This is a genomic window from Pseudorhodoferax sp. Leaf267 (assembly GCF_001422405.1).
Taxonomy (GTDB): domain Bacteria; phylum Pseudomonadota; class Gammaproteobacteria; order Burkholderiales; family Burkholderiaceae_C; genus Pseudorhodoferax.
This window is the reverse complement of sequence record NZ_LMMV01000024.1, coordinates 57672-169985: the sequence shown is the minus strand read 5'-3', so window position 1 is coordinate 169985 and position 112314 is coordinate 57672. Positions and strand designations below refer to the sequence as shown.

At 70.8% G+C, this 112314-nt stretch carries 99 protein-coding genes and 2 pseudogenes (2 of these 101 running past the window's edge); 36 read left to right on the top strand and 65 right to left on the bottom strand.

Annotated features, from left to right (window positions below; translation table 11 throughout):
• The 4 genes from ASF43_RS24390 to ASF43_RS24375 all read left to right on the top strand — a co-directional run.
• Window positions 1–13: the 3' portion of a choice-of-anchor F family protein gene (locus ASF43_RS24390; protein ID WP_162241854.1), read on the top strand. The gene continues 665 nt to the left of window position 1, outside the view; 13 of the gene's 678 nt are visible here — the last part of the coding sequence; the start codon falls outside the window, past its left edge; it ends in the stop codon at window positions 11–13.
• A gap of 109 nt (window positions 14–122) precedes the next feature.
• Window positions 123–686: a DNA-3-methyladenine glycosylase gene (locus ASF43_RS24385; RefSeq protein ID WP_056187054.1), complete on the top strand. Its 564-nt coding sequence runs from the start codon at window positions 123–125 to the stop codon at window positions 684–686.
• A complete protein-coding gene (locus ASF43_RS24380; protein WP_056187053.1) occupies window positions 683–1432 on the top strand; it encodes a DUF72 domain-containing protein in 750 nt (249 codons plus the stop codon). Before ASF43_RS24385 ends, ASF43_RS24380 begins: the two co-directional genes overlap by 4 nt.
• Window positions 1429–1692 carry a DUF3253 domain-containing protein gene (locus ASF43_RS24375; RefSeq protein ID WP_200932603.1) on the top strand — a complete coding sequence of 88 codons (264 nt, stop codon included), beginning with the start codon at window positions 1429–1431 and terminating at the stop codon, window positions 1690–1692. Before ASF43_RS24380 ends, ASF43_RS24375 begins: the two co-directional genes overlap by 4 nt.
• Here the strand turns inward: ASF43_RS24375 and ASF43_RS24370 are convergent.
• The 11 genes from ASF43_RS24370 to ASF43_RS24320 form a co-directional block, all read right to left on the bottom strand.
• A complete protein-coding gene (locus ASF43_RS24370) occupies window positions 1682–2035 on the bottom strand; it encodes a DOPA 4,5-dioxygenase family protein (RefSeq protein ID WP_056187048.1) in 354 nt (117 codons plus the stop codon). The genes ASF43_RS24375 and ASF43_RS24370 overlap by 11 nt on opposite strands.
• Before the next feature lie 14 nt (window positions 2036–2049).
• Window positions 2050–2955 (bottom strand): PaaI family thioesterase, encoded by a 906-nt coding sequence (locus tag ASF43_RS24365; RefSeq protein WP_156373505.1) that lies wholly within the window; start codon window positions 2953–2955, stop codon window positions 2050–2052.
• 13 nt (window positions 2956–2968) lie between these two features.
• Window positions 2969–4198: an HD-GYP domain-containing protein gene (locus ASF43_RS24360; protein ID WP_056187041.1), complete on the bottom strand. Its 1230-nt coding sequence runs from the start codon at window positions 4196–4198 to the stop codon at window positions 2969–2971.
• Between the two features lie 79 nt (window positions 4199–4277).
• Window positions 4278–4754 carry a DUF2127 domain-containing protein gene (locus ASF43_RS24355; RefSeq protein ID WP_156373504.1) on the bottom strand — a complete coding sequence of 159 codons (477 nt, stop codon included), beginning with the start codon at window positions 4752–4754 and terminating at the stop codon, window positions 4278–4280.
• A gap of 61 nt (window positions 4755–4815) precedes the next feature.
• A complete protein-coding gene (locus ASF43_RS24350) occupies window positions 4816–5622 on the bottom strand; it encodes an enoyl-CoA hydratase-related protein (protein ID WP_056187037.1) in 807 nt (268 codons plus the stop codon).
• Window positions 5623–5645: 23 nt separating this feature from the next.
• Entirely contained in the window at window positions 5646–6662 is a 1017-nt protein-coding gene (locus tag ASF43_RS24345; protein ID WP_082498142.1) for a branched-chain amino acid ABC transporter permease, read from the bottom strand.
• Between the two features lie 5 nt (window positions 6663–6667).
• On the bottom strand, window positions 6668–7540 hold the full coding sequence (locus ASF43_RS24340; protein WP_056187032.1) for a branched-chain amino acid ABC transporter permease: 873 nt from the start codon (window positions 7538–7540) through the stop codon (window positions 6668–6670).
• 4 nt (window positions 7541–7544) lie between these two features.
• Window positions 7545–8261 carry an ABC transporter ATP-binding protein gene (locus ASF43_RS24335; RefSeq protein WP_056187030.1) on the bottom strand — a complete coding sequence of 239 codons (717 nt, stop codon included), beginning with the start codon at window positions 8259–8261 and terminating at the stop codon, window positions 7545–7547.
• Window positions 8258–9052, bottom strand: coding sequence for an ABC transporter ATP-binding protein (locus ASF43_RS24330; RefSeq protein ID WP_056187027.1), 795 nt, complete (start codon window positions 9050–9052; stop codon window positions 8258–8260). Before ASF43_RS24330 ends, ASF43_RS24335 begins: the two co-directional genes overlap by 4 nt.
• Window positions 9053–9055: 3 nt before the next feature.
• Window positions 9056–10234, bottom strand: coding sequence for an acetyl-CoA C-acetyltransferase (locus ASF43_RS24325; RefSeq protein ID WP_056187024.1), 1179 nt, complete (start codon window positions 10232–10234; stop codon window positions 9056–9058).
• Window positions 10235–10283: 49 nt separating this feature from the next.
• Window positions 10284–11498, bottom strand: a complete 1215-nt coding sequence (locus tag ASF43_RS24320) for a CaiB/BaiF CoA-transferase family protein (RefSeq protein ID WP_056187020.1) — start codon at window positions 11496–11498, stop codon at window positions 10284–10286.
• Between the two features lie 216 nt (window positions 11499–11714).
• Here ASF43_RS24320 and ASF43_RS24315 point away from each other — a divergent pair, with 216 nt between their 5' ends.
• Complete coding sequence (locus ASF43_RS24315) at window positions 11715–12152, top strand: Hsp20/alpha crystallin family protein (RefSeq protein WP_056187017.1); 438 nt, start codon at window positions 11715–11717, stop codon at window positions 12150–12152.
• A gap of 24 nt (window positions 12153–12176) precedes the next feature.
• Window positions 12177–12587 carry an Hsp20/alpha crystallin family protein gene (locus ASF43_RS24310; protein WP_056187014.1) on the top strand — a complete coding sequence of 137 codons (411 nt, stop codon included), beginning with the start codon at window positions 12177–12179 and terminating at the stop codon, window positions 12585–12587.
• Window positions 12588–12609: 22 nt separating this feature from the next.
• On the opposite strand, the gene ASF43_RS24305 is transcribed toward ASF43_RS24310, so the two are convergent.
• The 3 genes from ASF43_RS24305 to ASF43_RS24295 all read right to left on the bottom strand — a co-directional run bounded on the left by ASF43_RS24305 (window position 12610) and on the right by ASF43_RS24295 (window position 15539).
• Window positions 12610–13233 (bottom strand): 2-hydroxychromene-2-carboxylate isomerase, encoded by a 624-nt coding sequence (locus ASF43_RS24305; RefSeq protein ID WP_056187011.1) that lies wholly within the window; start codon window positions 13231–13233, stop codon window positions 12610–12612.
• Window positions 13233–14441, bottom strand: coding sequence for an ABC transporter substrate-binding protein (locus ASF43_RS24300; protein ID WP_056187472.1), 1209 nt, complete (start codon window positions 14439–14441; stop codon window positions 13233–13235). Before ASF43_RS24300 ends, ASF43_RS24305 begins: the two co-directional genes overlap by 1 nt.
• A gap of 147 nt (window positions 14442–14588) precedes the next feature.
• Window positions 14589–15539: a LysR substrate-binding domain-containing protein gene (locus tag ASF43_RS24295; RefSeq protein ID WP_056187009.1), complete on the bottom strand. Its 951-nt coding sequence runs from the start codon at window positions 15537–15539 to the stop codon at window positions 14589–14591.
• 111 nt (window positions 15540–15650) lie between these two features.
• Here ASF43_RS24295 and ASF43_RS24290 point away from each other — a divergent pair, with 111 nt between their 5' ends.
• From ASF43_RS24290 to ASF43_RS24250, 9 genes are all read left to right on the top strand, one after another.
• On the top strand, window positions 15651–17003 hold the full coding sequence (locus tag ASF43_RS24290) for an amidohydrolase (protein WP_056187006.1): 1353 nt from the start codon (window positions 15651–15653) through the stop codon (window positions 17001–17003).
• Between the two features lie 115 nt (window positions 17004–17118).
• On the top strand, window positions 17119–18315 hold the full coding sequence (locus ASF43_RS24285) for an ABC transporter substrate-binding protein (RefSeq protein WP_056187003.1): 1197 nt from the start codon (window positions 17119–17121) through the stop codon (window positions 18313–18315).
• A 10-nt stretch (window positions 18316–18325) separates the two neighbouring features.
• Window positions 18326–19390: an alcohol dehydrogenase gene (locus ASF43_RS24280; protein ID WP_056186999.1), complete on the top strand. Its 1065-nt coding sequence runs from the start codon at window positions 18326–18328 to the stop codon at window positions 19388–19390.
• A gap of 222 nt (window positions 19391–19612) precedes the next feature.
• Complete coding sequence (locus ASF43_RS24275; protein ID WP_056186997.1) at window positions 19613–20386, top strand: enoyl-CoA hydratase; 774 nt, start codon at window positions 19613–19615, stop codon at window positions 20384–20386.
• Between the two features lie 104 nt (window positions 20387–20490).
• Entirely contained in the window at window positions 20491–21729 is a 1239-nt protein-coding gene (locus ASF43_RS24270; RefSeq protein ID WP_056186994.1) for an acetyl-CoA C-acetyltransferase, read from the top strand.
• A 19-nt stretch (window positions 21730–21748) separates the two neighbouring features.
• Window positions 21749–22453 carry a glutathione S-transferase N-terminal domain-containing protein gene (locus tag ASF43_RS24265; RefSeq protein WP_056186991.1) on the top strand — a complete coding sequence of 235 codons (705 nt, stop codon included), beginning with the start codon at window positions 21749–21751 and terminating at the stop codon, window positions 22451–22453.
• A 4-nt stretch (window positions 22454–22457) separates the two neighbouring features.
• Window positions 22458–23063, top strand: coding sequence for a 2-hydroxychromene-2-carboxylate isomerase (locus ASF43_RS24260; RefSeq protein ID WP_056186988.1), 606 nt, complete (start codon window positions 22458–22460; stop codon window positions 23061–23063).
• 35 nt (window positions 23064–23098) lie between these two features.
• Window positions 23099–24634 carry a M20/M25/M40 family metallo-hydrolase gene (locus ASF43_RS24255; RefSeq protein WP_056186986.1) on the top strand — a complete coding sequence of 512 codons (1536 nt, stop codon included), beginning with the start codon at window positions 23099–23101 and terminating at the stop codon, window positions 24632–24634.
• Window positions 24635–24856: 222 nt separating this feature from the next.
• A complete protein-coding gene (locus ASF43_RS24250) occupies window positions 24857–25393 on the top strand; it encodes a hypothetical protein (RefSeq protein ID WP_056186983.1) in 537 nt (178 codons plus the stop codon).
• Window positions 25394–25423: 30 nt separating this feature from the next.
• Here ASF43_RS24250 and ASF43_RS24245 read toward each other — a convergent pair whose 3' ends face one another.
• The 4 genes from ASF43_RS24245 to ASF43_RS24230 all read right to left on the bottom strand — a co-directional run bounded on the left by ASF43_RS24245 (window position 25424) and on the right by ASF43_RS24230 (window position 30337).
• Window positions 25424–26218: an SDR family NAD(P)-dependent oxidoreductase gene (locus ASF43_RS24245; protein ID WP_056186980.1), complete on the bottom strand. Its 795-nt coding sequence runs from the start codon at window positions 26216–26218 to the stop codon at window positions 25424–25426.
• Between the two features lie 37 nt (window positions 26219–26255).
• On the bottom strand, window positions 26256–28403 hold the full coding sequence (fadB, locus tag ASF43_RS24240; protein ID WP_056186977.1) for a fatty acid oxidation complex subunit alpha FadB: 2148 nt from the start codon (window positions 28401–28403) through the stop codon (window positions 26256–26258).
• A gap of 188 nt (window positions 28404–28591) precedes the next feature.
• The gene (locus tag ASF43_RS24235; RefSeq protein ID WP_056186972.1) at window positions 28592–29341 is read right to left on the bottom strand and encodes a TerC family protein; all 750 of its coding nucleotides are present in this window, start codon (window positions 29339–29341) and stop codon (window positions 28592–28594) included.
• A gap of 138 nt (window positions 29342–29479) precedes the next feature.
• Window positions 29480–30337: an acyl-CoA thioesterase II gene (locus tag ASF43_RS24230; protein WP_056186969.1), complete on the bottom strand. Its 858-nt coding sequence runs from the start codon at window positions 30335–30337 to the stop codon at window positions 29480–29482.
• 250 nt (window positions 30338–30587) lie between these two features.
• On the opposite strand from ASF43_RS24230, the gene ASF43_RS24225 reads away from it, so the two are divergent.
• Window positions 30588–33263 (top strand): LuxR C-terminal-related transcriptional regulator, encoded by a 2676-nt coding sequence (locus tag ASF43_RS24225; RefSeq protein WP_056186966.1) that lies wholly within the window; start codon window positions 30588–30590, stop codon window positions 33261–33263.
• A gap of 101 nt (window positions 33264–33364) precedes the next feature.
• Here the strand turns inward: ASF43_RS24225 and ASF43_RS24220 are convergent, their stop codons facing one another.
• The 6 genes from ASF43_RS24220 to ASF43_RS24195 form a co-directional block, all read right to left on the bottom strand.
• Window positions 33365–35866, bottom strand: coding sequence for an AI-2E family transporter (locus tag ASF43_RS24220; protein ID WP_056186964.1), 2502 nt, complete (start codon window positions 35864–35866; stop codon window positions 33365–33367).
• Between the two features lie 140 nt (window positions 35867–36006).
• Window positions 36007–36339, bottom strand: coding sequence for a DUF1090 family protein (locus ASF43_RS24215; RefSeq protein ID WP_082498141.1), 333 nt, complete (start codon window positions 36337–36339; stop codon window positions 36007–36009).
• 92 nt (window positions 36340–36431) lie between these two features.
• On the bottom strand, window positions 36432–38144 hold the full coding sequence (locus ASF43_RS24210; RefSeq protein ID WP_056186962.1) for a tannase/feruloyl esterase family alpha/beta hydrolase: 1713 nt from the start codon (window positions 38142–38144) through the stop codon (window positions 36432–36434).
• Window positions 38145–38223: 79 nt separating this feature from the next.
• Entirely contained in the window at window positions 38224–39375 is a 1152-nt protein-coding gene (locus ASF43_RS24205) for a UDP-galactopyranose mutase (protein WP_056186959.1), read from the bottom strand.
• A gap of 5 nt (window positions 39376–39380) precedes the next feature.
• Window positions 39381–41795 (bottom strand): glycosyltransferase, encoded by a 2415-nt coding sequence (locus ASF43_RS24200; protein WP_235578355.1) that lies wholly within the window; start codon window positions 41793–41795, stop codon window positions 39381–39383.
• Window positions 41796–41895: 100 nt separating this feature from the next.
• The gene (locus ASF43_RS24195) at window positions 41896–43683 is read right to left on the bottom strand and encodes an ATP-dependent DNA helicase RecQ (protein WP_235578354.1); all 1788 of its coding nucleotides are present in this window, start codon (window positions 43681–43683) and stop codon (window positions 41896–41898) included.
• 262 nt (window positions 43684–43945) lie between these two features.
• On the opposite strand from ASF43_RS24195, the gene ASF43_RS24190 reads away from it, so the two are divergent.
• Entirely contained in the window at window positions 43946–45961 is a 2016-nt protein-coding gene (locus ASF43_RS24190) for a 4-oxalomesaconate tautomerase (RefSeq protein WP_056186951.1), read from the top strand.
• 250 nt (window positions 45962–46211) lie between these two features.
• Here ASF43_RS24190 and ASF43_RS24185 read toward each other — a convergent pair.
• From ASF43_RS24185 to ASF43_RS24170, 3 genes and pseudogenes are all read right to left on the bottom strand, one after another.
• Window positions 46212–47216 (bottom strand): annotated as a pseudogene (locus tag ASF43_RS24185) (Rieske 2Fe-2S domain-containing protein).
• Window positions 47217–47638: 422 nt separating this feature from the next.
• The gene (locus tag ASF43_RS24175; RefSeq protein WP_056186946.1) at window positions 47639–48070 is read right to left on the bottom strand and encodes a ferredoxin reductase; all 432 of its coding nucleotides are present in this window, start codon (window positions 48068–48070) and stop codon (window positions 47639–47641) included.
• An 8-nt stretch (window positions 48071–48078) separates the two neighbouring features.
• Entirely contained in the window at window positions 48079–48921 is an 843-nt protein-coding gene (locus tag ASF43_RS24170; protein ID WP_056186943.1) for a tripartite tricarboxylate transporter substrate binding protein, read from the bottom strand.
• A 26-nt stretch (window positions 48922–48947) separates the two neighbouring features.
• Here ASF43_RS24170 and ASF43_RS24165 point away from each other — a divergent pair, with 26 nt between their 5' ends.
• Window positions 48948–49763 (top strand): LysR family transcriptional regulator, encoded by an 816-nt coding sequence (locus tag ASF43_RS24165; protein ID WP_255358158.1) that lies wholly within the window; start codon window positions 48948–48950, stop codon window positions 49761–49763.
• A 139-nt stretch (window positions 49764–49902) separates the two neighbouring features.
• Here the strand turns inward: ASF43_RS24165 and ASF43_RS24160 are convergent, their stop codons facing one another.
• Window positions 49903–50985 carry a porin gene (locus ASF43_RS24160; RefSeq protein ID WP_056186937.1) on the bottom strand — a complete coding sequence of 361 codons (1083 nt, stop codon included), beginning with the start codon at window positions 50983–50985 and terminating at the stop codon, window positions 49903–49905.
• Between the two features lie 2 nt (window positions 50986–50987).
• Entirely contained in the window at window positions 50988–51959 is a 972-nt protein-coding gene (locus ASF43_RS24155) for a tripartite tricarboxylate transporter substrate binding protein (protein WP_056186934.1), read from the bottom strand.
• A 138-nt stretch (window positions 51960–52097) separates the two neighbouring features.
• On the opposite strand from ASF43_RS24155, the gene ASF43_RS24150 reads away from it, so the two are divergent.
• On the top strand, window positions 52098–53036 hold the full coding sequence (locus tag ASF43_RS24150) for a LysR family transcriptional regulator (RefSeq protein WP_056186932.1): 939 nt from the start codon (window positions 52098–52100) through the stop codon (window positions 53034–53036).
• 11 nt (window positions 53037–53047) lie between these two features.
• Here the strand turns inward: ASF43_RS24150 and ASF43_RS30975 are convergent, their stop codons facing one another.
• The 4 genes from ASF43_RS30975 to ASF43_RS24135 form a co-directional block, all read right to left on the bottom strand.
• Window positions 53048–53212 carry a hypothetical protein gene (locus ASF43_RS30975; RefSeq protein ID WP_156373503.1) on the bottom strand — a complete coding sequence of 55 codons (165 nt, stop codon included), beginning with the start codon at window positions 53210–53212 and terminating at the stop codon, window positions 53048–53050.
• A 143-nt stretch (window positions 53213–53355) separates the two neighbouring features.
• On the bottom strand, window positions 53356–54060 hold the full coding sequence (locus tag ASF43_RS24145; protein ID WP_056186930.1) for an SDR family oxidoreductase: 705 nt from the start codon (window positions 54058–54060) through the stop codon (window positions 53356–53358).
• A 68-nt stretch (window positions 54061–54128) separates the two neighbouring features.
• Complete coding sequence (locus ASF43_RS24140) at window positions 54129–55058, bottom strand: enoyl-CoA hydratase/isomerase family protein (RefSeq protein WP_082498138.1); 930 nt, start codon at window positions 55056–55058, stop codon at window positions 54129–54131.
• A gap of 14 nt (window positions 55059–55072) precedes the next feature.
• Window positions 55073–56059 (bottom strand): MDR family oxidoreductase, encoded by a 987-nt coding sequence (locus tag ASF43_RS24135; protein ID WP_056186927.1) that lies wholly within the window; start codon window positions 56057–56059, stop codon window positions 55073–55075.
• 180 nt (window positions 56060–56239) lie between these two features.
• Here ASF43_RS24135 and ASF43_RS24130 point away from each other — a divergent pair, with 180 nt between their 5' ends.
• On the top strand, window positions 56240–56827 hold the full coding sequence (locus ASF43_RS24130; RefSeq protein WP_056186924.1) for a TetR/AcrR family transcriptional regulator: 588 nt from the start codon (window positions 56240–56242) through the stop codon (window positions 56825–56827).
• 34 nt (window positions 56828–56861) lie between these two features.
• Here the strand turns inward: ASF43_RS24130 and ASF43_RS24125 are convergent, their stop codons facing one another.
• Complete coding sequence (locus ASF43_RS24125) at window positions 56862–57641, bottom strand: alpha/beta hydrolase (protein WP_056186921.1); 780 nt, start codon at window positions 57639–57641, stop codon at window positions 56862–56864.
• 143 nt (window positions 57642–57784) lie between these two features.
• On the opposite strand from ASF43_RS24125, the gene ASF43_RS24120 reads away from it, so the two are divergent.
• On the top strand, window positions 57785–58153 hold the full coding sequence (locus tag ASF43_RS24120; RefSeq protein ID WP_056186919.1) for a DUF1428 domain-containing protein: 369 nt from the start codon (window positions 57785–57787) through the stop codon (window positions 58151–58153).
• Between the two features lie 100 nt (window positions 58154–58253).
• On the opposite strand, the gene ASF43_RS24115 is transcribed toward ASF43_RS24120, so the two are convergent.
• The 7 genes from ASF43_RS24115 to ASF43_RS24085 form a co-directional block, all read right to left on the bottom strand.
• Window positions 58254–58544, bottom strand: a complete 291-nt coding sequence (locus ASF43_RS24115; protein ID WP_056187460.1) for an antitoxin — start codon at window positions 58542–58544, stop codon at window positions 58254–58256.
• A 154-nt stretch (window positions 58545–58698) separates the two neighbouring features.
• Window positions 58699–59106, bottom strand: coding sequence for a type II toxin-antitoxin system RelE/ParE family toxin (locus tag ASF43_RS24110; protein WP_056186915.1), 408 nt, complete (start codon window positions 59104–59106; stop codon window positions 58699–58701).
• A complete protein-coding gene (locus ASF43_RS24105; protein WP_056186913.1) occupies window positions 59099–59434 on the bottom strand; it encodes a type II toxin-antitoxin system Phd/YefM family antitoxin in 336 nt (111 codons plus the stop codon). Before ASF43_RS24105 ends, ASF43_RS24110 begins: the two co-directional genes overlap by 8 nt.
• 79 nt (window positions 59435–59513) lie before the next feature.
• Window positions 59514–60860, bottom strand: coding sequence for an adenylosuccinate lyase family protein (locus ASF43_RS24100; protein WP_056186911.1), 1347 nt, complete (start codon window positions 60858–60860; stop codon window positions 59514–59516).
• Between the two features lie 34 nt (window positions 60861–60894).
• On the bottom strand, window positions 60895–61728 hold the full coding sequence (locus ASF43_RS24095) for a CoA ester lyase (protein ID WP_056186908.1): 834 nt from the start codon (window positions 61726–61728) through the stop codon (window positions 60895–60897).
• A 10-nt stretch (window positions 61729–61738) separates the two neighbouring features.
• Window positions 61739–62929: a CaiB/BaiF CoA-transferase family protein gene (locus ASF43_RS24090; protein ID WP_056186905.1), complete on the bottom strand. Its 1191-nt coding sequence runs from the start codon at window positions 62927–62929 to the stop codon at window positions 61739–61741.
• A gap of 168 nt (window positions 62930–63097) precedes the next feature.
• Entirely contained in the window at window positions 63098–63955 is an 858-nt protein-coding gene (locus ASF43_RS24085; RefSeq protein ID WP_235578353.1) for a MaoC family dehydratase N-terminal domain-containing protein, read from the bottom strand.
• A 343-nt stretch (window positions 63956–64298) separates the two neighbouring features.
• Between ASF43_RS24085 and ASF43_RS24080 the strand changes: the two genes are divergently transcribed.
• The gene (locus ASF43_RS24080) at window positions 64299–64802 is read left to right on the top strand and encodes a ferritin-like domain-containing protein (protein ID WP_056186900.1); all 504 of its coding nucleotides are present in this window, start codon (window positions 64299–64301) and stop codon (window positions 64800–64802) included.
• Window positions 64803–64809: 7 nt separating this feature from the next.
• Here the strand turns inward: ASF43_RS24080 and ASF43_RS24075 are convergent, their stop codons facing one another.
• Complete coding sequence (locus ASF43_RS24075; protein WP_056186896.1) at window positions 64810–65220, bottom strand: hypothetical protein; 411 nt, start codon at window positions 65218–65220, stop codon at window positions 64810–64812.
• A gap of 308 nt (window positions 65221–65528) precedes the next feature.
• Between ASF43_RS24075 and ASF43_RS24070 the strand changes: the two genes are divergently transcribed.
• Window positions 65529–66839, top strand: coding sequence for a hypothetical protein (locus ASF43_RS24070; RefSeq protein WP_156373502.1), 1311 nt, complete (start codon window positions 65529–65531; stop codon window positions 66837–66839).
• A 186-nt stretch (window positions 66840–67025) separates the two neighbouring features.
• On the opposite strand, the gene ASF43_RS24065 is transcribed toward ASF43_RS24070, so the two are convergent.
• From ASF43_RS24065 to ASF43_RS24000, 14 genes are all read right to left on the bottom strand, one after another.
• The gene (locus tag ASF43_RS24065; RefSeq protein WP_056186891.1) at window positions 67026–68210 is read right to left on the bottom strand and encodes a GGDEF domain-containing protein; all 1185 of its coding nucleotides are present in this window, start codon (window positions 68208–68210) and stop codon (window positions 67026–67028) included.
• A gap of 239 nt (window positions 68211–68449) precedes the next feature.
• On the bottom strand, window positions 68450–70672 hold the full coding sequence (locus ASF43_RS24060; protein ID WP_156373501.1) for a hypothetical protein: 2223 nt from the start codon (window positions 70670–70672) through the stop codon (window positions 68450–68452).
• 64 nt (window positions 70673–70736) lie between these two features.
• Window positions 70737–71918, bottom strand: a complete 1182-nt coding sequence (locus tag ASF43_RS24055) for a hypothetical protein (protein WP_056186886.1) — start codon at window positions 71916–71918, stop codon at window positions 70737–70739.
• The gene (locus tag ASF43_RS24050; protein WP_056186884.1) at window positions 71908–72726 is read right to left on the bottom strand and encodes a hypothetical protein; all 819 of its coding nucleotides are present in this window, start codon (window positions 72724–72726) and stop codon (window positions 71908–71910) included. Before ASF43_RS24050 ends, ASF43_RS24055 begins: the two co-directional genes overlap by 11 nt.
• Window position 72727: 1 nt before the next feature.
• Window positions 72728–73579 carry a YaiO family outer membrane beta-barrel protein gene (locus ASF43_RS24045; RefSeq protein ID WP_056186880.1) on the bottom strand — a complete coding sequence of 284 codons (852 nt, stop codon included), beginning with the start codon at window positions 73577–73579 and terminating at the stop codon, window positions 72728–72730.
• Window positions 73576–74748, bottom strand: coding sequence for a non-hydrolyzing UDP-N-acetylglucosamine 2-epimerase (wecB, locus tag ASF43_RS24040; protein WP_056186877.1), 1173 nt, complete (start codon window positions 74746–74748; stop codon window positions 73576–73578). Before wecB ends, ASF43_RS24045 begins: the two co-directional genes overlap by 4 nt.
• Complete coding sequence (locus ASF43_RS24035) at window positions 74745–76667, bottom strand: hypothetical protein (RefSeq protein ID WP_056186874.1); 1923 nt, start codon at window positions 76665–76667, stop codon at window positions 74745–74747. Before ASF43_RS24035 ends, wecB begins: the two co-directional genes overlap by 4 nt.
• On the bottom strand, window positions 76664–77773 hold the full coding sequence (locus ASF43_RS24030) for a polymer-forming cytoskeletal protein (RefSeq protein ID WP_056186869.1): 1110 nt from the start codon (window positions 77771–77773) through the stop codon (window positions 76664–76666). Before ASF43_RS24030 ends, ASF43_RS24035 begins: the two co-directional genes overlap by 4 nt.
• Window positions 77770–79185, bottom strand: a complete 1416-nt coding sequence (locus tag ASF43_RS24025; RefSeq protein ID WP_082498136.1) for a glycosyltransferase family 2 protein — start codon at window positions 79183–79185, stop codon at window positions 77770–77772. Before ASF43_RS24025 ends, ASF43_RS24030 begins: the two co-directional genes overlap by 4 nt.
• A gap of 432 nt (window positions 79186–79617) precedes the next feature.
• Entirely contained in the window at window positions 79618–80463 is an 846-nt protein-coding gene (locus ASF43_RS24020; RefSeq protein WP_056186866.1) for a crotonase/enoyl-CoA hydratase family protein, read from the bottom strand.
• Window positions 80456–81346: an SDR family oxidoreductase gene (locus ASF43_RS24015; protein ID WP_056186865.1), complete on the bottom strand. Its 891-nt coding sequence runs from the start codon at window positions 81344–81346 to the stop codon at window positions 80456–80458. Before ASF43_RS24015 ends, ASF43_RS24020 begins: the two co-directional genes overlap by 8 nt.
• Window positions 81343–82134: an enoyl-CoA hydratase/isomerase family protein gene (locus ASF43_RS24010; protein WP_056186862.1), complete on the bottom strand. Its 792-nt coding sequence runs from the start codon at window positions 82132–82134 to the stop codon at window positions 81343–81345. The genes ASF43_RS24015 and ASF43_RS24010 overlap by 4 nt, the downstream gene beginning before the upstream one ends.
• A gap of 61 nt (window positions 82135–82195) precedes the next feature.
• Window positions 82196–83344 (bottom strand): acyl-CoA dehydrogenase family protein, encoded by a 1149-nt coding sequence (locus ASF43_RS24005; RefSeq protein WP_056186860.1) that lies wholly within the window; start codon window positions 83342–83344, stop codon window positions 82196–82198.
• Window positions 83345–83358: 14 nt separating this feature from the next.
• Window positions 83359–84444, bottom strand: a complete 1086-nt coding sequence (locus ASF43_RS24000; protein WP_056186857.1) for a CaiB/BaiF CoA-transferase family protein — start codon at window positions 84442–84444, stop codon at window positions 83359–83361.
• 193 nt (window positions 84445–84637) lie between these two features.
• Here ASF43_RS24000 and ASF43_RS23995 point away from each other — a divergent pair, with 193 nt between their 5' ends.
• From ASF43_RS23995 to ASF43_RS23970, 6 genes are all read left to right on the top strand, one after another.
• Window positions 84638–85609, top strand: coding sequence for a tripartite tricarboxylate transporter substrate binding protein (locus tag ASF43_RS23995; protein ID WP_056186854.1), 972 nt, complete (start codon window positions 84638–84640; stop codon window positions 85607–85609).
• Window positions 85610–86077, top strand: a complete 468-nt coding sequence (locus ASF43_RS23990) for a tripartite tricarboxylate transporter TctB family protein (RefSeq protein ID WP_056186852.1) — start codon at window positions 85610–85612, stop codon at window positions 86075–86077. It abuts the gene before it with no gap.
• A gap of 11 nt (window positions 86078–86088) precedes the next feature.
• The gene (locus ASF43_RS23985) at window positions 86089–87585 is read left to right on the top strand and encodes a tripartite tricarboxylate transporter permease (protein WP_056186849.1); all 1497 of its coding nucleotides are present in this window, start codon (window positions 86089–86091) and stop codon (window positions 87583–87585) included.
• Entirely contained in the window at window positions 87575–88645 is a 1071-nt protein-coding gene (locus ASF43_RS23980; RefSeq protein WP_056186846.1) for an Ldh family oxidoreductase, read from the top strand. Before ASF43_RS23985 ends, ASF43_RS23980 begins: the two co-directional genes overlap by 11 nt.
• A 77-nt stretch (window positions 88646–88722) precedes the next feature.
• The gene (locus ASF43_RS23975) at window positions 88723–88971 is read left to right on the top strand and encodes a helix-turn-helix domain-containing protein (RefSeq protein ID WP_056186843.1); all 249 of its coding nucleotides are present in this window, start codon (window positions 88723–88725) and stop codon (window positions 88969–88971) included.
• A 3-nt stretch (window positions 88972–88974) separates the two neighbouring features.
• Complete coding sequence (locus ASF43_RS23970; protein ID WP_056186841.1) at window positions 88975–90291, top strand: type II toxin-antitoxin system HipA family toxin; 1317 nt, start codon at window positions 88975–88977, stop codon at window positions 90289–90291.
• A 6-nt stretch (window positions 90292–90297) separates the two neighbouring features.
• On the opposite strand, the gene ASF43_RS23965 is transcribed toward ASF43_RS23970, so the two are convergent.
• The 5 genes from ASF43_RS23965 to ASF43_RS23945 form a co-directional block, all read right to left on the bottom strand.
• Window positions 90298–91950: an alkaline phosphatase family protein gene (locus tag ASF43_RS23965; protein WP_162241852.1), complete on the bottom strand. Its 1653-nt coding sequence runs from the start codon at window positions 91948–91950 to the stop codon at window positions 90298–90300.
• Window positions 91951–92024: 74 nt separating this feature from the next.
• Window positions 92025–92549: a pyridoxamine 5'-phosphate oxidase family protein gene (locus ASF43_RS23960; RefSeq protein WP_056187451.1), complete on the bottom strand. Its 525-nt coding sequence runs from the start codon at window positions 92547–92549 to the stop codon at window positions 92025–92027.
• Window positions 92550–92681: 132 nt separating this feature from the next.
• Window positions 92682–94190 (bottom strand): acetyl-CoA acetyltransferase, encoded by a 1509-nt coding sequence (locus ASF43_RS23955; RefSeq protein WP_056186836.1) that lies wholly within the window; start codon window positions 94188–94190, stop codon window positions 92682–92684.
• Window positions 94187–95410 (bottom strand): acyl-CoA dehydrogenase family protein, encoded by a 1224-nt coding sequence (locus ASF43_RS23950; protein ID WP_200932601.1) that lies wholly within the window; start codon window positions 95408–95410, stop codon window positions 94187–94189. The genes ASF43_RS23955 and ASF43_RS23950 overlap by 4 nt, the downstream gene beginning before the upstream one ends.
• A 188-nt stretch (window positions 95411–95598) precedes the next feature.
• Window positions 95599–96792: an acyl-CoA dehydrogenase family protein gene (locus tag ASF43_RS23945; protein ID WP_056186834.1), complete on the bottom strand. Its 1194-nt coding sequence runs from the start codon at window positions 96790–96792 to the stop codon at window positions 95599–95601.
• 135 nt (window positions 96793–96927) lie between these two features.
• Between ASF43_RS23945 and ASF43_RS23940 the strand changes: the two genes are divergently transcribed.
• Complete coding sequence (locus ASF43_RS23940) at window positions 96928–97197, top strand: type II toxin-antitoxin system Phd/YefM family antitoxin (protein ID WP_056186831.1); 270 nt, start codon at window positions 96928–96930, stop codon at window positions 97195–97197.
• A gap of 20 nt (window positions 97198–97217) precedes the next feature.
• Window positions 97218–97532, top strand: a complete 315-nt coding sequence (locus ASF43_RS23935; protein ID WP_056186830.1) for a CcdB family protein — start codon at window positions 97218–97220, stop codon at window positions 97530–97532.
• A gap of 22 nt (window positions 97533–97554) precedes the next feature.
• Here the strand turns inward: ASF43_RS23935 and recD are convergent, their stop codons facing one another.
• The 4 genes from recD to ASF43_RS23915 all read right to left on the bottom strand — a co-directional run bounded on the left by recD (window position 97555) and on the right by ASF43_RS23915 (window position 108202).
• Window positions 97555–99651 carry an exodeoxyribonuclease V subunit alpha gene (recD, locus tag ASF43_RS23930; protein WP_056186827.1) on the bottom strand — a complete coding sequence of 699 codons (2097 nt, stop codon included), beginning with the start codon at window positions 99649–99651 and terminating at the stop codon, window positions 97555–97557.
• Window positions 99648–103316 carry an exodeoxyribonuclease V subunit beta gene (gene recB, locus ASF43_RS23925; RefSeq protein ID WP_056186825.1) on the bottom strand — a complete coding sequence of 1223 codons (3669 nt, stop codon included), beginning with the start codon at window positions 103314–103316 and terminating at the stop codon, window positions 99648–99650. The genes recD and recB overlap by 4 nt, the downstream gene beginning before the upstream one ends.
• A 436-nt stretch (window positions 103317–103752) precedes the next feature.
• On the bottom strand, window positions 103753–107259 hold the full coding sequence (gene recC, locus ASF43_RS23920) for an exodeoxyribonuclease V subunit gamma (RefSeq protein WP_056186822.1): 3507 nt from the start codon (window positions 107257–107259) through the stop codon (window positions 103753–103755).
• 124 nt (window positions 107260–107383) lie between these two features.
• On the bottom strand, window positions 107384–108202 hold the full coding sequence (locus ASF43_RS23915; protein WP_056186819.1) for an IclR family transcriptional regulator: 819 nt from the start codon (window positions 108200–108202) through the stop codon (window positions 107384–107386).
• 122 nt (window positions 108203–108324) lie between these two features.
• Here ASF43_RS23915 and ASF43_RS23910 point away from each other — a divergent pair, with 122 nt between their 5' ends.
• The 5 genes and pseudogenes from ASF43_RS23910 to ASF43_RS23890 form a co-directional block, all read left to right on the top strand.
• Window positions 108325–109098: an enoyl-CoA hydratase-related protein gene (locus ASF43_RS23910; protein ID WP_056186816.1), complete on the top strand. Its 774-nt coding sequence runs from the start codon at window positions 108325–108327 to the stop codon at window positions 109096–109098.
• A 2-nt stretch (window positions 109099–109100) separates the two neighbouring features.
• Window positions 109101–110246, top strand: a complete 1146-nt coding sequence (locus ASF43_RS23905) for a CaiB/BaiF CoA-transferase family protein (RefSeq protein WP_056186813.1) — start codon at window positions 109101–109103, stop codon at window positions 110244–110246.
• Between the two features lie 26 nt (window positions 110247–110272).
• A complete protein-coding gene (locus ASF43_RS23900) occupies window positions 110273–111232 on the top strand; it encodes a tripartite tricarboxylate transporter substrate binding protein (RefSeq protein ID WP_056186810.1) in 960 nt (319 codons plus the stop codon).
• Window positions 111229–111981 (top strand): annotated as a pseudogene (locus ASF43_RS23895) (enoyl-CoA hydratase/isomerase family protein). The gene ASF43_RS23900 and the pseudogene ASF43_RS23895 overlap by 4 nt, the downstream one beginning before the upstream one ends.
• A 34-nt stretch (window positions 111982–112015) precedes the next feature.
• Window positions 112016–112314: the beginning of a succinylglutamate desuccinylase/aspartoacylase family protein gene (locus tag ASF43_RS23890; protein ID WP_056186809.1), read on the top strand. The gene runs 634 nt beyond the window's last position; 299 of the gene's 933 nt are visible here — the first part of the coding sequence; its start codon is at window positions 112016–112018; the stop codon falls past the right edge of the window.

Here is a 112314-nt window from a genome sequence, read left to right as displayed (position 1 = left end):
TAGGGCAGGCTGACACCCCCGCGGCAAGCGGCGCCGGACCACCGCCGGGCCCGGGCCGCTCCTACCGCAGCGTCGGTGAACCGGCGCTCCCGCGCGCACGCTTCCTGGCGCAGACTGTGCCCATGCAATGCCTCACTCCCTTCGACTTCAGCGCCCCCGCGGTCGACGTGGCGCGTGCGCTGATCGGCGCCCTGCTGCTGGTCGATGGCGTTGGCGGCCGCATAGTGGAGACGGAAGCCTACGACGCCACGGAGCCGGCCTCGCACGGCTTCAGCGGCCTATCGGCGCGCAACGCCTCGCTGTTCGGCCCGCCGGGCCATGCCTATGTGTACCGCTCGTACGGCATCCACTGGTGCCTGAACGTCGTCTGCCGCGAGGCCGGCCATGGCGCCGGGGTGCTGATCCGCGCACTGGAGCCCACCGACGGGCTGGATGCGATGCGCTTGCGCCGTGGGCTGGACGACGAGCGGCTGCTGTGCAGCGGGCCCGGCCGCGTCGGCCAGGCGCTGGGCATCACGCGCGCGCACGACGGCCTGCCGCTGGACCGCGCGCCGTTCTCGCTGCAGCCCGCGCCCGTGGCGCCGCGGCTGGCGGTGGGCGTGCGCATCGGCATCTCCAAGGCCGTGGACATGCCCTGGCGCTTTGGCCTGCACGGCTCGCGCCATGTCAGCCGGCGCTTCGCATGACGCGCACGCCGGTGCGCATCGGCACGGCGGGCTGGAGCATTCCGCGCGCGCTGGCCGAGGACTTTCCGGGCGAAGGCAGCCACCTGGCGCGCCATGCCCGCGTGCTGAATTGCGCCGAGATCAACAGCTCGTTCTACCGCAGCCACCGGCCAGAGGTCTATGCGCGCTGGGCCGCGCAGACGCCTGCCGGCTTTCGCTTCGCCGTCAAGCTGCCGCGTCAGATCACGCACGACCAGCGCCTGCGCGCCGCGCGGGCGCCGCTCACGCGCTTCCTCGCGGAAGTGGCCGGGCTGGGCGAGCGCCTAGGCGTGCTGCTGGTGCAGCTGCCGCCCTCGCTGGCGTTCGAAGCCCGGCCGGTGCGCACCTTCTTCGGCCTGCTCGCCGGGCTGTTCGATGGCGCGGTGGTCTGCGAGCCGCGCCATGCCAGCTGGTTCACGCCGGCGGCCGACCGACTGCTGGCGCAGCTGCGCGTGGGGCGCGTGGCGGCCGACCCAGCGCGCTGGCCGGCGGCCGCCGTGCCGGGCGGCTGGCTCGGCCCGGCCGGCGATGGCGCGGGCGCCGTGCTGTACCACCGCTGGCATGGCGCGCCGCGCATGTACTACTCGGCCTATGGCGACGACTGGCTGCAGGCCCGTGCGGCCGAGTTGCGCGGCTGGCCTGCGGCGGCCGAGCGCTGGTGCGTCTTCGACAACACGGCCTGCGGCGCGGCGGCTTCGGATGCGCTGCGCTTGCGGGGCTGCGTGTGACCCCCGCCGCCATCGAAGCCCAGATCTTCGCGCTGCTGGCCACGCGACGGGACGGCGCGACCATCTGCCCCTCGGAGGTGGCGCGTGCCCTGGTGCCGCCAGGCGGCCCCTGGCGCGCGCTGATGCCGCAGGTGCGGCAGGTGGCGCAGAGCCTGGCGGCGCATCAGCGCCTGCGGGTGACGCGGCGCGGCGTGCCGGTGGACGCGACCAGCCCGGGCGGGCCGATCCGGCTGGGGCGGCAAGGCCCGCTCAGCCGCTGAACGCCGCGAGGTTCAGCACATGCGACCGCCCCAGCCACAGCGCGCTGTCCCGGTGGTCGCGCAGATCGTCGCCCGTGTTCGGATGGATGAACACGTCCAGCGCGCCATGGTTCAGCGCGAGCCAGCCCACGACGAACGGGAAATCGGCCGCGGCGATGGCGAGCTGGTAGCTCCACATCGGATGCGGCCCGACCGGCTTCTCATGGAAGCGGCCCATCTGCATGCGGCCCGCCAGTTCGGCCGTGATGGTCTCGCGCAAGTGCCAGGCGTCATCGCGCGTGGCCGCGTCGAAGTAGACATGGGCATGCCAGTCCTGGATCAGCGACGGGGCGCGCAAGCTCATGTTCATCTCTCCCCTCAAGCCGGCACGGCCGGATCGGTCAACAAAAAGTGTCCGCGCGCCACCGTGATCGGCAGCGCAGGCCCGCGGCCCTGCCAGCAGCGCACCTGCACCAGCGCCACGCGGCCTCCCAGGCGCACGACCTCGCAACTGGCGTAGGTGTCTTCGGGCCGGCCGCTGCGCAGGTAGTCGATCGAGAAGTCCACGCACTTCGGAAACTTGGCGCCGCCGATGGCGCGGATCAGGTGCAGCGTGGCCGCGGTCTCGGCGAAGCCGGCCACCACGCCACCGTGCAGGGCGGGCAACTGCGGGTTGCCGATCAGCCGGTGCTGGAACGGCAGGCGAAACACCGGCCTGGCGCCCTGCTCGGCGAGCCGGATGCCCAGGTAGTCGGCGTAGGGGATTGCCACGCCGTCCAGCACCGGCGCATCGCCTGCGGGCACTTGCCAATCGGGCGGCGCGTCGGCCGCTGGCGCGGCGGGATCGGGCGGCGGGCGCTGCCCGGGCGTGGAGAGCATGAAGGCCGCCTGCACGCTGGCAATGGGCTGGTCGCGCTCGGCCTGCCAGACCTCGCCGCGCGCGAAGGCCACGTTGCGCGTGATGCGGTAGCAGTGCGCTTCGCACTGCAGGTCGTGGCCGGGCTCGGCGCGCCGCAGGTAGTCCATGCGCAGGTCCAGTGTGGCGATGGGCGCGCGCTCGCGCAGCGACACGCCGACCGCCAGGCCGCAGCAGGAATCGGCCAGCACGATCAGCGGGCCCGGGTGCAGCAGGCCGCGTGCCGGGTCGCCCAGCCAGTCGGGTCGGTCGGGCAGGCGCATGGCGGCGCGGCCCTCGCCGATAGCGGTGACGGCCAGGCCGATGTCGACCATGTGCGGGGCGCGCGCGACGAAGTGGCGCTGCAGGGTGTCCAGGGTGGCTTGCATCGTGCGCACGACCTTACCAGGGCTGCGCCGCGAAACCGCCCCACAGCTCGTTCAGGTCGGCAAAGCGCCACTTGCGGGGGTCTTCGCGCGCCACGATCTTCTCGTCGTCCAGGCGGCCCAGGTCCAGCACCTCGGGCGGCACGCGTGCCTGCGACCTGGTGGAATAGAACACCTTCACGCGCGGGGCGACCAGCGCGTCGGACTGGTCCATGACCACGGCCAGCCGGCCCGAGCTCAGCCGCACCAGCGAGCCCACGGGGTAGATCCCGATGCTTTTGACCAGGGCCTGGAACAGGTGCTTGTCCAGGTGCGCGTCGGTCCACCCGGCCATGCGGCGCAGGGCCTCGGCCGGGTCCCAGGCCTTCTTGTAGGGGCGCTCGGACGTGACGGCGTCGTAGACATCGCAGACGGCCGACATGCGCGCGACGAGGCTGATCTGCGCGCCGGCCAGCCCGTGGGGGTAGCCCGTGCCGTCCATCTTCTCGTGGTGGTGCAGGCAGCCGTCCATGGCGTCGGCGTCGACATCGCCCACGGCGGCCAGCATGGCGTAGCCGCACTCGGGGTGGCCGCGCACGATGGCGAACTCGGCCTCGGTCAGCGCGCCGGGCTTGTTCAGCACCTGGAGCGGCAACCGGGCCTTGCCGATGTCGTGCAGCAGCCCGGCCAGGCCGGCCGCGCGCGTCTGCTCCTCGTCCAGCCCGAGCTGGCGCGCCAGGGCGACCATCAGCGCGCAGACGGCCACAGAATGCATGTAGGTGTAGCCGTCGGCCGTCTTCAGCCGGGCCAGGCTGACCATCGCACCGGGGTTGCGCATGACGGAGTCGCTGATGTCCTCGACCAGGCCGCGAGCCGCCATGCAGTCGTGCACCCGGCCCATGCGCGCCTCGTCGAAGACGGCGGTGATGGCCTGCCTGGCGACCTGGCAGATGCCGGCGGCGTGCTGCAGTTCGTCCTGCATGCTGGTGGGCGCGCGGCGCTGCGCCGCGGGGGCCGGTACAGGCGACGCAGCGGCGGCAACGGCCGGTGGGGCTGGCGCAGCGACGGGCACCGGCTGCACCGGCGCCACGCCGCGCGCCGTGTCGATCCAGACGCCCGTCACCCTGGAAGCCCGCACGCGCGCCAGCTCGTCCGCGCTCTTGAGCACGAAGCCGTTGCGCCAGAACGGATGGTCCATCCAGGCGCCGTCGAAGCGCTCGATGTACATCCCGATGGCCAGCGCATGCACGTCGATTCGCGTGATCATGACGTGCGCCATTCTGGCGGAAACCGCACGATATGCACGCACAAACGCGTGCAGGAATCGCGCGGCGATCGGCTGTCCGTCAGGCCGGCGGCGCCGCAGCCGGGCGGCCCTGGCGCCGCCGCCAGAGCGCCCCCAGCATCAATGCGACGACGGCCGCGTTCAGCAGCACGGCCGTGGCGCTCAGCCACCCGGGCCGGCGCACGGCCTCCAGCAGCTCGATCGGCAGGTAGACGGCGCCGCTCAGCGCTGCCACCACCTCGGCCCAGGCGCGGCCGTGCCACAGGCCGTAGGCCTCGACCAGGCGCAGCGCCACATAGGCGATCACACCCAGCACCAGCAGGCCCACGCGCATGTCCTGCAACCGGTCCACAGCATGGAGCAGCAGATGCGGGACCTTGGCGGCCGGGTTCAAGTGCAGGTGTTCGACCAGCCGCAGCGCGAGCGCGCGCAGGTCGTGGTGCAACAGCAGCAGCACGCCCGATGCCGCGGCCAGCGCGAGCAGGCCCTTGGCGGCTTCGAACACGGCGACGGCGCGCAGCGCGCGGACAGGATGCATGGCGGACCCAGGCGAAGAACGGGCGCCCATTGTGGCAAGCGCCCCGCACGGGCGCGGCGCGTCAGCCGCGCGGGAACGACGGGTCGCGTTTTTCGCGGAAGGCCTGCACGCCCTCGGCGAAGGCCGGGCCGTCCAGCAGCTCGCGCTGGCGCTCGGCCTCGTAGCGCATCTGCGCCACCAGTGGCTGCGTGCCGGCGGATTCGTAGGCGGCGCGGATCTCCCTGGCCGCATGCGCCGGCAGCCGCGCCAGGCGCTGGGCCAGCGCCACGGCCTGGGTGCGCAGATCGGCATCGTCCACGCAGGACCAGATCAGCCCCCACTGCGCGGCCTGCTCGGCCGGCAGCTTCTCGCCCAGCAGCGACATGCCGACGGCACGCGCGCGGCCCACCATGCGCTCCAGGAACCAGGTGGTGCCCAGGTCGGGCACGATGCCCAGCCTGGGCATGAAGGGCAGGTAGAAGTAGGCCGAGCGCGCGGCCAGCACGACGTCGCCCGCCAGCGCGATGCCCACGCCGGCACCGGCCGCCGGGCCGTTCACGGCGCTGACCACCGGGATCGGCAGCGTGCGCAGGTCTTCGATGATGCGGTTGGACAGCGATTCCATGGATGCGTAGCTGCGCTCGCCCAGCGTGCCTTTCGCGTCCGGGTCCTTGCCCATGCTGGACAGGTCGGCGCCCACGCAGAAGGCCTTGCCCGCGCCGGTCAGCACCAGCGCGTGCACATCGGGCTCGTCGCGCAGCTGGGCGAGGCGCGCGCGCAGGGCATGCTGCAGCTCGCGGGCAATCGGGTTGAGCCGCGCGGGAATGTTCAGGCTCAGGATCAGGACGTTGCCGTCGCGTTCTTCGAGCAGGACGTTGTCGGTGGTCATGGATGGTGTTGGAACGGTTGGCATCAGCGCTTGAAGCGCGCCTGGATCTTGCGCAAGAGGCCCACGACGCCGCCCGGCATCACGAACATGAACACGATCAGCACCGCGCCATAGACGGCCCAGGGCGCGGCCTTGGAGACCTTCTCGGCCAGCGAGGGCACGAACATGATGAAGATGGCGCCGAAGATCGCACCATACAGCGTGCCCACGCCGCCCACCACGATGCCCACCAGGAGCGAGATCGACAGGAACAGCGTGAACGAATCGGGCGCGACGAACTGCACCGCGATGGCCGACAGCGCGCCGCCCACGCCCGTGAACGCGGCCGAGACGCCGAAGGTCATGGCCTTGTAGTGGCTGTTGTCCACGCCCATGGCCTCGGCCGCCATGGCGTGGTCGCGGATCGCCCGCATCGCGCGCCCACTGCCGCTTTGCAGCAGGTTGTGCGCGATCACGAACATGACCACCGTGACCAGCAGCGAGAACAGGTAGACCCACTGGTCTTCGCTAAGCGGCAGGCCGAACGGCGCGCCCGGCTTCATGAGCACGATGCCCTGCACGCCGCCCGTCCACTGCTCCAGGTGCTTGTACTTGAGCAGCTGCGGCATGGCCACGCCGAGCGCGAAGGTGGCCAGCGCCAGGTACAGGCCTTCGAGCTTCAACGCGGGCCGGCCGAACAGGTAGCCCACCGTGAGGCAGACCACCGCGGCCGAGGGCACGGTGAGCCAGTACGGCATGCTGGCGTGCTCCATCAGGATGCCCGTGGTGTAGGCGCCGATGGCGTAAAACGCGCCGTGCCCCAGCGAGATCTGGCCGTTGTAGCCGGTCAGAATGTTCAGGCCCAGCAGCGCGATCGCGTACGACAGCACCATGGTGGCCTGGAACAGCTGGTAGCCCTTCAGGAAGAACGTCAGCGCGATGGCGATGAGGATCAGCAGGCTGACCCACACCAGCGTCTTGCGCGAGGCGGCGTCGGCCGGCACGGCGGCCGTGTGCACCGCGGGCGCGGCCATCGGCAGAGAGGTGGCTTGTGTGTTCATGTCGCTCAGACCCGGGTCACGATGGTGCGGCCCATGAGGCCGGAAGGCTTGACGATCAGCACGCCGACGATGAGCACGAGCGCGACCGACAGCTTGAGCTCGGTGCCCACCACGTAGGTGCCGACCAGGTTCTCCAGCACGCCCACGATGAAGCCGCCCAGCACGGCGCCCACGGGGCTGTCGATGCCGCCGATCAGCGCGCCGGCAAAGGCATACAGCAGCACGCCGGTCATCATGTGCGGGTCGAGGAAGACCACGGGCGCGACCATCATGCCGGCCACGGCGCCGATCGCCCCGGCCAGGCCCCAGCCCAGCATGAGCATGCGGCCCACGTTGATGCCGACCAGGCGCGAGGAGGCCGCGTTCTGCGCCGCAGCGCGCATGGCCAGGCCCAGCGGCGTGAAGCGGAAGAAGCTGAACAGCAGCGCCACCACGCACAGCGTGACGAAGATCGCGCCCACCTCGTGCGCCGACATCATGGCGCTGCCGAACCAGGCGTCCGACGGAAACGGGCTGGGGAACTGCTTGATCGTGTAGCCGAACAGCCAGCCCGCCAGGCTGTGGAAGATCACCAGCAGGCCGATGAACACGACGACCACCGACAGCACGGGCTTGTCGTGCATGGGGCGGATCACCGTGAACTCGACCACCGCCGCGAGCACGAAGGACAGCACCACGGTCACCGCGAACGCCGCCCAGTACGGCAGGCCGGCCTGCAGCAGGCTCCAGGCGATGAAGGTGGAGAACATCGCCATCTCGCCCTGGGCGAAGTTGATGTGGTGCGTGGCCTGGTAGATCATGACCAGGGCCAGCGCCACGCTGGCGTAGATGCCGCCGGTGGCCAGGCCGGCCAGCAGTTGGTGGATGAAGGCGTCCATCTCGTCAGTCCCCTAGGTACGCACGGCGCACGGCGTCGTTGCTGCGGATCTCGTCCGAGGGGCCGTGCAGCACGATGCGCCCGGTCTCGATCAGGTAGGCGGTGCCGGCCAGCGCCAGCGCCAGCTTGGCGTTCTGCTCGACCAGCAGGATGGAGACGCGCTCCTCCTGGTTGATGCGCCGCATGATGGCGAAGATGTCTTTCACGATCAGCGGCGCCAGGCCGAACGAGGGCTCGTCCAGCAGCAGCAGCCGGGGCTTGCCCATCAGCGCGCGGCCGATGGCCAGCATCTGCTGCTCGCCGCCCGACAGCGTGCCGGCCTGCTGGGCGTGCCGCTCCTTCAGGCGCGGAAAGTAGTCGTAGACCTTGGCCAGGTCGTCCTCGATGCCGGCGCGGCTCGCGCGGGCATAGCCGCCCAGGCGCAGGTTCTCTTCGGTCGTGAGGCCCAGGAAGGTGCCGCGCCCGTCGGGCACATGGCCCACGCCGGCCTTGGCGATCTGCTCGGTGGCGCGGCCGTCGATGCGCTGGCCCGCCAACGTGATGGTGCCCTGCGTGCTGACCATCATCTGGCACAGCGCGCGCAACGTGGTGGTCTTGCCGGCGCCGTTGGCGCCCAGCAGCGCGACGACCTCGCCGTCACCCACGTCCAGGTCGATGCCCTGCAGCACGCGCGTGGGGCCATAGGCGGCGTGCAGGCCGCGGACTTCGAGCAGCTTGGTCATGCGGTCGCCTCTTCGGTTTCTTCTTCGCCCAGGTAGGCCCGGATCACCTCGGGATGCCGCCGCACCTCGGCCGGCGTGCCCTCGGCGATCTTCTTGCCGAAGTTCAGCGCGACCACCTTGTCGGACACGCCCATCACCAGGCTCATGTGGTGCTCCACCAGCAGCACCGTGACCTTGAGCCGGTCGCGGATGTCGCGGATCAGCGTGCCCAGGCTTTCCAGCTCCTCGTGGTTCAGGCCACAGGCCGGCTCGTCCAGCAGCAGCAACTGCGGCTCGGCGGCCAACGCGCGCGCCAGTTCCACGCGCTTTTGCGTGCCGAACGGCAGGTCGGCCACGGTGCGCTCGGCCACGTCGCCGAGTTGCAGGAAGTCGATCAGTTGGTCGGCCCGCGCACGCGCCTCGGCCTCGATGCGCGCCACGCCGGGCAGCTTGAACGCGTTGCGCAGAAAGCCCGCGTGGTGCTGGCTGTGGCAGCCCACGAGCACGTTGTCCAGCACGGTCATGGTGCGAAACAGCGCCAGGTTCTGGAAGGTGCGGCCGATGCCCAGCCCGGCCATCTTGTGGCGCGGCAGGCTGGCCAGCGGCTGGCCCAGGAACTCGATGCGGCCGGCGTTGAAGGTGTACAGCCGCGACAGGCAGTTGAACAAGGTGCTCTTGCCCGCGCCGTTGGGGCCGATCAGCCCGCAGATCTGGCCGCGCTCCACGTCGAACGACACGCCGTCCAGCGCGACGATGCCGCCGAAGCGCACCGACACGCCTTCGATGCGCAGCAGGGGTTGGGTGGTGGCCATCGCTTACAGCCGTTCCACGATGGTCACGTTGGCCATGCCGCCGCCCTCGCACATGGTCTGCAGGCCGTAGCGCTTGCCGCGCTGGCCCAGCGCATGCACCAGCGTGGTCATGAGCTTGGTGCCGGATGCGCCCAGCGGGTGGCCCAGCGCGATGGCGCCGCCGTTGACGTTGAGGCGTGCCGGGTCGGCGCCCGTGGCTTTCAGCCACGCGAGCGGGATCGGCGCGAAGGCCTCGTTGACCTCGAACAGGTCGATGTCGCTGATGGACATGCCGGCCTTCTTCAGCGCGCGCTGCGTCGCAGGGATGGGCGCCTCCAGCATGATCACGGGGTCGTGGCCCAGCACGCTCATGTGGTGGATGCGCGCCAGGGGCTGCACGCCCAGGGCCTTCAGGCCACGCTCGTTGACCACCATCACGCCGCTGGCGCCGTCGCAGATCTGGCTGGCGCTGGCCGCGGTGCAACGCCCGCCCTCGGCGATGAGCTTGACGGCGGCGATGCTCTCCAAAGTGGCCTCGTAGCGGATGCCTTCGTCGGCCAGGTGCTGCTCGCCCGGCTCGCTGCCATCGGCCATGCGCACGGCGACGGGAATGATCTCGTCCTTGAAGTGGCCGGCCTGCGTGGCGGCGATGGCGCGCTGGTGGCTCAGCAGCGCATAGGCATCCAGGTCGGCCTTCTCCAGCCCATAGTTCTTCGCGATCTGCTCGGCGCCCGTGAACTGGCTGAACTGCACGCCGGGGTAGCGTGCCTGCATGCCGGGGCTCATGTAGGTGCCCAGGCCGGCCTTGGCGGCCAGTGCGCCGGGCGTGCCCATGGGCACGCGCGTCATGCTCTCCACGCCCGCGGCGATCACGATGTCCATGCTGCCGGCCATCACGGCCTGGGCCGCGAAATGCAGGGCCTGTTGCGACGAGCCGCATTGCCGGTCGATCGAGGTGCCGGGCACGGACTCGGGCAGGCGCGACGCCAGCACGGCGTTGCGCGCGATGTTGGTGGACTGCTCGCCGGCCTGGCCCACGCAGCCCAGGATCACGTCCTCGACGAGGGCCGGGTCGGCGCCCGTGCGCGCCACGAGTTCGTTGAGCACCTGCGCGGCCAGGTCGGCGGGGTGCCAGCCGGCCAGCCGGCCGCCGCGGCGGCCCCCTGCCGTGCGTGCGGCGGCGACGATGAATGCTTCTGCCATGGGTGTCTCCTTGCGTTCTGGGCCTTGGGCGGATGTTCGCGGCGGCGCCCTAGCGGGGCGTCGTCGGATCGGACGATTTTGGGAAGACCACGGCGCCGGACGCGCGCAGCACGGCCTGCCGCGCCGCATCGATGCCCAGGCCGGCCAGCACGTCGGCCGCATGCTGGCCCAGGTGCGGCGCCGGGCCGGGGTGGGCGGCGGGCGTGCCGTTGAAGCGCGCGGGCGAGCGCGGCAGGCGCACGCGGCCGAGCGCGCCGTGGTCCACCTCGACCAGCGTGCCGTTGTGCAGCACCTGCGGGTCGGCCAGCACCTCGTGACGCTCGTTCACGCGGCCCACGGGGCAGTTCTGCGCGCGCATGCGCTCCAGCATGGTGGCGGTGTCGAGGGCGGCAGCCTGCGGGTCCAGTTCCTCGCGCAGCGCAGCCGCGTGGCGAAAGCGCCCGTCCACGCTGGCGAAGCGCGGATCCTGCGCCAGCTCGGGCCGGCCAAAGCCGGCGCACAGGGCGGCGAACTCCACGGGCTGCGGGCCGGAGGCGACCGCGTAGCCGTCGCTGGTCTTCCACGGTTTCTGGCTCACGCCGAACTCGGGCGACGGTGGCGGCGCGTCGTCCAGCCACACGTGGTTGTACATGGCGTCGGGCCACTGGAAGGCCACGGCCGCGTCAAGCATGGCCAGCTCCACCCACTGGCCGGCGCCCGTGCGCTCGCGCGCCAGCAGCGCGGCGCAGATGGCCTGCGCGGCCGTGAGCGCGGTGAGCTTGTCGCACAGCGCGGCGGCCAGCACCTGCGGGTCGCCGCTGATCTGGTTGCGGTGCGAGGCGCTGATGCCCGAGACGGCCTGGATCACCGCGTCGTAGGCGCGCTCGCCCGCGTTCGGGCCGGTCTGGCCGAAGCCGCTGATCGACAGGTAGACCAGGCGCGGGTTCAGCTTCAGCAGAGCCTCGTGCCCCAGGCCCAGTCGGTCCATGGCGCCCGGGCGGAAATTCTCGATCAGCACATCGGCGCGCTGCGCCAGCTCGCGCACGATGTCCTGCGCGGCGGGCTGCTTCAGGTCCAGCACCAGCGAACGCTTGCCGCGGTTGGCGGCCAGGAACATGGCCGAGATGTCGGCCTTGCGCGGGCCGATGCGGCGCGAGGTGTCGCCGTCGGGCGATTCGATCTTGACCACGTCGGCGCCCTGGTCGGCCAGCATGCCGGCGGCGATGGGGCCGGACAGCACGGCCGAAAGATCCAGCACGCGAATGCCCTGCAGGGGTCCTGCCATATCGTTGTCTCCTCTCGTAGCAGCCACGCCGCGCGGGCCACGCCGCACTATCGCCGCGGCAAGGCCCCGGGCCCATGGCCGGTTCGTCCATCGGCATTGGCAGAAAGCGCCAACACCGGCTCTTGAAATGCAAAAAGGCCGACCCTAATTCCGACCTGGAAGCGCCGGGGGAACGCTCCCGGTCGCTCCATTCGTTTCATCTTATGGAGGTTTCGCATGTACCGATCACTCTTTCCACGCGACATGGTTGCTGAGATGGATCGCCTGCAACGCGAGATGCAGCAGGCCTTCGATCTGTCTCCCAGCATCCGCGGCTTCGCCCGCAACGGCTATCCGGCCCTGAACGTGGGCAGCACGCCCAGCGCCATCGAGATCTATGCCTTCGCGCCCGGGCTGGACCCGGCCTCGCTGGAGGTGAACCTCGAACGCGGGCTGCTCAGCATCACCGGCGAACGCAAGAGCAGCCTGCCGCAGGCCGACAGCAAGACGGCGGTGCACATCAACGAACGCTTCGCGGGCCGTTTCCGGCGCGCGCTGAGCATGCCGGACGATGCCGACCCCGACGGCGTCGAGGCCCGGCTGCGCGACGGCGTGCTGCACATCACCGTCCGCCGCAAGGCCGCCGCGCAACCGCGCCGCATCACCGTGCAATGAGCATCGCCAGCAAGGAGCAGAACCATGGACAAGCCAACCCGTGAAGTACAGACCGCAGGCAAGGACGCCAGCCCCGCACGCCCGGGCGGCGCGCAGTACACCGACCAGGCCCTGACGCCACCCGTGGACGTGGTGGAGGACGCCGGAGGCATCACCTTGTACGCCGACCTGCCCGGCGTGCCGCGCGACAAGCTGCACCTGGAGGTGGAGGCCGACACGCTGACCATCGAGGCCGAGGCCGCGCTGACCGTTCCGCAGGACCTGGTGTCCAGCCACACCGAAGTGGGCCTGGCGCGCTTTCGCCGCGTGTTCACGTTGAGCAAGGAGCTGGACACCGAGAAGGTGCAGGCCGAACTGGCACACGGCGTGCTCAAGCTGCGCATTCCCAAGGCGGCCCACGCACAGCCGCGCCGCATCGAGGTGCAGGTGCATTGAGCGGCCCACGGCACGGCGGCGCTCACCAGCCGCCGCGCCGCAGCCAGTCGTCCAGCAGCGGCAGGCGGTCGGCGCCCCAGAACATCTCGCCGTCCACGACGAAGGTGGGGGTGCCCCAGACGCCAGCGGCCACGGCCGCGTCGGTCTCGCGCCGCAGCCGCGCCTTGGCGGCCGGCTGCTGCACGGCGGCGGCGATGTCCAGCCGCGCCGGGTCCAGCCCCACGTTGGCGGCGGCCTGCGCCACCTGCTCAGGCGTGTTCGGCGGCGTGGCGCGCACATGGTGCCATTCGAAGATCTCGCGTGCGAAGCGCCGGGCCAGCGCCGGGTCCAGGTCGTGCAGCAGCCAGAAGCCGCGCAGCGCGTTGGCGCTGATGAAGTTGGCCAGGCCGCCGGACTTGAACGGCACATTGAACCAGCGCGCCATGCGCGGCACGTCGCGCTTGTAGTAGTCGCCCTTGAGCGGCACCTCCAGGAAGGGCCGGGTCTGGCCCAGGTGCTCCTGCATGATCCCGCGCATGTAGAACGCGCGCCAGCGCACGCTGCGCCCGTGGCGCGCCGCCAGCTCCTCGATGCGCGTGGACGCGAAGTAGCCGTAGGGCGAGAGGAAGTCGAACCAGAAGTCGATGGGGGCGGCGGGAGCGGCCATCAGAACCCGATCACGTCGCCCACGTTGACGAACTTCTCGCCATCGAAGCGCGTGAGCTGCATGGCGCGGATCACGCGGTAGTCGTCGGGGCTGGTGTTCACGCGGATGCCGGGGATCAGCAGCGGCAGCTCCACGTTCTTCAAATGGCTGGCCTGCTTCATGACGTTCTCGCGCGTGAGCTCGTCGCCGCATTGCCGCAGCACATGCACCATGAGCTGCGTGGCGCTGTAGCCGTTGTAGCAGACGCGGTCGGTCGGGTCGCCATCGGGGTAGTACTGCTTCATGAAGGCCAGGTAGTCCTTCACGCCCTGGTCGTCCTTCCAGCGCGGATCGCTCGGGTCCTTCCAGTAGGTGGCCGAGTAGATGCCGGTGGAGCGCTCGCGTCCGGCCGGCACCATGGTGGTGTTCACGCCCGAGGCCGAGCCGATCAGGTAGTACTGCGGCTTCCAGTCCAGCTCGTGCGACTTGCGGATGGCCTGCAGCGCCTGCTTGGGCAGGCTGATGTTCATGAACACATCGGCGCCCGAGGCCTTGAAGCCCACGATCTGCGAATCCACCGTCGGGTCGGTCGGCTCGTAGGTGGCCTCGGCCACGATCAGGTTGGCCTTGCTGCCCAGGCCGGCCTTGAAGCCGCGCAGGAAGTCGCGGCCGTAGTCGTCGGACTGCGACAGCACGGCGATCTTCGCGTTGGGTTTGGTCTTGAGGATGTGCGTGGCATAGACGGCGCCCTCCACCTCGTAGCCGGCCAGAAAGGCCATGGACCAGGGCGCGTTCCTGGGGTCGATGAAGCGGCTGGCACCCGTGGACAGGAACAGGTGCGGCACCTTCTTCATGTTCATGTACTTCTGGATCGCCGCGTTCGGCGCCGTGCCGAGCTGGTTGAACATCAGCAGCACGTTCTCGGACTCGACCAGCTTGCGCGTCATCTCCACCGTCTTGGGCGGCGAGTAGGCGTCGTCCAGGCTCAGGAAGTTGATCTTGCGGCCGTGGATGCCGCCCTCCTCGTTGATCTTCCTGAAGTAGGCCGCGCTGGTCTTGCCGAACACGCCGAAGGCCGAGGCCGGGCCGCTGTAGGGCACGGTGTGGCCGATGCGGATCTCGGTGTCGCTGGCGCCTACGTCGTATTTCTTATGCGCGCGTGCGGGCACGGCATGCAGCATGGACGTCGAGGCCAGCGTGAACAGGGCGGCGCGGCGGGATAGGCGCATGGTCATTGTCTCCAGGGGTGGGCCGGTCTGCGCCGGCGGTGGAGCGCAATATGGCGCCACGGCGGGCAGCGGCCCATGGCCGAATCGACCAAACCCGTTGGCCGGAACGACCAAGCCACGCCCTCTGCGGGGAAACCCCGATGCCGGTCAGCCGCGCGCCGCGGCCGCCGCGGCCAGGTAGTCGATGAGCTGCGCCAGCGCGCCATGGGCGTCCACCGTGCGGTACAGCATGCCCAGCGGCTCGATCGGCGCGTGCAGGTCCAGGGCGAGCTCGACCACGTCGGCACGGTCGATGCGGTCCAGCACGGTCTGGGGCACGGGTGCCACCACGCCGGGCTCGGCCAGCACCACGGGCAGCAGCGCCGGGGCCAGCACCTGCACCGCATGCGCGCGCGGCGCGGCCGGCTCGCGCGCCCAGGCCGCATCCAGCGCCTGGCGCACCGCGTAGTGCGCCGGCGGCAGGATCCACAGCGAATCGGCCAGGTCGCGCAGCCGCAGCCGCTTGCGGCCCGCGGCCGGGTGCGTGCGACCGGCGATGACCACCATGCGGTCGCTGCGCAGCGGCCTGAATGCGTAGCCCGGCGTGGCCTGCGCCGGCCGGCGCAGCAGCACCAGGTCCAGCGCACCGCCGTGCAGCGCGGCCGTGAGCTGGTCGATGCTGCCCTCGTCGATGGCCAGCCGCAGCCGTGGGAACTGCGCACGCAGCCCGGGCAGTGCCGGCCGCAGCACGCTGGCCAGCGCCGCCACGATGGCGCCCACGCGCAGCGGCGGCGGCTCCTGCGCGCCGAGCATGCCCAGGGCCTCGGTCGTGCCACGCAGCGCATCGATGGCGATGCGCGCATCGCGCGCCAGCAGGCGCCCGGCCTCGGTGATGCGCATGCCGCGCGCATGCCGCTCGAACAACGGCTGGCCCAGCAGGTCCTCCAGCTCGCGCAGCAGCTGCGTGGCAGCGGGCTGGCTGATGTGCACGGCCTCGGCCGCGCGCCGCAGGTTGGAATGCGCGGCCAGCGCATCGACCAGCCGCAAGTGGCGCAGGCGCAGCCGCGCGAGCAGGCGCTCGTGCAGCACGGCGGGCGGTGTCGGCAGGGTACTGGCCATTGATCGGGATTGCCTATCGCTCGATGCGAATCTGATTGGACGCCGATCGTAGCGCGGCCTATTCTCGCCAGCACTTTTCGCCCCGACCGTTCTTCTCGAAAGGATCTCTCCATGCCCCGCCGCCGCCTGCCTTCTACGCGCCAACTGCTGCTGCCCGCCGCCCTGGCCACCCTGTCGCTCTGTGCCGTCGCCCAGACCCGGCCTGCTGCGCCGCCGGCGGCGCAGGCGCTGTACCCGCTGATTGCGCAGAGCTCCCAAGCGATCGAGCACAAGGTCATCGCCTGGCGCCGCGACATCCACCAGCACCCCGAGCTCGGCAACCAGGAAAAGCGCACGGCGGCCCTGGTCGCGGCGCACCTGAAGACGCTGGGCTTCGAGGTGCGCGAAAACGTGGCCGTGACCGGCATCGTCGCCACCCTGAAGGGAGGCCAGCCCGGCCCGGTGGTCGCGCTGCGCGCCGACATGGACGCCCTGCCCGTCAAGGAACAGGTGAACCTGCCCTTCGCTTCCAAGGCCCGTGCCACCTGGGACGGCAAGGAGGTGGACGTGATGCACGCCTGCGGCCATGACGGCCATGTCGCCATCCTGATGGGCGTGGCCGAGGTGCTGGCCGGCATGCGCGACCGCTTGCCCGGCACCGTGAAGCTGCTGTTCCAGCCAGCCGAGGAGAAGCTGCCCAACGGCGAGATCGGCGGCTCGCGCCGCATGCTGGCCGAAGGCGCGTTCGACGCGCCCAGGCCGGAGGTGGTCTTCGGCCTGCACCTGATGTCGGTGGGCAACACCGGCATGATCGGCTACAAGAGCGGGCCCATCCTCGCGGGCTCGGACGCATTCAAGATCGACGTGAAGGGCCGGCAGACGCATGGCTCGCAGCCCTGGGCCGGGGTCGACCCCATCGTGCTGGCCTCGCAGATCGTGGTGGGCCTGCAGACCATCGAGAGCCGGCAGGTCAACGTGACGCAGGAGCCCTCGGTGCTCAGCGTGGGCTCCTTCCACGCCGGCAGCCGCTACAACATCATTCCCGACGAAGCGAAGATGAGCGGCACGCTGCGCACCTACGACGAAGGCATGCGCCAGTTCATCATGAAGCGCATGGGCGAGACCGCCTCGCTGATCGCGCAGAGCGGCGGCGGCACGGCGCACGTGCATTTCGAGGCCGATGGCTACGCCGCCACCGTGAACGACCCCGCGCTGACCGCCAAGATGGCGCCCAGCCTGGCGCGCGTGCCCGGCGCGCGCGCCGAGGTCATCCACAAGAGCACGGGCGGCGAAGACTTCTCGTTCTTCGCGCAGGCCGTGCCGGGCCTGTTCGTGTTCATCGGCGCCACGCCGCCGGGCCAGGATGCATCCAAGGCCGAGCCCAACCACTCGCCGCGCTTCTTCATGGACGAGGCCGCGCTGCTGGTGGGCGTGCGCACGCTGTCGCATCTGACGGTGGACTACATGGCGCAAGCGCGCCCGTAACGCGGCTGCGCAGGGAAAACCCGTGCCAGGCGGGCGACTCGTCGGAACGGACGATGCGGCCCGCGCGCTGGCCGGTGCACGATGCGCGCTGCACCGCATCGCGGGAGGAGACAACATGAAGAACAGCCTCACGGCCATCGCCCTGGCCACCCTGGCACTGGCGGCCGGCGCGCAGACCAGGCCGGCCCCGGTCAAGATCGGCGTGCTCACCGACCTGACCTCCATTTACGCCGCCATCGGCGGCAAGGGCCTGGTGGACGCCACGCGCATGGCGATCGAGGACTTCGGCGGCAGTGTGCTGGGCGCGCCGATCGAGATGGTCTTCGCCGACACGCAGAACAAGGCCGACGTGGCCGCCTCCAAGGCGCGCGAATGGTTCGACACCCAGGGCGTGGACATGGTGACCGACCTGCCCTCCTCCGGCCTGGCGCTGGCGGTGAGCAAGCTGGGCGAGGAGAAGAAGAAGATCGTCATGGTCACCAGCGCCGCCACGTCGGAGCTGACGGGCAAGAGCTGCACGCCCACCACCGTCCACTGGACATACGACACCTACGCGCTGGCGCGCAGCACGGGTGCGGCCACGGTGAAGGCTGGCGGCGACAGTTGGTTCTTCCTCTCGGCCGACTACGCCTTCGGCCAGGCCATGGAGAAAGACACGACGGACGTGGTCAAGGAGCTGGGCGGCAAGGTGCTGGGCAGCGCGCGCCACCCGCTGGGCGCGTCGAACTTCGCGTCCTTCCTGCTGCAGGCGCAGAGCTCCAAGGCCAAGGTCATCGGCCTGGCCAATGGCGGTGGCGACACCATCAATTCCATCAAGGCCGCCAGCCAGTTCGGCATCGTGCAGGGCGGCCAGCAGATGGCGGCGCTGCTGGCCTTCCTGACGGACGTGAAGGCCATTGGCCTGAGGCAGGCCCAGGGCCTGATGCTGACCGAGGCCTTCTACTGGGACCAGGACGACAAGACCCGCGCCTGGTCGCAGCGCTTTTTCAAGCGCAACGGCGTCATGCCCACCATGACCCAGGCCGGCACCTATGGTGCCGTCACGCACTACCTCAACGCCGTGAAGGCCACCGGCACGCGCGACGCCGACAAGGTCATGGCGCAGATGCGCGCCACGCCCATCAACGACTTCATGACCGTGAACGGCAAGCTGCGCGTGGACGGCCGCGTGGTGCGCGACATGCACCTCTACCAGGTCAAGACGCCCGCAGAATCCAAGGGCGAATGGGATCTGTACAAGGTGGTCGGCACCACGCCCGGAGACATGGCGTTCCGACCTCTTTCACAAAGCGAATGCCGTCTGGCGAAGTAAGGAACCCGACATGATCAGCTACGACCTCACCGCGTTCGGCGCCCCGCTGGAGCGCAACGAGCGGCCCACACCCCAGCCCCAGGGCAGCGAGGTGCTGGTGCGCATCCTGGCCGCTGGCGTGTGCCACAGCGACATCCACATCCGCCACGGCTACTACGACATGGGCAACGGCAAGCGGCTGAACATGGGCGAGCGCGGCGCCACGCTGCCGCTGACCATGGGCCACGAGATGGCCGGCGAGATCGTCTCCGCCGGCCCCGACGCGCAGGGCGTGCAGGTGGGCCAGCGCGTGGTGGTCTACCCCTGGCTGGGCTGCGGCCGGTGCAAGGTCTGCGCGCGCGGGCAGGAGAACCTGTGCATCGCCGGCAAGGCCATGGGCGTGTTCGCGCCGGGCGGCTACAGCGACCACATCATCGTGCCGCACGCGCGCTACCTGATCGACATCGGCGACATGGCGCCCGAGCAGGCTGCGCCCTGCGCCTGCTCGGGCCTCACCATGTACAGCGCCATCGGCAAGATCGACCCGGCGGTGCTCAAGGACGAGCACGTGGTGGTGTTCGGCGCCGGCGGCCTGGGGCTGATGGCGGTCGGCCTGCTCAAGGCGCTGGGCAACCCCGGCGCCATCGTGATCGAACCCGATGCGGCCAAGCGCGCGGCGGCGCTGAAGGCCGGCGCCGCGCACGCCATCGACAGTGCAGCGCCCGACCTCATGAAGCTCGTCAAGGCCGCGGCCGGCGGCGCTGTGTGGGCCGCGCTGGACTGCGTGGGCACCGAGCAGACCGTGGGCACGGCCATCGCCATGCTGACCAAGGGCGGGCAACTCGTGCAGGTGGGCCTGTTCGGCGGCAAGATCGAGATCGCCACGCCGTCGATGCCGATGAAGGCGCTGAGCTACCAGGGCTCGTACGTGGGCAACCTGGGCCAGTTGCAGGCGCTGATGGACCTGGCCAAGGCCGGCAAGGTGCCGGCCATTCCCATCGACGCACGGCCGCTGGACCAGGCCGAGGCGGCACTGCAGGACCTGGAGGCGGGCAAGGTGGTGGGGCGGGTGATGCTGCAGCCTGCGAGAAGCTGATTCTCTTCACTCCCTCTCCCCCTGGTAGAGGGTCGGGGTGAGGGCTGGCGGCGCCCATCCTGCCGGCGCCGCGCAGCGGCTGCGCAGCGCGCGCTCAAGCGGTGGATCGCATTCGACCGTCATCGCCGTGGCGATGTACTCCGTTGGTTCTGGCCCGACGCATCGCCCGGCATTCGTCGCTTGCGACGATGCGGTCCACGGCACAGGCCGCCACACTGCCGCATGACCATCCCTACCGAGCTGCTGCAACTCTCCACCCCGCACCCAGGCTGCGTCTGTCTGACATTGAACCGCCCGCAGGCCATGAATGCGTTGTCGCGCGCGCTGCGCCAGGAACTGGCCGACTCCATCGACCAACTCGCCACCGACGCCAGCCTGCGCGTGCTGGTGCTCACGGGTGCCGGCCGCGCCTTCTGCGCCGGGCTGGACCTGCGCGAGATCGACGGCAGTGCGCTGGGCGGCAATGAGGCCGACCCCGTGGCAGCGCTGCTGCGCTTTCCGCGGCCCGTGATCGGCGCCATCAACGGCGCGGCGATCACGGGCGGGTTGGAACTGGCGCTGGCCTGCGACGTGCTGATCGCCTCGACCGAGGCGCGCTTTGCCGACACCCATGCGCGCGTGGGCGTGATCCCGGGCTGGGGCCTGTCGCAGAAGCTGCCTCGGCTGATCGGCATCGCGCGTGCCAAGGAGATGGCGTTCAGCGGCAACTTCGTGGGCGCCGAGCAGGCCGAGCGCTGGGGGCTTGTCAACCGCGTGGTCGCACCCGAAGAACTGCTGCCGCAGACCTTCGCGCTGGCTGCCGACATGGCCGGCGCGCTGCCCGACATGGTGCTGGCCTACAAGCAACTCATCGACGAGGGCTTCGCGGGCACGCTGGGCGATGGGCTGGTCATGGAGCGGGCGCGCTCGCGCGACTGGGCCGCGGTGCTGACGGCCGATGCCCTGCGGGCGCGCGGGGCTGCGGTACAGGCGCGCGGACGCACGCAGGCGCCTTGACACCCGCGCGACAGGTTCGTCCGTTCGGACGATGACACCGCCCCCCGCCCCGGCTACGCTGCCCGCCTGATCCATCGCACCGCTCCAACCGCGAGCCTCACACCATGTCCGACGCATACATCATCGACACCTGCCGCACGCCGCGCGGCATCGGCAAGCAGGGCAAGGGCGCCCTGGCCGACCTGCATCCGCAGCACCTGGCCGCCACCGTGCTCAAGGCCCTGGCCGAGCGCAACCAGCTCGACACGCGCGAGGTGGACGACGTGATCTGGGGCACTTCGACCCAGCGCGGCAAGCAGGGCATGGACATGGCGCGCATGGCGCTGCTGGACGCCGGCTACAGCCACCTGGCCAGCGGCGTGACGCTGGACCGCTTCTGCGGCTCGGGCATCACCTCGGTGAACCTGGCGGCGGCCACCGTGGCCGCCGGCTTCGAAGACCTGGTCATTGCGGGTGGCTGCGAAATGATGAGCTACACCGCCACGCTGGCCGACCCGACCTCGCCCAACATGATGGACGCCGGCAACCTGCACCTGCGCCGCACGGTGCCGCAGTCCCACCAGGGCGTGTGCGCCGATGCCATCGCCACGCTGGAAGGCATCCCGCGCAGCGCGCTGGACGAGCTGGCCTACCTGAGCCAGCAGCGCGCGGCTGCCGCCATCGAGGGCGGGCACTTCCAGCGCAGCCTGGTGCCCGTCTACCGCGAAGACGGCAGCCTGGCGCTGGACCGCGAGGAGTTCCCGCGCCCGCAGACCACTTTGGCCGGCCTGGCTTCGCTCAAGCCAGCCTTCGAGCAAATGGCCGAGCGCGTGCTGGACGAGCAGGGCAACACCTATGCCGGCCTGATCCGCCAGGTCTTCCCCGAGCTCAAGATCCATTACGTGCACCACGCCGGCAACAGCTCGGGCGTGGTCGACGGGGCTGGCGCCCTGCTGCTGGCCTCTGGCGCCTATGCCAGGAAGCGTGGCCTCAAGCCCCGCGCGCGCATCGTGGCCATGGCCAACATGGGCGACAGCGCCACGCTGATGCTCAACGCTCCGGTGCCGGCTGCGCGCAAGGTGCTGGCCAAGGCCGGCCTGACAGTGGACGACATCGACCTGTGGGAGATCAACGAGGCCTTCGCCGTGGTGGCCGAGAAGTTCATCCGCGACCTGAAGCTCGACCGCGCCAAGGTCAACGTGAACGGCGGCGCCATGGCGCTGGGCCACCCCATCGGCGCCACGGGCTCGCTGCTGATCGGCACGCTGCTGGACGAGCTGGAGCGGCGCGACCTGAAGCGCGGCCTGGTCACCATGTGCGCGGCCGGCGGCATGGCTCCGGCCATCATCATCGAGCGCGTGTAGCCGCGGCTGCCGGGCCGCCATGATCGACCTGCACTACTGGCCCACGCCCAACGGCTGGAAGGTCAGCATCTTGCTGGAGGAATGCGGCCTGCCCTACCGCGTGCTGCCCGTGAACATCGGCGCGGGCGCGCAGTTCACGCCCGAGTTCCTGGCGATCAGCCCGAACAACCGCATCCCGGCCATCGTGGACCATGCGCCAGCAGGCGGTGGCGCGTCGCTGGCGCTGTTCGAGAGCGGCGCCATCCTGCAGTACCTGGCCGAGAAGGCCGGCCGCTTCCTGCCCACCGAGCTGGCGGCGCGCTATGGCGTGCTGCAGTGGCTGGCCTGGCAGGTCGGCGGGCTCGGCCCCATGGCCGGGCAGAACGGCCACTTCCTGCTGTACGCGCCCGAGAAGATCCCCTACGCCATCGACCGCTACGGCGCCGAGGTGCGGCGCCTGTACGGCGTGCTCGACCGGCAACTCGCGCACACCGGCGCCTGCATCGCGGGCGACTACTCCATCGCCGACATCGCCACCTTCCCCTGGGTCATGACGCACAAGGCGCAGCAGCTCAGCCTGGACGACTGGCCGCATGTGAAGCGCTGGTATGCCGAGCTGCGCGCCCGGCCGCAGGTGCAGGCGGGCCTGGCTGTGGGCAAGGCGCTGCGCCGACCAGCCGGCCCCATGGACGAAGAGACACGCCGCCACCTGTTCCGCGGCACGTCCGCAGCACCACAAGATTGAAGCCATGCCCACCCTCGAATTCTTTTTCGACATCTCCAGCCCCTGGACCTACCTGGCCTTTCACAACATCCAGCCGCTGGCGCAGGAATGCGGCGCCACCATCCGCTGGCGGCCGTTCATGGTCGGCGGCGTGTTCAACACCGTGAACCCCACGGTCTATGAGTCGCGCAGCAAGCCGGTGCCGGCCAAGCAGGCCTACCTGGGCAAGAGCCTGAAGGACTGGGCGCGCTGGACGGGTGTAGAAGTCAACTTTCCACCCACGGTGTTCCCGGTCAACAGCGTGAAGGTCATGCGCGGCTGCCTGGTGGCCGATGCACAGGGCCAGCTGCCCGCGTTCGCACGCGCGGCCTTCGAGGCCTACTGGCAGGGCGACCAGGACATTGCGCAGGACGACGTGGTGCGGCAGATCTGTGCGCGCGCCGACATGGACGCCGATGCGCTGCTGCAGGCCATCGGCGAGCAGGCCATCAAGGACGCGCTGCGCGCCAACACCGAAGACCTGATCGCGCGCGGCGGCTTCGGCTCGCCCACCATCTTCGTGGGCGGTGGCGACATGTACTTCGGCAACGACCACTTGCCGCTAGTGCGGGCCGCGCTGCTGCGGCCTTAGCGCTGCCGGCGCAGCAACGGCGTATCGTCCAGGGCATGAACACTCTCCGCCCCCTTCTCTCCCTGGCCGCAGGCGTCGCCCTGGTCGCCGCATTCACCGCCAACGCCGCCGAGCTGTCCCCTGCCGCGGCGGCCCAGCATGCACAGGCCAGCTACCGCGAGTATTTCGACCTGCTGGCGCTGCCCAACGACGCGATCGTGCCGGCCGACGTGCGCAAGAACGTCGAGTTCCTGGAGGCATCCTTCAAGAAGCGCGGCTTCACCACGCAGCAACTGCCCAACGACGGCAAGCCCATGCTGTTCGCCGAACTGCCTGGCGCCGATCCGCAACGCAAGACCATCCTGTTCTACATGCACCTGGACGGCCAGCCCGTGATCCCCGCGCAGTGGGCGCAGAAGAGCCCGTGGGTACCGGTGCTCAAGCGACGCACGGCCCAGGGCGGCTGGGAAGAGATCGACGCGGCGCCGCTGTTCAGCGGCCCGGTGGACCCGGAATGGCGCGTGTTCGGCCGCTCTTCGGCGGACGACAAGGCGCCGATCATGATGTTCCTGGCCGCCATCGACGCGCTCAAGGCCAACGGCGCCGCACTGGGTGTCAACGTCAAGGTCGTGCTCGACAGCGAGGAAGAGAAGGGCTCGCCCTCGATCGGCAAGGTGATGGCGGCGCACCGAGATCTGCTGCGCGCCGATGCCATCGTCATCCACGATGGGCCCATGCATGCCACCAACCGCCCCACGCTGGTCTTCGGCAACCGTGGCGCGGCCAAGGCCATGCTCACGGTGTATGGCGCCAAGGTGCCGCTGCACAGCGGCCACTACGGCAATTACTCGCCCAACCCGGCCCAGCGCCTGGCCACGCTGCTGGCCTCGATGAAGGACGAGCAGGGCCGCGTCACGGTGCGCGGCTACTACGACCAGGTCAAGCTCGGCGACGCCGAACGCAAGATCATGGCGGCCGTGCCCGACGACGAAGCCGCCTTGCAGCGGCGCCTGGGTATCGCCAAGCCCGACCGGGTGGGCGCCAACTACCAGGAGGCCATGCAGTACCCGTCGCTGAACGTGCGGGGCATGGCGTCGGCCGCCGTGGGCGACAAGGTGGCCAACATCGTGCCCGACACCGCGGTGGCCGAGCTCGACCTGCGCACCACGCCGGACTCCGACGCCAAATACCTCGGCAAGCTCATCGAAGCCCACATCCAGGCCCAGGGCTACCACCTGGTGCCGGGCGCGCCGACCGACGAGGACCGCAGCCGGTACGAGAAGCTCGCGACCTTCAGCTACCAGAGCGAAGGTGGCAACGCCGCCGGCACCCCGATCGACTCGGCCGTCGGCCAGTGGGCCTACCAGGCGATGGTGGCGGCCTTCGGCACGCAGCCAGAGCCGGTGCGGATCCGCATGATGGGCGGCACCGTGCCCACGGCGCAGATCGTGGAAGCCCTGCGCGTGCCGTTCGCCATCGTGCCGCTGGTCAACGCCGACAACAACCAGCATGCAAGCAACGAGAACATGCGCATGGGCAATTACGTGGACGGCATCCGCACCATCTACAGCCTGATCACGCGGCCCTTCTGACGGGCGACGGGCAGGGCCTGCGAGCCGGCACTCGGCGTTTTATCTGACTGCCGGCAGCCACGCGGCGCGGTATGGTTTCGCATGGCCTACACCGCTCCCCCCTCCACCACCGACCTCCCTCCATCGCAAACGGCAGTGCCCGGCGCGGGCGTGCCACGCGTCCCGGCGCCACCCGCTCCCAGCCTGGAGCACCGGGCCCGCGTGTGGATCAGAGACAACCCGATGAGCGCTGCCGTGCTGGCGCTGGTCGCGGGATCGATCGTGACGCAAGGCGCCCTGGTGCTGTCGAGCCGCCCGCCCCGGGTGCAGGCCCAGCGGCCCCCGCGCGTGCGCGCCGAGCGCGTGCGCCGCCCGAGCATGCCCTGGCTGGCGGCGCTGGTGCAGCTGGCCACGGCCGATCGCGCGACCCAGGCGGCGGCCGTGACGCAGGCAGCGCAGGAGGTGAAGGAGCGGTCAGGCCTCGAGCAGGCCTTGCAGGAAGCCGCCACGCTCTGGCACTCGCGCCAGCGCATCGCCAAGGACTCGCAGCACGCCGTGGCCGACACCGCCAAAGCCCTGCGCAGCGCGGCCGGCGACCTGGCCGACGAGGCATCGTCACGCCTGCGCGCCGATGCCCAGGCCGCGGCGGGCCTGGTGCACAAGGCCGGTGCCCAGGCGCTGGTGCAGGTCAGGCGTTCGGCAGCCGAGCACCCGCTCGGCACCATCGCCGCGGCAGCCGGCATTGCCTTTGCCTTGACGCTGCTGAGCGGGCGCCGCTGACCCGTTGGACGGTGGCCCGGGCCTGGCGCATCAGCGCGGCGCCATGCGGATGGCGCCGTCCAGCCGCACGCACTCGCCGTTGAAGTAGCCGTTCGTGATCATGGTTTCGGCCAGCTGCGCGTATTCGTCCGGGTTGCCCAGGCGCTTGGGGAATGGCACGGAAGCGGCCAGCCCCGCCTTCACGTTCTCGGGCGCGCCCTGCAGCAGCGGCGTGTTGAAGATGCCCGGCAGGATGGTGTTCACGCGGATGCCCTCGCCCATCAGATCGCGCGCGATCGGCAGCGTCATGCCGACGATGCCGCCCTTGCTGGCCGAGTAGCTGGCCTGGCCCATCTGGCCGTCCACGGCCGCCACCGAGGCGGTGTTGACGATGGCGCCGCGCTCGCCGGAGTTGTCGGCGTCCTTGAGTGGCTCCAGCGTCAGCATGCCGGCCGCGCTCTTGGCGATGCAGCGGAAGGTGCCGACCAGGTTGATTTGGATCACGCGGTCGAAATTGGCCAGCGGGAAGTGCCGGATCTCGCCCGTGGTCTTGTCGCGGCTGGCGGTCTTGACCGCCCCGCCGACGCCGGCACAGTTCACGAGGATGCGCTCCTGGCCGTGCGCCGCGCGCGCTTTGGCAAAGGCGGCATCGACCTGCTCTTCGCTGGTGATGTCGACCTTGCAGAACACGCCGCCGATCTCCCGGGCCAGGGCTTCGCCCTTCTCGGCGTTGAAGTCGAACAGCGCGACCTTCACGCCGGACTTGGCCAGGCGGCGCGCGGTGGCGGCGCCCAGGCCCGAGGCGCCACCGGTGACGACGGCGGCGATGCTGGAATCGAGTTGCATGGAATCTCTCTCTGGGGGGTGATGAGGGGTGGGGAAATCAGAGCGGGTAGTAGCGCTCGCCGCTGGCGGCCATCTCGCGCATGCGCGGCGTGGCCACGTAGGCCGGGCCCAGCGCGGCGTGCTTGTCGCTGAGCGCGACGACATGCTGCAGGCCCAGCCAGTCGGCGTACTTGAGCGCGCCGCCCGCATGGGCCGGGAAGCCGATGCCCAGCAGCAGCGCCATGTCGAGCTCGGCCGGCGTGGCGACCACACCCTCTTCCAGCGCGTGCGCGGCCTCCACCAGCAGGGGCAGCATCATGCGTTCGACGATCTCGGCGTCGCTGAACGTGCGGCGGCCCTGCGGCTGCAGCGTGGCGACGAGCGCATGGGCAGCGGGGTCGGCCGACTTGCGCGGCTTGCCCGCAGGGTCGTTCTCGTAGCGGTAGAAGCCCGCGCCGGTCTTCTGGCCGTAGCGCTGGTGCGCCACCATCAGCGCGATGGCGTTGCGCGCGATGGGCCGGATGCGCTGCGGGTAGCCGGCGGCGATCACGTCGAACACGTGCGCGCCCACATCCATGCCCACCACGTCCTGCAGGTAGGCCGGGCCCATGGGCCAGCCAAAGGCTTCCATCGCGCGGTCCACCGCCTCGAAGTCGGCGCCATCGGCCAGCAGCTGCACGAAGGCATTCACATACGGCGTGAGGATGCGGTTGACCACGAAGCCCGGGCCGTCCTTCACCACGATGGGCGTCTTGCCCATGGCCAGCGCGTAGCCCACGGCCGTGGCCACGGCCGCGTCGCTGGTCTGGCTGCCCTGGATCACCTCGACCAGCGGCATCACGGGCACGGGGTTGAAGAAATGCATGCCGACGAAGTTTTCGGGCCGCGCCAGCGGCTGGGCGATGTCGTCGATGCGCAGGCTGGAGGTGTTGGATGCGATCACCGTATCGGCCCGCACCGACGCTTCGAGCGCGGCCAGCACCTTGCGCTTGACGTCCAGGTTCTCGACGATGGCCTCGATCACGCAATCCACGTCGTCGAAGCCGGCCTCGTCCAGCTGCGGCCGGATGCTGGCGCGGATGGCCTCGGCCTTCCCGGGCGTGAGGCGGCCGCTCTTGAGCTGCCTGGCCAACTGCTTGCCGGCCTCGGCCATGCCCAGGTCGAGCGCGCCCTGGGCGATGTCCTTCATGCGCACGGGCGTGCCGCGCAGCGCGCTGGTCACGGCGATGCCGCCGCCCATGGTGCCGGCCCCCAGAACTGCGCCCTGCCGCACGGGGCGGGCCGCGCGCGCATGGCGCTTGTAGAGCTTCTTCAATGCCTGGTCGTTCAGGAAAGCCTGCACCAGCGAGGCCGCGGCCTGCGTCTTGGCCACGCGGCCGAAGGCGGCGGATTCCAGGTCCAGCGCGCCAGCCCGGTCGCGCGTGGCCCCCGCAGCCATCATCTCCAGGGCCGTGACAGCCGCCGGCTGGTGCCTGGCCGTGCGCGCCAGCGGTGCGCGTGCGGCCTCGGCGATGGCGCCGGCCTCGGCGGCCGACAGCGCGGTGGCCGCGCGCTTGCGCATCTGCGCGCCCTGCCAGTCCACCTCGCCGCGCACGGCGCGCTGCAGCAGCGCCAGCGCGCGTTCGCGCAGCTCGGCCAGCGGCGCCACCTCGTCCACCACGCCGGCCGCCAGTGCCCCCGGCGCCCTGGCGGGCTTGCCGCTGGCCACCCACTCGATCGCCGTGGCCAGGCCCGCCACGCGGGCCAGCCGCACGGTGCCGCCGAAGCCGGGGAACAGGCCGAGCTTGACCTCGGGCACGCCGACCTGGGCCGTGTCGGCCATCACGCGCAGCGGCGCCAGCAGCGCCAACTCCAGCCCGCCGCCGAGCGCAAAGCCGTTGATGGCGACCACGCTGGGCACGGCCAGGTCCTCGAAGCGGTTGAGCATGTCGTTGCTCGCGCGCACGCCGCTGGCGATGGCCTCGGCGCTCTGCTGGAACTTCCTGCCGAACTCGGTGATGTCCGCGCCGACGATGAACACGTCCTTGGCGCTGGTGACGAGCACGCCGCGCACATCGGGCGCGTCCGCGATCAGCGCCGTCGCCTGGCGGAATTCATCGACCGTGCGCGCGTCCAGCTTGTTGATGGCCTCGCCGGTGCGGTCGAAGCGCAACTCGACCAGGCCGTCTGCCAGCGGCAGGACCTGGATGCTGTGGCCTTGGAACAAGGGGCTCTCCTCATGGCCGGCGGAGTGCCGGGTGTGGAGAAAAGTCTAGGCAAGGCCGCAGGAGCCGGCCATCGTCCGAACAGACGAAATCGGCGGGGCGCTGCGCTGGGCCGCGCCACGAAAAAAGGCCGGTCCAAAGACCGGCCTTTCCAGATGGCCACCCACGTGGCGGCCAAAGCGCAGCGCGCTCAGTGGTGCGCCACCGGACCCTTGCGCGCAGCCAGGGCCTTGCCGATAGCCAGCACCAGCAGCGCGCCGGCAATGTGGGCCGTCCAGTACAGGGTGTTGGAGATCACGGCCTGGCCGTTGGCGTCCATGGTGCCCAGCTTGGGCATGAACAGCCACTTGTCGGGGTGCACGAAGGCCGGGTCGGTGACCAGCATGCCGCCGGCGATCCAGCCCAGCAGCATGCCGCCCAGCGTGATGATCAGCGGGTAGCGCTCCATGAGCTTGATCACCAGTTGGCTGCCCCAGACGATGATGGGGATGGAGATCAGCAGGCCCAGCACGACCAGCAGGAACGAGTGCTCGCCCGCGTTCTGCGCGGCGCCGGCGATGGCGATGACGTTGTCCACGCTCATCACCAGGTCGGCCACGATGATGGTCTTGATGGCCGCGAACAGCTTGTCGCTGCCCTGGATGTCGCCATGGGCATCTTCGTCGGGCGCCAGCAGCTTCACACCGATCCACACCAGCAGCACGGCACCGATGAACTTGAGGAACGGCACGGCCAGCAGCGTCATCGCGAAAGCGATCAGGATCACACGCAGCACGATGGCACCGGCCGTGCCCCAGATGATGCCCTTGGTGCGCTGGGCGGGCGGCAGCTTGCGGCAAGCCAGGGCGATCACCACGGCGTTGTCGCCACCCAACAGAATGTCGATGATGATGATCTGCCCTAGCGCAATCCAGAAGGCGGGCGAAGTCAAAAAGTCCATAGTTCCTCGGTATTTGGGGCCAGATGCGGGCCGATTCGGGTGCGAACTGTAGCTGAGAGGAAGCTGACTGCACACCCGCATCTGCCGCAGCCAACCAGCTCTTGCTGCGCCCGCACAAATGCGCTAGGGCCCTTGTGCTCAGGCCCGCACGCGCACCAGTCCCTCTTGCGCGACCGATGCCACCAGCTGCCCGTCGTGGCTGAACAGGCTGCCGCGGCAAAAACCCCGCGATCCGTAAGCCGATGGCGAGTCGGCTTCGTACAACAGCCAGTCGTCGCAACGGAAGTCGCGGTGGAACCACATGGCATGGTCCAGGCTCACGCCCTGCACCTTGGGGTTGCGGAAATCCAGGCCGTGCGGCTGCATGGCCACGCCCAGCAGGCTGTAGTCGGAGGCATAGGCCAGCATGGCCTGGTGCAGCAGCGGGTCGTCGGGCAGGCGGTCCACGGTGCGCAGCCAGGTCTGCGCCGCCGGCGCCCAGGTCGAGCGGCCCAGCGGCGGGCGCCCGTCGGCGAAGCGGAAATCGATCGGCAGCGACAGCGGCTGGTGCGTCTGCTCCTGCAGCGTGTCGGGCCCGGGCACGGCGGGCATCGCGCGCTGGTGCTCCACGCCGGCCTCGCGCCGGTGGAACGAGGCCGACATCGTGAAGATCGCCTCGCCATGCTGGACGGCGACCACGCGGCGCGTGGTGAAGCTGCCGCCGTCGCGGATGCGCTCCACGTCGTAGACGATGGGCGCCTTCTTGTCACCCGCGCGCAGGAAGTAGCCGTGCAGCGAATGCGCGGCATGCGCGTCCACCGTGCGGGCCGCGGCCATCAGGGCCTGGCCCAGCACCTGGCCGCCGAACACGGCCGGGGCACCGATGTCGCTGCTGGTGCCGCGAAACAGGTTCTTCTCCAGCTGCTCCAGGCGGAGTTGCTCGACCAGCGCATGCAGCGCCTCGCGGCGGCTCGAGCGGACCTCGGGCGCTTGGGCGCTGTCGTTCTTCAAGTGCATGCTGGCAGGTCTTCCATCGAGAAAAGCAAGGGCGCCAGGGCGGTGGGGCCGCCCCTGGTGCCGTGTTCGACGCGCGGCAGTTTAAGCCGCAGAATCCGGCACGCCGATCGTCGGAAGCGACGGTACAACCAGCACCGCCCCCGACCCCGATGCCGGCTGCGCCCCAGGAGACAAGCCTTCGGCCGATTGCCGCCGACACTCTCGCCGCCCCTGCGCACCGTAGCAGCCCGTCCGACCCTCCATGTCCGCGATGTCGCCCACCGTCCCCCGCATCTTCGAAGCCAAGCTCAGCCCACCCTCGGTGGCCCACACCCAGGTGCTGCGCACCGCCATCGGCGACGCGATCGCCGGCACGGCAGCGCGCCTGGTGCTGGTGCGCGCGCCGGCCGGCTTCGGCAAGACCACGGCCATGGCGCAGGCGCTGCAGCGCCTGGACGCGCAGGGCACGGCCACGGCCTGGCTCACGCTGGACCGGGCCGACAACGACATGTCGCGCTTCGTCATCTGCCTGAGCGAGGCCGTGCTGCGCCTGGGGCTGGAGGCCCCGCGCGGCAACGCGCCGTTCGACGCCGTGGCCGCACTGGCCGCGCACGAGGCGCCCTTCGCCTTGTTCCTGGACGAGTTCGAGGTGGTGCACGAGCCCGCCGTGCTGGGCCTGGTGCGCGAGATCGTGGAGCACATGCCGCGCGGCGGCCGGCTCGTGATCGGCTCGCGCAGCCTGCCCGACCTGGGCCTGGGCCGGCTGCGCGCGCGCGGCCAGCTGCTGGAGATCGACACCGACCGCCTGCGCTTCAGCCTGGAGGAGACCGGCGCCTTCCTGGGCCAGCGCGCCATGCCTGCGCTGTCGGCCGAGCGGCTGGACCAGCTGCACCGCAAGACCGAGGGCTGGGTGGCGGCGATCTGGCTGGCGTCCATGGCGCTGGAGCGGCCCGGCGTCGCGGTCGATTTCGTGGAGCGCTTCTCGGGCTCGGACCGGGCCGTCGCCGAATACCTGGCCGAAGACGTGCTGGCGCACCAGCCCGGCGCGATCCGCGACTTCCTGCTGCGCACCAGCATCCTGCGCCAGGTCAATGCCTCGGTCTGCCATGCACTGCACCCGCATGGCGACAGCGCTGCCATCCTGGAGCAGCTGGCCGCCTCCAACCTGTTCCTCACGCCCATCGCCGGCCAGGGGGACGGCGAGGCGCACTGGCGCTACCACAGCCTGTTCGCCGACTTCCTGCGCGCGCAGCTGGCGCGCGAGCGGCCCGACGAGCTGGCGCGGCTGCACCTGGCCGCCTCGGGCTGGTACGAGGCCCAGGGCCGGCCCGTGCCGGCCATCGACCATGCCATCGAAGGCGGCGACCACCCGCTGGCGCTCACCCTGCTCGACACCTGGGCCGAGCATTTCCTGGAGCAGGGCCGCATGCGCATGCTGGCGCGCTGGTTCGCCGCCATCCCCGACGCACAGCTGCGCCAGCACCCGTTCCTGCAGCTCATCGCGCTGTGGGCCGAGTGCTTCACGCACGGCCCCTGGGACGCCATGCGCCGCCTGGAGGCGTCGGACTGCGTGAACAGCCCCATCCCCGAGGTACGCGCCTGCGCCCAGACGCTGTACCCGCTGCTGTGGGCCATGCAGGACCGCTACGACGAGGCCTACGAGGCGGGCCGGGCCTGCCTCTCCCGCCTGCCCACGGGCCTGGCCTTCGCCGACGGCGCGCTGCTCAACGCCATGGCCAACATCCTGTCGGTGATGGGCGACCGCCACGCCTCGCAGCGCCTGCTGGACGCCGCACGCAGCCAGCAGGGCCAGGGCGACCGCACCTTCAACCGCATGTACACCGAGTCCTGCGAGGGCATGCTGGACCTGCAGGCCGGCCGGCTGCGCCAGGCCACGGCGCGCTTTCGGATCGCGGTGGACTCCACGCATGCCGTCACCTACAACCACAGCCACGGAAATGCCTGGGCCGGCGTGCTGTACACCGGCGTGGTCTACGAGGCCAACCAGATGCTCAAGGCCGAGCACCTGCTCAACGTGTACCTGCCACTGGCACGCGACGTGGGCCTGCCCGACCACATGATCCTGTCGCACGTGATGCGCTCGCGCATCGCCTTCCATGCGGGTGACATCGACGCGGCGCTGCAGGCGCTGACCGAGCTCGAATACCTGGGCCATGCGCGCCAGCTGCCGCGCGTGGTGGCCGGCGCCAAGCTGGAGCGCTCGCGCATGCTGCTGCTGCAGGGCAACGGCCCGGCCGCGCGCGACGAACTGCTGCGCGCCGACGACCCCGTGCTGTGGGAACGCGAGCGCCGCCAGCGCCTGCCCGCGCACGACCTGGACTACCTGGCCCTGGCCAAGGCGCGCTGGGAGATCGCCTTCGGCGACCCGCGCGCTGCCCTTGCCGTGCTGGACGCCGAGCTGCACGCCGCCACCGCCGCCGCGCGCGAGCGCCGCGCGCTCAAGCTCAGGGTGCTGCGCGCGCTGGCACTGCAGCGTGCGGGCGACCTGACGGCCGCCGTGGCCGAGATCGGCGCGGTGCTGCAGACGGCCAGCCAGGAAGGCTTCATGCGTTTGATCCTGGACGAAGGCGCGGGCGTGGGCCGGCTGCTGCAGCGCTACGCCGCAGCCGCACAGGAAGCACCCGCCGGCCGCGGCGACCCGATCCTGGCCGAATACCTGCAGCGCCTGCTGCATGCCGCCGGCCCGCTGGCCGCGCCCGAGGCCGATGCGCCTGCGACTGGCGGCACCGAGGAGCCCCTCACGCGCAAGGAGATCCGCGTGTTGCAGTTGCTGGCCGAGGGCTACTCGAACAGCGCGATGGCCGAGAAGCTGTTCGTCTCGGACAGCACGGTGCGCACGCATCTGCGCAACATCAACATGAAGCTCGATGCCAAGAGCCGCACGCAGGCGGTGGCGATTGCGCGCAAGCTGGGCGTGATCCGCTGAGGGGCCGGCGGCACCGCATGTGCCGCCCCTGGTATTCGGTTGGCCGGCTGCCGGTGGTCCGCGCGGGCGTCCCGCCGCACGCCGTGCTGCGGGGCCGCGGATCAGCCCACCGCGATGGGCTGCCCGACGATGGCCGATGCCTGTTGCGGCACCTCCTCGCTGGGCAGGCTGACTTTCCAGTCCAGGCTGTGCTGGTGCAGGGTCGCCACCAGGTCGTCGGCCATGGCCTCGAGCAGCTTCACTTCCCGGTCGGTCATCATCCTGGGCTGCAGGTCCAGCAGGCACAGCGAGCCCAGCAGGTGGCCGCTGGCGCTGCGCAGGGGCGCGCCGGCATAAAAGCGCACCCCCTTGGCCGCAAGCGCCGGGTTGCCGGCGAAGCGCAGGTCGCGCGCCACGTCCGGCACGACCATGGTCTGCGAGGTGGCCACGACATGGCCGCACATCGACAGGGACCGCGGCATGTTGAGGTCCTCGCTGGCAAGTGCGGCGCTGCCACCCGGCCCGGCGCTGGTGAGCGAGCCGCGGGCCGAGCCGATGATCTGGCGGTCGTGGTCGATCAGCGAGACCATCGCCAGCGGCACGTCGAAGATGTCGGCAGCGCGCTTGGACGCGGCATCGAACAACGGAATCGCCCGGGCGTCGAGCGCTCCGCTCTGGCGCAGCGCCTGAACGCGGGCGCCGTCGTCGGGCAGGACCGGGGCCGGCTCGTAGCCCCCGGCCAGGCGTGCCCCGGTCAGGGCCACGATCCGCACCACGGCCTCGTTGACCGAGGTGACCACGGCATCGGCGCCCAGGTCCTTGCACGCCTGCTCGCCCAGCAACTCGGGCGGCGCGTTCCACAGGCCCAGGATGATCTGCGCATCGGGCCAGCGCCTGCGCAGGCGACGGCAGAACTGGCGCGCGGCGATGCGCGGATCACCACTGAAATACGACAGCAGGATGACCTTGGCCCCCTTGATGTCGAGCCGCCCGACGTAGTCGGCGCTGACCGTCGCCGCAGGGCGGTGCTCTGCCGGAATGCCTTCGAGCGACAGCACATGGGCGAGCATGCGTGCCGCCAGCGAGTCCACCTCCCACTTGGCACCCAGGCAGACGGCCATCAGCTGGCCGGAGCTCGTGGTGCTCGGGTTCTGGTCGGCGACATCGTCGATGAGTGCGTTCATGCCGATGACCACGCGGTGGCGGTGCTGCGCCGTGGACGCAATCGCATGGTCGTGGCTTGCCATGCGCAGCACCGGCAGGCCCACCTGATCGTAGAACGCGGTCACCTTGCCACCGGCCGTCTGTTCGTGTGCGAGTTCGGTCGCTTCCTCGACGTCGCCGGCCAGCAGGCGCTGGTAGATCCGCGTGGGCGTGTCCAGCGCGGGCTGGCTGCCCAGCAGCACGTCCAGGAACTGCAGGCGCGGCAGGTAGCGCCCGATCACCAGCAGGCAGACAGTCAGCGGCGTCGACATCACCAGGCCGACCGGTCCCCACATGGCCGTCCAGAAGATGGCCGATGTCATGAGCGAGATCGCCGACAGCCCGGTGCTGGCGCCATACAGCAAGGGGGCGATGATGTAGCTGCTGATGAGCTGCAGCGCGGCGATCAGCCCGAGCGTCCACAGCACCATGCCCCAGCCCGGGTCGATGGCGAACGCGAGCACCAGCGGGAACACCGACGAGAGCATGGGCCCGACATAGGGCACGAAGCGGGTGATCACCGCCGCCACGCCCCACAGCAAGGCCCCCGGTATGCCGATCAGCCACAGGCCCAGCGCGAACGGCAGCCCGAAGCTGGCATTGACCACGAGCTGCATGATCAGGTACTTGCTGATCCGCGCCCCGGCCTCGTCCATGGCGTCGGTGGAACGTTGCAAACTGCCACCCCACAGCCGCAACATGCGGTCGCGCAGGTCCAGGCGGTCCAGCAGGATCAACACGACGAACACCATCACGATGCCGGTGGTCGCCAGTGGCCCGCTGCCCAGCCTCAACCAGTCCGTCGCCTGCTCGATGACCGACTGGGGCGTCTCCTCGATCAGGACGCGCCGGGGCGGCAGGTCGCCGCTCGCCTGCGATGCGGCGGCCGCCGGGCGTGGCGCTGCCACCACCACATTGATCTCGCGGCGCACGGTCTCCAGCGTCCTGAGCGCGCCCTCGAACATGCCGGGCCGGTCGACGTTCTGTCGCAAGGTCTTCAGTTTGTCGGCGATGTTGCTCTGGTAGGTGGGCAGGCGCGCACTGAGCGTGGAGACCTGCGTCGCCAGAAAGGTCGCGCTCAGCGCGATCACGGCGAGGGTCGCGATGGCCACCACGATCACGGCCGGCGTCCTGGGCAGGCCCAGGCGCCTGAGCTTGACGACGAGCGGGTCCAGCACGAAGCCGAGGAAGATGGCCAGTGCCAGGGGCACCAGCACGTCGCGGCCGAAGTACAGCCCCGCGATGATGCAGGCCGCCGTGACCAGGCCAATGGTGAGCTTGAGCTCCGGCAGCAAGGCGAGGATGGCCTGCGTGGCTTCGCCCGCCGTGCCGAAGGTCGGCGCCAGCGGATCGCTGGGCCGGCGCGCCCTGTCGTCGTCGTGCAGCTCGCCGCTTTGTGGACTCTGGAGTTTGTCGGTCACTGCTCACCTTTTTCACGAACCGGGCTGGTTGTGCGCGCCTGTCCGTTGCGGACAGGCTGGAGCATAGGGCCCATCGGCAGCGGGCGCTTGTAGGCGCTCAACGGCAGTGCCGGTGAACTTTCGGACAGTGCAGCCGGGCTTCAGGGAGCCGCGCTGCGCGCCTGCCGCAGCTGCTCCTGTGCATAGTCCAGCGCCTTGCGCAGCGCCAGCACCTCCTGCTCCAGCCGCGCGATGCGCGCCGACCGGCTCTCGACCGTGGCCGCACCCTCGCAGCGGGCCTGCAGCGCCGCCATCTCCTCGGCCAGCTGGCGCCGGCGCAGCATCTGGCCGCGCTCGCGCGCCTGGTCCATGGCCTGCTCGAGCGCGGCGATGTCGGCCGTGCACGTGGCCGGGTCTGGCGCGGTGGTGGGCTGTGCGGCGGCCAGGCCTGCCAGGGCCAGCGTGGCCGCCAGGAGCAATGGGCGTACGCGCATGGAACTGCCGGTGGAAAGCAAGGCCCCAGCATGCCAGCAATCGGGACGCGCGCCCGAATTCCCGTACCGCGCGCCCCAGCGGCGCGCTGGCGCTACTGCGTGGCGCAGCTGAAGCTGGCCGCCAGGTTCACGTCGCCCGTGCCGTTGTACCTGGGCCAGGCCGGGTAGCCGCACAGCGGGCGCGTGCGGCCCGAGACGCCGGCCGTGTCTGCCACGACCTGGGCCGGCGGGACTGTGTTTCTCTCGACCCAGTTCTCCAGCGCGGTCAGTGAGTCCCAGGACGCGTTGAACACGCTGCTGACGGCATGGCCGTAGCCCGGGATCTCGTAGTAGCGCATGAAGCTGTCGACCGTGGCCGCACCCATGGTGCTGCGCAGGCGGCTCCAGTACTGCTGCGTGGCCCGGTTGCTCACCAGCGCGTCGTGTGCGCCATGCGCCATCAGGATCTTGCCGCCCCGGGCGCGGAAGGCCGACAGGTCGGACTTGTTCACGTCCTGCAGCCCGGTCAGCGTGACGATGCGGGCCTGCCATGGGCCGGGCGCCTGCGGGTCCAGGCTCAGCGAGTTGAAGTTCGCGTCGCGCGTCACGAAGTACTTGACCCACTGGTCCCAGAAGGTGCTGCCGTAGGGCGGACTCGTGGTCGCGGTCACGGGCGGCATGGGGTTGGCCGGCTGCTCGGTGCCCAGCGACAGCGTGAGCACCGTGGGCTGCAGCGCGCTCGTGCCGGGGTTGCCGAAGTCCGTGCCCCAGGTGTTGAAGCCGGGGTAGGTGGTCTCGCCGCTGGCCAGCGTATAGGGCAGCGTGAGCGGCGTGTTGAAGGTGTTGAACGAGGCGATCTGCGCATCGGACAGGCAGCTGTCGCCCAGGTCGGCACCGGCCCTGCAGCGCAGCGGCGCGCCGTTCAGCGTGGCCGCCGCCAGGTTGAAGCTGTCGTTGCAGGCGGCCATGTTGGCGATCAGGCCGTCGGCCACGCCGTCCAGCGCGTCGCAGGCCTGCACCGAGGCGTCATAGACCAGCTTGCGCTTGGCCCGGCTCGGGTAGGCGCCCGGCAGGGCCAGCTGGCGCGTGATGCGGCCGAACTGCAGATCCAGTGCAGCGGCGTTCCAGGCCGGGTAGAGCACGATGGCGCCGTCGAAGTCCTGCGGCCAGTTGGTGACCGCGATCAGCGCCTCGCGCCCGCCCGTGGAGCCGCCCGCGAAGTAGGTGCGCTGCGCGGCCTTGCCGTAGCGCGCGCGGATCAAGGCCTTGGCCACGTCGTGTGTCTTCTTGAGCGCATCGCCCGAGAAGTTGCGCAGCGCCTCGTCGTTGGTGCCGAAGCTGCCGTCGCGGCTGGTGGTGGCATTGGCCTGGTGGCCGGAGTCGCTGCCGAAGGTGGCGTAGCCGCGGCCCAGCGGCACCGCCTGGTCCGCCGGCCCGGCCGGCACGTTGCCCACGCCGGTGGCGATGGTGCCGTTGTAGCCGCCGCCACCGAACATCATGGCCTTGCTGTTCCAGGTGGCCGGCAGGTTGAGCTGGAACAGGATCTTGGGTGCCGTGCTGTCCACCGGCTGGATGCTGCCCAGCACCTTGCAGTATTCGCCGATGGCCGCGGCGCCGGTGCCGGCGGCCGGCACGACCTGGGTGCTGGTCACGACTGCACCGGTGGTGGCCAGGCCGATGGCATTGGCGGCGACCGCCATGCCGTTCAGCTCGCTGCAGGTCTTGGCCTGCCCCTCGGTTTCGGCGTCGTTGCAGCCGGCGATGCCGGCGCATGCGATCAGGCAGGCGAGCCGGGCTGCAACGCCGGGCCAGTGCGGGTGGGTCATGGGTGTGTCTCCGTGGAGGAATGCCGGGCCGGGAATCGGCCTGCATGCTAGCGCCAAGGCGACGCGCCGTGGGCCTCCTCTACCCCAGGGGATCGACCACGAAGCTGGGCATGGGCTTGCGCGCCGCCTGGGTGTCGCCATAGCGCTGCGCCACTTCCAGCGCCTCGGCGATCGTCACGTGCATGTCGATGTAGCGGTAGGTGCCCAGGCGCCCCAGGAAGGTGACGTTGGGCTCCAGCCGCGCGCGCGACACGTAGTGCGCGAGCAACGCCTTCTCGGCCACGAGCCGGATCGGGTAGTACGGGATGTCGACCTCCTCGCACAGGCGGCTGTACTCCTTGAACACCACGGTGCCGGCGTGCTGCTCCCAGGGGGCGAAGTGCTTGTGCTCGGAGATGCGCGTCCACGGCACGGACAGGTCGCAGTAGTTGATGACGGCATTGCCCTGGTGGTCGCCCACATGGTCTTCGCGCACGAAATCCAGCGTGCGGTAGCCGAGCCGGCCCTCGTCGCAGCCGAACCAGGCATCGATCGGCCCGCTGCAGAAGACGTGGTCGTAGCCGGCCGCCAATGCGCGCGTGAAGCGCGTGCCCAGGTGCACCGTCACGCTGGGCAGGTCCAGCAACCGCGTGACGATGGCGGTGTAGCCCTCGCGCGGGATGCCCTGGTACTGGCTTGCGTAGTAGTTGTCGTCGTAGTTGAAGCGCACGGGCAGGCGCTTGAGGATGCTGGCCGGCAAAGCCGCGGCGGGCATGCCCCACTGCTTGGCGGTGTAGCCCTCGAAGAAGGCGGCGTACAGGTCGCGGCCCATCAGGTGCAGCGCCTGCTCCTCGAAGTTGGCCGGCTCGCCGCTGCCGCGCTCGCCGACCTGCGCAAAGTAGGCCTCGGCCTGTGCGGGCGAGAAGGTGGCGCCGACGAACTGGTTGATGGTCAGCAGGTTCAGCGGCAGCGAGTACACGCGCCCGCCCGTGATGGCCTTGACGCGGTTCACGAAGGGCATGAATTCGCCGAAGCGGCGGATGTAGTCCCACACGCGCTGGTTGCTGGTGTGGAAGATGTGCGGGCCATAGGCATGCAGCATCACGCCGCTGTCGGCGTCGCGCTCGGTGTGGCAGTTGCCGGCCACGTGGGCGCGCGTGTCGAAGACGTCGATCTGGTGGCCGGCCTGGCCGAGCTCCTGGGCCAGCACGGCGCCCGAGAAGCCGGCGCCGACGATGGCGATGTGGGCCATGGCGTTCAGCCCGCCGGCACGAGTGCGCGCACCGGTGCGCTCGCCGCCACGGGCCGCACGTCGAAGCGGCGCAGCAGGGCCTGCATGGCCGAGGCCGTGCCGTCCCACGAGGTGGCAGCCACCGTGGCCGTGGCCGCCGAGGCGAAGGTGGCGCGCTCGGCGGGGGTCCGGGCCAGGATGCATTCGCAGGCAGCGACGAACTCGGCGGCCGAGGCCGCGATCGGCACCACGTCGGCGTATTGCTGCGCCACGTCGCGCACCGCGGTGCTGACCACCGGCTTGCCGGCCGCCAGATATTCCAGCGTCTTGGTCGGGCTGATGAAGCGCGTGGAGGCGTTCAGCGCGAACGGCATCAGGCACACGTCCCAGCCCGCCAGGAAGGCCGGCAGCTCGTCGTAGCGCCGCTGCCCCATCCAGTGCAGGTTGGGCCGCTGCGGCAACCGGGCGGGATCGACCTTGGCCACCGGGCCGACCATGACGATCTGCCAGGCGGGATGCGCATCGGCCAGTGCCGCCACCAGGGCCAGGTCCAGCCGCTCGTCGATCACGCCGTAGTAGCCCAGGCGCGGCCGGGCCAGCGCGGCCTGGTCGGGGTGGTCGGCCACGGCGCGGTGGCCGAAATGCGCATGGTCCACGCTGCTCGGGAAGCAGTGCACGTCGGCATGCCGGCCGCGTTTGGATTCGTACAGGCTGCGCCCGCCCGTGAACACCAGGTCGACCTGGCCGAACAACGCGTCTTCACGTGCGATGAGGGCGGGCGGCGCGAAGTCGAAGGCCGCCAGCTCGTCCATGCAGTCGTAGACCATGCCGCGCGGCAGCAGGCCGCGTGCCAGAGGCAAGGCCATGGGCGTGTAGAACCACAGCAGGTAGTCGCATACGCCATGGTCCAGCAGGTCCTGCTGCAGCAGCGCGCGCATCACGTTCATGTGCTCGTCGTCGAAGCCGGGGGCGTGCCCCGTGACATGCATGCGCAGCACCGTGACCCCGGCGCACGGGCTGTGGCGTTCGACCCATGCATGGTCGGCGCCCAGGATGGGCTCCTCCACGAACAGGATGGGATGCAGGGGCGCCAGACGCGACAGCAGCTGCTGGGGGCGCTGGTAGACGAAGTCCCAACGGAGATGCGAGAAAACGATGATGCTGTTCATGGGGGTACAGGTTGGAGGGGAAACAGGAAGAGGCGAAGCGGCGTCGAAGGCCTGCAGCCAGTGGCGCAGGCGGTCGGCATAGGGTTGGCACAGGCGGCGCGTGAAATCGCCATGCGTGGCACCGGGCACGTCCCACAGCCCGCTGTGGTGCCAGTGGTCGGCGTTCTGCCAGTCGGGCCGGTCGATCAGGGGGTACAGGCACAGGCCGGCGAGCGCGATGCCGCGCGCGCGGCAGGTGCCGAGCTCGGCCGCCAGGTGGTCCAGCCAGGCGGCGCGGCCCTCGCCCACGTGGCCGGTTTCCGAGATGCACAGCGGCCGGCCGTAGCGCTGCCATACGGCGTCGGCCAGCGTGTGGAACGGCCGCCGGCGCGGGTCGTCGCGGTGCCAGTGCAGGCGCGCGCCCGAGCCATGCTCCCATTGGTTGTCGTGGTAGTAGTTCAGGCCTGGCAGGTCCAGGTAATGCGGCGCGCCGCCGAGCTCGGGCGCGAGCCGGCCGCACAGCATGTCCCAGGCCTCGAACTGGCTGTCATGCTCGCGCAGTGCTTGCGCGCACACGGCCGGCCCGGCGCCCAGCGGCGGCTCCACGTGCACCACCGGGTCGGTGTGCACGAAACGCGCGGCCGGCGCCACGCGGCGGATCGCGTCCATCGCGCGCAGCGCCGCGCGCACCAGCACGCGCTTGAGCGCGCTGCCACGCTCCGGATGCGATGGCACATGGGGGTGGATGAGCCCGGTACTGCTGGCGGCCCAGGCCAGGAACGAGATCTCGTTGACGGGCTGGTAGGCCGCGGGCGGGCCGTCGATCTCCTGCAGCAGCCCGGCCACGGCGCCGCAGTGCCGGGCGAAGGCGTCGACGAAGGCATCGGGCTGCGTGAACGGGTCCAGCCGCGGCGGCCAGCCGTAATGCATGAGCGTCCACAGCACCTGGATGCCGTGCCGCGCGGCGAGCCGTGCCTGGGCCTGCAGGGCCTGCACGCCCGCCGCGCCGCGCTGCTCCAGCAGGCGCCAGCCGATGCTCTCGCGCACGACGCGGATGCCCAATGCCTGCAGCGCGCCGTAGTCCTCGTCGAGCCGGGCCGCGTGGCCGTTGCGCAGGTTCGGGTCCAGCGCGATGCCGTGGCCGTTCACATGGTCGGCTCCCTCGTAGCCGCCCATCCAGAAGCCCTGGAACGCAGGTGCATTCGCAGCCAGCAGGCTGGGCGCGGCGGGACAAGGGTCGGCGCTTTCAGGCGCAGCGGACGGACGCGTGGGGAATGACCATGGGGTCTGCATAACTGCGCGCGCGGCCGTGGAGTGAAAACACCATGATTCGCCGGCCGCTGCAGCCGCGGCGTAGTCGTTTCGCCGCTCACCCCGTAGGCGCTGGCACTTGCTAGGCCGCGCCCAGCTCCACCGCCACCACGAAGGCCGGCTGGAAGCTGCGTTCGCTGCCATCGGCAAAGCGCACGCGCACGGCATCGGCCGTTGTCCCCATCACCTGGCCCCTGCCGAAACGCTTGACCTGCACGTGGTCGTCCACCTGGAACAGCGGCGCTGCTTTGGCCTTGGCGGGCCGGGGCAGCTCGATCTGCGGTGCGGCCACGGCCGGCGCGGCCACCTGCCTATCGGCCAGGCGCTGCAGCCGGCTGCAGTTGTCGCAGCTGCCGCAGCCCTGTGGCCGCGCGCCGCTCTGCAGATGGCCCAGCAGCGTGTTCCAGCGGCAGGCGCCACTCTCGGCGTAGTCGACGATGGCTTCGAGCTTGCGCTGCTTTTCCATGCGCCGCACGTGGTCGGCCTGCAGCAGTTCGACCAGCGTGCGCTGCCCGCGCGAGGGCGCGGCCAGCAGCCAGCCGGTCTGGCCATCGGCCGTCTTCGCCTTCGTGCAATAGCGGCCCTGCTGCAGCATGGACAGCACGGCCACGGCCTTGCCCTTGGGCATGCCGGCCTGCTCCTGCACCTGCACGGCCGTGGCCGGCACGTCGCTGGGCAGCGTGGCCATCACCGCGTCCAGGTCGGCCTGGGTGAAGGCCTGCCCGCTCATGAAGAACTGCTGCACCGACTTGTCGCTGCGCAGGAACAGCAGCACGCACCGCGCAGGCAGGCCGTCACGGCCGGCGCGGCCGGACTCCTGGTAGTAGGCATCCAGGCTGGCCGGCAACTGGTAGTGCACGACGAAGCGCACGTCGGCCTTGTCGATGCCCATGCCGAAGGCGTTGGTCGCCACCATCACGCGCGTGGTGCCGGCCATGAAGGCCTCCTGCGCGGCGGTGCGCTCGGCCGTGTTGAGCTTGCCGTGGTAAAGCCCGACCGACAGGCCCCGGGCAGCCAGCGCGGTGTGCACCTCTTCTGCGGCGCGCACGGTCGCGGTGTAGACGATGCCGGGCTCGTCGCAGCGCTGCAGCACCTCCATGAGCCGCTTGAGCTTTTCGTCGGCCCGGGTCAGGTACTCGACGCTGTAGACCAGGTTGGGCCGCCAGGCGCCCGTGTCGACGATACCGCTCTTGGGGATGCGCAGCTGCCTGGCGATCTCGGTGGCCGTGTCCGGTGGCGCCGTGGCCGTGAGCGCCAGCACGGGCGGCGCGCCCAGCGCCTTGAGCGCTGGGCCGATCTGCAGGAACGCGGGCCGGAAGTCGTGGCCCCACTCGGAGATGCAGTGCGCCTCGTCGATGACGGCCAGCGACACATCGCAGCGCTGCATGCGCTCCAGGAAATCCTGGTCGGCCAGCCGCTCGGGCGTCACGAGCACGATGCGCGCGCTGCCGTCGGCCAGCGCCGCCTCGGCCGCGGCCAGGGCCTCGGCGTCCAGACTGCTGTTGAACTCGACGGCGGCCACGCCGTGCCCGCGCAGTTTCTCGCACTGGTCCTTCATGAGGGCGATCAGCGGCGAGACCACCAGTGTGCAGCCCGGGAGCATGAGCGCCGGCAGCTGGTAGCACAGCGACTTGCCGGCCCCTGTCGGCATGATGGCCAGCGTGGACTGGCCGGCCAGCACGCGTTCGATGACCTGGCGCTGGCCAGGGCGCAGGGCTTCGAGCTGGAACACGTCCTGCAGATGGCGGTCGATCTGGCGCCGCGTGGCTGCCGTCAGGCCTGCGGACCTGGCGGAGGTCTTGCGCGGCGTTGTGGCCGCCGGCACGGTCAAGCCGACAGCTTCCTGTAGCGCCGCGTTCATCTGGTGCATGGGTGCTCTCCTGGGCATCGAAGAACAAGGCTCGCGTAGCCCGTGGGCGCACCGCGTAGGAGGACGCCTCGACATCAGAGGGTGTGCCTCCGACGTTGGCCTGTCGGCGGCGGTGACGCTCCAGGCGGGCGCCAGGCGCCAGCCGCCTTGTACGCGCTGCGTACGCCAGGCTGCGCACGCGAGCCTTGTTGATGCACGAAGCACATCAATCCTGCCGCAAAGTGCAATTCTCAACATCGATGCCGCATTCCAGAATGCCGCCATGAGCAAGACCATCCCCTGTGTACTGATGCGCGCCGGCACCTCGCGCGGCCCCTTCTTCCTGCGCGAATGGCTTCCCGAAGGCGACGAGGCGCGCGACCAGGCGCTGATCGGCGCCATCGGCGCGTCCGACCCGCTGCAGCTCGACGGGCTCGGCGGCGGCAGCACGCTGAACAGCAAGGTGGCCATCGTGTCGCGCTCCAACGAGCCGGGCTGCGACCTGGACTACCTGTTCGCCCAGGTGGGTGTGGGCCACCGCTCGGTGGACACGCGGCCCAACTGCGGCAACATGCTGTCGGGCGTCGCGCCTTTCGCCATCGAGCAGGGCTTGATCGAAGCGCAGCACGGCACGACCAAGGTGCGCGTGCACAACGTCAACACCGGCGCACGCATCGACGTGACCGTGCGCACGCCCGGCGGCCGCGTCAGCTACGAGGGCGATGCGCGCATCGACGGTGTGGCCGGCACGGCAGCGCCCATCCTGCTGGACTTCCTGGACGCCTGGGGCGCCGTGACGGGCCAGGTGTTCCCCACCGGCCAGCGCATCGACACGATCCAGGGCGTGGAAGTCAGCTGCATCGACGCGGCCATGCCGCTGATGATCGTGCGCGCGGCCGACCTGGGCGTGACCGGCCGCGAAAAGCCCGTGGCGCTGGACGCTGACACCGCGCTGCTCGAACGCATCGAATCGCTGCGGCTGGAGGCCGGCCTGCGCATGGGGCTGGGCGATGTGTCGAACAGCGTGATCCCCAAGCCGGTGCTGGTGAGCGCCGGTGATTCGGGGAACAGCATCACCTCGCGCTACTTCACGCCCCGGCGCTGCCATGCCTCGCACGCGGTGACGGGCGCCATCGGCGTGGCCAGCGCCTTTGCGCTGCCGGGCACGGTGGCCAGCGGCATCGCCCGCGCGGCCGGCTGCCATCAGTTGACCGTGCTGCACCCGGCCGGGCAGATCGACATCGAGGTGGAACTCGATGGCACGGGCGAGGCCGTCACCATGCAGCGCGCAGCCCTGGTGCGCACCGCGCGCAAGATCATGCAGGGCGAACTGCACCTGCCCGATTACGTGTTTTCGCGCCCCGAGGAGGCCGCCCGTCCGGCCGCACGCAAACCCATCATGCTCATCGTGCCCACGAGCGCGGGCGGCGGCAACGACACCATGGCCCGCATCATCGCCGGCAAGCTCGCGCCGCTGCTGGGCCAGGAGGTGCTGGTGGACAACCGCGCGGGTGCCAACGGCGCCGTGGCCAGCGAATACGTGGCCGGCGCCGAGCCCGATGGCCAGACGCTGCTGTTCGGCTACGTGGGCACGCATGCGATGAACCCGGCGCTGCAGAAGCTCGGCTACGACCCGGTGGCCGACTTTGCGCCCATCGGCCTGGTGGGCTCGTCGCCCACGCTGATGGTGGCGCACCCGGAACTGCCGGCGCACGACGTGCCCACGCTGGTCGCGGCCCTGCGCGCGCAGCCCGGCCGCATCGGCTACGCCTCGGCCGGCGACGGCACGCCGCCGCACTTCGCCGCGGCCCTGTTCCAGCAGGCCAGCGGAACGGCCATGGCCGCCAGCACCTACCCCGGCGCGGCGCCGGCGATCGCCGACACGGCCGCCGGGCGCACGCAGCTGATGTTCCCCAGCCTGTTCACGGCCCTGCCCTTCGTGCACAGCGGGCGGCTGCGCGCCCTGGCGGTGGCCGGCCCGCAGCGCCTGCCGGGCCTGCCCGATGTGCCGACGCTGGCCGAAGCCGGCATCGCGGGCGTGGACGTCACGCAGTGGTACGGCCTGTTCGCGCCGGCGCGCACGCCACAGGACCGGGTGGACGCGCTCAACCGGGCGCTGAACCAGGTGCTGGCCGACCCGGCCGTGGTGCAGCTCTTCGAGCAGCAAGGTGCCCGGGTGCAGGCCGGCACGCCGCAGATGCTGGGCGAGCGGGTGCAGGCCGATCTGGCGCGCTGGCAGGCGGTGGTGGCGCAGGGTGGGCTGGCGGTGGCGGAGCAGCGGGCGGTGGTGCTGGAGTGAGTGCCAGGCGGCTGGGAGGCCCAGAGTGGCGCACCCAGCGGCCTGGCAGAGCCAGTTCAGCGGATGCCGAGGCGTGGTCGTTGTAGAACGGGACCAGCGTGACCACCTCGTGCGCCTGGAGCCACTACGCGACTGGCTCGTAGCCGCCAAGCAGCGGCTCAGCCCGGGTCTTCCTGCTTGCCCTTGTCGTAGGCCATCCCGATGGTGGGGGCGTGCGATGTGCCGATGCAGCCGATGACTGGTGCCATGGTCAAGCTCCGCGTTTCACGCCGGCTTCGGCGGCTGCCAGGCGGTACAGGATCTGCCGCATCATCAGCCCCGGTTTGTCCGGCGCGAAGTTCAGATCGAACTGCGGCTCGCTGTCGCTCTGCACCACATCCATGATCCATTCCAGCGCGTCCACATCCTCTTGGTAGGCCTTGGTCGAGGCGCCCAGCAGGTGCGCGTCGATGGCCGCGTCGTCCAGCTTGAAGTTGCGACTGGCGAACCACCAGTAGTGGATCGCGTTGTTGGTCTCGGGCGTGAAGATGTGGCTGATGTTGAAGCGGTAGGTGCGCGGCGTGCCGCTGGCGTCGTGGTTGTCCACGATGCGCGCGTAGGCCGTGTGCAGCGCGGGCGAGACGAAGCGCGCATCCTAGAAGCGGTCCACCGGCTGGCCCGCCAGGCCCGTGGGCATGGCGTAGACCCCCGGCGGCGGCGAGTGGCGCAGCTCGCGATCGATGATGACCGTGTCACCTTCCTCGCGCACCTTGAGCTTGGAGCGCGCGTACTCGGGCGTGCCGATGGCGCCGGGTTGCAAAAACGGAAAGTGCGTCTGGTCCAGCAGGTTCTCGTGCATGGCCACGTAGTCGGACTTCAGATGGAAGCTGCCGCTGACGGTCTTCCATTCGGGGCTGGCGAGCCAACTGGTATCGGGGACCAGGGATTCGTCGGCATGGTCGGCGTCACCCATCCAGATCCAGACCAGCGGGCCGCGCTCCACGGTCGGAAAGCTGCGCACGTTCGCGTTCGTCGGCACGATGGGCATGGCCGGCATGTTGACGCACCGGCCCGAGGGGTCGAACTGCATGCCGTGGTAGCCGCACATCAGCACGTCGCCGACCAGCTTGCCTTTGGCCAGGGGGAAGGATCGGTGCAGGCAGCGGTTGCGCACCGCCACCGTTTCGCCGGCCAGCGTGCGGTACAGCGCCACGTCGATGCCCAGCAGCCGGCGGCTGATGATCTCGCGCGAGACCTCGCTGGCCAGTGCGGCCACGTACCAGCAGTTGCGCACCAGCGGGGTGGTGTGGTCGGCGAAGCCGCCGAGCACGAATTCCCGCTTGGCCGCAGCGCGTCGAGGATGCTGACGTCGCTGCCCACCTGGACGGACTTGCCGCTGCGCTGCAGGTGCACCGTGAACGGCCTGGCATTGCCGGAGATGGCTGCCGTGAACATCTCGCTGCGCACACGCGCAGCCGCCCAGCCCAGGGCGGCGCCTGCGGCATGGGCCGCATCGATCAGGGGCTTGGGCCCGCAGACGTAGACGCTGGTGCCCTCGGGCTGGCTGCGCAGCAAGGCCTGCACATCCGCCTGCCCCTGGCTGTCGCTGTAGTAGAACTGCACGCGCTCGCCTGCCAGTTGCTCCAGCTCTCGGTGGTAGGCCATGCCCGCGGCCTGGCGGCCGGCATAGAACACGCGCTAGTCGCAGCGGCGTCGTGCCAGGCTGCGTGCCATCGAGAAGATCGGCGTGATGCCGATGCCGCCCGCGATCAGCAGCACGTTCTGGTCGCGCCGATCCAGCGGGAAGTTGTTGGTCGGCGGGCCGATCTGCAACCGCGTGCCGACCTCGAAGCTCGCGTGGATGTGCGCCGAGCCGCCGGCATGGTCCTCGCGTTGCACGGCGATGCGGTAGGTGTCGCGGGCATCGTCCTGCAGGTCCGCGCCTCCGACCAGCGAGTAATGGCGCACGATCAGGCCGCGCGCAGGCGAATGGGTGTGCAGCGCAATGTGCGAGCCTGCCGAGTAGGACGGCAGCGGGCTGCCATCGACGCTGATCAGCAAGAACTCGCGCACACGCTCGGTCAGTTGCCGAACGGCGGCGACCTGGACGTTGAAATTGGGCCGTGCCATGGCGTACCTCAGTCCAGCTTGATGCCGGACTTCTGGATCAACGGTCCCCAGGCCGCGACTTCCTGCTCCATGAGCTTGCCCATCTCGGCCGGGGACATGGTGTAGGGCTCGTAGGTGAAGACGGCGAGCTTGCCCTGCATGTCGGGCGCGTTCATGGCCTTGGCGATGGCCTCGTTCAGGCGCTGCACGATGTCTTTGGGTGTGCCCTTGGGCGCCAGCAGGCCGTTCCAGCCACCCACGGCCCAGTGGGCAGGGCCGCCGGTCTGCGCCGCCGTGGGCACTTTGTCGTAACCGCCGATACGGGTTGGGGCGGCAGCGGCGAGGAAGCGCACCTTGCCGGCTTGCAGCATGGAGCCGGCCGAGGCGGCCGAGCCGATGGCCCAGTCCAGCTCGCCGTTGGCCACGCCGGAGTAGAGCTGGGCAGACTCCTTGTACGGCACATGGGACATGCGGATCCCGGCGGCGGACTCCAGCATCAACCCGCCCAAGTGCGCGGGGCTGGCCACACCCCAGGAGCCGTAGGTCACGCTGTCGGGCCTGGCCTTGGCGGCGGCGACCAGCTCGCCCATGGTTTGCCACTTGGAGGTGCTGGGCACGACCACGAAGAAGTAGTTGCGCACGAGTGGCGTGATCGGATCGAAGTCGCGCGTCGCGCTGTAGGGCAGCTTGTTGAACAGGTGTGGCTGCGTGCCGATGTGGAAGCTGTCCATGTGGACCAGCGTGTAGCCGTCGGCCGGCGCCGCCTTGGCGGCCTGGAAGGCCAGGAAGCCACTGGCACCCGGTTTGTTCTCGATCACCACGGGTTGGCCGAGGTCTTTGCCCAGCTTGTCCGCCAGGTTGCGCAGCAGCACGTCGGGGCCCTGGGCAGTTGGGCGTCGTGCCGTCCGTGGTGGCCAAACGGGTGGCCCAGCTGGAGCACGAGCTGCAGGCCAGGCTTTTCGAGCGCACGACACGCAAGGTCACGCTGACGGAGGCCGGCGAACGCCTGCATGCCCGCGCTGCGGGTGTCGTGGCCGAATTCGAGGATCTGCTACAGGCCGTGCGCCGCGACGAGGGCAAGCCGGAGGGGCATCTGCACGTGATGGCGCCGACCACGCTGACCATGGAGCAGTTGGGCGAGGTGTTCTGCGCGTTCCTGGCAGCCCATCCGCGCATCACCATGGAGCTGTCCTTGGTCGATCGCTCGACCAACCCGGCCGAGGCAGGCGTCGATCTGGCGATCAGCGGTCGTGCCGCGAGCTATGAAGGCGTCGTGGATGTGCAGCTGTGTCCGGTGCAGCCCGTCTTGTGCGCGGCGCCGCGCTATCTCGCGCAGCACGGAAACCCTGCGCATCCGCGCGACCTCGCCGACCACGCCTGCCTGGTGTTCTCGGCCACGGGCACCCATTGGGCGTTCCAAAGCAGCCGTGGGGTGTTGGCGGTGGACGTGCGAGCGCGATTGCAGGCCGATGACAACCGCACCCTGCTGCACGCGGCCCTGGCGGGCCTGGGCATCGCGCTGCTGCCGAGCTACATCGCCGGACCGCAGATCGGGCACAGCACGTTGATCCAGTTGCTGCCCAAGTTCGCGCCGCAGAACTGGTTCAAGGCCTATGTGCCCCGGCGCAAGCTCGGCCTGGCACGCGTGCAGGCGCTGCTGGAGTTCGTGCAGCAGCACTGGGCGCACGCCGCGGCGAACCAACCGACCCGATGAGCTGACGCCTGCCCTGCAGCCGGGCGGATGCCGACGCCTGGCTGACACAACCGCTGGCAGGTGGCCAAGTGTGCGTTGCGCGGGAGGCTCCAGAATGCGCGCCAGCCGCCGGTGCCTGGGGCGCATCGGCAGCGCTGCCTCAAAAGCTGTGCCGTATGCCCGCGCTCACGCCCGTCGCCTTCTGCTTGTTCGCCGCGCCCTGGAAGCCGCCCTGCCAGCGCGTGTGGTCTGCCTCCGCATAGGCCACGCTGCGCTTGGACAGCTTGTATTCCGCGAAGGCCACCGTGCGCCCGTAGCCGTCGCCGGCCCGCGCGCTGCGCTCGCGTGCCACGCGGTAGTGCGCCAGCGTCACGTCGACCAGCCCGGTGGCCGGGACGGTGGCGCCCAGGCCGAGCGTGCGCTGCGCGGTGCGCGCGGTGGCACTGGTCTCGGCGCGGCTCCTGCCGTAGATGCCGGCCAGGCGCGCGCCGCCGTCAAAGACCCAGGCCGCGCCCAGCACCACGCCGCGCAGGCCCAGCGTGTCGTCGTTGTTGCGAAAGCTCTGGTGGGCCGCAGACAGTTGCAGCGCGCCCAGCTTGTAGCCCAGGCCCACGCCAGTGGAATTGGCCGCGTCGCTGTTCGTGGCCACCTCGCCCAGGCTGTGCATCAGCTTGACGCTGACGCCGGCGAACTCGCCGCTGTACTTGATGCTGTTGTTCAGCCGGTACGAGCCGGTGGCCGACCCACTCGCGCCGAAACCCACGCCCAGCTGGTGCTGGCTCAGCGCCGCCGTGTTGATGCTGGGGTTGAAGCTGGCCAGGCGCATGCCCAGCGGGTCGATCGGCGACACCGCGTCGGCCAGCAGCGTGGTCTGGCGGCCCAGGCTGACCAGGCCCCATGCGCTGCCCAGGCCCACCCAGGACTGCCGGTCGAAGTAGATGGTGGAGCTGGCCGGCGCACCGGTCTTGGCGTTGATGCCCGACTCCAGCTGCGCCTGTGCGCTGAGCCCGCCGCCCAGATCCTCCTGGATGCGCAGGCCCCAGCGGCTGGTGTTGTTCAGGCCGCTGGACATGACGGTCGCCGACGTGGGGCTGGGCGCGAACTCGTTCAGGCCGTTGGCGCGGCGCACCGAGAGGTCGACGATGCCGTACAGGCGCACGCTGCTTTGCGCCTGCGCGCTGCCGGCGGCCAGGGCGCACAGCGTGCCCAGCGCGATGGGAAGGCTGCGAAGAGCGGTGGGCATGCTCAGTCCGCCTTCAGGCCGGTAGCCTGCACGACCTTCTTCCACTTGACCTGCTCGGCCGCGATGAAGGTGCGCATCTGCGGCAGCGTCATGGTCTCGACCTCGGCGCCGCTCTCCACCAGCTTCTTGCCGATGGCCTTGTCGGCCAGGATCTGGTTGAGCACGGTGTTCAGCTGCTCCAGCACGGGGGCGGGCGTCTTGGCAGGGGCGAACATCGCGTACCACTGCGACACGTCCACGCCGTTGATGCCTTGCTCGGCCAGCGTGGGCACGTCGGGCAACAGGGCCGAGCGCTTGCTGCCGGCCACGCCCATGGCCTTGAGCTTGCCGTTCTTCACGAAGGTCATGGCCGTGAACAAGCTGGGGAACATCACCTGCGTCTGCCCGGCCATGGTGTCGTTGACCGCAGGCGCGGAACCCTTGTAGGGCACGTGCAGCATGTCCAGCCCGGTGGACAGCTTGAACATCTCGGCCGCAAAGTGCGGCGCCGTGCCGTTGCCCGCCGAGGCATAGGTCGCGATTTCCTTGCCGCCCTTGAACTGCGCCACGAACTCCTTGGCGTTGTTGGCCTTGACCTTGGGGCTGACGACCATCAGCGTGGCCGACGAGCCCACCATGCCCACGGGCTCGAAGTCGGCCACCGGGTCGTAGCGCAGCTTTTGCAGCGCAGGGTTCATGGCGTGCGTGGCGATGTAGCCCAGCATCAGCGTGTAGCCGTCGGGCGCTGCGCGCTTGACGTATTCGCTGGCGATGGCGCCGTTGGCACCGGCCTTGTTCTCCACGATCACGGTCTGCTTGAGCGCCACCGCCATGGCCTGGCCGATGACGCGCGCCATCGCATCGTTGGCGCCGCCGGCCGACGTGGGCACGACGATGGTGATGCTGCGCTCGGGCCAGGCGGCCGCGGCGCTGCCACAGGTGAAGGCCGCTGCCAGCGCGATGGCGCCGATGAGCGGCTGTTGCTTGAACTTCATTTGTCTACTCCGGTGGATGGAAAGCTTGGCATTCAGAACGGGCTGAATGTTCGGGCGTGCGGCCCTGCCTGTGAATTGCATCTTTGCGAAGGATTGATGCACACTGTCGATCACCGGAGACCACCATAAGAAGGCGCCATGGCCATCAACTTCAACCTCAACGACCTGCAGGCGTTCCGCACCGTGGCCGAGCTGTCGAGCTTTCGCAAGGCGGCCGACGCGCTGCACGTGTCGCAGCCGGCCTTCAGCCGGCGCATCGAGAAGCTGGAAGAAGCGCTGGGCGTGAAGCTGCTGGAGCGCACCACGCGCAAGGTGAGCCTGACCGCCGTGGGCCGCGATTTCGACCGCAAGGTGCAGCAGCTGCTGGACGACCTGGACAACACGCTGCTGGGCATCCGCGGCGTGGCCGGCACGCGCATGGGCGAGGTCACGATCGCCTGCGTGCCTTCCACCGTCTACTACTACCTGTCGCAGGTGGTCTCGCGCTACCACGAGCGCTACCCGAAGATCCGCGTGAAGGTGTTCGATGCGGGCGCCAACGAGGTGCTGGCGGCCGTGGCGCGCAGCGAGGCGGATTTTGGCCTCAACTTCATCGGCAGCCAGGAGCCCGACATCGAGTTCAAGCCGCTGCTGGAAGAGCGCTTCGTGGCCGCGTGCCGGCGCGACCATGCGCTGGCGAAGAAGCGCAAGGTGAGTTGGGCCGAACTGGGCCAGCACGACTTCATTTCGGTGAGCAAGACATCGGGCAACCGGCTGCTGCTGGACCAGGCCCTGGCCGGCCTGCCCGGGCGGCCGCAGGCCATCTACGAGGCGCAGCATGTGACGACCATGCTGGGCTTGGTGGAGGCTGGTTTGGGCGTGGCGGCCGTGCCCTCGCTGGCCATGCCAGGCGCCGACCACCCGCTGCTGGTCAGCGTGCCGCTGGTGGACCCCATCGTCACGCGCAAGGTGGGGCTGATCCGGCGCAAGGGCCGGCCGCTGTCGCCGGCGGCGCAGCAGCTCTACGACTTCTTTGCGGAGATGAAGGGCAAGCGCGCGGGCGTGGCGGCGCGGCACAAGCCGGCAGCGCCCGCGTGATGCATGCGCGCCTACCGCACCGGGAACATCGGGTTGCCGGTGGGCGTCTTGTCGGCCGGCACTTCTTCCTGGACCACATCCCAGTGCTCCACCAGCTTGCCGCCCCTGACGCGGAGGATGTCCACCGCGACCATGGGCTTGTCCGCAAAGCCCAGGTAGCGGCCGTGCACCGCCACGAACTCGCCGTTCTACAGGACCAGGCCCGGCTTATAGCGCTCCAGGCCAGTGCTGCGGCCAGGCGCTCCACAGCGTGCGCTTGTTCATGCGTTTGTCCGGGAGTTCAGGGGGTGGGATGCTGGCGGCAGGCGCAGGTGCGTGCCTACTTGAATGCGAGTGCCTGCAGGTACCGGCCCGCGCCGAGCGCAGCCTGGGCGTGGCGGGCCGGCTCATCGGCCAGCACTTCTTCCTGCCCGGCCTGCACGGCGTCGAAGGCCTGCGCCGCCACCGACGCGGGCGGCGTCTTCGGGCCGGGGAAGCCGCGCGCCATGTCGGTGTCGATGAAGCCGGCGTGCAGCCCCACCACCAGCGTGCCCTGGCCCCGCAGCTCGTTGCGCAGTGCGTTGGTCAGGCCCCAGGCCGCGGCCTTGGACACGCAGTAGCCGCCGATGCCCGGCGCGTTCACCCAGCTCAGCGCCGACAGGATGTTGACCATCGCGCCCCCGCCGTTGGCCCGCAGCACCGGCGCGAAAGCCTGCGCCACGTGCAGCAGGCCCAGGCAGTTGGTGTCGAGCTGGCGGCGCAACACCTCCAGGCCATCGGCCCCGGCGACGCCGCCGGCCAGCGAGATGCCGGCGTTGTTGACCACCAGGGTCACGTCGCTCGCCAGGGCCGCCGCCGCAGCCGCGTCTTGCGGCCGGGTGACGTCCAGACGGAGAGGGACGGCGCCGTCCACATCGACGGTGTCGGGCTGCCGCGCAGCCGCATAGACCTTGCGGGCGCCGCGTGCCAGCGCGGTCTGCACGAAGACGCGGCCGAGGCCGCGGTTGGCGCCGGTCACCAGGACCACGGCGTTCTCGATATGCATGATGACTCCTTCGCCGGCTGTCGCCGGGCGGATGGGTTGCGATGGTGTTGCCGGCCGGTCTGGCCGGCTCAGGGTGGGGAGCCGACACGGCCCAGGTAGTCGCCGAGCCGCAGTTCCACGTCCGGGCCCTGCTCCGCCACGAACTGCCCCAGCCGCGCCAGGCGGGGCCGCAGGTTCGGGTTGGCCAGCGAGCGGCTGTATTCGCGGTAGGCCGCGGCCAGGTCCGCATCGGGCGGCAGCGAGGCCCGGTTCACCTGCGCCTTGGCAGCGGCCAGTGCGGCCCGGTCGAAGCCCGCCAGGCGCTGGGCGGTGGCCATGACGAAGCGGTCGAGTTCGGCGTCCGGCAGGGTGCGGGTGACCCAACCGTAGCGCTCGGCCGTGGCTGCGTCGTAGTCCTCGCTGCCGAGGATGGCCTCCAGCGCGCGGTCACGCCCCACCAGCCGGGGCAGGCGCTCCGGTCCGCCACCGCCGGGCACGATGCCGGTGCCGACCTCGGGCTGTGCGAACAGCGCCAGCTCCCGGCTGGCGTAGCGCAGGTCCATGGCCAGGGCCAGTTCGTTGCCGCCGCCGCGCGTGCGCCCGCGGATGGCGGCGATGCTGACGAACGGCGCCCGGCTGAGCCGCGCGACCAGGTCCACCCACATGGGCGTCGGCTCGGCACCGGGCAGCATCGGAAAGCGTGCCGCCTGGGCCAGGTCGAAGTGGTTGAAGAAGAACTGCGGCGTGCTGCTGGCGAAGATGACGACCTGCACGCCGGGGTCGCCCTCCAATGCGGTCACCACCGCGTGCATGCGCGACACGGTGTCCGGCGTCACCAGGTTGAACGGCGGATCGCCGAACACCACGCGCCGGATCTTCGGCGCCACCTCTTCCACCACCACGCTGCTGGGGGCCACGGCGCTGGAAGCTGGGGTCGGCTGCTGCGCGTGGGACGCCGGCACGTGCAGCAAGGTGGCCACCAACAGGCCGGCCGCTGCGGCTGCGAAGTATCGGGACATGTGCAAGCCCCCGCTCAGGCGTTCACGTCGACCAGCGTGCGGCCCCGCACCTGACCGCGCAGCACCTGCACGGCGCTGGCGGCGGCGGCGTCCAGCCCGACGACCTGGGTCATGCTGGCCAGCAACGCCGGGTCCAGGTCGCTGGCCAACCGGCTCCAGGCCTGCTCGCGCAGCGCCATCGGCGCGTTCACGGTGTCGACGCCGGCCAGCGTCACGCCGCGCATGATGAAGGGCACCATGCTGCCGGGCAGGTCCAGGCCCTGGGCCAGGCCGCAAGCCGCCACCGTGCCGCCGTAGCGCGTCTGCGCCAGCACGTTCACCAGCGTGTGGCTGCCCACGGTGTCGACGGCGCCGTGCCAGCGTTCCGCACCCAGCGGCTGGGTGGCCGCGGCGGACAGGCTCGCGCGCGCGATCACCTCGCTGGCGCCCAGGCTGTGCAGGTAGGCGGCCTCCTCGCTGCGCCCGGTGGACGCGATGACGCGGTAGCCGAGCCGGCTGAGCAGCGCGATCGCCACCGAGCCCACGCCACCGGCCGCGCCGGTCACCAGCACGTCGCCCTGGCGCACGCCGCCGCGCTCCAGCGCCAGCACGCACAGCATGGCGGCGAAGCCGGCGGTGCCGATGGCGGCGGCCTGCCGCGTGCTGATGCCGCCCGGCAGCTTGACCAGCCAGTCACCCGGCACGCGCGCACGCTGGGCAAAGCCGCCGTGGTGCGTCACGCCGGCCTGAAAGCCGTTGAGCACCACGCGGTCGCCCGGCTGGAACCGGGGGTTCGACGAGGCCTGGACCGTGCCGGCGAAATCGATGCCCGGCACGATCGGCAGCCGCTTGGCGATGCCGCCGCGGCCCGTGATGGCCAGGCCATCCTTGTAGTTGACGGTCGAGTAGTCGACGGCGACGGTGACGTCGCCCGCATCCAGGTCCGCGTCGGACAGTCGCCCGACCTCGGCCGTGAGGCCCTGGTCTGCCTGGCTGATCCGTACGCCTCGAAAATTCTCCATGTCTGCTCCTGTGCAAATGCCACCGGTACCGCCCGCGCGGCGGCGGAACACTCGTTCCATCGCGCGGGAAGATGTCTGTGCCGTCCAGCCAAATTCTAAGACGACCGGTCATATTGTGCATGGCTCAGCGCGACGGCACAATCCCGTCTGCCAATCCAACCAACCTGAAAGCCATCCACCATGGGACGCCCCAGTGTTCGCCAGCAACTGGTCGATGCCGCTCTGGACGTCTTCTGGACGACCGGGTTCAACGGCAGCAGCGTGCAGGACCTGACGGACGCCGCGCAGGTACCCAAAGGTTCGTTCTACAACCACTTCGACGGCAAGGAAGCGCTGGCGCTGGAGGCGCTGGCGGCCTACGCCCAGATGCACGACCTGCGTGCGCTGCGCGACTCCAGCCTGGAGCCCGTGGAGCGGCTCAAGCGCGACTTCCGCAAGCGCTGGAAGGTGGTGAAGGACCACGGCTACCAGCGCGGCTGTTTTCTCGGCACCCTGAGTTCGGAGATCGCCGACAGCCACGAGACCTCGCGCGCGGAGTTCGCGCGCTACTTCGACCTGTGGTCCCAGGCCATTGCCGCCGTGATCGCCGAGGCGCAGGCCGCCGGCAGCGTGGCCACGCCAACCAATCCGCAGGCCCTCGGCCGCTTCGTGCTCAACGCCTGGCAGGGCACGGTGCTGCGGGCCAAGAGCGACCGCGGCGAGGAGCCGTTCAAGGATTTCCTCGCGTGCGTGTTCGGCGGTTTGCTGGCCCCGGCCGGCACGCGTTGAGATCCGGCGAGACTGCGCCCGCGCGGGCCGGTTCTCAGCGCATCCAGCGCGCCGCTGCGTCCAGCAGCCCCTGGCGGACCTGCTGCTGGCGCGCCGGGTCGGGCTCGCCGCAGGCCAGTCGGCAGATCCAGTCGGTGGGCGACTCGAAGTCGCAATGCGACGCGCCGGCGACCACTTCGTCGCGCCACAGGGCCGGCAGCGCGGCCGCCCACGGCGCGGCCACCGCGTCGGCGTTGCAGCGCGAGGGCGGCGCGCGCAGCAGCAGCGCCTCGGTGCGCAGGCGACCGGCCGCCGCCAGGCCCAGGGGCGCGGCCTCGTCCGGCAGCGTGCGGTCGAACGGGTCCAGGCCGACGTAGCCGACCACGCCGGGCGCGTCCGCCGCCAGCAGGCTGGACAGGCCGCCGGCGGAGAAGCCCACGAGCATGACCTTGTCCACCGGCGGGCCGAAGGTGCCGCCCGCACGCAGCGCGCCCACCAGCGCGGCGAGGGCGCGGGCGTTGCAGCGGAAGTCGAAGGTGCAGGGCAGGTCCGGCGCCAGCGCCAGCACGCCGGCATCGGCCAGCGCCTGCGCGTGCCCCGCCAGCGTGCTCCGGCTCCGCGTGAAGCCGTGCGAGAGGATGGCCGCCCCGCGCAGCGGGCCGCCCGCAGGGAACACGTCCAGCGTCACGCGGTGGCCGTCGAGTGCATGCACCTGCGTCGTCTCGACCGATGGCTCCGTGGTTGAAGCCGCTGCAGCCTGCGCGACCATGGCCGCGGCAGCAAGCAGCAGCAGAGCGGCGCAGAGGTAACGTGCGTTGTGGACCGGTGTTCGCATTTGCGCATTGTGGGTCGCCCAGCGCTGGCGCGTATCGTCCCGCCAAGGCAGGCCATGTCGATCTGGCTTGCCGTCGTTCGTCGTGGGGATGCGAGGCGCTCTCGGGCGAGCGCGCTGATCGTCAACCCCACAGGAGTGAAGACATGTCCTACATCGATGGTTTCGTGATTGCCGTCCCCACGGCCAACAAGCAGAAGTTCGTCGAGCACGCGCGTCATTTCGACGCGCTGTTCATCGAGCTGGGCGCAACCCGCGTGATCGAGGGCTGGGGCGACGACGTGCCCGACGGCAAGGTCACCGACTTCCGCCGCGCCGTGCAGGCCACGGCCGAGGAGACGGTGGCTTTCTCGTGGGTCGAATGGCCCGACAAGGCCACGCGCGACACGGGCATGAAGAAGATGATGGAAGACCCGCGCATGGACCCGTCCAACCCCGGCAACCCGCCCATGCCGTTCGACGGCAAACGCATGATCTTCGGCGGGTTTGAGCAGGTGGTGGAAGTGAAGGCTTGAGGGGCTGGGGCGACGTGACGGTGCGAGCGCAGACCCTGTGCGTGGCCATACCTGTGCATGTCGCCGCATACGCTGGGTGGCTGCTGCTGGATCAGGTGGATCAGGGGTTTAGTGTCCAGCCGGTAGATTGCAGCGTCTCCCGCTCCTGCGGATGCCGTATCTCGGCGCGGTCGGCCTCCAGCGCGGTCAAGAAAGCCTCGTCGGCTTCAGCAACGCGGCGCAATGCATCGAGTAGTGCAGCCCCGCGCTTGGCCCGCAGGGGGTGGATGACCAGATCGCCCGAAGCGTTGCGCGAAATGCGCACGCTGTCGGTGTCGAGCCGGAACTCCGCGGGAATGCGCACCGTCTGGCTGTTGCCATTGTTGAAGACGCGGGTCGTCAAACTGTCCACGGCGTGCTCCATGCGGGTACGTACATGTGTGTAGTCTCGGAGTTGCGCCTGCGTCTGGCAAGCCGCGCCCCAGATGGTTCACCAACTCGCACATCGCTTCCAGCTGCGCGCGCGTCGCGGACCTGATGATCTTTGATGCACGGCCCGGTTTCGGTTAGTCGGGCGTGCTGGCACCTGGCCAGAGCCGCGCGAAGTCGAACGAAAGTTGGCGATGATGCCGAATGGACAGCAGGTACACGGTGGCGTCGGTCTTTTGCGTTGCGTCCACGACGGTGTAGAGCATCAGGTAGTCGCCGTGCAGGTACTCCCTCAGCGCATCCGGCGCGCCGGGCGGCAGCGCTGCAAGCTGGGCCAGCGCTTCGGCGGACTGCGGTGGGTGGGCCAAGTAGCGCCGGCCGATGCGTGGGAAGCGCCGCAGGTTAGGAATGACTGTGGCGCGCAGTTCGTCCAGCAGCCGATCGAAGGCGAAACCGGCGCCCGCCTCGACCAGGAACGCTTCGATGGCGTCCAGTCGCTCCAGGAAGCTGGCGGTCAATTCGACCCGGTATAGCGGTTCAGCCACGCTTCCTGGCCGGCTTGGCCGGCAGCGCAGTCTTGGCGGCGACGGCACGGCGCTGCTGCAGTTGGCCGATGGCGCCATCGGCCTCCACTGTGCGGCCAGCCTGGATGTCGGCCAGCCCCCGTTGCGCGTCGGCGATCAGCAGCAGATGGATGCGCTCGCGCTCGAGGCGGTGGTAGTAGTCGAGGCGGTCGGCGTCGATCAGCGCCACATAGCTCTCGCCGTTCTTGGTGATGATCTTCTCGGCACCGGCCTTGGCCTGGTCGGCCAGTTCCGAGAGGTTCGCGCGCGCCTGGGTGAAAGGCACGACATCGCTGGCAGCAAAGCCCATGGTCGGCTCCTGGAGAGGGGATGACAGAATCCTGTGCAGTTTACTTCTGTCATGGACGCCCTGGCCATGCCTGCCGCGCCTACCCCCGCGCCGCCAGCACCCGGTCCACCATCACACCCGCCTGCCCCAGGTGGTTCGCCGGCTCGCACATGGCTTCCAGCTGAACGCGCGTCACGTGCTTGCTGATCTCCGGATGCACGGCGAGGATCTCGATCAGCGGGCGGTTCTTGGCAATCGCCTCGCGGCACAGGTCGTACACCAGATCGTGCGCGTACTCGCGTCCGATGTAGGGCCCCAGGCCCATCATCACGGCCTCGGACATCACCAGGCCGTTCGTCATGTCGATGTTCGAGCGCATGCGGCCGGCGTCCACTTCCAGGCCCTTCAGGATGAACTTGGTCTGCTTCAGCGCGCCGGACATCAGGCAGAAGATCTCGGGCAGCGACACCCATTCGATCTCCCACGGGCCGGTGGAGCGTTCGTGGTCGGCCACCATCGCGTCCATCAGTGCGGCCGCATGCTGGCGCGCCACCGAGATGTTCGCGTGGATGTACAGGCAGGAGATCGGGTTGCGCTTTTGCGGCATGGTGGACGACGAGCCGCGGCCCGGCGCGTAGGGCTCGAAGACCTCGGCCACCTCGGTCTGCATCATCAGCTTGACGTCCATGGCGATCTTGCCCAGCGAGCCGCCGACCAGGCCGAGGAAGGCGCCGACTTCGGCGATCGTGTCGCGCACCGTGTGCCAGGAGATCAGGGGCTGGGCCAGGCCCAGCTCTTTCATCAGGCCGGCCTGGGTTTCCATCGCGCCCTTCTCCAGCGACGACAGCGTGCCCGACGCACCGCCGAACTCGCCCATCAGCACGCGGGGCTTCAGTTGCTGCAGCCGCTCGCGGTGGCGGTCGATGCCGGCCAGGATGCTGGCCATCTTGTAGCCGAAGGTGATGGGCGTGGCCTGCTGCAGGTTGGAGCGGCCGATGACGGGCGTGTCGCGGTACTTTTTGGCCAGGCTGGCCAGCGCGTTGCCGATCTCATTCAAGTCCTGCTCCACCAGCGCCAGGCCTTCGCGCATCTGCAGCACGGCGGCGGTGTCAGTGATGTCTTGCGTCGTGGCGCCCCAGTGGCAGTACTCGCCCAGCTTGTCGCGGCAGTTGGCGTTGATCTGGTTGACCACCGCGATGATGGGGTAGCCGATCTGCTCGGTCTTGGCCTTGAGCTTCACCCAGTCGATCTGCGACAGCTCGCAGTTGCGCACGATCTCGTCGGCCGCCTCCTGCGGAATGATGCCGAGCCGGCCCTGCACCTTGGCAAGCGCGCGCTCGATGTCCAGGTACTTGGCGGTGCGGTTCTCGTCGGACCAGACGTCGCGCATGCGCGCGTCGCTGAACATGTCGCCGAAGATGCGCGAGTCGATGATGGTGGCTGCCATGGTGTGGGTCTCTTTCTGTGGGGAATGAAGGGGGTCAATCGCGGGCCAGGGCCAGCGTGCGTTGGGCTTGCAGGACGACGGGGCGGTCGACCATGCGGCCGTCGAGCCGGGCGGCGCCGGGGGATGCGGCGTCCGCCACGAGCACGCGGCGCGCCCAGTCGAGCGACTGTTCGGATGGGCGCAGCGCGGCGTGGATGGGCGCCACCTGGCTGGGGTGGATGCACAGCTTGGCGCCGAAGCCGAGCCGGCGTGATTGCGCCAGGTCGGCCAGCAGGCGCACCCTCTCGTCGAACTGCGGCGTGACGCCCGCCACGGGTGCTGGCAGGCCGGCCACGCGTGAGGCGATGGCGATGCGGCTGGCCGCATAGGCCAGGCCGCTGGCGTCGTCGGCGATGTCGATGTTCAGGTCGAGCGCGAAGTCCAGCGTGCCGAACAGCAGGCGCGTGACGCCGGGGGTGGCGGCCACGGCGTCCACATTCGCCACGCCGCGCGCGCTCTCGATCAGGGCCAGCACCTGGGCACCGGGGATGACTTTCGCCACGGCGGCGATCTGCGAAGGTTCTTCGGCCTTGGGCAGCACGAGCTGCGTGCAGCCGCAGGCCTGCAGCGCGCGCAGGTCGTCGCAGAAGTACGGCGAGCCCGCGTCGTTGATGCGCACGGCGACGCGGGCGCGGTCGGCCGGCGCGGCGCTGGCGAACCACTGGGCGATGGCCTCGCGGGCCAGCGGCTTGTCGTCCGCGGCCACGGCGTCTTCCAGGTCCAGCAGCACGCAGTCGGCACCGCTGGCCAGGGCCTTGCCGAAGCGCTCGGTGCGCGTGCCGGGCACGAAGAGGTAGGTGCGCGGCTGCGGGGCGGATGGGTTCGCCATGGCGCTCGCCTCAGACTGCCTGCGCGGCGTGCAGGGCTGCGATCTCGGCCGCGCCGTAGCCCAGCTCGGCCAGGATCGCGTCGGTGTGCTGGCCCAGCGCGGGCACCGGGTCCATGCGCGGGCCCGTGTCCCAACTGCCGGGCGGCAGCATGGCGGGCAGCGGGCCTTGCGGCGAGCCGACCTCCGTCCAGCGGCCACGCGCCTGCAGCTGCGGGTGCGCCCATACCTCGGCCATGGTGTTGACCTGGGCGTTGGCGATCTGCGCGGCCTCCAGCCGCTCGACCACTTGCGCCACGGTCAGCGAGGCGAACGCGTCCACGATGATCTGGCGCAGCGCCGCGCGCTCGGCCACGCGCTTGAAGTTGGCGGTGAAGCGCGGGTCGGTGGCCAACGCAGGCTGCTGCAGCACCTTCTCGCAGAAGCTCAGCCATTCGCGCTCGTTCTGCAGGCCCAGCATCACGGTGCCGCCGTCGCCGGCCGGGAACGGGCCATACGGGTAGATCGTCGCGTGGCTGGCCCCCGTGCGCGGCGGCGGCGCGGCACCGTCGAAGGCGTAGTACAGCGGGTAGCTGGTCCACTCGGCCAAGGACTCCAGCATGGAGATGTCGATGCGCTGGCCGCGCCCGGTCTGGCTGCGCTGCATCAGCGCGGCCAGGATGTTGGTGTACGCATACATGCCGGCCGCGATGTCGGCGATCGAGGGGCCGGCCTTGCAGGGCTCGTCCGGCGTGCCGGTGACGGAGACGAAGCCGGCTTCGCTCTGGATCAACAGGTCGTAGGCCTTCTTGTCGCGGTAGGGGCCGGGGTTGACCGGGTCGTCGCCGTAGCCTGAGATGTCGCAGACGATCAGGCCGGGCTTGCGTGCCGACAGCTGGTCGTAGCCCATGCCCAGACGCGCAGCGGCGCCGGGCGCGAGGTTCTGCACTACCACGTCGGCCTTCTCCAGCACCAGGCGCTCCAGCACCTTGGCGGCCTGCGGATGCTTGACGTCCAGCGTGAGGCTCTCCTTGGAACGGTTGGTCCAGACGAAGTGCGAGGCCAGGCCGCGCACGCGCTGGTCGTAGCCGCGGGCGAAATCGCCGCTGCCCGGGCGTTCGATCTTGATGACGCGGGCGCCCAGGTCGGCGAGCTGGCGCGTGGCGAACGGCGCCGCGATGGCGTGTTCGAGCGTGACGACGGTGATGCCTTTGAGGGGTTGCATGGTGATGTGGCCTTCTATCGATGAGTCGTTGTTTTCGCCCCAGGGGCATCAGAGAGCACGGCCCCCCGCAGGGCACACGCGGAACTGGCTCTGCCAGGCCGCTGGGTGCGCCCCCCTCGCGCAGCAGAGGGGGGTTGGCGGAGCGCGCAGCGCGGAGACTGGGGGGTGTTATCTCAATACTGCAACCGCGTCCATCGTCAGCCAGCCTTCGTGGTCGCTGGCCCACAGGCGCACGGTCTTGCCGTCGGCCTGCAGCTCGCCGTTCACATGGAAGGGGTGCAGGTCGAAGGTCGGCCGCACGGCCTTGAAGCGGAAGCTGGCCACGTCCGCATCGGGCATCTGGCGGCGCAGCAGGTCCATCAGCAAGGTGGCGATCAGCGGGCCGTGCACGATGAGGCCGGGGTAGCCCTCGACCTGCGTGACGTACTGGCGGTCGTAGTGGATGCGGTGGCCGTTGAAGGTCAGCGCCGAGTAGCGGAACAGCAGCACGTCGTCCGGCACGATCTCGCGGCGCCAGGCGCCCTGCGCGGCGGCCTGCGGCGGCGGGGCCACGTCGCCCGGCCGCTGAGCCTCACGGTAGACGATGTCGTGGAACTCGACCAGCGCCGGGTCGGCCGCGCCGTTGCAGCGCACCTCGTGGCGCACCTTCACGAACACCAGCTTGCCGGTGCGGCCCTCCTTGATGCTCACGTCGTCGATGGTGGAGGTGCGGGCCACGGCGTCGCCCACGCGGATCGGCGAGTGGAAGGTGAACTGGCTGCCGGCCCACATGCGCCGTGGCAGCGGCACCGGGGGCATGAAGCCGCCGCGTTTGGCGTGGCCGTCGGCGCCGATGTCGGACTGCCGGTGCTTGGGCAGGAAGTACAGCCAGTGCCACAGCGGCGGCAGCGGCGTGCCGGTGGGGGCATCGAAGGCGGGGTGGTCCAGCGTGGCCGTGAGGGCGACGACGGGGGCGGTGGTGATGGTGTCCTGGACGGTCTCGCTGCGTCCGATCCAGGCATCCAGCGTGTCAGTGGCGGTATTCACTCGGGTCTCCGAAGGTGGGCTGCGTGGTGCAGCGCTGCCAGGGAGTCTCGACCAGTGCGTTGCCAAAGTGAATTGCAACATTCGGATCGATTGATGCACGGTGCAGCGGCAATGGCGCGGCCGGGCGGGCACCTTCTCCTACGCGAAGCTGGCCTCAAACAGGGCGGCGACGCGTTCGGGCACCGCGCACAGTGCTACCACCGCACGCGCAGGCCGGCCCCCCGGCGACGCGCATGGCTGGCCCACGGCCAGTGGCAGTTGCACCAGAACCATCACCCGGCGCGTCCCGATCCGACGATCAGGCGCTTGTCTCTGTCCATCCATCTCCAACCAGGAACGCGCCATGTCCACACCCGAAAACCTCAAAGACCTGTACACCGACGAACTGAAAGACCTGTGGTCGGCCAACGACCAGATGCTCCGCTGCATCAAGAAGCTCAACACCAAGGCCGCCGACAAGAGCCTCAAGGACATGCTGACCGGCTCGCAAGAAGGCATCGCCAAGCACACCGGCATCCTGAAGGACCTCATCGCATCGAACGGCGAGAAGGTCTCCAAGGAGCATTGCAAGGGCATGGAAGGCCTGGTCGCCGAAGCCACCAAGCACACCGGCGAAGAAGCGCCCAAGAAGGGCCCGGTGCGCGACGCCGTGATCATTGCCCAGTACCAGCGCATGAGCCACTACGGCATCGCCGGCTTCGGCACCGCGGCCGCCTTCGCCAAGGGCCTGGGCCTGGCGGACGACTACAAGGCCCTGCAAGCCGCGGTCAAGGAGATCTACGGCAACGACGACTACGTCAGCAAGCTCGCCGAGACCACGGTGAACCTGCAGGCCAAGGACCGGTAAACCCGTTTCACTGCGCGGGCGGCTGCACGGCCGCACCGGCCCCGGGCTGCATGGGCAATTGCAGCCGCAGCCGCGTGCCAGGCCCGGCGACGACGCGCCAGAAGCCGCCATCGCGGGCCACCTGCGCGATGCCTTCGAGCACGTGCGGCTCGGCGTAGCGCGCCACCGGCAGCAGCCAGGCGAAGTGCGCGAGCGAGCGCGGATGGCTGGCCTGCAGCACGTCGGTGCGTGGCACCAGCGGATCGGGGTCCGTGCCCCACTCCACGGCATGCCGCTGGTTGGCAAAGTGTGCGTAACGGCCCATGGTCGTCCAGTGCAGCACGCCGCGGCGCTGCAGCGCCTCCACGTGGCGCAGCCAGTCGCGTACGGCCTGCGGGGCGTGCGCGGCGTCGGCCGGGTCCAGGGCCACCAGCCGCACGGTGCGGTGCTGCGCGCAGTAGTCTCGGCCAGGTCGTCCAGCCAGGCACCGATGGCCAGTGGCGCCTGCGGCGTGCCCAACGGGCTGGCGAGAGCCTTCGTGCCGGCGCGCAGCGCGCTGAACGCCCATAGGCCGGCCGGACCACGCTGGCCGCCCACGTAGCTGCGCGTGGGCGCCATGCCCCGGTCACCATCGAAACGGTAGGCCGTGATGCCCTGCGCCTGCAGCCAGGGCATGGCCTGTTCCGGGTGCGGGCCCAGCGGCACCGACACCTCGCGCACCGGCCGGCCGGCCGCCTCGCGCACGGCATGCAGCGAGGCCTCGGTCAGCGCGCTGGCCGGCGTGGCCTGCGGTTCGCCCCGCCCCCCGCGGCTACCCAGCTCGTCGCCGCGCGCGGCGAAGTGGCGCACCCAGGCCTGCAGCGCCTGCCTGCCGGGTGCATCGAAGTCGGCCGCGAGGTGGATGGAATACGGCCCTTGTGCGAAGGCGCCCAGCGCATCGAGCGTGCCCAGCGCCGGCGCGGCGCTGGCTGTGTCGAGCTGCCAGTTCAGGATCAGCGCGCCCTGTGCGCCCGGCATGGGCGCGAGCTGCGGCAGGGCCGCTACGTCCTGCGCGAAGAAGCGCAGCCACACGTGCAGCCACAGGCCGTCGTTGCGCCGCTTGAGCGCGCCAAGCGGCAGGTTCACGAACAACACCTGGCCCTGGCCGAGCACGCGCAGGCCCGCGAGCAGGCTGCCGTCGCCGGCCTGCATGAGGCGCTGGCCGTTGTAGACGCCGCGCGTGGCCAAGGCGGCGTCGGCCAGGTGCTCGTCGCCGGCCACGGCCATCGGGGCGGCATCGGCCTGCGTGGCGTCACCTTCCAGCGTGCCGGGCGGCAGCTGCAGCAGCGGCACGGCGGCGCCCTCGACCCACGCCACGCGACCTGTTGCCGTGCGCGGGGGCGTGCCCGCGGCGTCTGCGTAGGCCACGCCGGCCAGCCGCGCGGCCGGGCGGGCCGCGACGTCCGGGCCATCCACGCCTGCGTCGTGCACCAGCAGCAGCGGGGTGCCGGCGCGCACGCGCTGCTCGATCCGCTCCAGCAAGGCGTCGCCCAGGTGCCGGCGCACACCGTCGGGCAGGATCAGCGCCGCTGCGCCCGCGCGCTCCCCGCGCAGCAGGGCCGAGGCACGCAGCAGCTCCAGCTCGAAGCCCAGCTCGGCCGCGGCGTCCTGCCAGGCCCGCACATGCAGGTCATCGGCGGCCAGGCCGTCGGGCACCAGCAGCGCCAGGTGCGTGGGCGCAGCGCGCCCGGGTGCGCTGGTGCCGCGCCACAGCCCCACCAGCGCCAGCATGCCCAACGCCAGCACCCCGATGCTGATGCGGCCCGTCCAGAAACCGCGCGTGCCCCCTCTCACGGGATCGCGGCGGCGACTGGCTGCGCCGCCGGGACAAGCAGCCACGGCGCATGCAGCAGCATGCAGCGTACGTGGCCACGCAGCGCGGGGCGGCGGCCGGCGGTGGGTGACAGCGGGGAGCGCAGGAGATCGGCGAGCGCCGGTGCCGACACGGTTGCCCCACCGTCAGGCGACAAAGATGGGGCTCCCGGTTGCATGCAAAGTATCTTGTTATCGTTCGGTTAATTGTACGAATACAGTTAACAATCGAAGCCCACTTGCAGCATCTTTATTACATCTACAACAAATCCGTACAAATACGGCGGCGCTGGCACGCTATTGGCTTGGATTCTGTGTAGATGCGGTCGACGTCGCGCAGCGCTACCGGGCATTCGTCCATGATGCAGACAGGCGCCGCGCGCCTGCCACGGGCTACGCGGCCGCGTGCGGGCGGTCCAGGCAGACGCGGTTGCGGCCGTTGCCCTTGGCGCGGTAGAGCGCCCGGTCGCTGCGGTCCAGCGTGCCGGCCGGGTGCCGGTCCTGGGGCGCCACCAGCGCCACGCCGGCACTGACCGTCACGCTGCGGCCTTGCAGGGCCGGCGGCAGGGCCATGCCCTGCACGGCCACGCGCAGGCGCTCGGCCGTGGCCAGCGCCTGGGCTTCGTCCGCAATGTCGGCCAGGATCACGACGAACTCCTCGCCCCCGATGCGGGCCACGGCATCGTGCGGGCGCGCGTCGGCCTGCAGCACACCGGCCACGCCGCACAGCACCGCGTCGCCCGCGGCGTGGCCGAAGCCGTCGTTGATCGACTTGAAGTGGTCCACGTCCACGCTGATGAGCACGAAGCGGCGCTGCTCGCGTTGCCAGTCCTGCCAGCGCCGGTCCAGCCGGTCCAGGAAGGCGCGCCGGTTCAGCAGGCCGGTCATCGCATCGCGGCTGGCCAGGGCGCCCAGCTCGCGCACCAGGCTGCGCACGATGATGAAGTACAGGGCCGAGTTGAGCAGCGTGAGCACGATGAGCACGCCGTAGGCCAGCAGGTAGGACTGCGGCGCCGCGACGCTGGCCGCCAGTTCCCAACCCCACAGCAGGCCGCCCAGCGCCTGCACCACCAGGCCGAGCGCGGCCAGGACCGCCAGGGTGCGCAGGATCATCAGCACGTCCAGGCTGTGGTCGAAGCGGCTGCGCCCGTGGGGCGATGCGAGCCAGGGCGCGCGCACCACCAGCCAGGCGATGGCCAGGTAGACCAGGGCCAGCCGCCAGCGGGCGTCCGCCAGCTGCGCAGCCTGTAGCACGATCAGCAGTGCGGCGGTGCCCCCGCCGACGACCAGGGGCTCGCGCGTGGCCAGGCCGCCGAAATGCGCGGCGCAGCCGTGCCACATCATGGCCAGCGCCAGCACGATCAGCGCGTCGGCGCCCGCGTGGGTGAGCAGCGCGGGCAGATGGCCGCGCAGCGCGATCAGCATCAGCCCCACCCCCATGGACAGGTTGAACAGGGCCAGCGTGTAGATGCCGGCGCGGTCGCTCGGGCACAGCGCGCGCCGCAGCAGCAGCCAGAACAGGCTGAACACGAGGTGCTCGGCGCCCACCAGGCCCCACAGGCCCTGCACGCTGTTCATGGCCAGGCCCCGAGGCGGCCGCACCGGGCCCGCCACAGCGCCAGGCTGTTCGCAAAGGGGCACGGCAGGGGGGTCATGCGGTCCGGATGTTCGGGTGGCCGACACATTGTGGGCCTGTCGCAGCAGCACCGTCACAGCGCCACCACCTGGCGCGTGGTCCAGAAAAAAAGGCGGCCCGCCCGTCGTGCAACGGTGCGGGCCGCCCTGTGGCAGCCGCTCGCCTGCGTGGCGCCAGGCGATCAGCGTTCGCTGGTGATGAAGCGCAGCTGGGTGCCGCTCCTGGCGGTGATGACCCAGTCGTTGGTGTCGCTGGAGACCGTGCCCAGGCCCGAATAGATCACCGGCAGCGTGTAGCTGCTGCGTGGCAGCAGCATGGTGACGTCGGTCAGCGACTGTGCGTTGCTGATCGCGAACACGCTGGTGCCCAGCAGGAAGGGCGTGCTGGCCCAGCCGGTCTGGATGCGGCGCTGCGAGAAGTCGGCCAGCTCGGTCATCGTGTACCACTTGAAGCGGTTGCCGTCCTCCAGCTTGCCGCCGCGGTTGACGAAGGTCTTGACGACGCCCAGGTGGTCGGCCGCGCCGGGGGGGTGGTTGTAGAACAGGCGGTTGCTGCGCTTGTTGACGACGAAGCTCTGCAGGTCAAGCAGCCACTGCGCGGACGTCGCGTCGCTGACGCCGTTGGCCTCGAAGTCCTCGAAGGTGGCCGAGACGCCGAACGGTGCGATGGGCATGGCCCACAGCTTGGTCGTCAGGCGCGCGCCGTCACGCCATTCGCGCATGGCCGGGGTGCCGGTGTTGCTGACGGTGTACATGCCGACCACGCCGTACTGCTCCTTCCACCGCACGGCCCATGACGGGTTGTTGCCCTGGGGTGCCGAGTACTCGCGCTGGCGCTCGCCGGTCACGTTGGTGATGGCCTGGAAGTTCGCCTGCAGCCAGGGCAGGTACAGGGCGGCATTGGTCTCGGTGGCGTTCAGGCCGTACAGGTTGTGGTTCCAGCCGCCATGGGAGCCGACGGCGTGCTTGACCAGGCTGGCGTTGGAAGCGTAGCGGCCGAACTTGCCGGTGCGCAGCACCACGTCCTGGGCCGCGGGGTTGGCCGGCAGGTTCATGCCCAGGCCGTCGCCGGGCACGTCCACGTCGGGGCCGGCGGTGAAGTGCACCGAGAAGGGGCCGGCGCCGCGCATGAAGTCCATCGCCATGATGTCGCGGAACTGGGGCACGACATCGTCGCCGTCGTCCACGTGCCAGTTGTAGACCAGGCCGCCGATGCCGCCCGGCTGCACCGCCAGGCGCGGCATGCCGACCGTGTCGCGCGCGAAGTAACCCAGCACGCCGTGCAGCAGCGCGCCGTCGGTGCCGATGGCCTTGAAGAAGCCGACCGGCAGGTTCACGAAGAGCACTTCGCCCTTGCTGTAGGTGCGCTCGCCGGCCACCAGGCCGAAGTCGGGCGAGGTCAGCAGCACGGTGCCCGGGAACTCGCCCGTGGTCACGTAGCTGTAGTAGCTCAGGGGGCCGAAGCCGTAGCTGCTGACGACCTGCAGTTCCGCATCGCCGGCCGCCTGGCGCGCCTTGGCTTGCGCAGACGAGAGCTCCTCCCAGCCCGCGCCGCCACGCGTGGCCACGGCACCGACCTCACCCACGCGACGAGCGGCGGTCCAGCGCGAGGCATTGAGCAGCAGGCTGCCGAGCGACCTGGTGGCGTTGGCCACGCCGAGGTCGTAGCGCAGGCCACCGACGACGGAGGCCACGCGCGCATTGGGCTGCGGGTTGGCGCGGGCGCGGTACCACGAGCGCATGAACTCCGAGCCGCCCGCATCGAAGCGGCTGGTCGGCACATAGGCCAGCTGGGGCGTGGCCGAGCGGGCCGCGGCCGCCGCCACGCTGGGCGCTGCGTAGGGCAGGTACTTGCCGGGCGGCAGCGACAGGTCGTCGAGCATGCCGCGCGCGCCGACCACGGGGCCGAAACCCACCACGCGGTCCTGCAGGGCCTGGTACTGCACGTAGTCCACGCCCACCAGATCGGAAAAGCGCGAACGGCCGCCGGCGTCGTAGAAGCCCGCGTCGTTCAGCGCGCCCGCGTCGTAGACGAGCAGCAGCTTGCCGCCGCGCGAGACGTACTGCTTGACCGCGGCGACCAGCTTGTCGCTGGCCTGGATGTGCGCGCTGTCGGGCAGCACCAGGCCGCCGATCGACGAGGACGCCGAGGTGCCGAGCGCGATGAAGGCCGAGTCGGTCATGACCTTCATCTGCAGGCCTTCCTCGACCGCCGTGTCGGTCCACACGCGCACCTGCCAGGCGGCGGTGTCGGCGCCGTCGGGCACCAGCAGCGTCAGGCTGTCGCGGCTGCCGGCCAGCGCGGCGCCGGGGCTGGCGAACACGGCCAGCAGCAGCGCGAACAGCGCCGCGGCCCACGGGTGCCGCAAGGCACGCAGGCGTTGAACAAGGACTTGGAGGGACATGGTTGCACCTTTTCTATGGCTGTTGTGAGGGTTGGGAAACACAGGGAAGAACGCTCGCACTTCTTCATGGAACGGGATCGGAGAGCCAGAGCAGCCAGCGCAGGTCGCCGACCTGGAACGGCCAGGCGAAGGGCCGCTCGGTGCGCAGCCAGGCGCCGCGTGCGCGGGCGACCCAGGTGCGCGCGGCGGCCTCGTCGCCCGTGCAGCGCGCCGCCACGGCCACGGCGGGCCACCAGAAACCATCGGGGTCCACGTTGCGGCGCGACCAGTCGGCCTGGCCCTGCCAGCGGCGGGCGGCCTGGCGCCAGGCTGCGGCGGCGTCGGCGGGCGCCGGGCCGGCCACGCCCCACAGCAGCGGCCAGGCCTGGGCCACGGTGTCGGCGTACCAGCGCGCGAAATCGGGCGGCCCGGCCTGCAGGCTCACGCGCCAGGCCTGGCTGGGGGCGTGCCACAGCTGCGTGCGCACGGCGTCTTCGGTGCGCTGCGCGGCGGCCAGGCTGCGCGCGGCGCCGGGCCCGTCGGCATAGGCCTGCTGCTGCACGCCGGCCCAGGCGCGCCAGCCGGCCGCCACCTCCACCGCGTCCATCAGGTAGTCCACCGCGTAGCCGGGCTTGGCCGAGCTCAGGCCCTCGGGCTGCGTCAGCGCGACCATGGTGCCCACCGAGGCCTGCAGCGAGGCGCGCATGCCGGCCTCGCGCAGCAGCGCAGCGTCGCCGCCGGCCGCGCGGTAGGCCTCGGCCATGAGCAGCAGCGAGGCGGCCGTGCTGTCGTAGGCGTCCACGTGCGGGCACTCGTCGGCCGGCCGGCCGACGGGGCACGGCGCGACATGCAGGTCGGCCTCGCGCACCCAGTGGTCGAACACCACGCCCTGCCCCGGCCCCGTGGGCGCGGTATGGCGCGACTGCCAGCGCAGCCATTCGGCGGCCACCGGCAGCAACGACGGCGCCACGCGCAGCGCCTCGGCCAGGGCCAGGTTGACCTGGTAGGCCGAGATGAAATGCCAGCGCGCGCCGCCGGGGTCCACGTAGCCCGGCGACAGGTTGGACTTGACGGCGCCGTGCGCGGCCTGCCCCGGCGCGTGGATCGCCAACTGCGCCAGCGTGGCCAGGGCCGCGTCGCGAAAGCCCGCGTCCACCAGCGCGCCGCGCGCGCACACGGGCGCGGCGGCCGATGCCGCGCCGGCAGCGCCGAGCACCAGCGTGGCCAACGCCAGGCGCAGGCGGTGGGCCAGGGTGTCAGCGCGCACGGCGCTCCCCGTGGATGGGCGCGGCCCAGGCCATGCCCCAGCCGTACAGGGCCACGACGCCCACCACCGGCAGCATCACGCCGAACATGAGGTTCAGCAGCGGCAGCAGGATCAGCCCGCTCATGCTGGCCAGCGCCACGTGCAGCGCGTACTGCAGCGGCGTCAGCACGAACAGGAACAGCAGCGTCGCGGCCGTCAGCGCCGCGCGCTGCCAGTGCGCGAACGGGAACAGGTAGTAGGTCATGAGGTGGATCCACGGCGTGGCCAGCATCAGGTACCAGGTCTGGCGCAGGCCGCTGGCCACATGGCCGGCCACGGTGTGCGTGAAGCTGGCCGACCAGAACATGAAGAACAGCACCGAGGCCCCGTGCACGAGCACGCCCAGGCGCACGAAGAAGGCCAGCGGCTTGGCCGCGTCGGACAGCCAGCCCGTGCACCACCACAGCAGCACCAGCACCGCGCCGTGCTTGAGCGGCGTGTTCGCATCGGGCACCGGCATCTCGGGAATGACCACGGGCACGACCAGGCCGAACCAGCCGACCTGGTCGGCGCTGCCCGGCACGAACTGGCCGCGCAGCGCCAGCGCGCGCAGCCACCACAGCACCTCGTCGCCCCAGGCCATGCCGACCCAGGGGCGCAGCAGCATCAGCGCGGTGCTGAAGGCCAGCGCCAGCGCGCAGCCCGCCACCACGCGCCCCATGGGCAGCGGCAGCCGCCAGATGGCCCGGTGCTGCGCGATGTTGCCGCCGCGGTGGCCGCGCGCGCGCAGGCGCTGGACGATCTCGGCGGTGCTCGATGGCTTGGTCATCTCAGAATTGCGCGAAGAGGCCGATGCCCAGCGTGCGGCGGCGGTAGCTCGGGTTCTTGTAGTACTCGTCCTGGAACGTGAAGCCCCAGGTGCGGCCGATCCAGCGGCGCCAGCCGAACGCGACGGTGGAGCTGCGGAAGTCCACCAGCTGCGCCTGATCGCCGACGGCCTGGTAGGCCTCGGTGCCCTTGGCGCCGCGCACCGAGAAGTACTGCCAGCCCTCGCGGCCCACCGTGATGGCGGCATACGGCATGTGCGAGGCCACGTCGCCGGGCTGGCTGACGTTGAACACCATGCCGTGCTCCAGCACCACATTGCCGGGCAGGTACCAGGCCAGCGACAGGCGCGAGCCGAGGTCGCTGCGGTCGTTGTCGAACCAGGCCTTGTAGACCGCCAGCGAGGTCACCAGCTGGCCCTGCGACAGCCACTTGCGCGAGACCTGCAGGTCGGTGCGCGCGTTGGCCCAGTTCGGCCCGCCGGTGCCGGCCGCCAGCGTGTGGGTCAGGTACCACCGCTCCGACAGCGTGCCCGTGTAGGCCACGGCCAGCACGCCGCCGCGCGCGCCGAACTTGCGCTCGTTCAGCGCGTCGATCTGCAGCACATGGCCTGGCGCCATGGTGATGGCGCCGCGCAGGTTCTGCGCCTCGCCATCGGGCAGGCCGGCCGTCAGTGCGCTGCGCGAGGTCTGCAGATCCCAGGTGGTGCGCGGCGGCGCCTCGGCGGCCGCCGGTGGCGGCGCGGCCGGCAGCGGCAGGGCCTCGACCGCCTGCGGCAACGCATCGACGGCTTGCGCCAGTGCGCCCGCGGCCGGCAGCGCGCAGGCCAGCAGCAGGGCCAGGGTGCGCTGGTTCACAGCGCCTTGCCCAGCACGTCGGCGATGCGCTGCGAGGTCTTGCCATCGCCGAACGGGTTCACGGCGGCGCGCATGCGCGCCAGCTCGTCGCCTTCGTTGAGCAGGCGCGTGACGACGCCCACGATGCGCTGCATGTCGGTGCCCACGATCAGGCCGGCGCCGGCCTCGATGAGTTCGGGCCGCTCGGTGGTGTCGCGCAGCACCAGGACCGGGCGCGACAGCGCGGCGCCCTCCTCCTGGATGCCGCCCGAGTCGGTCAGCGCCAGCGCGCTGTGCTGCAGGCACCACAGCAGCGCCGGGTAGTCCAGCGGCGGGCACAGGCACAGCCGGCCTTCCAGCCGCTGGGCCAATTCGCCGAGCTCGGCGTGCACGATGTCGGCCACGGCCGGGTTGCCATGCACGGGCCAGGCCACGGCCAGGCGCGGGTCGGCCTGCAGCAGGCGCGCCACGGCACGCGCGATGTCGCGGATGCCCGGCCCCCAGTTCTCGCGCCGGTGCGCGGTGACGGTGATCAGCCGGCCCTGCGCCAGGTGGGGCTGCAGCCGCCGCAGCGGCTCGGGCAGCTGCAGCGCGCCGCTGGCCAGCAGGGTCACCAGCCGGCTGGCGCCGGCCAGCGCGGCGTCGACGGCGGTGTTGCCCACCATGTGCACGCCGCTGGCCGCGATGCCTTCGCGCGCCAGGTTGGCCGCGGCGCCGGGCGTGGGCGCGAAATGCCAGCGCGCCAGCCGCGCCGTGATCTCGCGGTTCTTCTCCTCGGGGAAGGGCTCGCGTGGGATGAAGGTGCGCAGCCCGGCCTCGACATGGCCGACGGGCAAGTCCAGGTAGAACGCGGCCTGCGCCGAGGCCAGCGTGCTCGTGGTGTCGCCGTGCACCAGCACGGCCGCGGGCCGGGCCTGTTCGTAGACCTCGGACAGGCGTTCGAGCAGCAAGGCGTTCAGGTGGGCCAGGCTGGCGTTGCGGCGGTCGAGCTGCAGCTCGTACTGCGGCCGGATGTCGAAGAAGTCGTACAGCGACTCGGCCATCTCGCGGTGCTGGCCGCTGTGCACCCAGGCCACGGGCATGCCGCGGCGGCGCAGCTCGGCGTAGACGGGCGCCATCTTGATGATTTCGGGGCGGGTGCCGACGGAGATCAGGATCGGCCTGGCCGACGGAGAGTTGGGTTGCGTCATGGCGCGGCGGTGGGAGTGAAGGATTCGGGCGCCGGCACATTGGCGCGCAGCGGCAGTTGCAGGCGCAACCGGGTGGAGGCCCCGGCGACGACACGCCAGGCATCGCCGTCGCGCACGACCTGGGCCTGGCCCTCGAGCACGCGCGGCATGTCGTAGCGCGCCAGCGGCAGCAGCCAGGCGAAGTGCGCCAGCGAACGCGGGTGGCTGGCCTGCAGCAGTTCGGTCGCGGCGTCTTCGACGCGGGTGTCCCATTCGACGGCCAGGCGCTCGTTGGCGAAGGCCGCGTACTGGGCCATGGTGATCCAGCGCAGCGAGCGCTCCTCGACCAGCTTGGCGGTGTGGCGGATCCAGTCGCGGAACGCGTCGGGAAACAGCGCCACGCCGGGCGGGTGGAAGTACACCAGCCGCACCGTGTGGTACTGGGCGCAGAAGTCGGCCACGTCCTTGAGCCAGGCGCCGATGTCGCGGTCGGCGATGCCGGCCATCGAGGTTTCCTCGAAGCTGGCGTGTGCGCCGTAGCTCAGCACCGGGAAGGCCCACATGCCCGAGGGGCCGCGCTTGCCGCCCTGGTAGCTGCGCGTGGGCGCCATGCCGATGTCGCCGGTGAAGTAGTAGGCCTGGATGCCCTGCGCGCGCAGCCAGGGCGTGGTCCAGGCCGGGTGGTTTCCCATGGGCGCCGAGTACTCGCGCACCGGCTGGCCGCTGGCGGCGCGCACGGCCGCGAAGTTGCGCTCGATCAGCCCGATGGAGCGCTGCGGCGCCTGCTTGTCGACGTCGCGGCCGAAGGCGTTGTGGATCCATCCGCCGTGGCTGCCGACCTCGTCACCGCGCTCGACGAAGCGGCGCACCCAGTGCTGCATGCGTTCGTTGCGCGCCAGGTCCATGCCCTGGCCGTCGCCGGGGTTGTCCACATCCGGGCCGGCGGTCAGGTGGATGGAGTACGGCCCCTGCTCGAACGCGCCCAGCGCGTCCAGCGTCTCGATGGCGGGCACCGCGGCAGCCGCGTCCACATGCCAGTTCATGATCAGCGCGCCCTGCGCATCGGGCACCTGCGAGAGCTGCGGCAGCCCCGACACGTCCTGCGCGAAATAGCGCAGGAAGCTGTGCAGGAACAGGCCATCGGTGCGCAGCTTGAGGTAGGTCAGCGGCAGGTTCACGAACAGCACCTGCCCCAGGCCCACGCTGTGCAGGCCAGCGAGCAGGCTGCCCTCTTCGGCATGCATGAGGCGCCGGCCGGGAAACACGCCGCGCGTGCTGTACACGGGGTAGTGCAGCCGGCCGTAGTGGTAGCCCACGACGGCCAGCGGCTCCTCGTCCAGCGGCGGCGGCTGGTTGCTCGACAGGGGCTCGTCCTCGCCATCGCGGATCAGCTTGCCGGGCGGCAGGCGCAGGATGGGCACGGCCGCGCCCTCGACCCAGGCCACGTGGTCGCCCGACATGCGCCCGCCCAGCTCGCCATACAGCGCATAGCGCACGCCGGCCAGGCCCGACAGGCGCGACTGCGCCGGGTGGTAGCCGCCGTCCAGCGCCTCCAGGCCGGCGTCGTGCACGAGCATCAGGCGGGCACCGGCGCGCACGCGCTGCTCCAGCACGGCGATGAGCGCGTCGTTCATGCGGCGGTGCACCTGGTCGGGCAGGATCAGCGCGGCATCGCGCGCCGGGGTGCCGGCGCGCAGCAGTTCGGAGGCGCGCAGCACCGTCAGCTTGAAGCCGAGCTCGGCCGCGGCGTCCTGCCAAGCGACCACGTGCAGGTCGTCGCCGGGCAGGTCGTCGGGGATCAACAGCGCCAGGTGCGTCGGCGCCGCGGCGCCACCACGCGCGCCGCCGAAGACGCCCAGCAGGACGAGCGCGACGACGGCCAGCACCAGGAGGCCGCCCCGGATCAGCCAGACCCGGGTCGTGACGGGCTTGGCGCTCACTGCGCGCCCGCCGGTGGAGAACCGGGTTGCGATGGCCAGGCGCCGGCGCCGGCCGGCACGGCCGCGGGCAGCGGCGCCACGCAGCGGCCCTGCTCGCCGGCCCAGACCGTGCCGTGCACGACCACGCCGGCGCCGATGTCGATCTGCGGCGCCGCCACGTTGGCCGGCACGGCCAGCGTGCCGACCGTGCAGCCCGCCCCCAGCGCGATGCTGCGCTCGGACATCAGCACGCCCTGCACGCTGCAGGCTTCGTCGAGCACGATCGCGTCTTCGGCGAACACGCCACCGCGGATCACGCAGCCCGCGCCGACCGTGAGCCGGCCGCGCACCTTGAGGCTGCCGCGCACGGCGCAGCGCGGCGCCAGCGTCAGGTCGCCGTGGCAGATCAGGTCGCCCTGCCAGGCCGTGCCCGCGGGCACGGCGAGCGGGCCCTGGCCGATGGCACGCCGGCCCGAGGCGTCCCACTGCACGCCGGTCAGCGCCGCGCCGTCGGTGGTCGCCGGCACGGCGGCTCCCGGCGCCACATACGGCAGAAACTGCAGGCGCGGCGCATGCAGCAGCGTGAAGCCCACACCCGGCGCCAGCACCAGCAGCCGCTCGGCCGTCACGCGGCCGGCCAGCTCGCAGGCCTGGCCCACGAAGACCTCATCGCCATGCGCCCAGCGCAGCACCGACGACTGCTGGCCCAGCCGCAGCGCGCCGCCGGCCCACAAGGCCTTGCACACACTGCGCTCGCCTGCGCGCAGCGCGCCCTTGGCCGCCACCTCGGCATAAAAGGCCATGCCGTCGGGCAGCCGCAGGTCGCCCGCGGCGTGCCACAGGCGGTGGGTGGCGCCGGCAGTGCGCTCGGCCTCGGTCAGCGCCAGGGGCTGGCCCGCGGGCGGGCCGGCCACGATCTCGGTGCGGCCCAGCTCCGTCTGGCCGGCCTGCACCGCGGCGGCCAGGCGCGCCGCGAAGCTGCGGGCCAGGAACGGAGGGTCCAGCGCATCGGTCTCGTCGATGGGCAACGGCTGCACGTCGCTGGGCCGGCGCCATTCCAGGAACGCCGGCAGCATGGGCACCGCCATGGCGCACAGCGTGAGCAACACCAACAGCGCCAGCGTCACGGGCCGACCTTGGCCGAAGGTGCGGCCGGCAGGCCCAGCGAAGGGCTGGCGCGGCGGTAGCGCACGGTCTTGTCCCAGTGGAACTTGCCGCCGCCCAGGCGGTCCAGCAGCAGCTGGTCGATCACCGAACGCGCGATGGCCACGGCGCTCACGATGAAGCCCAGGAACGAGAACGCCAGCAGCCGGATGCGGCGGTTGGAGCGGTCCAGGTGCACGGCCGTGGCGATCTCGAAGAAGGCCGCGAAGTTGCCCAGCGCGCTGTGCACCATGAAGGCCATCAGCAGCAGCGCGGGCGCCAGCCACTGCATGCTGACCGTGAAGTACATCAGCACGCTGAGCACCCAGCCCAGCAGCAGCACGGGCGACATCATGTACACGCCCAGCAGCAGGAAGCCGTCCAGCCGCTCCGTCCAGCGCAGCGTGCGGTTGCGCAGCAGGCCGCCACAGTGGCGCACCATGGCCTGGTTGTGGCCCTTGGACCAGCGCTTGATCTGGCGCATGCGCACGGCCCAGCTCTGCGGCACCTCTTCGTAGCACTCGGCGCGGTTGTGGTAGACAGTGCGCCAGCCGCCCAGCAGCAGGCGGTAGGTGAGGTCCGTGTCCTCGGCCAGCACGTCGTCATGCCAGCCGCCCACGGCTTTCAGCGCGCTCACGCGGATGCCGCCCACCGTGCCGCCGTACTGCGGCACCAGGCCCAGGTTCATGCGGGCCTGCTGGTCGACCTGGTAGCCGCCGGCGCGCTCCAGGTCCAGCAGCCGCGTGAGCAGGTTGGCGCCCACGTTGTGCGGCACGACGCGGCCCATCACGGCGCCGACCTCGGGGTCGAAGAACGGCGCCATGAGCCGGCGGATCAGCCCGCGCGAGGGCATGTAGTCGGCATCGAAGACGATGATGAAGTCGGTGTCGATGGTCTCGGTGGCGTCCTTCAGCGCCGCGGCCTTGCCCGGCTTGCCGCTGGTGCGGTGGAACGGCGTGATGCGGCCCGGGTAGCGCGCGACCACCTCGTCGACGATCTCGCGCGTGCGGTCGGTGGAGCGGTCGTTGACCGGCACCACCTGCATGCGGTCGGCCGGGTAGTCGACCAGCATCAGGTTTTCGAGGCAGTCCCGGATCACGTCTTCCTCGTTGTGCGCGGCCACGAAGATCGTCACGCGCGGCCAGTCGGCGGTGACCAGGCTGGCATAGGGGTTGCGCTGGCGGCCGAACAGCCGGTTCAGCGAGAAGACGTAGTGGCGCGCCGTGTAGACCGTGAGCAGCACCATCACCAGGCCCATCAGGATGCCCAGCGTCCACGCCCAGACGGGCCCCAGCGGGCTGCTGACCTGCAGCGCGACGATCGCCGGGGCAGCGGACCAGGCCGGCGCGGCCGGTGCCAAGGCAGCACCCGCGGCGGTGAGCAAGCGGAAAGACATGTTGTGACGCCCAGCGAACGTTGTTTTGGAGAGAGCACTGGCGCGCGCGCCAATCCCACGGCTGGACCGATGACCGCACGCGCCCTGCCTCCGCGCCCTGATCCGACTTCGCGCCTCTGCGGGCGCCACCGTTACCTCCGTTGCATCTGCATGCAATCGGTAACTAAATTTCCGGCGTTATTGTATGAACGCAGAACCAATTTAAAGATCGATTTGGCTAAATTTGTTGCGAGTTGGTTGCGTGAAACACAATTTGCCGCCAAGCTGCCAACAAAACACGGTACAAACTCGTAAGTTTATGTATGCATTGGACGGGTGTTTTGTATCCAGTTGTACATGTCTTGCCGCTGGTTTCGTGTAGCCAAGCGCGTAAGGCGCCCATGGCAAAGCGGCACGCACCTCGCGATGCCCGCCGCCGCCAAGTGAAGAAGATCAATCGGGCTCGGTGAAGCGGCCGGGCCGCTTGCCCATGGCGGCGCGCACCGCTTCGCGCTGGTTCGGGCTGCCGACCAGGCGCTGCTGCTCGACCGACTCGGCCATCAGCAGGCTGGCGGCATCGCCGTCGCTCATCTGGTTCAGCAGCCGCTTGGCGGCGCGCACGGCATCGGGGTTGCGACCTGCGATGTTGCGCGCCATGGCCAGCGCTTCGGCCAGGGGGTCGGGGCAGATGCGGGTGGCCAGGCCGATGGCGCAGGCCTCGTCGGCCGGCACGATGCGCGCGCTGAACACCAGGTCGCGCGCGATGTCGGCGCGCAGCAGTTCGCGCAGCAAGGGGATGCCGGCCATGTCGGGCACCAGGCCCCACTGCATTTCCATGACGGACATGCGTGCATCGGCCGCCAGCAGGCGCAGGTCGGCCCCCAGCGCGATCTGCAGGCCGCCGCCGTAGGCCACGCCCTGGATGGCGGCGATGACGGGCACGGCCAGCTCGCGCCATTGCCAGGCGACCTGCTGGAAGCGGTTGGCCAGGCCGTGCGTGCGCTGCTGCAGCTCGGCCAGGCCGGGCATGCCGCTCGCGCCGCCCTCGGCCATGTTGACGAAGCTGGCCATGTCCAGCCCGGCGCAAAACGCCCTGCCTTCGCCATGCAGCACCACGGCGCGCAGGCCCCGGGCCTGCTGCAGCGCGGCGCCGGCGGCGAGGATGCCGTCGAACATGGCCGTGTCCAGCGCGTTCATCTTGTCGGGCCGCGCCAGGCGGACCTGGGCCACGCCATCAGTGTCGATCTGCAGCGCGACGCGGTCGTGGAATGTCTGTTCGTCCTGTTCTGCGTTACTCAAGGCGTTGTCTCCTGTCTTTGGCGTCCTGGCCGGCGATGTTGTCACGCGCGCGGCGCCAGTCCTCGTCGCCCCAGGCCGACATGCGCGCGAAGTTGCCGCCCGTGGCCTGGTACTGCGCACCGTCGATCGCAATGGTCTGGCCGTTCACGTATTCCGAGCCCGGGCCGAGCAGGAACACCGCGAGGTTGGCCAGCTCGGGCATGCGGCCGTTGCGCTGCATGGGGTTGCCCTCGGTCTTGTGCTCGCCACCGCCGGGGTTGAGCCGCGCGCTCATGCCTTCGGTGGGGAACAGGCCCGGCGCGATGGCGTTGAAGCGCACCCCGCGGCCGGCCCACTCCACGGCCAGCGACTGCGTCATCGCGTGCAGGCCGGCCTTGGACATGGCAGACGGCACCGTGAACGGCGAGCCGTTCCACACCCAGGTGGTGAGGATGGAGACCACGGAGGCTGCCTTGCCTTCGGCCAGCCAGCGCTTGCCGCAGTCCAGCGTCATCATGAAGCTGCCGCGGAACACGATGTTGGCAATGGCGTCGAAGGCGCGCGGTGAGAGGTCCTCCGTGCGGCTCACGAAGTTGCCGGCGGCGTTGTTGACCAGGCCGTCCAGCGCGCCGCCGTCGGCCCAGATGGCGTCCAGCATGGCGGTGATCTGCTCGTCCTTGCGGATGTCGCACGGCAGGCCCACCACCTTGCCGCCATGCGCGGCCATGAGCTCCTGCGCGGTCTGCTCGACCACCGGCGCGCGCCGGCCGCAGATGTAGACGGTGGCGCCCAGCATCAGCAACGCCTCGCCCATCACGCGGCCCAGGCCGCTGCCGCCGCCCGTCACCAGGTAGCGCCGGCCGGCCAGCAGGCCGGGTTTGTAGATCAGGTCGTCGAGGGTCATGTGGGGCTTCCGTAGATTGGCGTGCGCTTGTCGAGGAAGGCCTGCATGCCTTCGTGGAAATCGGCGGTCTGGGTGCACAGCACCTGGTTGCGGTCTTCCATGGCGATCACGGCTTCCATGCTGCCGGCGTCCACCGCGAAACCCAGCGCCTCCTTGGTCAGGCGCAGCGCGACGGGCGTGGCGTTGAGCATGTCGGCGGCCATGGCCTGCGCCTGCGCCTGCAGCTCGGCCAGTGGCGCGACGCGGCTGACCAGGCCGAGCGCGTAGGCCCGCTGCGCGTCCATGAAGCGGCCGGTCAGCATGTATTCGGCTGCGACCGAGCTGCCGACCATGCGCGGCAGGAAGTAGCTCACGCCCACGTCGCAGGCAGACAGGCCGATGCGGATGAAGGCCGCGTTCATGCGTGCATCGGGCGTGACCAGGCGCACGTCGGACGCGAGCGCGAGCGCGAACCCTCCGCCGCTGGCCGCGCCCTGCACCACGCTGATGACGGGCTGCGGGCACCGCCGCATCGCCAGCATGATGTCGCGGATGCCTTTTTGCTTCTCCAGCATCTGCTCGACGCCGCGCGGGCCGCCGACCACCGTGTCCTTGATGTCCAGGCCGGCGCAGAAGGCGCGGCCCGCGCCCTGCAGCACGACCACGCGCGTGGCGCTGCGGGCCGTGAGGCGCTCGAAGTATTCGCGCAGGGCCGTCGTGAGTTCGGGGTTGAGTGCGTTCAGCCGCTCGGGCCGGTTCATGGTGAGCCAGGCGACACCGCTGCGCTCTTCAATGTCGAGGACGCTCATGTTGAAACTCCGTGCTTGCGCACTGCGGTGCAAGCTTGCCTGGGGCGGCCCGGCGCGTCGCTCATAACGCGCGCGAGATCACTTCTTTCATGATCTCGTTCGTGCCGCCGAAGATGCGCTGGATGCGCGCGTCCGTGTACATGCGCGTGACCAGGTACTCGTTCATGTAGCCGTAGCCGCCGAACAGCTGCACGCATTCGTCGACCACGCGGCCTTGCGCTTCCGAGCCCCAAAGCTTGGCCATGGACGCGGTGGCGGTGTCGAGCCTGCCGGCCACCAGGTCCTCGACACAGCGGTCGATGAAGGCCCGGCCCACCTTGATCTGCGTGGCGATCTCGGCCAGCTTGAACTTGGTGTTCTGGAATTCGGCGATCGGCTTGCCGAAGGCCTTGCGCTCGCGCACGTAGTCCAGCGTGGCGAGGAAGGCGCCCTCCATCGCGGCCAGCGAGGCCACGCCGATGATGAGCCGCTCGTAGGGCAGGTCGCCCATGAGCTGGAAGAAGCCCTGCCCTTCCTTGCCGCCCAGCACCGCATCGCTGCGCACGGTCACGTCGTCGAAGAACAGCTCGGAGGTGTCCTGCGCCTTCAGCCCCATCTTGTCGAGCACACGGCCCACGCGAAAGCCCGGGCAGTCGGCCGTGTCCACGAGCAGGATGGAGGTGCCCTTGGCGCCCTGGCTCGGGTCGGTCTTGGCCACCACCAGCACCACGCCAGCGAGGTAGCCGTTGGAGATGAAGGTCTTGGAGCCGTTGATGCGGTAGACGCCCTCGACCCTGTCGGCGCGTGTGCGCACGCCCTGCAGGTCCGAGCCCGCGCCCGGCTCGGTCATGGCGATGGCGCCCACGATCTCGCCGCGCGCCAGGCGTGGCAGGTAGTGCGCCTTCTGCGCGTCCGTTCCGTGGTTCAGGAAGTAGTGCGCCACGATGGAATGCACGCCGATGCTCATACCCGACAGCGCGCGGCGTGCCATTTCCTCGTGCAGGATGGCCTCGTGGCGGAAGTCGCCGCCACCGCCGCCGTATTCCTCGGGGATGTCCACGCAGAGCAGGCCCAGTTCGCCGGCCTTGCGCCAGATGGCGTGGCCCACGTTGCCGGCCTCGCGCGCTGCTTCGTCGTGCGGCAGCATCTCGGTCTCGATGAAACGCACCGCGTTGTCGCGGAACAGCTCCAGGTCTTCGTCCATCCAGGAGCGGCGCAAGTCGATGGTCATGGGGTCTCCAGTTCTCAATCCGGTTGCCGCCAGCGGCGCAGCACCGCCTCGGCGCTGTCGGGCGCGACCGCTGGCGGCACCTGCGCGGCCGTGCGGCTGAAGCGCGGCGCGGGCGCGGGCTGCACCAGGCCGCCCACTTCGACGAAGGTCTGGCGTGCCACGTTGTGCGCATGCGCGGGGGCTTCGTCCCAGTCCAGCACGGGGGCGAAGCAGGCGTCCGTGCCTTCCAGCAGCGCGCACCAGGCATCGCGCGTGCGGGTGCGGAACAGGTCGGCCATGCGCAGCTTGAGCAGCGGCCAGCGGTCGGTGTCGAGCTGCGCGTCGAAGGCCGGGTCGTCGGCGATGCCGCAACGCTCGCGCAGCAGCGCGTAGAACTGCGGCTCGATGGCGCCGATGGCCACGTACTTGCCGTCGGCGCAGGCATAGGTGTCGTAGAAGTGCGCGCCGCCGTCCAGCATGTTCTCGCCGCGCTGGTTGCTCCACTGCCCCGCGGCCTTCATGCCCAGCATCATGGCCGACAGCAGCGCCGCGCCATCGGTCATGGCCGCATCCACCACCTGGCCCTGGCCGCTGCGCTGCGTCTCGTGCAGCGCAGCCAGCAGGCCGAAGGCCAGCAGCATGGCGCCGCCGCCGAAGTCGCCAACGTAGTTGAGCGGCGGCACCGGGGCCTCGCCGGACCGGCCGATGGCATGCAGCGCACCGCTGATGGCGATGTAGTTGATGTCGTGCCCCGCGGCCTTGGCCAGCGGCCCGTGCTGGCCCCAGCCCGTCATGCGGCCATAGACCAGGCGCGGGTTGCGCGCATGGCATGCGGCAGGCCCCAGGCCCAGGCGCTCCATCACGCCGGGGCGAAAGCCCTCGATCAGCACGTCGGCGCTGGCGATGGCGTCGAGCACGCCGGCTGCCGCGCCGTCGGCGCGCAGGTCCAGCTGCAGCACGCTGCGCCCGCGCGCCAGGATGTCGTGCGGATTGGCGCGCGTGCCGGGGCGCTCGATGCGCACCACCTCGGCGCCCATGTCGGCCAGCAGCATGGCGCAGAACGGCCCGGGGCCGATGCCAGCCATCTCGATCACCTTGAGTCCCTGCAGCGGTCCTGCCATCGTCTGCCTCCTTGGCCCGCCGGTGGCGGCCTTGTCGATGCGGGCATCTTCCCGCCGGCCCGGCGGGGCTGCATCGTCGGAACGGACGAAGTTGCTGCGTGGCCCCGCCACGGGTTAGGGTCATCCGCAGTGGTCAGGCCACTCGACCAATGTTGCAATCGCGCCCATCGTGCAACCTGCCCGGAGACAACGCATGCAACGACGCCATTACCTCGCCCGCATGGGCGGTGCCCTCGCAGCCCTCTCGCTCGGCCTGCCAGCCCGGGCCGCCTGGCCGGAGCGGCCGATCACGCTGATCGTGCCCTGGGGTGCTGGCGGCGGCACCGATGCCGTGGCGCGCATCATCGGCATCGAGCTGGAGAAGGACCTCAAGCAGCCGGTGAACGTGGTGAACCGCACCGGCGGCAGCGGCGTGGTGGGCCACCAGGCCATCGCCTCGGCCGGGCCCGACGGCTACACCATTGGCATCCTCACGGTGGAGATCGGCATGATGCGCCACGTGGGGCTGACGCAGCTCTCCGGTGCCGATTACACGCCACTGGCGCTCATGAACTTCGACCCCAATGCGGTGCTGGTGCGGGCCGATTCGCCGATCAAGACCGCGGCCGACCTGCTGGCCGCGGCCAAGGCCAACCCCGGCAAGCTCAAGGCCAGCGGCACGGGCCAGGGCGGTATCTGGCACCTGGGCCTGGCGCGCTGGCTGGTGGACAACAAGCTGCCGGGCAACGCCATCGGCTGGGTGCCCAGCAATGGCGCGGCGCCGGGCCTGCAGGACCTGCTGGCCGGCGGTGTGGACGTGGTCTCGTGCTCGCTGCCCGAGGCGCGCGCACTGATCGAGGGCAACAAGGTGCGCCCGCTGGTGCTGATGGGCACCAAGCCCGACGGCATCTTTCCGCAGGTGCCGCTGTACACCGACGCCAGCGGCCAGCAGTGGAACGCGGGCGCCTGGCGCGGCATCGCCGGCCCCAAGGGCCTGCCCAAGGAGGTCAGCGACCGGCTGTCGGCCTCGCTCAAGAAGATCTTCGACGGCGCGGCCTACCAGGACTTCCTGAAGTCGCGCGGCTTCGGCGCGCTGTACGCGGGCGCGCCGGAGTTCGGCAAGTTCATGGCCGAGAAGGACGCCGAGTCCGCCACGGTCATGAAGGCCGTCGGCATCGCCAAGTAGATGCGCGTCCACGACAGCCTGACGGGGGCGGTGCTGCTGCTCCTGTCCCTGGCCGTGCTCTGGCACATCCAGGGCTTTCCGCCCGCGGCGGGCCAGCAGTTCGGACCGGCGCTCTTCCCCGGCCTGATCGCGGGCGGCATGGCCATCGCGTCGGCCGCGCTGGTCTGGCACGGCTGGCGCGCGGGCGGCCCGCTGGTCGCGCTGAGCGAGGGCCTGCGCTCGCCGCGCCACATGGCGGCCCTGGTCGTCACGCTGGCGGCCATGGTGTTCTACATCCTGGCGGCCGACACGCTGGGCTTCATCCTGTGCAGCGTGGTCATCCTGGTGGCGATGCAGCTGGCGCTGGGCGTGCGCCTGCCCATGGCCGTGGGCGTGGCGCTGCTGGCCACGCTGGTGATCCACGCCTGCTTCTACAAACTCCTGCGCGTGCCCCTGCCCTGGGGCTGGCTGCAACCCATCGCCTGGTGAGGAACCCCTGAATGGACGTCGTTCTGCAGGCCTTCCAGCTGGTGGCCACGCCGCAGGTGATGCTGGTCATGCTGCTGTCGGGCATGTTCGGCATGTTCGTTGGCGCGGTGCCGGGGCTCACGGCCACCATGGCCACGGCGCTGCTGGTGCCCATCACCTTCTTCCTGCCGCCGGTGCCGGCCGTGGCCGCCATCGTCACGGCCACGGCGATGGCCATCTTCGCGGGCGACATCCCGGGCGCGCTGCTGCGCATCCCGGGCACGCCGGCTTCCGCGGCCTACACCGACGAGTCCTACGCCATGACGCGCAAGGGCCAGGGCGAGGTCGCGTTGGGCATCGGCCTGGTGTTCTCCTGCATCGGCGGGCTGTTCGGCACGGCGGTGCTGATCCTGGCCGCGCCGGCGCTCGCCGAGTTCGCCATCAAGTTCAGTTCGTTCGAATACTTCTGGCTGGTGGCACTGGGCCTCACGTGTGCGGTGTTCATCACCAGCGACGCGCCGCTCAAGGGCGTGATCACGCTGTTCATCGGCCTGTTGATCGGCTGCGTGGGGCTGGAGAACCCGGCTGCACATCCGCGCTTCACCTTCGGCAGCGCCGACCTGCTGGGCGGCGTGAGCCTGATCCCGGCCATGATCGGCATGTTCGCGATCTCCGAGATCCTGCGCTTCACGCTGACCACCGAGCAGATCGGCAGCTTCAACCACCAGATCGGCTCGGTCTTCAAGGGCATGGGCGGCCTGATGCGCAAGTACCCCGTGCAGACGCTGCGCGGCAGCGTGCTGGGCACGGCGGTGGGCATACTGCCCGGCGCGGGCGCCGACATCGCGGCCTGGATGTCGTTCGCGATGAGCAAGAAGCTCAGCAAGGAGCCCGAGAAGTTCGGCACCGGCCACCCCGAGGGCCTGGTGGAAGCGGGCGCTGCCAACAACAGCGCGCTGGCCGGCGCCTGGGTGCCGGCGCTGGTGTTCGGCATCCCGGGCGACTCCATCACCGCCATCGTGATCGGCGTGCTGTACATGAAGGACATGAACCCCGGGCCGATGATCTTCATCAACAACGCGGCCAGCGTGTACGCGGTGTTCCTGGTGTTCATCGCCGCGAACCTGCTGATGCTGCCGCTGGGCTGGGCCTGCATCAAGACCTCGGCCAAGCTGCTGCGCATGCCCCGCAACATCCTCATGCCCATCATCCTGCTGTTCTGCCTGGTGGGTTCGTTTGCGATCAACAACGCGCTGTTCGACCTGTGGATCCTGCTGGCCTTCGGCGTGGCGGCCTGGCTGCTGGAGGAGAACGGCTTCCCGGTGGCGCCGGCCATCCTGGGCATGCTGCTGGGCAAGATGCTGGAGGAGAACTTCATCACCTCCATGATCAAGTCCGACGGCAGTTGGCTGGCCTTCGTGGAGCGGCCCATCGCCGGCAGCCTGGCCTTGTTCACCGTGCTGCTGTGGGCAGGCTCGGGCTGGCTGGCCTGGCGCCGCCGCCAACCACGGACCCTGCATGCAACCTGACACCCCTCTCTACGACGCGACCGCGCTGGTCGCATTTGCCACCGGCCTGCTGCAGCGCGCCGGACTGGACGCCGCCATGGCCGCCTGCGTGGCGCAGACACTGGTCGACGGCGACCTGCTGGGCCACGACACGCACGGCCTGGCGCTGCTGGCCGGCTACGTGAAGGAAATCGAGAACGGCACCATGGCCGCGAGCGGCGCGCCCGCGGTGCTGTCCGACCGCCCCGCCGCCGTGCTGTGGGACGGCCAGCGCCTGCCCGGCCCCTGGCTGGTGCACCAGGGGCTGGACCTGCTGCTGCCGCGTGCGCGCGCGCTCGGCACGGCCACGCTGGCCATCCGCCGCAGCCACCACATCGCCTGCCTGGCGGTCTACATGCTGCGCGCGCTGGACGAAGGCATGCTGATGCTGCTGGCCTGCTCGGACCCGAACACCGCCAGCGTGGCGCCCTACGGCGGCACCGAGGCCGTGTTCACGCCCAACCCGCTGGCGCTGGGCTTTCCGCTCACCGGCGGCGGCGTGATGGTGGACATCTCGGCCTCCATTACCACCAACGGCATGAGCAACCGCAAGCACGCGGCCGGCGAGCGCTTTGCGCACCCGGTGCTGATCGACGCGCAAGGCCAGCCCACCGACGACCCCGGCGTCCTGTTCGCCAAGCCGCCCGGCACGCTGCTGCCGGTGGGCGGCACCACGCACGGCCACAAGGGCTATGGCATGGCGCTGCTGGTCGAGGCGCTGACGGGCGGCCTGGCGGGCCACGGCCGCGCCGATGCGCGCGAGGGCTGGGGCGCCACCGTGTACCTGACGCTGCACGACCTGGCGGCCTTCGGCGGCAAGGACGACTTTTTGCGGCAGATGGACCACATCGCCGCGCAGTGCCGCGGCAACGCGCCGGCCGACGCAGCGCGGCCGGTGCGGCTGCCCGGCGAGCATGGGCTGCAGCGGCGCGAGCGCGGGCAGCGGGACGGCGTGCGGCTGCATCCCTCGATCGCCAAGGCGCTGGAGCCGGCGCAGGCGCGGCATGGGGTGCGGCTGGCCGATGCGCTGCGCACAAGCTGATATTGCTCATCAGCGATAGATTGACAATATCGCCTTTTGGCGATATTTTGACGATATCGCCCCAAGACGATATCGCCATGCACCCTGCCCTGCTCAATGCCGCCCAACTGTCGACCCATCTCAAGTCCCTGCGCCAGGCCCACGGGCTGACGCAGGCGCAACTGGGCGCGCGCATCGGTGTGAAGCAGGCGCGCATCGCCGACATCGAGAAGAACCCCGGCGCCATCAGCGTGGACCAGTTGCTGCAGCTGCTGCACGCGCTGGAGACCCGCTTGCTGCTGGCACCCGCGGCCGCACCCAAAGCCACCAAGACGGCCGATTGGTAAGCCATGGCCCTGCCTGATCTGGACCTGTGGATGAACGGCGAGTACGTCGGTGCGTGGTACTGGACGCGCGGCGGCGTGCCCGTGCTGCGCTACGACGAGAGCTGGCTGCGCTCGCCGCAGGTGCGGCCGCTGTCGCTGTCGCTGCCCATCCCGGCCGGCGAGAAAGAGGTGCGCGGCCCGGCCGTCGAGCACTACTTCGACAACCTGTTGCCTGACGCCCGGCACATCCGCGAGCGCCTGCGCCGGCGCTTTCGCGTCACCGGCAGCAGCGCGGCCGAACTGCTGGCCGCCATCGGCCGCGACTGCGTCGGCGCGCTGCAGCTGATGCCGGCCGGCGAGGCGCCGCCGCCGTTCGACCGGATCGAATCACAGCCGCTGCGCGAGGCGCAGGTGGCCGCGGCGCTGCGCCAGGTCACCGTCGACAACCCCACGCCCGACAGCGATGCGGACCTGCGCATCTCCATCGCCGGCGCGCAGGAGAAGACGGCGCTGCTGTACGCGCGCGGCCAGTGGCGCAGGCCGCTCGGCGCCACGCCGACCACGCACATCTTCAAGCTGCCGCTGGGCCTGATCGGCAACCTGCGGGCCGACATGCACGACTCGGTCGAGAACGAGTGGCTGTGCGCGCAGATCCTCAACGCCTGGGGTCTGCCCGCGGCGCGCTGCGAGATCGGCCGCTTCGAGGACCAGAAAGCGCTGGTGGTCGAACGCTTCGACCGCCGCTGGATGCCGGGCCGCCGCTGGATCGCGCGGCTGCCGCAGGAAGACTTCTGCCAGGCCACCGGCACGCCGGCCGAGCGCAAGTACGAGAGCGATGGCGGCCCCGGCCTGCGCCAGAGCCTGGCCCTGCTGTCGGCCAGCGAAACCGCGCAGGCCGACAGCCTGCGCTTCGCGCTCACGCAACTGGCCTTCTGGCTGCTGGCCGCGACCGACGGGCATGCGAAGAACTTTTCGCTGTTCCTGGAGGGCGGCGACCGCTACACGATGGCCCCGCTGTACGACGTGCTGTCGGCCTGGCCCATCATCGGGCGCGGGCCGAACCACATCGCGTATCCGCGAGCGCGGCTGGCGATGGCGCTGCGCGCGAAGAACGCGCACTACCACCTGGCGGAGGTGCAGACGCGGCATTGGCAGCTGCTGGCGACGCAGACCGGCGTGGCGCACGCGTTCGAGCAGATGGTGGCGCTGGTGGCGCAGGCATTGCCCGCGCTCGACGTGCTGGAAAGCACGCTGCCGCCGGACTTCCCGCCACGCATCTGGGAAGCCGTGCGCAACGGCGTGCGCACGCATTGCCAGCGCTTCGAAGCTGGCCTCGGCTGAAACGGCTCAGCGCGCAGCCACCGGCAGCAAGCTGCCTTCGGCCATGGGCGGCCGTGGCACGCCCAGCCACTGCGCCAGCGTGGGCGCGATGTCCACCACCTCCACGCGCTGGCGCACCTCGCCCGCGCCGGCCCAGGCCGGCCCCCAGACCAGGATGGGCACGTTGGTGTCGTACGGATGCACCGAGCCGTGCGTGGTGACGGCGCTGGTGCTGGTGTGCATCCAGTACGGCTTGAGCGCGTACTGCACGTCGCCCGAGCGCTCCTCGAAGAAGGCCCGGCGCATGGCCTGGAAGTGCGGCGCACTCGTGCTGTTGTTGGCCACCAGCTCGGTGCGCGTGTAGGCCACGGCGATCGCCTCTTCGGCCTGCAGCAGGCGCTGCGTCTCCAACTCCACCGCGGGCAGGTCCAGCCTGCGCTCGGCGATCAGCTTGCGGTCCAGCATGACGGCCGAGGCAGACAGGGCCTGCGCCAGCTTGGGCTGGCCGAACTTCTGCTCGAGCCCGGTGTTGATGCGCGCCAGCATCTGGCTGCCGCTGACGCGGCCAGACGCATGGCCTTGCGACTTGCTGTGCTCGGGCGCGGGCATGAAGCCGTGGTCGGCGGTGAGCACGACCACATAGCGGTCGCGGCCCACGGTGGCATCCAGGTGCTGGAAGAAGGACTGCAGCATCAGGTCCAGGTGCAGCATGTGGTCGTGCGACAGGCGCGACTCGGCGCTGAAGGCATGGTTCACATAGTCATGCCCCGACAGGCTGATGGACAGGATGTCGGGCACCTCGTCCTGGCCCAGCTGCTCGCCCGCGATGGCAGCACGCGCGAACTCCAGCGACAGCACATCGACGAAGGGGCTGCGCAGCAGGCTGCCGTAGTAGGCGCCGTCGGGCTTGGGCTGGTCCACGCCCATCATGGCCGGCAAGGCCCCGCCCTTGGCGTACCAGGGCTGGTTGTCGGCCAGCGAGCGCGCATAGGCCGCGTCGAGGTGCAGCGGCGCCCAGGGCTTGCGGAAGTAGTAGTCCGCGCGCTTCTCGGCGTTGAAGGTGTCCACCCAGGCCGGGTGCGCCGGCATGTAGTAGGTGCTGGAGGCGAACTGCCCGCTCTGCCCCATGTACATGTAGGCCGTGCCGCGTTGGCCGCCGGGCAGGATGGCACCGCGGTCCTTGCCGGAGATGGCGATGACCTTGGAGCGCGGGTCGGCGCGGCGCAGCATGTCGCCCACGGTCTCGGCCTTCAGGTTGGCCGGGCTGGTGCCGTCCAGCTGCTTGGTGGTGTTGCCGATGTACTGGTGGCGCGTATCGCCCGTGCAGTACATGAGCTCGCCGGTCTCGCGCACGCGCCAGTCGTTGCCGATGATGCCGGTGCCGTGCGGGTAGGCGCCCGTCAGCATGGTGGCGTGGCCGGCCGCGGTGACGGTGAAGCCGTGGCCGTAGTGCGCGTCGCTGAACCAGCTGCCGCGCTCGAGGAAGCGCGCAAAGCCGTCGGGCGCAAGCTGGTCGCGGTAGGCGGTGACCTGGCGCTGCGGCAGTCCGTCGATGGCGATGAAGACCACCAGACGCGGCGGTGGCACCACGGGCTTGCTGGGCGTGGCGCAGCCGGCCACAACGGCAACGGCCGCCCACAGGGCGGCCGCACGGATCAGGGTTCTTGGAGATGTCGGCATGCGCAGGAGCCTAGCCAAGGCGCCTGCCGCCGTCATCCCCGGCGACCCTGGGTTCTACATTTTCTTACCGGTGCTCAGCGGCTGTCGGCGTGCATGCGCACTTCGCCGGTCTCGCCCATGCCGCTCGGCGGCTTTCCCGTCACGGCCGCCTTGGCCATCTTGAACAGCTGGGTCAGCTTGTTTTCCTTGACGTCCCAGTAGTGGGCATGCGTGATGGTCACCTCCACGAGCGCCACATCGGGATCGTCCACGCCACCGGGGAACCAGGCCTCGGTCATCTTGTTCCACAGCTCGCGGGCCTTGGCCTTGTCGTCGCTGACGCGGGCGGTGCCGGCCACGGAGACATAGCTGTCCTTGCCCGGATCGGCATAGCTGATGTTGACGTTCGGCTCCTTGGCCAGGTCCTCCACCGAGTCGCCGCGGCGCGACATGAAGAACCACAGGCGGTCGTCCTCGTCCAGCTTCTTGTTCTGCGTGGTCATCGGGCGTGCATGCAGGTGGCCGTTGGGATGGCGCGTCGTGAACATCGCGAACTTGAGGTCCTTGATCATGCTCCACAGGTGCTCGCGCTGGTCACGTGGGTCGGTGCTGCTGGTCATGCTTGTCTTCCTTTCGTCGATGGCCGCATCGACGTGACGCGGCAGCATGCCGCCATTGAAGACGGAGCGCGTGATCGCAACCATCGGCCGCTGCGCCGCCGCCGTGTAGGGCCTGGCCTGCGCGGCGCGCCGTCAGCAGGCCGTCCAACGCAGCAGGCCGTCGTCGCCTGCGCCGACCATGCCACGGCTGCCGATGGGGCTGCGGTCCAGGTCGGCCAGAACCCGCAGCGTGACCGTGTCCTGCGCCTGCACGCGTGCCATCAGCCGCGCGCCGGCGGGCGTCAGGCCGATCACAATGCCGTGCGTGGGCTGGCCGTCGCGGTCGTAGACGATCGTGAAGGTCTCCAACGTGGCCGGGCCGGCATGCTCGGTGACGAAGGCGGGTACCGGGCCGCGGCGCGCATCGGCCGCGGCCTGCACGCTGTAACCGGCGCGCGGCAGGCCTTGCGGCGACGGGCCCGCGCCCAATACCAGCGCATGGTGCTTGGTGACGTACTCGCCCTGGCCGTAGAGCAGCGCGGCCTTGCCCGGCGCGCCGCGCAGCGCACGCACCAGGCCGCAGGCGGCATGCGTCATGTAGTTGTTGAGCGGCGCGCCGAAAAAGCTCAGCCCGCCGGTGGATGTCATCTGCGCATCGGCCGCCAGGCCCAGCGTGCGGCGCGCCATCTTGGGCACGACGGGAAAGCAGCTGTACAGCTCCAGCTGGGCGAAGGCCGCCGCGTCGCCGCCGGCCTGCGCGAGCACGGTTTCCATGACCAGGTCCTGCGCATGCGAGCGGTGGTACTGGTCGCGTTGCAGGTAGTCGCGCGGCTCGCGCGCGGCGGCACCGTCCCACACGTAGACCCAGCGTTCGGGCGCGATGCCCAGTGCGCGCGCATGGCCCGCGCTGGTCATCAGCACGGCCGCGCCCATGTTGACGAGTGGGTTGGCGACCATGGCGCGGGTGTAGGGCCAGGCGATCAGACGGTTGTCGCCGCTGGCATCGAGCACCTCGGCCGGGGTGAATCGGCGCGGCCGCCAGGCATGCGGGTTGGCCGCCGCCACCTCCGAATAGCCCGCCCACAGGCGCGCCGATTCCTGCTGCGCCTCGCGCGGCGTCTGGCCCCATCGCGCGGCCGTCGCGTTCTCATAGAACGGGTAGATCGTGATCGGCATGGAGGCGCCCAGCGCCACGGCCACGGGGTGGCACAGGTCGGTGCCGCGCGTGAGCTTCACGCTGTCGTCGCGCGGCGTCCATGGCAGCGCGACGCCGGCCCTGGCGGCGGCCTGCACGGTGTATTGCGCCTCGGCGCCGGTGATGGCGGCCACGCGGCTTTCACCACGCACGATGCGCAGCGCGGCCTCGTGGATGAAGCGCACGGGCGACTCGCCGCCCGTCTCGCCGTAGACGCGGCGCGTCGGCGAATGGCCCAGGCGCTCGCCGAGCAGCGTGGGCGCATCGGTGTAGGGCCACGAGTACTCGCAGACCACGTCGAGAGAGTCCAGTTCTGCGATCAGCGCGGCACCGCTGTCGCGCTCGGCCTCGCGCAGCGCGCGGGCCATGAGTTCGATGGGCTCCAGGCCATCCTCGGCGGCCTTGCTGCGGTGCGTGATCTCGCCGATGCCGACGATGACGGGGGTGCGGTCGTCCACGGTGTTCACTGGCGCACCCTTGGGCCTGCGGCCTGTCCCGCCAGGCGGGAGCGAGCTTGCTCGGGGCGGCCCGGCGCTGCGCTCACTGGCGCCACTGTCTCCGCGCGCAACTGCGCCACGCGGCGCACGTGCCAGGCGGCGGTGCCGAACAGGCCCTCGATCAGCGTGGCGCGGCGCATGTAGTGGCCCACGCCCAGCTCCTCAGTCATGCCCATGCCGCCATGCAGTTGCACGGCCCCCTGCCCCACGGCCTTGCAAGCCTTGGCCGTGGCGACCTTGGCCGAGGACACGGCGCGTGCGCGCTGCGCGGCCGTCATCTCACCCACGGCCTCGCCCACGCTGGCGGTCAGCGCAGCGGCCTGCTCCAGCGCGATGTGCATGTCGGCGAGCCGGTGCTGCAGCACCTGGAAGCTGGCAATCGCCACGCCGAACTGCTTGCGCTGGCGCACGTAGTCCAGCGTGTCGCGCATCAGGCGGCGCAGCACGCCGACGGCCTCGGCGCAGATGGCCAACGTGGCCTCGTCCAGCGCCTGCTCGATCTGCAGCAGGGCCTGGCCCTCGGCGCCCAGCACCGCTTCGGCCGGCACGCGCACCTTGTCGAAATCGAGCTCGGCCGCCCGGTCGCCATCGCGCAGAGCATAGGCACGCAGGCGCAGGCCCGGCGCATCGCGCGGCACCAGCAGCAGCGAGATGCCTTCGGCGTCGCAGGCCTGGCCGCTGCTGCGCGCACTCACGATGAAATGGCTGGCCCAGGGCGCGGCCTGCACCACGGCCTTGCGGCCGTCGAGCGCGAAGCCGCTGCCCTCGCGCCGCATCTGCAGCTGCACGTCGGCGCGCGTGTGGCGGCTGTGCGGCTCGGTGTGGGCGAAAGCGACGACGGCCTGGCCGGCCAGGATGCGCGCGAGCAGTGCATCGGCCTGCGCCCCAGGGTGGCGCTGCAGAAGGCCGGCGGCGATCACCATGGTCGACAGGTAGGGCTGGGCCGCGAGCGCGCCGCCCAGCGTTTCCATCAGCGCCAGGTGCGCGGGCAGGCCCAGCCCCAGGCCGCCCTGCGCCTCGGGCAGGGCCGCGCCCAGCAGGTCGAGCTCGCGCACCAGGCCTTGCCAGAACGGCGGCGGCGCGTGGTCGGCGGCCTTCAACGCGGCAAGGCGCTGGTCGAACGCGTGGTGGTCGTCCAGGTAGCGGGCCAGGCTGCCCTGCAGCATGGCGAGCGTGTCGTGGTCTTGCATGTAGGTCTCCATTGCGCGACGCGCCAGTCTCAGCCCAGGCACCAAGAGGTGCTTGCGCAATGCCGATGGCCGCGGTGCAGGCCATGCCGGTGCACCCGCGGAACTGGCTCTGCCAGGCCGCTGGGTGCGCCCCTCGAGGGGGATGGGATGTCTACACGAAGTGAGACATCCAAACGGGGTGGTTTCATTCAATTCGCGAGCAGGTGGGCCGCAATGATGTTGCGCTGGACTTCGCTGGAGCCGGCGTAGATGGAGGCCGCGCGGTCGTTCAGGTAGGCCGACATGGCGAACACGGGGTCTTCGGGGATCGGCAGGTCGTCGGCGAGGTGGTCGTCCAGCGGCAGCTGCACGGCGCCATAGTGCGCGGCGATTTCCACGCCCACCTCGGTCATGCGCTGGCGCAGTTCGGTCGCCTGCGTCTTGCCGATGGACGGGCGGATGCCGGGCGGCTCGCCGCGCATGGTGGCGCGCAGGGACTGCATCTCCACGGCTTCGACAGCGTCGATGGCACATTCGAGTTCGGCCAGGCGCAGCGCGATGGCGTCGGCCTCCTGCGCGTCATGCCCGGCGGCAAAAGCCCGGTCGGCCGCGGCATGCAGCCGGGCCAGCCGCGCGCGCAGCGCGGGCGCCGCGCTGCCGCCACGCTCGTGCTGCAGCAGGTACTTGGCGACCGTCCAGCCCTGGTTCTCTTCGCCGACCAAGCTGGACGCCGGCACGCGCACGCCGTCGAAGAACACCTGGTTGAGCTCGTGGTCGCCCGAGATGCTGATGATGGGCCGCACCGTGATGCCGGGCGTGTCCATGTCGAAGCACAGGAAGCTGATGCCCTGCTGCGGCTTGCCGCCCGAGGCCGTGCGCACCAGGCAGAACATGCGGTTGGCGTACTGCGCGTGCGTGGTCCAGATCTTGGTGCCGTCGATCACGTAATGCTCGCCATCGCGCCGCGCCTTGCACTGCAGCGAGGCCAGGTCCGAGCCGGCCTGCGGCTCCGAATAGCCCTGGCACCAGTAGTCCTCGCCCGAGCGGATGCCGGGCAGCCAGCGCGCCTGCTGCGCGGGCGTGCCGAACGCGAGGATGACCGGCGCCACCATGCCCGGCCCCATGGGCGCGCGCGGCGGCGCATGGGCGGCGGCCAGTTCGCTGGCGAAGATGTGGTGCTGCATCGTCGTCCATCCCGTGCCGCCGTGTTCGACGGGCCAGTGCGGCACGCTCCAGCCTTGCCTGGCCAGGATGCGGTGCCAGCGGTTGCCGTGTTCGTACTCGGTGAAGATGCCGCTGCAGCGCCGGCCGGCCTGGCGCAGTTCGGGCGTCAACTCGCGCGCCAGGAAGTCGCGGACTTCGTCGCGGAACCGGGTTTCGGATGGGGTGAGGGCCAGGGGCACGGGGTCTCCAGTCTTCGAATAGGACGGCGTGACTGTGCACGCGAGCGCGTGCAGGCGAATCGTCGGAACAGACGAAGTGTTGCCCGGCACATCACCGATGGCTAAAATGGCCAACGCCACAGAGGAGATGCCGACATGCAAGTCACCGCCACGCAAGCCAAGAACCGCTTCGGAGCCCTGTGTGCTCAAGCCAAGGTTGAACCCGTGTTCATCGAAAAAGACGGTCGCGTCGATACGGTGATCGTCTCCATTCAACAGTTCGAAGCCATGAAGTCCGCCAGCCAGCCGAGGACTCTGGCACAGCGGCAGCGGCAATTCGAAGAGACTTACAAGGCGTGGATCGACGAGCAGAAGGCCAGGTTCGACAAGTACGGCCTGTGGTGCGACGATTTCCGTGTGTGGTGAGTCGCCCGTTACGAGCATCCATGCAGTACGACGTCTTCGACAACCCCAGCCCGCGCACGCGCGACACGTATCCCTATGTGCTGGACATCCAGAGCGACCTGCTGCGCAGCCTTCCCACTCGCATGGTCGCCCCACTTGCCGCCACTTCATTGGCAGCAAGCCAACTGCCGTCCAGACTGTGCCCTGTGATCCCCATCAACGGCAGGAAGCTGACGTTGGTGCCTTTTGAAGCTGCTCCGCTGGACAAGCGGTTCCTGAAGAAGAGCATCGCGAATGCCAAAAACCGTGCCGACGACATCGTGGCGGCCATGGACGCGGTGATCAGCGGCATCTGAGGGTTCGTCACCCCGCAGCCAATCAGCCCACCAACCCACCCACCCGCTCCACGCGCCGCCCGATCGCGCCACGCAGCACGCCCGCATCGGCCACCAGCGTGAGCCAGTGCCGCGCGCGCGTGATGCCGGTGTAGACCAGCTCGCGCGTCAGTACCGGGCTCATATTGGCCGGCAGCAGCAGCGCGGCGTGGCTGAACTCGGAGCCCTGCGACTTGTGCACCGTCATGGCGAACACGGTCTCGACCGCGCGCAGGCGGCTGGGCAGCACCCAGCGGATGCCGCCCTCGCCGTCGCCGCTCGCAAAGGCCACGCGCAGCGTCCAGCGCGGCTGCTGCTCGCCGGGCACGGGCGTGGGCAGCGCCAGCGTGACGCCGACGTCGCCGTTCATGAGGCCCAGGCCATAGTCGTTGTGCGTGACCAGCACCGGGCGGCCGACATACCAGCCGCCCTGGCCGGCGTCGAGCAGGCCCTGCGCGCGCAACAGCTCGGCCACGCGCTGGTTCAGGCCCTGCACGCCCTGCGGCCCGCTGCGCAGCGCGCACAGCAGCTGGAAGCGGCTGTAGGCGGCCAGCACGTCGCGCGCCCACGCATCGAACGCGGCCTGCGGCGCGTGCACGTCGGGCTGCCGCGCGCGCAGCAGCTCCAGGTAGTGCCGGTAGCCCACGGGCGGCGGCGGCCCGTCGTCGAACGCCAGGCTGCCCTGGCCGCTGACGGCGAAGGCCTGCGGCGCGCCGTCCACCACGAGGCGGCGCAGCGCGGCGTCGTCGCCCGCGCGCTGCTGGGCGAGGTCGGCGAACCCGCTCGTGAACACTTTCTGCACGGCGCGAAAGTCACCTTCGTTGACCGCATGGGCCAGCCGGCCGATGCCGCTGGCGGCGCTGAAGCGGTGGCTCACGCGCAGCTTGGCGACGGCCTGGTCCAGCGGCTGGCCCGAGGGGTCGACCAGCGATGCGTCGACCGACTGGCCGCTGGCCGCCAGCAGCCAGGCGGCCGTGTCGGGCCGGTAGTGGCCGGCATCGGCGCGCTGGCACAGGTCGCCCAGCACGGCGCCGGCCTCGACCGAGGCGAGCTGGTCCTTGTCGCCCAGCAGGATCAGGCGCGCGCCGGGCGGCAGCGCGGCGCAGACGCTGGCCATCATCTCCAGGTCCAGCATCGAGGCTTCGTCGACGACCAGCAGGTCCAGCGCCAGCGGGTTGCGCGCGTGGTGGCGGAAGTGCCGCGTGTCGGGCCGGCTGCCCAGCAGGCGGTGCAGCGTGGTGACCTCGGTCGGGATCGCGGCGCGCACGGCCTCGCCGCCGGGCAGGCCCTGCAATGCCAGGCCGGCGACGGCGCCGGCGATGGACTCGTTCAGCCGCGCAGCCGCCTTGCCCGTGGGCGCGGCCAGGCGGATGCGCAGCGGGCCGGCGCCACCGGCCAGCGCGAGCGACTGCAGCAGCGCGAGCAGGCGCACGACGGTGGTCGTCTTGCCGGTGCCGGGGCCGCCGGTGACGATGGCGAAGCCCTGGCGCGCGGCCAGCGCGCAGGCGATCTTCTGCCAGTCGAGCGCGGCGCCGGGGCGCGGGGGGAACAGCGCGTCGAGCGCGGCGCGCAGGCCGGGCAAGGCCGCGGGCCCGGCTGCGGCCTGCGGCAGTGCCAGGCGCTGCGCGATGGCGGCGCGCACGGACTGCTCGTACTGCCAGTAGCGGCGCAGGTACAGCCGCGTGCCGACCAGCACCAGCGGCTGGGCGCCCGGGCCGTCGCCGACCAGCGCGGGCACGTGCAGCGCCTGCGTCCAGCGCGCCAGGCGCACGCCGGCCAGCAGGGTCGCAGGGTGCTCCGGCGGCGCGTCCTCGTCGACCACGGGCCGCCCGCCTTCGGGCGGCAGCGACAAGGCCTGGCCGGCATCGGCCAGCGCGGCAGCCAGGTCCAGGCAGGCATGGCCGCGGCCCAGCTGGTGGCTGGCCAGCGCGGCAGCCAGCACCAGCAGCGGGTCGGCCTCGGGCGCCTGGCGCGCGAGGAAGGCGGCGAAGGCATGGTCCAGCGCGCGCAGCCAGCCTTGCGTGACCCAGCGCTGCAGCGCGGCCAGCACGGGCGCGTGGCACGGCGGGACGGGGGCGAGGACGACAGCTTCGACGTTCATGCGACCTCCGCCTGCCCCTGGAACAGCGCATCCAGCGCCTCGATCAATGCCCACGGCGGGCACTCCGCATGCAGGCCCTGCCCCGGCGCCGCATGGCCGCGCAGGAACAGCGTGGCCGAGCCGCCCATGTGCTGCGCATAGTCGTAGCCGGGCAGCCGGGCGCGCAGCAGCCGGTGCAGCGCGAACACGTACAGCACGTACTGCAGCTCATAGCGGTGCGCCAGCACGGCCGCGCGCATGGTGGCGGGGTGGTAGTCGGCATCCAGCGGCCCCAGCCAGTTGGACTTGTAGTCGGCCACGTAGTAGCGGCCCTCGTGCACGAACACCAGGTCGATGTATCCCTTGAGCATGCCGTGGACCTGCTGCGGCGCCAGGGCCGGGCGCGGCGCGGCGTCCAGCGTGTGGCCGCGCACCAGGTCGTCCAGAACCCGTGTGTCGACCTGCTGCGCGGCCAGCCAGAACTCCATCTCGATCTGCACGGTGCCCAGCGCGGCAGGCGCCACGGGCGCGGCACCGTGCAGGCCGATCTGCAGCGGCATGGCGACCCAGCGCAGCAGCCAGTCCTGCAGTACCGGCGCCCATCCCGCGTAGCCCGGCAGGGCACAGGCGCGCGCGACGCGCTCGGCCAGTTCGGCCTGCACGGCCGCGTCGGCCTGCACGCGTGCAAAGCCCTGCTGGCCCATCCACTCCAGCAGGCCGTGCAGCAAGGTGCCGGGGGCCGCGCCGCGCGGGAAGGCGTGCAAGCTCCCCGCATCGGCTGCGGGCAGCGCAATGGCGTCTTCCGCCAGGTCGTCGGCATCGTCCACGCGGCTGTCGGCATAGATGTCTTCGGCTGCGCTCTCGGGCAGCGGTGCGGGCGCTTCCGGCCCGGCCTCGGCGCGGCGCAGCGCGGAGTAGCTGGCAATCCACCAGCGCTCCAGCGGCCCGGCGGGCAGCGGCGGCTCGGGCGCCAGCACGGGCGTGCGCGCGGGGTCGTGGTAGCGCTCGGCGTCCGGCGCGGGCGCGTCCTGCACGGCGATGGCGTCACCGGCCAGCGACTGCCATGCGGCGCGCAGCACATCGGGCGGCAGCGCCGCGCCGCCCCCCAGCAGATAGCCGAGCGCGCTGCGCTCCACGTCCTTGGTGGCGGTGACGCCGACCCAGGTCGCGTAACGCGCACGCGTCAGCGCCACATAGAGCTTGCGCAGGTCTTCGCCCAGGCGCTCGGCGTCCACGCGCGCGAGATCCTCGGCATCGGCCTGCAGCGCGACGACCAGGCGGCCGTCGTCGTCGTGCCACTTGAGCGGCAGGTCGTCGGCTTTGGCCGCGCGCAGGGCGGTGGCGAAGGGCAGGAACACCAGCGGGTACTCGAGGCCCTTGGACTTGTGCACGGTGACGACCTTGAGCAGGTCGGCATCGCTCTGCAGCCGCAGCCGGCGCGCATCGGCATCGCCACCGGCGCCGCCCGCGCGCTGCTCGGCCAGCCAGCGGATCAGCGCGTGCTCGCCGTCGAGCAGGCTGCTGGCCTGCTGCAGCAGCTCGGCCAGGTGCAGCGCGTCGGTCAGCATGCGCTCGTCGCCCGCGGCCAGCAGCCGCTGCGGCACGCCGAAGTCGTGCAGCAGGTGCCGCAGCATGGGCAGCACGCCCTGGCGTTGCCAGATGCGCTGGTAGTTGCCGAACTGCAGCACGCGGGCTTCCCATTGCAGGGCGTCGTGGCCCAGGTCGTCGAGCGCCTGCCAGTCCAGGCCCAGCAGCGCGCTGGCGAGCGCAGCGCGCAGCAGGCGTTCGTCCTCGGGCGTGGCGCAGGCGGCCAGCCACAGCTGCAGCTCGGCGGCGACCGGGCTGTCGAACACCGAGTCCTGCTCGGACAGGTAGACGCTGCGCACGCCGCGCGCGCCCAGGGCCTGGCGCACGGCGCGCGCTTCGGCGCCCTTGTTCACGAGCACGGCGATGTCGCCGGGGCGCAGCGCGCGCAGTGTGCCGTCGGGGTCGCGAAAGCCCGCCTCGCCGGCCTGGCCTGCATTCAGGAGCCGCACGATCTCGCTGGCGCAGGCCGCGGCCATGCGGCCCGTGGCGTCGGGGCCGGCGTCCTGCACCCAGGCGGTCAGCGCGGCAGGCTCGCGGCCGGCGTGCCACCAGCGCTGCGCGCGGCCCTGGGCCTGCACCGGCACGAAGGGCAAGGGGTTGCCGTCGGCCGTGCGGAAGCCGAAGGCGCCCTGCCCGTCCAGCCGCAGCTCGGCCTGGTCGAACACGGCGTTCACGGCCTGGACCATGGGCGCGGTGGAGCGGTAGTTCGTGCCCAGCGTGGCATGGCGGCCGGCGGTGGCATGGCGCGCGGCCAGGTAGGTGTGGATGTCGGCGCCGCGGAACGCGTAGATCGCCTGCTTGGGGTCGCCGATCAGCAGCAGCACGGTCTCGGGCGCGTTCGCGGCCACGCGGTAGATGGTGTCGAAGATGCGGTACTGCAGCGGGTCGGTGTCCTGGAACTCATCGATCAGCGCGGCGGGGAATTGGCGCCGGATCAGGGCGGCCAGGCGCGCGCCGTTCGGGCCTTGCAGGGCTGCGTCCAGCCGCGTGAGCAACTCGTTGAAGCCCATCTCCGCGCGGCGGGCCTGCTCCTGCGCCTGGCGCTGCGCGCACCAGCGGGCGGCGTGGCGCAGCAGGGCGTGCCGGCCGTCGGGCAGCGCCTTCAGCCTGGCACGCAAGCTGGCCAGCGCAGGCCAGGCCGCATGGTCGAACAACGCCGCGAGCTCGGTGCTGTCGCCAGCCCAGCCGTCTGCAAGCCCGTCGATACACAGTCGCTCCCAGGCTGTCTTGGTCAGGCCCGGCTCGGGCGCATCACCCTCAGCCCAATCGCGCAGCGCCTGCATCCAGTCCTTGCGCTTGGGCAGCTTGCAGTGCTTGGCCGCCACGGCGCCTTCCAGCCGGCGCAGGAGCTCGGCGGCCCAGCCGGTCTCGCCCGCCCACGGGCCTTTCAACGCCGCAAGCTCGCGCGCGGCCACATCGCGCGCGGTCTTCAATGCAGTCGCCGGCGCCTCCCCTGCGCCCAGGGCGTCGGTCTGCTCCAGCAGCTTGCCGACATCGGCCTGCAGCTGCTCGGGCGTGGCCCACCAGGCGCGCACCTGGGCTGCATCGTCGGGCGCCAGCGGCGTGCAGAAGCTGCGCCAGTAGTCGCGCACGACCTCGGCCTGCAGTTCGCTCTGGTCGGTCTGCAGCGTCTGCGTGAACGGGCTGCCGCTGTCGAAGGCGTGCTCGCGCAGCATGCGGTTGCACCAGCCGTGGATGGTGGAGACGGCGGCCTCGTCCATCCACTCGGCGGCCAGGCGCAATGTGCGGGCGCAGGCGGGCCACTGGGCGGGGGGGTAGTCGGCGCGCAGGTCGTGCAGCAGGTTGCCGGCTTGCGCCATGTCGGCGGGGTCGGCCAGGAAAGCGTCGGCGGCTTCGGCCAGGCGCGCGCGGATGCGGTCGCGCAATTCCTGCGTCGCGGCTTCGGTGAAGGTCACGACCAGGATCTCGGGCGGCGTGAGCGGCCGTGCGAAGGCCGCGTCGCCGCCGTGGCCCAGCACCAGACGCAGGTAGAGGGCCGCGATGGTGAAGGTCTTGCCGGTGCCGGCGCTGGCTTCGATCAGGCGGCTGCCGCGCAGGGGCAGGCGCAAAGGCTGGAGAAGTTCGGGCAAGGATGTCATGCGGCCGAAGCCCTCCAGGCAGAGCGCAGCGAAGGCCCGCTCCCCGCTCCCACCCTTAGGCCCTCGCCGGCCGCGAGCCACCGCGTCGAGCTATCGAGAGCAGCTCTCTTGCAGAGGGCAGAGGTGGGGCTGTCCACCCCACATCCGGACTTACTTTTCTTGGCTACCGCCCAAGAAAAGTAAGCAAAAGAAGGCGGCCCCCGGTACACGTGTCCCTCCGCTGCGCTCCGGGCAACCTGCGGTGCTCGCGGACTGGGCGCATTGCACAACTCGCACCACTCACTGCGTTCGTTCACCTCGAACAGGTGCAATGAGTCAGTCAACGAAGCGCAAGATGCTCTTGCGCCGCCCAGTCCTCTGCGCTCCTCGGCACGTGTACAGGGGGAACAGCGGCAGACGCTCGGGCCATCGCTGCGCTCGGCCCTATTTTTCATGCTCATGCGGCGGCCTTTGGCATCTTCTGCACGGCTTGGTCCAGGGGCGCCAACAGGGTCCGGGCCCATTGCGCGAACGCGCCCTGCGCCCACAGGGCTTCGAAGCTCGGGAACGCCCGCGCCAGGTAGGCGCTCTGCCCGCCTTCGGCCACGCCGCGCGCAGCGTCGTCGCCCTCGTAGCAAACGCGCGCCTTCTGCCACGCCGGCGACTGCGGCGTATCGCCCTCCGTGCCTTGGGCCTCCAGCCACGCGAAGCCCGTGCGCAGCGCCAGTGGCAAGGGCTGGCACAGCCCCCGCTGCCAGGCCTGCAGCAACACACTCCAGTACCGACGCGCCTCCTCGACCACCATCGGCGCCAGCGTGACCGTGCCGGCCTTGCTGACCACCACCGTCGTCAACGCCTCACCGCCCAGGTGCCCCGCCACATGCGCGACCCAGAACGGCACGAGCTTGTCGCGCCGGTAGCGCTTGTCCTTGACCAGGCCGGTGCTCTCCAGCAGCACGCGGCAGCGTGCACCCGCATCGTCCGCGCGCAGGCCGCCCAGCCAGTCCACGAGGCGCAGGGGCTCGTCCTGGCCTGCGGGCAGGTAGTCCAGCAGCGCGTCGGGCAGCGCATGCGGCCAGGCGGCGATCACCTGCTGGTAGGCAGCGAACATCCTGTCCATGGGCTCGGCCAGCTCGGCCTGCACGAGTGCGCCGAAGTGGCCGGCCGGCAGCACGCCACGCCGGCCCATGCGCGCCAGTTGCGCGGCCAGGGCTGCGTCGCGCGGCAGGTCGGCATCGAGCGCGGCCTTTTGCGCCTGGATCAGCTCGTCCTGCAGCTGCCAGTTCTGCAAGCCGTCCAGCGCGAACGGCTCCTGGTCCTGCACCACGGCATCGTCGGCGTCGAAATGCACGCCCAGGCGCAGCTGCAGGAACGCGCGCGCGGGCTCTTTCAGGAAGCTGGACAGCAGGCGCAGCGTGAGCGGGCCGTCGAACTTGAAGGGGGCCAGCGGCGCGTCGCGCTGCGCGACGGGGGCCGCCGGCAGCAGGCCCGCGCGCCACTCGCGCGCGTGGCTGAACAGGCGCGCATCGCCGCCCCGCGTGAAGTACGCCGGGTGGAAGGGCTGCAGCCGGTGCTCCACGGTCAGCGCGTGCAGCAGCCGAGTGCCGGCTTCTTCCTGCGGCAGCGCCTCGTCGCCGGCCAGGCGCCAGCCGGCAGCCAGGTGCTCGCGCAGCTGCGCCACCAGCACCGAGGGCGCGCGCTCGCTCTGGTCGTGGATGCTGCGGCCGACCCAGCTGACGTGCAGCCGGTCGCGCGCGGACAGCAGGGCTTCGAGGAACATGTAGCGGTCGTCCTCACGGCGCGAGCGGTCGCCGGGCCGCCAGTCCTGCGCCATCAAATCGAAGTCCATGGGGATCCGGCTGCGCGGGTAGTCGCCGTCGTTCATGCCCAGCAGCGCGACGACGCGGAACGGGATCGCGCGCATGGGCATCAGCGTGGCGAACGTGACGGCGCCGGCGAAGAAGGGCTGGCTCAGCGCGGGCGCGTCCAGTTGCGCCAGCCAGTGCTCGCGCACGACGGACAGCGGCAGTTCCTCCCCCATGGCAGCCGCGGCACAGGCATCGAGCCAGGCCTGCAGCGCGGTGTCGAGCCGGCGCAGCGTGAACACATCGGCGTCCGCCTCGGGCGCGAAGCAGTCGGCCAGCAGCGCACGCAGGCGCTCGCCCCATTGCACGGGCGTGGCCGGCGCGGCCAGCGCACGCCAGTGCGACTGCAGCGTCTCCAGCAGCTGCGCGAGCGGGCCGAGCAGCGCGGCGTCCAGCCCGCCGACCTCGTCCAGCGGCTCGATGCCGGCCCAGTGGTCGCCGCCGCCGACGGCATAGCCCAGCAGCATGCGCTGCAGGCCGAAGTCCCAGCTGTTGGCGCCGCCGGCCTGCGGCAGGTCGAGCGCGCGGCGCTGCTCCGCATGCAGGCCCCAGCGCACGTTGGCCGCCGCCACCCAGCGCTGCAGCAACGGCAGCTGCGCGGCAGCGATGCCGAAGCGCGCGCGCAGCGCGGGCACCTCCAGCCAGTCCAGCACATCGCTGGTGGCCACGCGCGATTGCGGCAGGGCCAGCAGGCGCTCCAGCGCGCCGAGCAGCGGGTCGTGCTGGCGCTGCGCCTGGTCGGCCAGGCTGTAGGGGATGTGGCGTGCGTCGTCGGGCGTGCGCAGGCCGAACACGGCCTGCACGTGCGGCGCATAGCTGCCGACCTCGGGCACCATCACGATCACGTCGCGCGGGCGCAGGCTGGGGTCGGCGGCGAACGCGGCCAGCAGCTGGTCGTGCAGCACCTCGACCTCGCGCTGCGGGCCGTGCGTGACGTGAAAGCGGATCGAGTCGTCGCCCTGCACCGCCGGCCAGTGCGCACGCGTCTCGGCCAGCGGCCGCAGGTCGCGGATGTCGTCCTGCAGCTGGTGCAGCACGGTGTCGCCCGCGTTCGCGTCGAACACGTCGATGCGCTCGCCGATCGCGGTGATGCGCTCGGCATAGGCCTCGTGCTCGTCGTGCATGTCCAAGAGGCGGATGAAGTCGCGGCCCTGCTTGCCCCAGGCGGCCAGCAGCGGCTGGGCATGCTGGTGCAGGCTGTCGTCGTCGATGGCGCCTTCGCTGCCCGTGCGTCGGCGCTGGCGGCTGCGCTCGGCGCGCAGCAGGTCCTTGTCGGCCACGATGTGCGACCAGTCGTGCGCGCAGGGGTTGTGCACGCACATCAGCACCTGCGTCCAGCGCGCGAGCGCGGCCAGCACCTCCAGCGACTGCTGCGGCAGCGAGGAGATGCCGAACACCACGAGCCGGCGCGGCAGGCCGGCCGGGCGCTCGCCGCGCCAGCCCTGCACGGCAGCCATGAAGCGCTGGTGCACGGCGGCGCGGCTGCCAGCGGCGCCCTCGGGCCCCACGTCGGCCAGCAGCGCGCGCCACAGCCGCGGTTGCCACAGCAGGTCATCGGCCACGCTCTGGCGGCCGCCGCGGCTGGTCACGACCTCGTCGTGCCCCGCGCCCCAGTCGGCCAGCCAGTCGGCGCGGTAGACCTGGTACTGGTCGAACAGGTCGGCCAGTCGCTCGGCCAGCTGGTGGCGCTTGCGCAGGTCGCTGTCGTCCAGCAGGAAGCGGCGCAGCGGCGCGAACACGTCCTCGTGCAGCAGGCCCGGCAGCAATCGCATCAGCCGCCAGACCAGCAGCGGCTTGTCGAACGGGGAGACAGCGGGCACCGCCTGCGCGCCCAGCACGGCGCGGTAGGCCTGCCACTGGAAGCGCGAGGGCAACTCGGTGCGCAGCGCCGCGGCGATGCCCACGCCGCCGTGCGACGGCGGCTGCGCCAGCGCCAGCCGCAGCCACTGGGCCACGCCGTTGCTCTGCACCAGCACCCATTCGTCTTCCAGCGGCGCCAGCGGGTGGCGCGCCATCCAGGCCAGCATCAGGTCGCGCAAGGCTTCCGGGTGGTTGCTGTGCACGGCCATGAAGCCGGGCGCGAGGGTGGTGTCTGTCATCGGCTGGATCGAATTGTGCAAGCCTATTGTGGTCGCCCGCATGGCGCCACGGCCCCCAGGGCCACGCGCCGTTGCGCTGCACCGGCCAGGGCTGGGCAAGCGCCTGGCTTGCGGCCGGGGCGGTCTACAGATCTGCCTGCCGGCCCCAGGCCGCCTGGATGTCGGCGGCCAGCCTGCGCAGCAGGCCCACGTGGTCTTCGTCGTCCTCCTGCGTGGAGGCGGCCGGCACCGGAAAGCTGACGTTCAGCGCATACAAATCGCCGCCCGGCGTGCGCAGCGGCGCGGCCACGGACACCATGCCGGCCTGCCACTGCGCCCGGCAAAAGCCTCGCGTGCGCACGCTGGCCAGTGCCGCCGCGATCTGGCGCTGCAGCGTCGGCCAGCCGGCTCCATGTGCCTGGCGCAGGCGTGCCAGCAGCGCCCGGCGGTCCGCCGCCGCCATCCCTGCGAGGAAGGCGCAGCCCAGCGCGGTGCTGGCGATCGGGATGCGCGAGCCCGGCACGATGCGCCGGAACATGCCGCGCCGGCTCAGGCGCACCGAATCCAGATAGACCATCTCCAGCTGGTCGGCCATGGCAAGCCCCACGTTGACATGCCTGCCTTCGGCCAGCGAACGCATGAGCGGAAGGGCCACCTCCAGCGCGCGCTCGGACGCACGGTAGACCAACGCCAGCGTGAGGCACACCGCGCCGAGCCGGTAGCCCTGCTGCGCATGGTCATAGGCCAGGAAGCCCGCATCCACGAGCGAACGCGTGAGCCGGCTCACGGTGGGGCGCGGCAGGCCCGTGCGCTCGGCCAGCTCTGCATTGCCGAGCGTGCGGCCGCCGAGGCGGAACGCGCGCAGCAGCTGCAGGCCGCGCTCCAGCGAATGGCTGCCGGGCGTGCTACGCACAAAGCTGCCGGTGGCGCGCGTGCGGCTGCGCGTGGAGGGTGTGGCGGGCATGGCGCCGATTCTCGCAATTTCGGAATCCGAAACTCCAGCCTTGTTCGCACCCACCCCCCCGACGCAATACTGCCGCCGAGCGCATGCACCCGTGCCACGCGCCACCACCAAGGGAGACAGGCATGCATTTCACCGAGCTGGGCTACAGCGTGGCCGACCGCGTCGCCGTGCTGCGCTTCGAGCGGCCCGAGCGCATGAACGCGTGGACGCCCACCCTGGAAACCGAATTGCGTCAGGCCCTGGCGCAGGCCGAACGCGACGACGCCGTGCGCTGCATCGTGCTCACCGGCGCCGGCCGCGCGTTCTGCGCCGGCATGGACATGGAGGTGTTGCGCGGCGCTGGCGAGCGCCCCGGCGGGCCACTGGCCGAGGGCGAGCGCTACGCCTACCTGGACCTGATCGACAAACCGCTGGTGGCGGCGATCAACGGCGCTGCCGCGGGCGTGGGCCTGTGCCTGGCGCTGTACTGCGACCTGCGCTTCGTGGCCGCCGGCGCCAAGCTGACCGCGCCGTACGCGCGGCGCGGCCTGGCGGCCGAGCACGGCATCGCCTGGCTGCTGCCGCGCCTGGTCGGCCCCATGCACGCGGCCGACCTGCTGCTGAGCGGCCGCACCCTGCTGGCCGACGAGGCCGACCGCATGGGCCTGGCCCGCCAGTTGCCGGCCGAGGGCTTTCTCGACGCAGTGCTCGAGCGCGCACGCGAGCTGGCCAATGCCACCTCCCCACGCTCGGTGCGCGTGATGAAGCGACAGCTGCGCGAGGCCCGCACGCAGACCCTCGGCGAAGCCACGCGCCTGGCCGACCGCGAGATCGCGGCTTGCCGCGGCACCGACGACTTCCGCGAGGGCGTGCAGCACTTTCTGGACAAGCGCGCCCCCCATTTCACAGGGACATGAACATGCAACCGTTCGCAGCACAACCGCTCCAGGGCATCCGCGTGGTCGAGGTCGCGCAGAACATCGCCGGCCCCTACACCGGCGAGATCCTGTCGGCCCTGGGCGCCGATGTGGTCAAGGTCGAACGGCCCGGCACCGGCGACGATGCGCGCGGCTGGGGCCCGCCGTTCTGGCGCGGCACGGCCACCACCTTCCAGGCGATGAACCACGGCAAGAAGAGCATCGCGCTGGACCTGAAGGACCCGGCCCAGCTGCAGTGGCTGCGCGACTACGTGGCCCAGGCCGATGTGTTCGTGCAGAACATGCGGCCGGGCTCGCTGGCCGAGCTGGACCTGGGCCCCGAGGTGCTGTGCGCGGCAAACCCGCGCCTCGTCTACTGCTCGCTGACGGCGTTCGGCCACAAGGGCCCCAAGCAGCTGGCGCCCGGCTATGAGCCCATGGTGCAGGCCTATGCCGGCCTGTTCAGCATCAACGGTGCAGAGACCGGGCCGCCATCGCGTGTGGGGATGCAGGTGCTGGACCTGGGCAGCGGCATCTGGGCCGCGCTGGGCTGCATCGCCGCGCTGTTCCAGCGTGCCAGCACGGGCAAGGGCTGCGTGGTCGACACCTCGCTGTTCGAAACCGCGCTGGGCTGGCTGCAGGTGATGATGGCGGGCTTCCAGGCCACCGGCCAGCAGCCCGCGCGCCACCGCAGCGGCAACCCCAACGTGGTGGTGTTCCAGGCCCTGCCCACCGCCGATGGCGAGCTGGTCGTCGCCGCCGCCAACGACCGGCTGTTCGCCAAGCTGGCGCGGCTGGTCGGGCACCCCGAATGGGCGGCCGACCCGCGCTATGCCAGCAATGCCTTGCGCGTGCAGCACAAGGCCGAGCTGGTGCCGGCGCTGGAGACGCTGTTCCGCCAGCGCACCACCGAGGACTGGATCCTCGCGCTGGAGGCCGCCGGCATCCCCTGCGGCCCGATCCAGGACTTCGCGCAGGTCATGGCGCAGCCGCAGACCGAGGCCATCGGCATCTTCCAGAGCATCCCCGAGGTCGACCTGAAAGTGGTGGGCCTGCCGCTGTCGTTCGACGGCGAGCGCCCTCCCATGCGCGGCCGGGCACCCGAACTGGGCGAGCACACGCAAGACATCTGCGGCGGGCTGCGCTGACCGATCCACAACGCAAGGAGACAGACATGGACAGAAGACAGTGCATCCAGGGCCTCGCAGCGCTGGCGCTGGCGGCCGGCGTGCCGGCCCGGGCGCAGGAGCACAAGCCGATCCAGATCATCGTGCCGTTCGGGCCCGGTGGCTCGGGCGACATCTCGGCGCGCATGCTGTCCGAGTTCCTCACGAAGAAGACCGGCCGCGCGGTGGTGGTGGACAACCGGCCGGGCGGCAACGGCATCATCGGCGTGGAGGCCGTGCGCGGGGCGCCGGCCGATGGCTCGGTGCTGCTGCTGGCCACCACGTCCACGCACCTGGCCAACCCGGCGCTGTTCACCAGGCTTCCCTACGACCCGGGCCGCGACTTCCGGCTGGTCGGCTCGTTCGGCCCCGGATCCACCTACATGCTGGTGCGGCCGGACGCGCCGTACAAGACGCTGCAGGAGTTCGTGCGCGCCGCCAGGGCCGCACCGGGCGCCATCAACTACGGCCACTTCAATGCCACCTCGAAGGTGACGGCCGCGCTGTTCGCGCACGAGGCGGGCGTGCAGCTCACGCCAATCCCGTACAAGCAGGTGGGCCAGGCGATGTCCGAGCTGATCGCCGGCCAGATCCAGGTGGTGTTCACCGACACGGTGCAGGGCGACTCCTTCGTCTCGTCCGGCCAGCTGCGCGCGCTGGCCGTGCACAGCGATGCCCGGCTCAAACGCTACCCGGACCTGCCGCTCATCGCCGAGTCCATTCCCAACTTCACCATCCGCGGCGGCTTCCTCGGCATCGCGGTGCCGGCCGCCACGCCCATGGCCACACAGCAGCAATTGAACGGGTGGATCAACGAGGCGGTGACCACCGACCCGATCAAGTCGCGGCTGGAGGGCTTTGCGTTCTCCCCCGCCAGCGTGGGGCTGCCCGAGCTGGCCGCCTTCGAGCGCGAGGAGCGCGCGAAGTGGAAGCAGTACGTGCAGATCGCCGGGATCGAAATCCAATGAGCGACATCCACCGCCTCGACGCAGGCCACGCCCACGTCGCCCTGCTGGAAATCCGTCGCCCCCCGCACAACCACGCCAGCGTGGAGATGCTGGGCGAACTGGCCGACACGCTGGCCCGCATCGATGCCGACCCCGGCATTCGCTGCACCGTGCTGGCCGCCGAGGGCCGCGTGTTCTGTGCCGGCGCCGACTTCAGCGGCGGCGCGCAGGACCCCGCCCCGTTCTACGTGCAGGCCATGCGGCTGTTCCGCACGGCCAAGCCTGTGGTGGCTGCCGTGCACGGCGCGGCCGTGGGCGCCGGCCTGGGGCTGGCCCTGGCGGCCGACTTCCGCGTGACCTGTGCCGAGGCACGCTTCTCGGCCAACTTCAACCGCTTGGGGTTCCACCCGGGCTTCGGCCTCAGCGTCACGCTGCCGCGGCTGGTGGGCCCCCAGCAGGCCAGCGTGCTGCTGTTCACGGGCCGGCGCATCGACGGCGTCCAAGCCTAGCGCAGCGGGCTGGCCGACGTGCTGGTGGCGCAGGACGAAGTCCGCGAGACGGCCCTGGCGCTGGCGGCCGAGATCGCGCTGTCGGCACCGTTGGCCGTCACCAGCACGCGGGCCACGCTGCGGCGCGGGCTGGCCGACGAGATCGAGCGCGTGAACCGCCACGAGCGCGAGATGCAGCAGGTCCACACCGCCACGGCCGACTTCCAGGAAGGCGTGCGCGCCATGGCCGAGCGTCGTCTGCCGCGGTTCGAGGGGCGCTGAGCAGCGCGTCCGCCATCCCCGTAACATCTCGCGGATGACCACACCCCAACTCGAAGTCCTGCCCCGCGACCTGTCGGCCTACCGCCGCGGCAACACCGGTGTCGACTACGTGCACCGCTTCGATTCCGGCCAGCCCGGCCCGCATGTGCTGATCAACGCGCTCACGCACGGCAACGAGATCTGCGGCATGGTGGCCGCCACGCACCTGCTGGACACGGGCGTGCGGCCCAGGACCGGCACGTTGACGGTGAGCTTCGCCAACGTGGCGGCCTACGAGAGCTTCGACATCGAGAAGCCCTTCGACAGCCGCCAGCTCGTGCACAACATGAACCG

What these genes read in the sequence shown, in the direction of transcription:
- ASF43_RS24385 (WP_056187054.1), top strand. Translation starts at nt 123, where the DNA reads ATGCAATGCCTCACTCCCTTCGACTTCAGCGCCCCCGCGGTCGACGTG.
- ASF43_RS24380 (WP_056187053.1), top strand. Translation starts at nt 683, where the DNA reads ATGACGCGCACGCCGGTGCGCATCGGCACGGCGGGCTGGAGCATTCCG.
- ASF43_RS24370 (WP_056187048.1), bottom strand. Translation starts at nt 2,035, where the DNA reads ATGAGCTTGCGCGCCCCGTCGCTGATCCAGGACTGGCATGCCCATGTC.
- ASF43_RS24365 (WP_156373505.1), bottom strand. Translation starts at nt 2,955, where the DNA reads ATGCAAGCCACCCTGGACACCCTGCAGCGCCACTTCGTCGCGCGCGCC.
- ASF43_RS24360 (WP_056187041.1), bottom strand. Translation starts at nt 4,198, where the DNA reads ATGATCACGCGAATCGACGTGCATGCGCTGGCCATCGGGATGTACATC.
- ASF43_RS24355 (WP_156373504.1), bottom strand. Translation starts at nt 4,754, where the DNA reads ATGCATCCTGTCCGCGCGCTGCGCGCCGTCGCCGTGTTCGAAGCCGCC.
- ASF43_RS24350 (WP_056187037.1), bottom strand. Translation starts at nt 5,622, where the DNA reads ATGACCACCGACAACGTCCTGCTCGAAGAACGCGACGGCAACGTCCTG.
- ASF43_RS24345 (WP_082498142.1), bottom strand. Translation starts at nt 6,662, where the DNA reads ATGAACACACAAGCCACCTCTCTGCCGATGGCCGCGCCCGCGGTGCAC.
- ASF43_RS24340 (WP_056187032.1), bottom strand. Translation starts at nt 7,540, where the DNA reads ATGGACGCCTTCATCCACCAACTGCTGGCCGGCCTGGCCACCGGCGGC.
- ASF43_RS24335 (WP_056187030.1), bottom strand. Translation starts at nt 8,261, where the DNA reads ATGACCAAGCTGCTCGAAGTCCGCGGCCTGCACGCCGCCTATGGCCCC.
- ASF43_RS24330 (WP_056187027.1), bottom strand. Translation starts at nt 9,052, where the DNA reads ATGGCCACCACCCAACCCCTGCTGCGCATCGAAGGCGTGTCGGTGCGC.
- ASF43_RS24325 (WP_056187024.1), bottom strand. Translation starts at nt 10,234, where the DNA reads ATGGCAGAAGCATTCATCGTCGCCGCCGCACGCACGGCAGGGGGCCGC.
- ASF43_RS24320 (WP_056187020.1), bottom strand. Translation starts at nt 11,498, where the DNA reads ATGGCAGGACCCCTGCAGGGCATTCGCGTGCTGGATCTTTCGGCCGTG.
- ASF43_RS24315 (WP_056187017.1), top strand. Translation starts at nt 11,715, where the DNA reads ATGTACCGATCACTCTTTCCACGCGACATGGTTGCTGAGATGGATCGC.
- ASF43_RS24310 (WP_056187014.1), top strand. Translation starts at nt 12,177, where the DNA reads ATGGACAAGCCAACCCGTGAAGTACAGACCGCAGGCAAGGACGCCAGC.
- ASF43_RS24305 (WP_056187011.1), bottom strand. Translation starts at nt 13,233, where the DNA reads ATGGCCGCTCCCGCCGCCCCCATCGACTTCTGGTTCGACTTCCTCTCG.
- ASF43_RS24300 (WP_056187472.1), bottom strand. Translation starts at nt 14,441, where the DNA reads ATGCGCCTATCCCGCCGCGCCGCCCTGTTCACGCTGGCCTCGACGTCC.
- ASF43_RS24295 (WP_056187009.1), bottom strand. Translation starts at nt 15,539, where the DNA reads ATGGCCAGTACCCTGCCGACACCGCCCGCCGTGCTGCACGAGCGCCTG.
- ASF43_RS24290 (WP_056187006.1), top strand. Translation starts at nt 15,651, where the DNA reads ATGCCCCGCCGCCGCCTGCCTTCTACGCGCCAACTGCTGCTGCCCGCC.
- ASF43_RS24285 (WP_056187003.1), top strand. Translation starts at nt 17,119, where the DNA reads ATGAAGAACAGCCTCACGGCCATCGCCCTGGCCACCCTGGCACTGGCG.
- ASF43_RS24280 (WP_056186999.1), top strand. Translation starts at nt 18,326, where the DNA reads ATGATCAGCTACGACCTCACCGCGTTCGGCGCCCCGCTGGAGCGCAAC.
- ASF43_RS24275 (WP_056186997.1), top strand. Translation starts at nt 19,613, where the DNA reads ATGACCATCCCTACCGAGCTGCTGCAACTCTCCACCCCGCACCCAGGC.
- ASF43_RS24270 (WP_056186994.1), top strand. Translation starts at nt 20,491, where the DNA reads ATGTCCGACGCATACATCATCGACACCTGCCGCACGCCGCGCGGCATC.
- ASF43_RS24265 (WP_056186991.1), top strand. Translation starts at nt 21,749, where the DNA reads ATGATCGACCTGCACTACTGGCCCACGCCCAACGGCTGGAAGGTCAGC.
- ASF43_RS24260 (WP_056186988.1), top strand. Translation starts at nt 22,458, where the DNA reads ATGCCCACCCTCGAATTCTTTTTCGACATCTCCAGCCCCTGGACCTAC.
- ASF43_RS24255 (WP_056186986.1), top strand. Translation starts at nt 23,099, where the DNA reads ATGAACACTCTCCGCCCCCTTCTCTCCCTGGCCGCAGGCGTCGCCCTG.
- ASF43_RS24250 (WP_056186983.1), top strand. Translation starts at nt 24,857, where the DNA reads ATGAGCGCTGCCGTGCTGGCGCTGGTCGCGGGATCGATCGTGACGCAA.
- ASF43_RS24245 (WP_056186980.1), bottom strand. Translation starts at nt 26,218, where the DNA reads ATGCAACTCGATTCCAGCATCGCCGCCGTCGTCACCGGTGGCGCCTCG.
- ASF43_RS24235 (WP_056186972.1), bottom strand. Translation starts at nt 29,341, where the DNA reads ATGGACTTTTTGACTTCGCCCGCCTTCTGGATTGCGCTAGGGCAGATC.
- ASF43_RS24230 (WP_056186969.1), bottom strand. Translation starts at nt 30,337, where the DNA reads ATGCACTTGAAGAACGACAGCGCCCAAGCGCCCGAGGTCCGCTCGAGC.
- ASF43_RS24225 (WP_056186966.1), top strand. Translation starts at nt 30,588, where the DNA reads ATGTCGCCCACCGTCCCCCGCATCTTCGAAGCCAAGCTCAGCCCACCC.
- ASF43_RS24215 (WP_082498141.1), bottom strand. Translation starts at nt 36,339, where the DNA reads ATGCGCGTACGCCCATTGCTCCTGGCGGCCACGCTGGCCCTGGCAGGC.
- ASF43_RS24210 (WP_056186962.1), bottom strand. Translation starts at nt 38,144, where the DNA reads ATGACCCACCCGCACTGGCCCGGCGTTGCAGCCCGGCTCGCCTGCCTG.
- ASF43_RS24205 (WP_056186959.1), bottom strand. Translation starts at nt 39,375, where the DNA reads ATGGCCCACATCGCCATCGTCGGCGCCGGCTTCTCGGGCGCCGTGCTG.
- ASF43_RS24200 (WP_235578355.1), bottom strand. Translation starts at nt 41,795, where the DNA reads ATGCAGACCCCATGGTCATTCCCCACGCGTCCGTCCGCTGCGCCTGAA.
- ASF43_RS24195 (WP_235578354.1), bottom strand. Translation starts at nt 43,683, where the DNA reads ATGCACCAGATGAACGCGGCGCTACAGGAAGCTGTCGGCTTGACCGTG.
- ASF43_RS24190 (WP_056186951.1), top strand. Translation starts at nt 43,946, where the DNA reads ATGAGCAAGACCATCCCCTGTGTACTGATGCGCGCCGGCACCTCGCGC.
- ASF43_RS24175 (WP_056186946.1), bottom strand. Translation starts at nt 48,070, where the DNA reads ATGGCACGGCCCAATTTCAACGTCCAGGTCGCCGCCGTTCGGCAACTG.
- ASF43_RS24160 (WP_056186937.1), bottom strand. Translation starts at nt 50,985, where the DNA reads ATGCCCACCGCTCTTCGCAGCCTTCCCATCGCGCTGGGCACGCTGTGC.
- ASF43_RS24155 (WP_056186934.1), bottom strand. Translation starts at nt 51,959, where the DNA reads ATGAAGTTCAAGCAACAGCCGCTCATCGGCGCCATCGCGCTGGCAGCG.
- ASF43_RS24150 (WP_056186932.1), top strand. Translation starts at nt 52,098, where the DNA reads ATGGCCATCAACTTCAACCTCAACGACCTGCAGGCGTTCCGCACCGTG.
- ASF43_RS24145 (WP_056186930.1), bottom strand. Translation starts at nt 54,060, where the DNA reads ATGCATATCGAGAACGCCGTGGTCCTGGTGACCGGCGCCAACCGCGGC.
- ASF43_RS24140 (WP_082498138.1), bottom strand. Translation starts at nt 55,058, where the DNA reads ATGTCCCGATACTTCGCAGCCGCAGCGGCCGGCCTGTTGGTGGCCACC.
- ASF43_RS24135 (WP_056186927.1), bottom strand. Translation starts at nt 56,059, where the DNA reads ATGGAGAATTTTCGAGGCGTACGGATCAGCCAGGCAGACCAGGGCCTC.
- ASF43_RS24130 (WP_056186924.1), top strand. Translation starts at nt 56,240, where the DNA reads ATGGGACGCCCCAGTGTTCGCCAGCAACTGGTCGATGCCGCTCTGGAC.
- ASF43_RS24125 (WP_056186921.1), bottom strand. Translation starts at nt 57,641, where the DNA reads ATGCGAACACCGGTCCACAACGCACGTTACCTCTGCGCCGCTCTGCTG.
- ASF43_RS24120 (WP_056186919.1), top strand. Translation starts at nt 57,785, where the DNA reads ATGTCCTACATCGATGGTTTCGTGATTGCCGTCCCCACGGCCAACAAG.
- ASF43_RS24105 (WP_056186913.1), bottom strand. Translation starts at nt 59,434, where the DNA reads ATGGGCTTTGCTGCCAGCGATGTCGTGCCTTTCACCCAGGCGCGCGCG.
- ASF43_RS24100 (WP_056186911.1), bottom strand. Translation starts at nt 60,860, where the DNA reads ATGGCAGCCACCATCATCGACTCGCGCATCTTCGGCGACATGTTCAGC.
- ASF43_RS24095 (WP_056186908.1), bottom strand. Translation starts at nt 61,728, where the DNA reads ATGGCGAACCCATCCGCCCCGCAGCCGCGCACCTACCTCTTCGTGCCC.
- ASF43_RS24090 (WP_056186905.1), bottom strand. Translation starts at nt 62,929, where the DNA reads ATGCAACCCCTCAAAGGCATCACCGTCGTCACGCTCGAACACGCCATC.
- ASF43_RS24080 (WP_056186900.1), top strand. Translation starts at nt 64,299, where the DNA reads ATGTCCACACCCGAAAACCTCAAAGACCTGTACACCGACGAACTGAAA.
- ASF43_RS24070 (WP_156373502.1), top strand. Translation starts at nt 65,529, where the DNA reads ATGCAGCGAGGCCTCGGTCAGCGCGCTGGCCGGCGTGGCCTGCGGTTC.
- ASF43_RS24065 (WP_056186891.1), bottom strand. Translation starts at nt 68,210, where the DNA reads ATGAACAGCGTGCAGGGCCTGTGGGGCCTGGTGGGCGCCGAGCACCTC.
- ASF43_RS24060 (WP_156373501.1), bottom strand. Translation starts at nt 70,672, where the DNA reads ATGTCCCTCCAAGTCCTTGTTCAACGCCTGCGTGCCTTGCGGCACCCG.
- ASF43_RS24050 (WP_056186884.1), bottom strand. Translation starts at nt 72,726, where the DNA reads ATGACCAAGCCATCGAGCACCGCCGAGATCGTCCAGCGCCTGCGCGCG.
- wecB (WP_056186877.1), bottom strand. Translation starts at nt 74,748, where the DNA reads ATGACGCAACCCAACTCTCCGTCGGCCAGGCCGATCCTGATCTCCGTC.
- ASF43_RS24025 (WP_082498136.1), bottom strand. Translation starts at nt 79,185, where the DNA reads ATGTCTTTCCGCTTGCTCACCGCCGCGGGTGCTGCCTTGGCACCGGCC.
- ASF43_RS24015 (WP_056186865.1), bottom strand. Translation starts at nt 81,346, where the DNA reads ATGACCCTCGACGACCTGATCTACAAACCCGGCCTGCTGGCCGGCCGG.
- ASF43_RS24010 (WP_056186862.1), bottom strand. Translation starts at nt 82,134, where the DNA reads ATGAGCGTCCTCGACATTGAAGAGCGCAGCGGTGTCGCCTGGCTCACC.
- ASF43_RS24005 (WP_056186860.1), bottom strand. Translation starts at nt 83,344, where the DNA reads ATGACCATCGACTTGCGCCGCTCCTGGATGGACGAAGACCTGGAGCTG.
- ASF43_RS24000 (WP_056186857.1), bottom strand. Translation starts at nt 84,444, where the DNA reads ATGGCAGGACCGCTGCAGGGACTCAAGGTGATCGAGATGGCTGGCATC.
- ASF43_RS23995 (WP_056186854.1), top strand. Translation starts at nt 84,638, where the DNA reads ATGCAACGACGCCATTACCTCGCCCGCATGGGCGGTGCCCTCGCAGCC.
- ASF43_RS23990 (WP_056186852.1), top strand. Translation starts at nt 85,610, where the DNA reads ATGCGCGTCCACGACAGCCTGACGGGGGCGGTGCTGCTGCTCCTGTCC.
- ASF43_RS23985 (WP_056186849.1), top strand. Translation starts at nt 86,089, where the DNA reads ATGGACGTCGTTCTGCAGGCCTTCCAGCTGGTGGCCACGCCGCAGGTG.
- ASF43_RS23980 (WP_056186846.1), top strand. Translation starts at nt 87,575, where the DNA reads ATGCAACCTGACACCCCTCTCTACGACGCGACCGCGCTGGTCGCATTT.
- ASF43_RS23975 (WP_056186843.1), top strand. Translation starts at nt 88,723, where the DNA reads ATGCACCCTGCCCTGCTCAATGCCGCCCAACTGTCGACCCATCTCAAG.
- ASF43_RS23970 (WP_056186841.1), top strand. Translation starts at nt 88,975, where the DNA reads ATGGCCCTGCCTGATCTGGACCTGTGGATGAACGGCGAGTACGTCGGT.
- ASF43_RS23965 (WP_162241852.1), bottom strand. Translation starts at nt 91,950, where the DNA reads ATGCCGACATCTCCAAGAACCCTGATCCGTGCGGCCGCCCTGTGGGCG.
- ASF43_RS23960 (WP_056187451.1), bottom strand. Translation starts at nt 92,549, where the DNA reads ATGACCAGCAGCACCGACCCACGTGACCAGCGCGAGCACCTGTGGAGC.
- ASF43_RS23950 (WP_200932601.1), bottom strand. Translation starts at nt 95,410, where the DNA reads ATGCAAGACCACGACACGCTCGCCATGCTGCAGGGCAGCCTGGCCCGC.
- ASF43_RS23940 (WP_056186831.1), top strand. Translation starts at nt 96,928, where the DNA reads ATGCAAGTCACCGCCACGCAAGCCAAGAACCGCTTCGGAGCCCTGTGT.
- ASF43_RS23935 (WP_056186830.1), top strand. Translation starts at nt 97,218, where the DNA reads ATGCAGTACGACGTCTTCGACAACCCCAGCCCGCGCACGCGCGACACG.
- recD (WP_056186827.1), bottom strand. Translation starts at nt 99,651, where the DNA reads ATGAACGTCGAAGCTGTCGTCCTCGCCCCCGTCCCGCCGTGCCACGCG.
- recB (WP_056186825.1), bottom strand. Translation starts at nt 103,316, where the DNA reads ATGACATCCTTGCCCGAACTTCTCCAGCCTTTGCGCCTGCCCCTGCGC.
- recC (WP_056186822.1), bottom strand. Translation starts at nt 107,259, where the DNA reads ATGACAGACACCACCCTCGCGCCCGGCTTCATGGCCGTGCACAGCAAC.
- ASF43_RS23915 (WP_056186819.1), bottom strand. Translation starts at nt 108,202, where the DNA reads ATGCCCGCCACACCCTCCACGCGCAGCCGCACGCGCGCCACCGGCAGC.
- ASF43_RS23910 (WP_056186816.1), top strand. Translation starts at nt 108,325, where the DNA reads ATGCATTTCACCGAGCTGGGCTACAGCGTGGCCGACCGCGTCGCCGTG.
- ASF43_RS23905 (WP_056186813.1), top strand. Translation starts at nt 109,101, where the DNA reads ATGCAACCGTTCGCAGCACAACCGCTCCAGGGCATCCGCGTGGTCGAG.
- ASF43_RS23900 (WP_056186810.1), top strand. Translation starts at nt 110,273, where the DNA reads ATGGACAGAAGACAGTGCATCCAGGGCCTCGCAGCGCTGGCGCTGGCG.